This is a genomic window from Adhaeribacter aquaticus DSM 16391 (assembly GCF_000473365.1).
Lineage (GTDB): Bacteria > Bacteroidota > Bacteroidia > Cytophagales > Hymenobacteraceae > Adhaeribacter > Adhaeribacter aquaticus.
This window is the reverse complement of record NZ_KI421517.1, coordinates 3,163,320-3,278,662: the sequence shown is the minus strand read 5'-3', so window position 1 is coordinate 3,278,662 and position 115,343 is coordinate 3,163,320. Positions and strand designations below refer to the sequence as shown.

The following is a 115,343-nucleotide window of genomic DNA, read 5'->3' as shown; positions in this document are numbered from 1 at the left end:
TATTATCGCTGATAAAATCCATAATACGCGCCTGCACTGCCACCAATTTTGTAATCGGTTGCAATATATTTAAAAATTTACAAAATTTTATTAAAACTCTTAATAAATGGAGGAGAAAAGACCTCCTCTAAAAAGAAAGTAATATTTATATTAACGGTTAAATGTAATGTTCTTTTTTATTCAAAAGCTATTTTATTATTAGTGGAATTCAGGTTTTACGTATATTATATATTTTAAAGTAAGTAAGGCTGATATTTTCAACCAATGATGTTATTAATAGAAAAACAGCAGTTTTAAATAAAATAAATACATATTTCAACCTAGGAATTTTAAAGCACTTGGAAGCCCACTTAAACTGATTTATATATAAATAACCTTACCTATAGATTTAGAAAGTTGACTATATACTTAACTCAATCTATCTGCTTTTCCCCTACTTTACCCATTAGACTGATAGAATAACCCTTTTCTAAAAATACGCTGGTACTGTCTCCATACTTTCCTCTCCTTTCTTCATATCCCTCGTGTTTTAGACACCTTTTCCCCTAATACAAGTAGAACATGCAAAAAACTCTTTAGCAAGTCTTATTCAAAATAAAAAATTTTTAGGGAAAAAGCTAAAATATTTTTTAAAACCTTTCCTTTCAGCTTGCTCTATTTCAAAAAACCCTAAAGTATGATACAAATTTTCAAATTATAAATTATTAGGTTCTTGCAACCGATTGCATTTATAAATTTTATTTTGATATTTACAACGTCAGAATATTATAAGGAAACTGTTTAGGAGGTCTTATATCGATTGTAATGGCTTCTTTTCTTTTCCCTTATTATCCTAATTATAACCTTTCAGGTACAGGCCCAGTCGCGTCAGGTAACTGAACGAGTTACAGAAAACAATACTACTGCTTTAGCAGGAGTAACCATTTTAATAAAGGACACAACTAATGGTAGTGTGACCAATGCCGATGGGCGTCTTTGACCGTGCCGGATAACCGGTGTTAAATTTTAATCTAATTACTACTAATATATTATCCACTATTCACAATAAACTTACCATGAATACAAAAGAAAATGATTTAAATAGCAGAAGGGAGTTTATAAAAACAGCTGCGAAAAGTGCTTTAGTTACATCCGTGGCAATAACGGGCTTTCCTACTATTGTGCCCGCCTCGGTATTTGGCAAAAATGCTCCCAGTAATAAAATAAATATAGGCCAGATTGGTGTAGGCCGGATAGCCCGTGTCCATGATTTACCTGAAACATTTAAATATGATGTTGCCCGGATCATGGCAGTTGCTGACGTAGATAAAACACGCTTACAAAGTGGCAAACAGTTGATTGAAGGTTGGTATGATAAAAAGATGAACACCAAAGGTTACATAGATGTAAAAACCTATGATGACTATAAAGAGCTGTTGGCCAATAAGGATATTGATGCGGTCATGATCAGTACTCCGGATCACTGGCACGCACAGCCCGCAATTGAAGCTGCTTTGGCAGGAAAACATATTTATTTGCAAAAGCCAACTTCACTTACTATAGAAGAAGGGCGCCACATGAGCGATGCGGTTCGTAAATCAGGTGTTACCTTTCAATTAGGCAGCCAGCAACGCTCCGTAAACCCGTGGCCTCAATTTAAAAAGGCTTGTGAACTGGTACGGAATGGCCGCATTGGAAAACTAATCAATGTTCATGTAGGTTTGCCTTCAGACCCCGCTGGTGGGAGCACAGCTGAAATGGCTGTTCCGGAAAATCTTAATTATGATATGTGGCTTGGTTCCACCCCTTATATATATTATACCGAAGAACGGGTGCATTCGCAAAAAGAGGCTACTTCCCGTCCGGGTTGGCTGCGATGCGAACAATTTGGCGCCGGCATGATTACCGGTTGGGGCGTTCACCACATCGATATTGCCCATTGGGGAATGAATACTGAACTAACCGGCCCAATTGAGATTGAAGCGAAATTTGCTGATTTCCCGAAGAAAGGCTTATGGTCGGTACACGGTGATTATGCGGTAGAGTCAAAATATGCGAATGGGGTTACCATGTTTATCAATAGTAAAAACCCGAATGGTATTAAGTTTGAAGGAACCAACGGCTGGATATTTGTAACCCGTAGTGAAGGGGGCGTAACGGCATCCGATCCAAGTTCCGGGGGCAAAGGTAATAAAGCGTTCACTGCCAGCGATCCAAAAATATTAACTTCTGAAATTGGCCCCAAAGAAACCCATTTATATACCAGCCCAGAACAGCACGGTAATTGGTTAGAATGTATCCAGAATAAAAAGGAAACTATTAGCCCGGCCGAGGTGGCGCACCGTTCGTGCAGCGCTTGTTTACTGGCCCACGCTGCCATGAAAGTGCCGGGTAAACTATTTTGGGACCCTAAAAAAGAGCAGTTTAACGGTAATACTGAAGCCAATAAACTATTGTCGAGACCGCAGCGGTACCCGTACGGAACAAATTATGTGGTAGCTAAAAAAAGCTAAATGAATTTTCTTTTTCTAAATTCAGAATTTTCATTCACCAATTGAAAGAGATTCTGACCGTGCAATAAGCTGTAGAAAAACCTATCCCCTTCCGGCCAGAACATGCATACCAAATGATGGATGACCTTCATAAGGTTACCAATCCTGGTTATTCCTGTATTGGCCGGATGCGTGGTTTAGCTGAATTAAGAGGCTTACAACTAAGCATTCGCCGTTCCGAAGGCTGGTAATTTAAAGCGTTTGCTTTATATGGTGAGCGGTATTTTACAATATGGCTTTGATAATCAATTAGAATACGCATGAAAAATTTCATAACAGATAATTTCCTTTTACAAACTGAAGTAGCCCAAAGGCTATACCATGATTATGCAAAGAATCTTCCTATAATTGATTACCATAATCATTTACCACCTAAATCTATTGCCGAGGATGAAGCATACGAAAACATAACGCAACTATGGCTAGCCGGCGATCATTATAAATGGCGGGCAATGCGGGTATTGGGAATTGAAGAAAAATATATTACCGGCAGCGCATCGGATGAAGAAAAGTTCCTAACATGGGCGGCAGCTGTTCCTTATACCATGCGAAACCCGCTGTATCATTGGACCCACCTAGAGCTTAAGAATTCTTTCGGCATTACAGACTTATTATCTGAAAAGAATGCGAAAGCTGTTTACCACCATTGCAATTCTTTATTACAAGGTCCGGAATTTACCAGCCGAAGACTTCTGGAAAAGTACAATGTCGAAATGGTAGGAACCACAGATGATCCGGCAGATAATCTGTATTACCATAAAGAAATTAAATACACTGATTTTAATGTAAAGGTGCTTCCTTCCTTTAGACCTGATAAAGCTTTTAACTTAGCTGGAGGGAATGCCTTTCGGGCATATTTACAACAGCTTTCTGAAGCAAGTGGGGTTACTATCTTAAACATAGACACCTTATTGGAGGCACTGCAAAACAGAATGGAATACTTCCACGAAATTGGCTGCCGTATATCTGATCATGGTTTAAGTTATATTCCTTTACCAACCAAAAAGGCCAGCAACCTAGACAATATTTTTGTAAAAGTTTTAGCGGGTGATGATCAGGAGGCCACTGCTCACCAGGATGACTTTACTCGTTTTATACTAATGGAATTGTGCCGGATGTATCACCAGAAAGGTTGGGTGCAGCAATTTCACTTAGGGCCCTTACGTGATAATAATAGCCGCAAACTACAATTATTTGGTCCTAATACAGGCTTCGATTCAATCGGGGATTTCAATCAAGCATTAGGATTAACTACCTTTTTAGATGATCTGGAAAAAACCGATCAGTTGGCAAAAACTATCTTATATAACCTGAATCCATCCGACAACGCCGTTTTTGCCGCCATGACCGGAAACTTCCAAAGCGAAAAAGTTAAAGGAAAGGTCCAATTTGGCTCCGGCTGGTGGTTTATGGATCAGTTGGACGGCATGCGGGATCAGATAAATACACTTTCCAATATTGGACTGATCAGTTGTTTTATTGGCATGTTAACCGATTCCCGCAGCTTTCTCTCATTCTCCCGGCACGAATACTTCAGACGCTTACTTTGCGACATCCTCGCCAACGATATAAATCAGGGCCTGTTACCAGCCGATATTCCCTGGATCGGAAAATTAGTGCAGGACATTTGTTATTACAACGCCAAAAATTACTTCCCGATTAGCCAAAATACACCTATCCATGCCACTGTCTAAAAATATAGTTGCTTCTAAAACTACGGCAAATACAAAGGCTGGTAATTACCGTTGGGTTATTTGTGCCTTATTGTTTTTCGCCACAACCATTAATTATTTAGACCGGCAGGTTATTGGTTTATTAAAACCAGTACTGGAAAAAGAATTTAACTGGACCGAAACGGATTACGGTAATATAGTAATGGCCTTTACGGCCTCCTATGCATTTGGCTACCTGATTTTTGGTAGAATTATAGATAAGCTCGGCACTAAATTAGGGTATGCTGTTTCCATTGTTTTATGGAGTATTGCCGCAATGGCCCATGCGGTTGCTAAAACTTCTTTTGGCTTTGGAGTGGCCCGGGCAGCGTTGGGTTTGGGAGAAGCTGGCAATTTTCCGGCGGCGATTAAAGGAGTGGCCGAGTGGTTTCCTAAAAAAGACCGGGCTTTTGCTACCGGTATCTTTAACTCCGGAGCCAATATCGGGGCCGTAGCAGCTCCAATTTTAGTACCCTGGATTTTGGGCCTTTATGGATGGCAAGAAGCTTTTTTAATCACCGGAGCAATTGGTTTTATCTGGCTAATTTTCTGGTGGATTTATTATGAAGTTCCGTCAAAACAGAAACGATTGCAACCAGCTGAATTTGAATATATTCATAGCGACAATGAATCTGCCACTTCAGACAATAATGCCACCAATATTAAATGGCTGCGGCTATTGGGATTAAGGCAAACCTGGACTTTTGTAGTTGGAAAACTTTTAACGGATCCTATCTGGTACTTTTTCCTTTTTTGGCTTCCCTCCTATTTTAGCACCACCTTTAATTTAGATTTAAAAAAGCCAAGTTTACCGTTAATGGTAGTTTATACGGCTACCACCATAGGCAGTATTGGCGGGGGATATTTATCGTCCTTTCTTATTCAAAAGGGATGGCCTGTTTTTAAAGCTCGTAAAACGGCAATGCTCATTTTTGCTGTTTGTGTAGTACCTATAATGGCTGCCCGTTTTGCCACCAATGTTTGGCAGGCGGTAGCTTTAATAAGTTTAGCGGCGGCGGCCCATCAGGCCTGGAGTGCGAATATTTACACCACCGCCTCCGATATGTTTCCTAAAAAAACTGTTAGCTCCGTTATTGGTATCGGGGGAATGGCCGGCTCCATTGGAGGTGCCTTGTTCCCGCTCTTCATAGGTTTTATTCTCGATTACTATAAAGGGATTGGCAATTTAGTAGCAGGTTATAACATTCTCTTCCTCATTTGTGGCAGCGCCTATTTGTTGGCTTGGTTTATTATGCACCTGCTAACTCCAAAAATGAAACAAGTAGTACTTTAAAATATTAATCTAATCGCAATTTTATTCTTTCGTTATGCTTAAAAGAGTATCTACTACATTACTATTAAAAGCTATTATGATATCGGTACTGGTTTCCTGTTCAAATAAAAAAACAGAAACCGACACAGCTACCACTACTACCGGAACAGCTGACTCCTCCATGAGTAATATAAAATTAATCACCTTAGATCCTGGCCATTTTCATGCTGCCTTGGTACAAAAAACCATGTATAGCCAGGTAGATCCGACCGTTCATGTGTATGCTCCGGCAGGCGACGATCTGCAAGAGCACCTGAAAAAAATTGAAGGTTATAATACTCGTTCCGAAAATCCGACCAAATGGAAAGAAGAAGTTTATACTGGGCAAAATTATTTGGAGAAAATGCTAAATGAGAAGAAGGGCAACGTGGTAGTAATGGCAGGCAATAATCAAAAGAAAACCCAATACATAAAAGCTTCTGTTGATGCCGGCTTGCATGTTTTGGCCGATAAACCAATGGCCATTAATACCGAAAGCTTTAATTTACTAAAAGATGCTTTTGCCTCCGCCGAAAAAAACAACGTGTTGCTATACGACATCATGACGGAACGGTATGAAATAACCACTATCCTACAACGTGAGTTCTCCATGCTGCCCGAAGTATTTGGAACATTGCAAAAAGGTACCTCTTCCGATCCGGCCATTACGAAAGAAAGTGTGCATCACGTTTTTAAATATGTATCGGGAGCACCATTAAAGCGGCCAGCATGGTTTTTTGATGTTTCTCAACAAGGAGAAGGAATAGTAGATGTTACCACCCACCTCGTTGATTTAGTACAATGGGAATGCTTTCCGGAACAAACCATTAACTACCAAAACGACATTAAAATTTCGAATGCCCGCCACTGGAAAACCAACCTGACACCAACTCAATTCCGGCAAGTAACGCAATTAAAAACCTACCCGGATTATCTGAAGAAAGACCTAAGCAAAGACAGTTTATTAGGTATCTATGCTAACGGTGAAATTAATTACCAGATTAAAGGCATAAATGCCAAGGTATCGGTTATTTGGAATTACCAGGCACCCGAAGGAGCCGGAGATACGCATTATTCTATGATGAAAGGTACCAAAGCTAACCTGGTAATTCGGCAAGGAAAAGAACAAAATTACAAGCCGCTCCTGTATATTGAACCAGCTAAGGGAACCGATTTAGCCGCATTTGAAGCTACTCTAAAAACCGGGTTAGCTAAAGTTCAAAGCAAATATCCAGGAATAGAAATCAAGAAAGCTGGAAATATCTGGAGTGTAATAGCACCTGAAAAATACCATAATGGCCATGAAGCTCATTTTGGGCAGGTTACAGAAAAATATTTACAGTTTTTAGCCGATGGTAAGATGCCCGCCTGGGAAGTACCCAATATGCTAGCTAAATATTATACCACCACCAAAGCTTTGGAAATGGCCAAACAAGGCAAATAAAATAGTAATCCCAGGTTTAGAAACACAGGGTTATCCAGGGTGTGTTTCTAAACAATTCTATTGTACAAAAATCTACACGGGCAAAAAAATCAAATTATAAAATTGATCCTTTTAGAAATTCAGGTACATGTTCATCAGAAAGCATTTAAAAAGAATTACTGTAATAATATTACTGAATGCCTCTGTAGGTTTTGTGATGCATAGTTGTAAAACAACAGGTAATAGTAACGGTCAAAATACTATTCTAAACGAGAGCAAAAATGCAGATTCGCTGGCTGCTGAAATTCCCGATGCCCCGGAAGAAAACCGTTTTACCAAAACCATTCTTCCTGATGACCTGAACGAGCCTATGGAACTGGCTGTAGTTGTTAAGGAGGCACTTTGTTTAGTCAATTGGATACAATTCAAACAATAAAAAGCTTTTAATAATTTATCTAACTTTTCTATCATCCATAATTAAGAATTAAAGACCAACTTCTTGCCACTATTATTCACCATTTACTATACACAATATGAAAAATTCCCAGTTTAACCGGCGTAAGTTTCTTAAAGAATCAGTTACTACTGCTGCCGGAATGGCAATGTTTTCCGCTTTTCCCCATGAATCGCTGGCCTTACCCAATTCCTCAATAAAAGAATTAAGTGAAAATCAGTTGGAAACTAAACCAAAGTGGGCGTCCCCGCGCATCAAATTTTCAGTTATCGGCATCAACCACGGTCATATTTATTCTCAGGTTGAGGCAGTGAAGCGGGGCGGTGGGCAATTTGTTTCTTTTTATGCAAAAGAACCCGAGCTGGTTGCGGCATTTGCCAAACGTTTCCCGGAAGCTAAACTTGCTAAAAGTGAAAAAGAAATATTAGATGACAAATCCATTCAACTTGTTCTGAGTTCGATAATTGCGAGTGAAAGAGCACCGCTTGGGGTTAGGGTAATGCTGTCCGGCAAGGATTACATGGCAGATAAGCCAGGAATTACAACCCTAGACCAACTGGCCGAAGTCCGCCGGGTACAGAAAGAAACCAAACGCATCTATTCTATCATGTACAGCGAGCGCTTTGAAAACCGGGCAACCGTAAAAGCCGGTGAACTCGTGAAAGCCGGAGCTATTGGCAAGGTGATACAAACCATTGGTTTAGGACCGCACCGCATGAACGCCCCTACCCGCCCAGAGTGGTTTTTCGACCGGAACTTATTTGGAGGTATCATTGCCGACATCGGCTCCCACCAGTTTGACCAATACCTCTATTTTACAGGTACTACTAAAGCAGATATTGTGGCCTCTCAAATTGGTAACGTCAACCATCCGCAGTATCCTAAATTCGAGGATTTTGGGGATGTAATGGTGCGGGGCAATGGCGGTACCGGTTATATACGCGTCGACTGGTTTACGCCCGACGGCTTAAAATCCTGGGGCGATGGACGACTTACAATTTTGGGAACGGATGGTTTCATTGAAATTCGGAAAAACATTGATATTGGGGGACGGGAAGGCGGCAATCACCTTTTCCTGACTGACCAAAAAGAAACGCGGTATGTTGACTGCAGCAAAGTAGAATTGCCTTACGGCCAGCAACTGGTAGATGATATAGTAAACCGGACTGAAACAGCTATGACGCAGGAACACTGTTTTCTGGCTACAGAACTTGCTTTGAAAGCTCAGGCACAAGCCCAGAAACTAACATTAAAGTCTTAAATAAAATTTATACCTGGCATTGCTACTTTTTCACAGCAATGCCAGGTATAAATTTTATAAAATTAGACGGCAAACTCCTGAAATGGCTTTACACTAAGTATATAAAGTAATTAATAAATGTTAATAAAAAGAAACTACGAAGAATCAGTATACCAGCCAGAGTTATCAGGGGGAGAATGCCATAGCCGTACGAATTAACAGAACCATCAAAGTAGAATTTAATTGCCGGGCTTTTCTTACTTCTGAACAAGCTAAAACTGCTATAGCCAAAAGCATATAAACTTACAATAACCTACGCTCCATGCTTCCTGTGATTATCTGACTCCTAACCTGGCCTTTCAGCAGCATGGCCTATTAAGAAAGCAATGGCGAAAGCAGGAGAGAAAAAGGCAATGATAAAATTATTATGATACTATAATAAAAGATACTATAATCGGATAATCATAATCTGTAAAGCTTTTTTAGGGACCTACCCGTTTCCCACAATTACATTCATCTATTTGAAAAATAATATAAACTGATTCTAAAAAGTTTATTTATCATATCTCCCGAAATAGTTAATTATAAATAAAATTTCAGTAAAGGAGATTCCCGAATAATCAGTTCTGACCTAAGAATAATTGTGTTGGACTATTATTAGCTAACGAAACCAATAACCCATCTACCCGACTATCAAACATGGTTTTAGCATTTTATTCTTCTTTATAAGCCTCTTCTAATGACTGGCTAAAAAGTAAAGTGTAGCCAGCATCATTAACAACTTTTTCTACACCAGCTATAAGAGAAAGATGAAAGTTACTGTTTATAATTGGCAAAATAAGGCCAATCATATTGGTGTGCTTTTTTCGTAAATTACTTGCAAAAGTGTTCGTTCTGTACCCTATATCTTTAGCAAGTTTTAATATTTTTTTCTTGGTATTACATTAACTGCTGGATGATCGTTCACCCCCCTGCTAACAGTAGCCGGAAAAACATTTATCTCTTTAGCGATATTATAGATTATTATTTCTTTTTTATTATTGCTGCTTAAAACCATCTTAATTTATATCTGGTGCAACAGATTATGTAATCGATTGTAAATTATTTATTATTACGTTAATTATTACCGTGTACTACATGTAATTTTTTCATTCTACATTATTTATTCAACCCAAAACACAACAACCTTAATTTCTCCATATCCTCTAAATTATATATAACTCAAAGGGTTTATCCTCAAAAATTACTACAACTTTAAAATTTACTTTTCAATTTTATTTATAACCCATTAATCAACTGAATATTAATAAATATTTTTCTAGAAATCCCAATTTTGAAAAGAAAATATATTGAAGTTTATTAATCTTTTTTTTGCAATACCTGATTCATGACATGAAAAATTAAATAGGCTTATTTCCGCTATTATATCTTAATATTCAGCTTTTTTTAATACGTAATGAATACCCCCTATCCTGATTGCTTATAAATATCCCCAAAGCACTTATCTACCATCTATTCTAACAATTTATAAAAAATATTTTTTTTAAACTATTTGTTAAATTTTATCAAAAAAAACCACCTATTAACTTAAATATTTTAATAATACCTAAATGTTACAAAAGCTTTCAAAATTTTGAAATTTGGACTACATGAAACCGATTGCATTTTTAAATTTAATGATGATATTTACAGAGTCCTTTAAGTGCCATAATTACTATTATAAGCAGGTTATTCCGATTACATAAATAACAAGTAATTAAAGAATTAATAATAATTAGTTACAACTATTATAAATTCAAAGACAAGAAAAGAGGTGAAAAAATATATGTCAGGAGCGTGTGAGAAGATTAACAAATCAACCGATTTAAGTCTGATCAGAATTATCCAAGAGAATCCGACTTTATAAATAACAGAAAGAATAATTTATAAAAATAGAAAAGGCATTGTAACCGGAAGTAGCTCAATGAATGCAGGTAGAGTTCGTGGGTTGGGGCGACTCAGGCTCGACCAAGCATTTATATAGTGTGTGATCGAATCTAAGTTAAGTACTAACTCAATAGAGCTACTACTGGTTACTTTCTTGCTTTAAAATCCTTAAATATTAATGCTTAGACTTTTATACTACTACTAAAATCCAATTATTCACCTTAAACAAACTTTATGAATCATCTACTATTACAAAATGGGTCCGTTCCGCCGCCTTTTACCCCAAAGGGGCAGCGCTTTAAATGGGTGGTTATGTTATTCATAACCTGTTTTTCCTTAGCTTCTATGCAGGTTAATGCTCAGTCACGACAGATAACTGGCCGGGTTACTGAGAATAATACCGGATTGGCGGGTGTAAGTATATTGATTAAAGGCACTACAAATGGCGCCGTTACAGATGTTGATGGTCGTTTCTCCCTGACAGTTCCTAATAATAATACTGTATTGGTTCTGAGCTATATCGGATATCTTACAAAAGAAGTTCCGGTAGGCAACCAAACTACTCTAAATATAAGTATGGCGCCTGATACAAAAGCCTTGGAAGAAGTAGTAGTAGTGGGTTATGGAACGCAACGGGCAGAAGCTGTAACCGGCTCCGTAGCATCCATTAGCGGTGAAGTAATGCGAGAAGTGCCGGCAGGAAATATCACCCAAGCTTTGCAAGGGCGTTTGCCAGGTGTGGAGTTTGCTCAAACATCCTCCCGGCCAGGTGCCTCCATGCAAATTCGGATTCGGGGTGCACGTTCACTAACTGCCAGCAACGACCCATTGGTGGTTTTGGATGGGATCCCCTATCCCGGATCGATTAGTGATATCAACCCGAACGATATCCAGAGCATTGATATATTAAAAGATGCCTCTGCCACCGCTATTTACGGCTCCCGTGGTGCCAATGGCGTTATTCTAGTAACAACCAAAGGTGGTAAGATAGGTCAGAAACCACAAGTAACTTACAATAGTTTCTATGGTTTAAAAACCGTTTTTTCCAAATTCCCGATGATGAACGGTCAGGAATTTGCCGCTCTCCGCAAGGCTGCCGGTTTATACAATAATGCATTAGATGAATCTGACGATGTATATACCGATTGGCAGGATTTGCTTTACAAAAAAGGCGTATCTACCAGTCATGACTTAGGGGTATCTGGAGGTACCGAAAAAGGACGCTATAGTTTTAGTGGCGGCTATTTTAACGATCAGGGTGTAATTCCGACTAACCAATACAAGCGTTATACCATGCGGGGTAGCCTTGATCAGGGAATTGGCAACTACGTTCGTGTAGGTTTTACGACTAACAATAACTATAATAAGACGGAAGGTAACCAAATAGGTTTATACAATGCCTTAAGTACTTCACCCATCGCCAACCCTTATAATCCTGACGGCACCCTGAAAAGGACTGTCAGAATGCCTTTAGATGAAAATTTTGTTTTAACAAGAGATATCATAGAGAATTTAAGTGACAGATGGTTAAGCGAAACCAAAGCCTTTGCAACCTATAATACCTTCTTCGGCGAAGTTAAGATTCCTGGGGTAGAGGGTTTAAAATACCGGGCTAATCTGGGCTTAAATTACCGCCAGTCGCAGGGTGGTGGTTACACCGGAAGAGGTATAAATTCTGTTAATACGGAAACCCCTTCTACTGCATCTGTAAACAACTCGGTTACCACCGATTGGACTATCGAAAACCTATTAACCTACGATCGCACTTTTGCTCAAAAGCATAATGTGAATGTAGTAGGTTTATATTCTGCTTCTGAAACATCGTTCAACAGATCACAGATGGCGGCAAGAGATATTCCTAACGATGCTTTTCAATACTACAATCTAGGAAATGCGGCTGGCGAAATTACCGTTGCACCCGGAGAGCAACAATATACCTTAAGCGGCTTAATGTCTTATATGGGCCGGGTTATGTACTCTTACGACGACAGGTATTTGTTTAGTGCTACTGTACGTTCAGATGGATCCTCCAGACTTGCTCCTGGTCATAAATGGCATACCTATCCGGCTATTTCAGTAGGCTGGAATATCGCCCGGGAATCCTTTATGCGGAATATTCCTTTTATTGATGTGTTAAAATTACGCGCAGGTTATGGTCAGACTTCTAACCAATCTGTTCCTGCGTATGCTACCCTTGGACTTTTAGATACCCGGCCATATAACTTTGGTCCTACCAACTACCAAACCGGATTCTATGTATCTGAAATACCAAACCCTAGCTTAGGTTGGGAATTCTCCAAGACCCTTAATTTTGGTTTAGATTTCGCTTTTCTGAATCGTCGCCTGTCAGGAACGGTCGAGTATTATAACACACAAACTAACAACCTTTTATTACGGGTAGGCCTACCTGCAACATCGGGTGTTAACGCCGTTACGCAAAACGTGGGTGAAACCCAAAATAAAGGTGTAGAACTTTCGCTTAACGGGGTGATCCTGGAAAACCTTAACGGCTTGACCTGGGAAGCCGGTGTTAATATGTATGCCAACCGTAACAAAATAGTTTCCCTAGCTGGAGGACAGTTACGGGATGAAGCTAACTGGTGGTTTGTAGGCCATCCAATAAATGTAATCTTCGACTATGAAAAATTAGGTTTATGGAATGCGGGAGATCCGCACCGGAATATTCTGGAACCAACTGCCAACCCGGATGAAACATTAGGCTCAATCAGAGTAAAATATACCGGCACTTACAATGCAGATGGCACCCCAACCAGAGCTATAGGAGCTGCTGACCGGCAAATTATTAATGTAAATCCTAAATTCCAGGGCGGATTTAATACCCGTGTTTCCTTTAAAGGTTTTGATTTTAGTGCAGTTGCTGCTTTCCAAAGCGGTGGAATCGTGAACAGCACGCTTTACGGATCAGGAGGTTGGCTGAATATGTTAACTGGGCGCCGGAATAATGTTAAGGTAGATTACTGGACGCCAGAAAATACCGATGCTGCCTACCCTAGACCTGGCAAATATTTATTCAGTGAAAATCCAAAATATGGTAGCACACTGGGTTACTTTAATGCCTCTTACCTGAAGATCCGTACCCTTTCTCTTGGATATAACTTCACCAATAACAACCTAATTAAAAAGGCTGGTATTGGTAACCTGCGGCTTTATGTTACTGCCCAGAACCCATTTGTACTGTTCTCGCCTTATCATAAAGAATCAGGCATGGATCCGGAACCAAACTCCTTTGGAAACGAAAACGCGGCTGTAGCTTTGTCTCAAAACCTAAGACGCATCCTAACCTTAGGTGCCAATGCGCCAGCTACAAGAACATATCTGGTTGGCTTGAATGTAACATTTTAATTATTAGCATGATGAAAAAAAAATATAATATAAAATCTATTATAGGAACAGCCGCCCTAACTTTATTTTTAGCAGGTTGCTCCGATATTTTAGAAGAACAGCCACGAAGTATTTATGAACCTGGTTTCTTCCGGACCGAAAGAGGCGTTCAGGGAGGATTAACTTCCATGTATGCCCATTTACGCTACATATATGGGCAAGGCTACTACTATAACGCCACTCAAACGGGTACTGACGAAGCAACCTGGGGCCAGAGTGCCGACCAAAACTTTAAGGTAATGGATATGTCCGGACAGGGAGAGCTTAATTCCGCCAGTAGCCGATCCGATGTGTTGTGGGGTGCAGCCTTTTCTAACATAAATACAGCTAGCGGTATTATTGAAAATGCTGCCGCTGTAGGAGGCATTCCAGAATCGCTGATTTCTGAAGCCCGGTTCTTCCGCGCCTTCGATTATTTTGAGTTAGTACAAACCTTTGGCGGCGTACCTTTGGATTTAGGGGGCGGAGAACTTAAGTTTAATACAAAACCTGTCAGAACCTCTGTCCGCAATACGGTACCTGAAGTTTATACCAAGGCTATCTTTCCGGATTTACTTAAAGCAGTCAATGATTTACCAGCAAACCCACGGGTTATTGGCGGTGTTTCTAAAAATGTTGCCCGTCTTTATTTAGCCAAAGCTTATCTTACGTACGCCTGGTGGTTAGAAAATCCAAATAATATTCCAACTTATCCAGCAACTCCCCGGACCGATCCGGACGGCAAAAATGCGCAATATTATTTCCAGCAGGCTTATGCTGTAGCAACAGCTGCTATCGATAATCCAGGTCCGTATGGTTTACAGGCCACCTATTACGATGTTAACGTGGCTACAAACGACCGTAATAAAGAAACAATGCTGTACGCTGACCATACGGAAACTAGCCAATTTTATAATGCAAGTAGCCTCACCAGTAGTAATGGTGCTGCTCCTGAAAACTTTGCCGGTTGGTTTATGACGTGGAATTATACAGAACTTAGAAGCGGAACTACTCCAACTTGGACTAGTTCAGTAAATTCTGTTCAACGCGAAGCAGTACAAGCCTTAGGGCGCCCCTGGATCCGGATGGCACCAACCATTGGGGCAATTACCAACACCTTCGCTGACAAAACAAATGATTCCCGCTACGATGGGACTTTTACCACGGTTTATCGGGGCAATTGGAACAAAGCCGGAGTTAATAATGCAGTTTTATATAATGCCAATGGTTTACCGGTAAGTCCTGGGGGCGCTATACTCACTTTCCTGAACGAGGAACCAACCACGCCAATTACGTATCCTAACGGCGCCGGCAGAAGTAATATTGGAGCAGGAGAATTACCGGGCCGGTCAGATTTTGTTATCTCGCCGATGGGTATTAGCCGCATCGTATATCCGGGCCTTTGGAAGCTTGGCCCTTACCGGACTGATAATGGTACTGGATTAGGCCAGCCCAATGCTGCGAGCACCCGGCCGTTTTATATTGCTAAGTTCTCTGAGTTTTACTTTATAGCGGCCGAGGCAGCTGTAAAAGGGGCAGCAACCCAACCTGGAAAAAGCGCCAGAGACCTGATAAATGTTATTCGGGCTCGCGCGGGCAAATGGCGCTGGGATAACAATGGTAATATGGCCAAAGTGGCAGACAATAGTGCGGCTATGATTGCGGCCACCCCTGCAACGATAGACATCAACTATATTCTGGCAGAACGTTCGCGGGAGTATTTTGGCGAAGGTTACCGTTGGTTTGATTTGGTGCGTACGCAAAAATGGAACGAACTGGCTTCTTCTTACCAAATTGCGGGAGTTGCCAAAGGAGATCATAAGGCGGTTACGGTAAATCGTACGATTCAGCCCTTCCATTATTTGCGCCCGATTCCACTTGGACAGTTAGATGCTATGCAAATGACACCAGACGAAAAGGCGAAATTCCAAAATCCTAATTATCAATAGTCTGACTAATTTATGTTTAAATAAAAGATTGGCTGCTCCTTTTGGGGCAGCCAATCTTTTATTTTCTATTCCAAAGCTTATTTATAGACATGAAAAAAATAGCTCCAAAACTTTTTTGCTTAGCAGTGGCCTGGCTGCTTAGTGTTACTTTGTATGCGCAATCTAACTTCAGCAGTAAGTTAATTGGCCTGGGTGTAGTGGTATCTGATCTTGATCAGTCATTAGACTTTTATGTAAATGGGATAGGAATGGTTAAAACCTATAGCTTCACCATCAATGAAGATTTTTCAAAGCGGGCAGGTCTTTCAAACGGTGTTCCTGCTTCAGTAACCGTTTTAAAACTGGAAAATAGTCCGGAAGCCAATGAGTGGAAGCTAATGAGCTTTGGGGAAAAAGCAAATCACCCTAAGCAAACTTATATACAAGATGATACTGGTGTACAATACATTACTATTAATGTAAAAGCCCTTAAGTCGGTCATTGAAAGATTAAAACAAAGGAATGTATCCTTCCTTGGAAATACGCCGACCCCATTAAACCAGAAATCACACTTACTCCTGATTCAGGATCCGGATGGAACATTTATAGAGTTAATTGGGCCATTGGAATAATTCAAGTAAGTAACAGTATCAAAAACATTTGGAGTAATCAATATTACAATAATATTTTCTATGCAATCTAAGTACCGAACAGATACATAGACTTTGATTACCTGATAAAAAGTAATTGTAACACTAGATTTAAATAGGCGCTGATATAATTAAAACTCAAAAAGGAATAAACTGATAAAATATAAATAGAATAATTACTTAGTTTAAATATATTTATGGTACCAACAGTGAAATCTGCTTTTTTCAATAAACGGGCCGCCGGGATTTTGTTTTGGCTTTTATGCCTAAGCATTCATGGGCATAGCCAACCAGCACAGGCCACCAATAAGCGAATTTTAGAAAAGGTAAATACAGAATTATCAAATGATCCTTTTCCTGCATCCTCTTTTCTAACAACAGAAAAAAAGCAAGGCAAATTTACATTAATTGAAAATGGCAAACCCAGTAACATTTTGGTAAGTCAATCAGACTTTCCGGGTGTACTAAAAGTTGCTGGTTTGTTTCAGAAGGACTTAAGCCTGGTGTCAGGTCAGGAAGCTCAGTTAACAGTTAGTGATAATTCAAAAGCAAAAAATTTAATTATAGTTGGCACCTTAGGTAAAAGCAAATTAATCGATCAGCTGGTACAGCAAGGTAAAATTGATGCGGCTAAGCTGAAAGGTAAATGGGAGCAGTTTTCTATTGTTCCGGTAAGCAAACCAATGGCGGGTGTAGAAAATGCCTTGGTGATAGTTGGTAGTGACAAGCGGGGCACCATTTTCGGCATGTTCGAGCTATCCGGAAAAATGGGCGTTTCGCCCTGGTATTGGTGGGCCGATGTACCGGTAAAAGTCCGGAAGAATATTTTCGTAAAGCCAGGAACCTACACCATTGGAGAGCCAAAGGTAAAATATCGGGGAATCTTTATTAATGATGAAGCACCAGCGCTAAGGTATTGGGCACAGGAAAAGTTCGGTGGTTTCAATCATAAATTTTACGACAAAGTTTATGAATTACTCCTGCGGAACAAAGCTAATTATTTATGGCCAGCCATGTGGCTTCCTGTTGCATTTGCAGCTGATGATCCTGAAAATGCACGTCTTGCAGATGAGTATGGCATTGTGATATCCACTAGCCACCACGAGCCCATGATGCGTGCTCATCATGAATGGCAACGCTTCAATGGGGGAGCATGGAATTATAAAACCAACAAAGCAAAACTACAGGAATTTTGGCGCGGAGGAATAGAGCGTATGGGTAATTACGAAAGCGTAGTTACCATGGGTATGCGCGGTGATGGTGATGAGGGTATGTCAGAAGAAACTGCTGTGGATCTTTTGCAAACTATTATTAAAGATCAGCGTGAAATCCTCGCCGATGTAACCGGGAAACCTGCAAAAGAAACTCCCCAGGTTTGGGCAATCTATAAAGAAGTGCAGGATTATTACGACAAAGGTATGCGGGTAGATGATGATATTACCATTCTTTTCAGTGATGACAACTGGGGGAATTTACGCTACCTGCCTAAGAAGGAAGATCTTCGCCGCCCGGGTGGGTACGGTATGTACTATCACTTTGATTATGTAGGAGCGCCTGTATCGTTCCGTTGGCTCAATGTCACCCAGATTGAACGTGTGTGGGAACAGATGGACCTTACATATGAGGCTGGAGTAAAAAACCTTTGGATAGCCAATGTGGGAGATATCAAACCTATGGAATTGCCAACTAGCTTCTTTCTCGATATGGCCTGGAACCCGGAAGCCATTAATGCAGATGATTTGCCAAACTATTATGTAAACTGGGCAAAGCAGCAATTTGGAAATGGCCATGCAGAGGAGATTGCAAAAATACTGTCCCTCTATACAAAGTATAATGCGCGGCGTATACCGGAAATGCTAAAGCCCGATACCTATAGCCTTAAAAACTACCGTGAAGCTGATAGAATAGTGGAAGAATACAGGCAGTTGCTCCACAGAAGCAAATCTATTTATAACCAACTACCCCAAAGCCAAAAATCAGCCTTCTATCAGTTGGTGCTTTCTCCGGTAGAGATGAGCAACAATATAAACGAAATGTATGTTGCGGCTGGCAAGAATAAGTTATATGCCGAAGAAGGTAGAGCTTCGGCGAACATGTATGCAGAAAAAGTGAAAGAGTTGTTTGCCAAAGATGCTGAGCTTACGCGTCAATTTCATGAAAACCTGGTAGATGGCAAATGGAATCACATGATGTCGCAAACGCATATCGGGTATACCAGTTGGAACCACCCACGTGCAAATGTGATGCCTGCCGTTTCGTATATTAATACTGCTAGTTTACCGCAACTTGGCTATAGTATTGAATATGGCCCAAATCCTGCATGGGGCGGTTTTAGTGTGGAAAGCGATCCTCTTTTTAGCCAGGGCTTTACAGCCTTTGACCCATACAATCAGCAAAGCTTTTATGTGGACATTTTTAATATGGGTGAAGGAATTTTAAACTATTCCATTGAAGCTAAAAACGATTGGATAAAACTATCAAAGCGTGAAGGGAAGGTGCAATATGATGAAAAAATATTCGTCAGCATCGATTGGGACAAAGCACCAAAGGAGAATGTATCCGGAGAGATTATAATAAAGGGGGCTGGTAAAGCGTATGCCGTCAAGGTTCCTGTTCGGAATAATCTTCCCAAAGCATCTGGGTTTGTAGAAAATAATGGAGTTGTTTCCATGGAGGCTGCCAATTATACGAATAAAATAGATTCTAAGGATATTCATTGGACGATCGTGCCAAACCTTGGTCGAACGCATTCTTCAGTAATTGTTGAACCGGTAAATGTTCCAAGACAAAAACTTCAAAAGGGATCGCCAAGATTAGAATATGAGTTTACAGTTTTTGATGCTGGAGAAATCACAGTCGAGGCTTACTTGTCGCCAACACAGGATTTTAAAAAACAAGATGGTCTGCAATACGCCATCTCAATCAATGATGAGGAACCTCAGATTATCAATATGAATGGAGGCGAAACTAAGCCTGATTATGAATATGCAGCCTGGTGGACAAAGTCTGTGGCCGATCATATCAAGACAAGAAAATCGAAGCACAAAATTGACAAGCCAGGCAAACAAACACTAAAGATATGGATGATAGATTCTGGTGTGGTATTTCAGAAATTTGTAATTGATGCCGGTGGTGTGAAAGCAAGTTACCTGGGGCCTCCTGAAAGCAAATTTATTTCTGAGAGAAAAGCTAAGAAGTAGTTTAAATCAACTTTTCCTGCTCCTCTGAAATATCTATAGTACCAGTAACCTGAAATGGTAATCATTGACAATTTCAATCAAAATGAAGTTCTTTGTCAAAGAGTTGTATCTTAGGATTAAGGTGGTAATGACTTATGATATAAAATCTATAGATAGATCTGAAAGAAGAAAAATAAAAGCTGCATCTGCGCCATTTGCCAACCTCTATTTGGCAGAAAGGTTTCAGAATTTTGATGTTTGCACGCTTTGGGTATAGCTTTAGGCTATAATAAAAAATCTTACGATGAACCTACTTTTATTAAGTATATATGGCAAGGAATGAGTTTTGTAGCCAGCCAGGTTAAGCCTTTAGACTAATAGACTTTAACTAAGCATATGCTACTACCAGAGATAAACCTTTAATCTAATTATCACTTTATCTTTACCAGAATAAATACTACCAAATTTTAAAACCCAAATATTAAATGTTTTCAATTAAAGACAAAGTTATTGTAGTAACCGGCGGCACGGGCATATTAGGCGGTGCCTTTAATATTGCCATTGCCGAAGCTGGTGGAAAGGTAGTAATTCTTGGCCGGAATGAAGAAATTGGGGAAGAACGTGCTAAACAGATTCAAGATACTGGTGGGGAAGCCATTTTTATTCAGGCCGATGTTTTAAATGAAGCAGAATTGCAGGCTGCCAGCCAAAAAATCATGGATACCTATGGCCGCATAGATGCTTTGGTAAATGCGGCAGGTGGGAACGTGGCAGAAGCGGTAATAATGCCGGATCAGGATATTTTTAATATTAATATCGAAGCTCTTAAGAAGGCATTTGACTTAAACCTGTACGGTACTATTTTACCCACTACCATTTTTGGCAGGCATATGACTGAAAACGGTGGTACTATTATCAACATTTCTTCAATGGCCGCCCAATCGGCTATTACCCGGGTGCTAGGTTATTCAATAGCAAAAGCGGCTATCGACAATTTCACCCGTTGGATGGCGGTGGAATTGGCCAATCGATATGGTGATAAAATACGAATGAATGCTATTGCCCCTGGCTTTTTTGTAACCAACCAAAACCGGCACTTATTAACTACCCCGGAAGGCGGCTACACTGCCAGAGGCGAAGCCGTAATCAGAAACACACCTTATAAGCGGTTTGGTGAGCCGGAAGAACTGAATGGTGCCCTTATCTGGCTGTTAAGCGATGCTTCAAAATTTGTAAGCGGCGAAGTAATTTGTGTAGATGGAGGCTTCCATATTTTTTCAGGTGTATAAAATAAGATAAACGATGAAATTAAGAGAAACATGGCGTTGGTTTGGCCCAAATGATCCGGTTACGCTACAGGATGTAAAACAAACTGGTGCGGAAGGCATTGTAAGTGCCCTGCACCACATTCCGCACGGCGAAGTTTGGACGGTAGAAGAAATAACCAAACGCAAAAACGAAATAGAAGCCTATGGTTTAACCTGGGATGTGGTAGAAAGTGTAACCATTCATGAGTCTATTAAAACCCGCACCGGCAATTACCAGCACTATATTGATTTATATAAGCAGTCTATCCGGAACATTGCAGCTTGCGGCATAAAAATAGTTACCTACAACTTTATGCCCGTTAACGACTGGACGCGCACCGATCTGGATTTGGTAATGCCCGATGGTTCTAAAGCTCTTTACTTCAACTGGTTTGATCTGGCGGTTTTTGATATTCATATTCTGAAAAGACTAAATGTTGAGCAAGATTATAGCCCGTTTGTTTTGGCAGAAGCCGAAAAGCGGTTTAAACAATACTCTCAAGAACAGTTAGACTACATCGTAAATATTGTCATGTTTGGCATACCCGGCGAGAAAAAACAAACGCTGGAGCAAATGCGCGAAAAACTGGAATGGTACCGGGATATTGACCGGACTGCCTTGCGTGAAAACCTAAAATATTTTCTTCAGGAAATAGCTCCGGTGGCCGATGAGGTGGGTGTTAAACTAGCTATTCACCCGGATGATCCTCCTTTCAATATTTTAGGACTACCTCGTATTGTAAGTACCGCAGAAGATTTCCGTTATATTCTTTCTGCTGTACCTAATAAGAGCAATGGGGTATGTTTCTGTACTGGTTCATTAGGAGCTGGACCACAAAACAACTTACCCGAAATAGCCAAAGAAATTGGTGACCGAATTCATTTTGTACACTTACGTAACGTAAAAAAAGATGAGCACGGCAACTTCTTTGAAGACGATCATTTAGGCGGTGACGTGGATATGTACGCTGTTATGAAAGAAATTCTAACGGTTCAGCAAACGGTAGACACTCCCATTCCTTTCCGTCCGGATCATGGTCATCAAATGATGGATGATTTAAACAAAGTTACCAATCCGGGTTATTCCTGCATTGGCCGGATGCGGGGCTTAGCGGAATTGCGCGGGTTACAATTAGGCATCTGCCGTTCCGAAGGCTGGTAAGCAAATCTTAACAATATGTTTTTGTGGCGGCAAATGGTTAGGGGACATTAATAAATAAGAATAGGTAAGCTTTCGTAGACGATTATTTATAAAACAATCTAAGTTGCCTGTCAACTGAATTTTTAAATAATCATGAGAAAAGTCTTCCTTATGTAAATTACCCTAACCATTTGCTCCCTAAGGCCATTTAAAATATAAACCTGTCAATATTTTCCATAAATCTGGCTGACCTCCCCCCTTCAGCGATTCTATCACTTCCTTTCAAATTGCCTTCTTTATAAAAATTTAACATTTTTTCGGAATTTTTAGCCTGTTCCAAGCCTATTAAAATTTTGCTAATTTTTCAGCCACAACTACTAAAAGTTTTATAAGAAAATTGGCTTTCCTCTATCAAAATCTTTCTCGTTTATGGTTTATTTAATCGGTTTCTTTTACAATATTTTTAAAAAGACGAAACATATTGTAAATTTAACAGTTAGAAACAGAAAAGGTTAATCATCTCTCACCTAAAATTTTAAGTGTTTATGAGACCATTAAATTTACACCCACTTTTAATTTATTTGCTGACTCTTACTCCAGAAGACAGCTCTTAAATTTTTAAATCAATTTTTGGACACTTTCACTTATATGCTCTACTGGCATAAGCGTCTTCTTTTTTAGGCCTAACTCTTTGTTGGTGTATTCAACCATTACTTGGATAAAATGAATGGAATATTAAATCTATTTCTAATCAGGATGCAGCTAATAAAATATTTATGCAGGTACCAATACATGGTCAGGACTAAGTTAATTTTTCTGATAACCTGCTAAAGCCAGGGATATATATCAACATGCGGGGCGATACGGCCCTAGTTTGCTAAATATTCAATAATATCCTTTTCTTTCTCCAAAGCCTTATAAGACTTCAATTACTAGGTCTTTATTGAAAATATATTTCTAACAACTAATTATTTTATGCCTATGAGATAAAAAATAGTTCAATACTAAAAAAGAACTACTCAGGTATTTTAGCTTGGTAGCTTCTCCCCTTTTCAATCCAATATCTACCACTATAGTTAATAAATGTATGAAAAGAAACTTTTACCTAATTCTGTTCCTGTTTTTTTTAGGAGGTTACACAGCAAATGCTCAAAACCTTATTTCCAACGGCAGCTTTGAGAGTGACTTCTCGGGCTGGAATAATTTAGCCGGAGACGGCGCACAGGCAACCTTTTCCTTAGAAACAGCTGACAAAGTAGATGGCAATAAAGCAATGAAGGTGGAGGTAACAACTGCCGGAGCTAATCCCTGGAGCATTCAAAATATTAGTAATGCCTGGAGCTCCGAAACAGGTAAAACCTACACCCTTTCTTTCTACGCTAAAGCCGCTGCCAATGGCACCAGCTTACGGGTAGTACAGCAAACCCAAACCTACGCACAACAAGAGTTTATTTTAACCACAAGTTGGCAAAAATATGAATGGACCTTTACCGCTCAGGAGGCTGGTCTGCAGTTGCGCTTTAACTTCCTCCAAGCTGGTACTTATTATATTGACAACATCAATATTCCGGGCCTGACACCACCCGCCCAATTGCCCAATCTAATTACCAATGGCAGCTTTGAGAACAATTTTACTGGCTGGACCAATCTGGTAGGAAGCGGGGCTAACGCAACTTTTTCACTGGAAACAACCGATACAAATGATGGCAGCAAAGCCATGAAAGTTGAAGTAATAAAACCAGGTAGTAATTCTTGGGATGTACAAAGTATTGGGAGCGCCTGGAAATCGGAAACTGGCAAACAATATACCCTAACCTTTTATACCAAAACAGCAACCGTAGGTAGCTCATTTAAGGTAATCCAGCAAATAGGTGGTTCTTATGCTGAAAGAATAATTACCCCTACTAGTTCCTGGCAAAAATATGAATGGATCTTTACAGCAGGGGCAGATGGTTTGCAACTTAAATTCCACTTCCCTAACGCCGGCATTTTCTTTATTGATAACATAAATATTCCTGCTCCAGTAGTAAATCTGATTCCTAATGGTGGCTTCGAAAACGATTTTACCAGCTGGACACATCACGCCAATCCGGGTGCGGCAACATTCTCCATAGAAACTGCTGATAAAGCAGAAGGCAATAAAGCCATGAAAGCCGAGGTAATTACACCAGGGCCAAACCCTTGGAGTGTTCAAAGCATAAACAGTGCCTGGCTGTCGAAAACCGGCCAGCAATATACCTTGAGTTTTTATGCCAAAGCAGCTACAGCTGGTAGTTCATTTAAAGTTATTCAGCAAAAAACCACTTATGCCGAACAGGTAATAAACCTAACTACCTCCTGGCAAAAATACGAGTGGGTTTTCGTGGCCCAGGAAGATGGACTGGAACTAAAATTCCATTTTCCTACAGCCGGCACTTTTTATATAGATAATATTTACATTCCTTCAACTGGCAGCAGCGCCGAACCCGCACCAGAACCTTACACGCCAACCGGCCCACCCATTGCTACCGGGAAACCAAAATTTTTAGGTGGAGTTTACAGCCAGTCTCAGGTTCCTAATTTTAATAATTATTGGAGCCAAGTAGTACCAGAAAATGCTGGGAAATGGGGTGCCGTGGAAGCAACCCGGGATGTAATGAACTGGACGGAACTGGACGCCTCTTATAAACTTGCTAAAGATAACGGCTATCCCTTCCGCTTCCACGTGTTAATCTGGGGAAATCAGCAACCCGCCTGGATTGAAAACCTTCCTCCTGCAGAACAACTGGAAGAAATAAAAGAATGGTATGCGGCCATAGCCCAACGTTACCCCGACATTGATTTTATTGAAGTGGTGAACGAACCGACTCACGATCCGCCTTTAAAACTTAATGCTAACGACCAGGGCAGCGGTAACTACATAGAAGCATTGGGTGGCAATGGCGAAACTGGTTGGGATTGGGTACTTAACTCTTTCCGTTTAGCTAAACAGTATTTCCCGAACACTAAACTGATGCTTAACGACTATAGTGTGGAAAATACAGTTGTTGGCGCCCAGCGTTACTTACATATTGTTGACCTGCTAAAACAAGAAAACCTAATCGATATCATTGGTATTCAGGGTCATGCTTTTTCCACACAGGGAGCCTCTACGGCTACATTAACCTCTATTATGGATATGTATGCAGCCCGTAATTTACCAGTAATGATTACTGAGCTAGATATTGATGGCTTAACCGATCAAATACAGCTAAATGAGTACAAGCGGGTATTCCCAATTTACTGGGAGCATCCTTCTGTAATGGGTATAACCTTATGGGGCTATCGTCCGGGCCACTGGCGAACAAACCAGGGAGCTTACCTGGCGCATGCCAATGGTGCAGAACGCACAGCATTAAAGTGGTTACGGGAATATGTACAAAGCGGCAACAATGTTAATACTCCTGTAATAACACCAAACCAAGTACTGCAGGTAAGTGAAGCCGCTATAAACGGGGCCGAAGTTGGAACTGTTAAAGCAACGGATGCCGATGCAAACACCACGTTTAACGGCTGGAAAATTGTAGGCGGAACAGGAGCCTCTATTTTTACGATTAATGCCAGCACGGGAACAGTAAAATTAAGTACTAATCCAGGTTTCGATTTCGAACAAAATCCTGCTAGCTACACCCTTGTTGTAACTGTACATGATGGTTTTACAACCAGTACTCCCAAAACAGTAACGGTAAAGGTTGGTAATGCTAACGACAATCCTCCGGTTATTACAGCCGCTATGAGTTTTTCGATTGATGGAGGCTCCTGCAACGTGTTAGGCAAAGCAACTGCTACGGATGCCGATGATACCAACGAACCAGAATTTACTACCTTCCAAAACTGGCAAATTACCGGGGGAAATGGAGCTAATATTTTTGCTATCAATGGTACCACTGGTCAAATTTCGATTGCTAATCCGGCTCTGCTAAACTTTAGCAACAAAACTTATAACCTATTACTTACCGTTAGTGATGGAGCTAACTCTAGTACTGCGGCAGAAGTAAATATTACCATTGCTGATAGGCTTTTTGTGTGCCATAAAGGAAATGTTATCCAGGTATCTAAACATGCTGTACCAGCTCTTTTAAGTCAGGGCGATTGCCTTGGCCAATGTGCTGGCAATACTAATAATAATGCCCGTATGGCCTCACCTGCTGCAGCGGAACCAAATCAGCTGCGAATTTACCCTAACCCGGCGAAAGGTGCTGTTACCATTGATTTAGGTGTAAATGAAGATCATATACAATCAGTAGCCGTACAGGATGCTGCCGGACGTTTGGTGATGCAATTACAAGTTAGTAGAGCTCAAACTTTGGTTATCCCTGGAAATCAATTAAAACCAGGTATCTATCTTTTCAGAATGCAGGGCGATAAAGTAATTAATCGTAAGGTCATTATTGAATAATAAACCTGTAAACGAGCAACAGTGGTCTTTATATGAAACCACTGTTGCTCGTTTTTATTTTTATCTTACTATAATTTAAACCCAGAGAACCATCCCTTCCTAATTACCATAGCCATCTAATGCTACCTGATTAATTTAAGTTATCTCCCTGCTTTTCCCTCCTTTCACAGAAGGTCAAATTTAGCTAATTAAACAGTTTACAGTTAAGTATTTACCTCTCATCGGTTTTATTGTAGAGGCTAATTCCTTTATCAGACAACCCTGGCTTTTTCCTAAAAATATGGTTTTTATAAGATAGAGCCACCACCTCTATGATATGCTTACTTGTTTTTGATTGATAAACTATTATGGTTAGAACTTGGGTTATTGTAAATATAACGCTTACCAGCCATATTATAATCGTTTGTTTAATCGGTTAAGTAAAATCCTTTTCAAAAATGAAAAATTGAGCCTGTATTTAATTAATTTACACTTATTTAAAAAATTCTTTGTTTTTATAGGATAATATTACTACATTTTGATATCCTAAAACTTTAACATTTCGTATACTGTTGCATGACCATCCAGGAATTTAACAAACAGCATCCTTCTGCCATGTTAGAGTATAACATTGGTTTTAATCCTTTGACCCATAAAAAACAAATAAGTGGGTCTTATATTAAGGATAATGAAAAACATAAAATCGAGATTGATTTGCGGGAAGATCTATCGAGCGAATTTATAGACTTCTTGGAAAACAAATTATTAAACACGGTTCACCGTTCGTTCCTATAAGTTTAATAACCACACTTTAAATTTTACTTTTATATGATTAATAAAACACCTGTTTTAGTTTTACAAATTAATGACACCTATACAACTAAATTTATTCCTACTACTTTAGTAGAAGAATTTAATCATCTTTTTTTATCTGCTCGCTCCAGTGGCCAGAAAGGCATTTATGAGCACGAATACGAGAAATGGATTCTTACTAAAGAAGGATAATTTTTTATTTATAACAGTAAGGTAAACTATTACTTCTCGCTAACCCTTCCTTTTGTAGTTTACCTTTTTTCTAACTTTTTTACTCCCATTGCGAGTCCTTTTCCCAAAAGTAGTTTCCTCAATATTATATTTCGGCTTCGGCCAACTAAACCTGCTAATTTATCCGTATTTATTTATTCAGATGTAGCATTCTGCTTGTCACCTCCTCTGCCTTAAAAAAGGCAAATTAAATTTTATTTAATTTTTGTCATTTTTACAATTACAGGTTAGCTTTACTCAAGTTACATTAGATCAATTAAATAAACCCGGAATGACAAAATAATACCTCTCTGTTTCTATTTACTTTTTTCACCACAAATAAATTACCTATGTTTAACTTAACTACCCGGAGTAGTTTAAAGGAGCAATTCTTTAGGCTAAGTACTCCTTCCTTTCACAAAATTACCCATCAGCTAAAAGCAGTTTTAGTAGCTTTTGTGCTTGTGGGCTTCACCGTAAATGGGCAGTTGGCTATTGCTCAATCTAAAAAAATTATATTTTTGGCGGGTCCCAAAGATCATGGTGCTCCTGGCCGGCACGAATATGAAAAAGATTTACGATTGTTAGCCCAATGCCTGGAAACATCTACTAACTTAAAAGGGGTTACCACCAAAGTAATTGTAGGCAAAGCTCCCAAAGATATAAATGAATTGAAAGATGCGGCGGCTATTGTAATTTTAAGTAGCTCCGACCGCGATACCCGCGAAACCCATCCTCTTTTCCCTCCGCAGCCATCTACCGATGGGAGGTCTTACGACGCTGAAACACAGGCTTACCTGAACGACCTGGACAAACTGGTAAAAACAGGTGTAGGCGTAGTCGTTTTTCATTATGCTAATTGGGTGGAACACTGGAAAGCCCGGGGTTTATTTTTAGACTGGACGGGTGGCTTGTGGGTACAAATGGCTTCCCGCAACCCCAATGATGACTGGACAATTACCTTAAAAAACGAAAGTCACCCGGTATTACGTGGGGTTAAACCGTGGACATATAAAGACGAAATCTTTTGTCGGTTTTTCCTGCCTAACGATCCAAAACGAACGGACCTTTTATTGGGGACTCCCGCCAAATCACCGGTTGGGCAACAGGTAGCGGCTTGGGCTTACCAGCGCGAAGATGGTGGCCGGGGATTTGTTATGGGAGGTGTTGATTACCACTCCAATATGCAAATTGAAGATTACCGGCGTTTTTTATTAAATGGCATTGCCTGGGCAGCGAAACTGGAAGTACCCGCAAAAGGGATACAATCCACCATTCCCAAGGCTCAATAACCTCCTGATCTTAAAACATCCTTTCTGTAAAATATAAGGTTTAATAAATCCACCCTTACTTTTTACCAACTTAGCCATGCTACTTGCTAAAGTAGCAGATGGCGAATTTTTAAAATAGTAAAAACAAATTACACCAAACACACAATAGGAATGTTTTTTAACAATTGTAATATAAAAAAAATCACCAAAGGTGGCTTTTCTGTCAACATCCAACTGACGCTTCTATTAGCGTTAAGTTTAGGTTGCAGCAAAACAACCAAACAAAGCCTTATCGGCGAAACTAATTCCAGCGGCAACAATCAGCATAAAACCTGGAAAGATTATGGCGGCGGCCCCGATCAGTCAAAATATGTACTTCAGAAAGAGATAAATAAATCAAATGTAAACCAACTTAAGGTAGCATGGTTTTACCCTACCGGCGATAAAAGCCAATACCAGTTTAATCCCATTATAGTAGATAATGTGATGTTTGTACTGGCCAAGAACAATTCATTGGTAGCTCTTAATGCCACTACCGGCGAAGAAATTTGGATTCATGCTAATTTGCAAGGTATATCGCGACGCGGGTTAAACTACTGGGAAAGCAAGGACAGAAAAGACCGGAGACTGTTATTTATGATGAATAACAACCTGCAGGCCATTGATGCGCAAACCGGAAAGTCCATACTGACTTTTGGAAATAATGGCATAGTAGATTTGCGGGAAGGTTTAGGGCGGGACCCGAAAACGATTTCCCGGGCACAATCAAGTGGTCCGGGTCGTATTTATGAAAACCTGATTATGTTAGGCTCAGCCACCGGCGAAGATTACTTCTCCACTCCTGGCCACTTACGGGCATTTGATGTGGAAACGGGTAAATTAGTTTGGACTTTTCATACCATTCCGCAACCCGGAGAGTATGGCTACGAAACCTGGCCTAAAGATGCCTATAAATATATAGGCGGAGCTAATACCTGGGGCGAAATCTCTTTGGACGAAAAACGGGGTATTGCTTATTTCCCGGTGGGCTCACCTACCTACGACTATTACGGCGCCGACCGGATTGGAAGTAATTTGTATGGCACCAGCTTAGTAGCTTTAGATGCCCGTACAGGAAAACGGATCTGGCATTTTCAGTTAGTACACCACGATATCTGGGATTATGATCCTACGGCTGCCCCCCAATTAATTACCTTAAACCATAAAGGCAAAAAGATTGATGCGGTAGCTCAGGCCACCAAACATGGCTACCTTTTTGTTTTTAACCGAGAAACTGGCGAGCCACTCTGGCCCGTTGAAGAACGCCCGGTACCACCAAGTGATGTACCGGGAGAGAAAGCCTGGCCTACCCAGCCTTTCCCAACAGGGTTACCTACTTTCTTACGGCAAAAAATGACTGTGGAAGATTTATCACCGTATTTTTTAACCTCAGCAGAAAGAGAAACCTGGACGAAACGAATACAAGCCGCTAAAACCGGCTTATTTACGCCACCATCGCTTAATTACGAAACCATAGCCGTACCAGGAGCCGTAGGGGGCGCCAATTGGGGCAATACCGCTGCTAATCCGGAGAAAGGTATGGTTTATATCTTGGCCCAGGATTTTCCTTCGTTTTACAAACTGGAGAAACGCACTGCTTCGCCCGGACCAATGGCAGCTGCCAATAATGCTTTACTACAAAAAGGCCAAACCCATTATACTCAAAACTGCCAGGCCTGCCATGGTGCCGACCGGCAAGGCTTAAACGGGCCGCCTTTAGTAAATGTGGGTAATAAATTTAACTTCGAAAACTTTCAGCAGGTGGTTGTTTCGGGCCGCGGGCAAATGCCCGCCTTCCAGCACATAGACGAGGGATCTTTACGTGAAATTTACCGATTCCTGGGAGGTAACCTGGGTAATCCGGCGGGGGGCGGCGCACCCGGTGGTTTGGGCCTAAATGCAGGTTCAGTTACTTTACCAAGTGGCCCAGTGGTAGCCTCGGGCGGGGCGCCAGGCGGACAAGCATTAAAACGAGCAGTGGACCCGTTAAAGGCCTACCCGGAAGGAGTAGATGCACCTAAAGACAAATACTTTACCAATTACGGATTAGGCTTTCCGCACATCATGATGCCGCCCTGGTCTTCTATAGTGGCTTATGATTTGAACAAAGGCATAATTAAATGGAAGAAACCATTAGGCCAGGATTTATTAGCCACGCAGGCAGGTGCAAAAAATACAGGCGTTCCCCGTGGTTCGCAACGCAGTGGCATGATTGTAACTTCTAACGGCATTATTTTCTCTACTGCGAAGGATGGTAAAATTTATGCCTTTGATGCCGATAATGGGGAAACCTTATGGACGGGAGAATTACCTACCGGTACCGAAGGCTTACCTTCCATGTATGAAGTAAACGGCAAACATTATTTAGTGGTAAATGCCTCTACTCCGCTTACCTGGGGACCCAAATCCCGTGAAAGTGGCATTGGGGCCGAAGGCCCGCAGCCACAGGGCGGTTATGTAGTATTTGCCTTACCCAATAATTAAAATCAATAACCTAGCTTCCACTGTTGGATTATTACCTTCCAGCAGCGGAATAACTTGTTTACGAATGAAAAGAAGAGAATTTATTTTTAAATCATCGGGTCTGGTTTTATCTGCCTGGGTAGCACCATCCTTAAGTATGGCTTTCCAGAATAAAAACAAAATGGATCGGATTGCCATGGGTACTGTATTATTTCGGTACCGCTTCAAACAAACCAAACCGGCAGAACTCACAACCATCAAAAATGAATTAACACTTTTGGATGTGCCCTCTTTTTACCGCGACCGGTTTGGTATAAATAAGGTGGAGTTCTGGAGTACCCATTTTGAATCGTTGGAGCAACCATACTTGGATAAATTAAAAGGCAAACTTACCGGTTCCCGTTCCAAGCTGATTAATGTACAAGTAGATACCGCTTATAACTTAGCCAGCACCAATGAAGACGAACGGTTAAGAAGCATCGACCATGTAAAAAAATGGATGGATGCGGTAGCTTTTCTAGGTTCTCCTTGTATCCGGATTAACCCCGGCAATAGTGGATCGGTAGAGAAAAGCATCCAGTCTTTAAAAGAGGTTAATAAATATGCTATGAGTAAAAAACTGGTGCTCTTAAACGAAAACCATTTTGGCATTGAAATGAACCCCGATGTGCACCTACGGATCAGGCAGGAAGCCGGACCAAAGAATATTTATACCTTACCCGACTTTGGCAACTACCCGCACGATACTATGTACCAATCATTAGAGAAAATAATGCCCCATGCTTATCTGATTTCTGCCAAGGCTGATGAGTTTAATGCCAATATGGAACATGTTTCTTATGACTTTGACCGCTGTGTACAAATGGCCGAAAAACATGGTTTTAAAGGTATCTATTCCGTTGAGCAATGGAATCGAAACTTTCAGGATATAGACTATGAAAAAGTAGGCGACTGGCTAATTGAACATGTAAAACGTAATATTAAAGCATAGAATTCAAACTATAACAACAGCGCCTCTTCCGGTAAAAGAGGCGCTGTTGTTCCTTACTTGGTAGCTCACCTAAAGTAGAATCAATACTTTATCAAGTAAAGGAATATTCTTTTATATAACATTTCAATAGTTTTTTATAAATAAGCTAAGTTAGACCTATTGATTTTAAACCATTAATGCTTATATTAGAGAAAGTTATTATAATATTCTATGACAGAGACAACTAATAACCCAAAATTGAGTGATGGCTCTAATCAAATTACGCCCTCTGTTGACAATCAATTGGAAGGAGCAATTCAGGGAGAAAATTTAATATTAGATTTTTCAAAAATAGAAAATCTAAGTAGCTCAGACCTGAGTTTGCTTTTAAAGCATCAAAACAATAACAAGAAAATAATTATTCTTAACCCTAACCAAAAAATATTAAGGGTACTTGAAATTTTAGGTTTTGAGCAATTATTAAATGTTGAAATAAAAACCTGAGCTAAATTCTACCTTTCGTACCTTGCCCCTGGCACCTTTTTCCTCCTCCAAAAGTCCCCTGGCAGATTTCCATCTTTAAGTAAACCTGTTTCTATAAATTCTCTAGTTATTAATTAAACAACTTCATTTTAAAGCTTTATACTATTTCTACAAGATTCTTTTGCAGAAAATCCTTAACCAAAACAGGACGTCTTAGTTATACTTAACAGCAATTTTTTTCACCTCCAGCCATGCATGACCTAATGTTTTGAATTTTAATAAGCTAAAAACCAAGCAACCAAAACATTTTAAGACGCACCTAAGAGCAACTAATGACATAAATCAGGAGTCAAAGTAATTAACGAACAGTATCAATAACTTGTACCTGTGGCGTAATAGCATAATAAAACAAGGTTTAGGGACACAAGTAACATATTACCTGTTTTTATCATGCCTTCTGTAATACCGTGCTTAAATCCAATTTTTACAATTGCATTTTTTAAAATTACATGAAAACAGAACCTCTTGTAGGTGCTACCCTTAGTGATATTGTTTTACCTCCCGCTGTACCCCTAATTTTTTATAAAGAAGAACGACGTCCAACTAACTTACCCTTCTCTATTTAAAAAATAATAGGTTCTTTTCGGCAGAAATAAAAACCGTCAGAAAGTGAGGATATTAATTTTATTTCTAGCTATTAAGACAGTTTTTTATATAACTTACCAGCCATATCAGGATTTGGTTAGCAAGATGGCCTAGAAATATTGAACCTAGAAAGGAAAAAGGTAACTACACTATTCTTTACAATCCATCAAATCCTGGATTAGGAATCAATTTAAAATAAGCTGAAGAGCAAATTATTTGATTATACTTATACTTTCATAGTAAATCCGGAAGCAAAAGGCCAAGTTTATAAACAGATAGTAGAGTAAAGGATTAAGTGGCAACAGTACAATTATAACTGAATAAAATAAAGGAGCAACCTTAAAATTGCATTATAGAAAGTTTACCGGAAGGGAAGATTATGCTTAATAAAGTTTTACTTATTGACGATGATGAAATTACCCATGTTATATGCACCTTCATTTTAAAAAAATGTGCTTTTGCAGATGAAATTAAGGTTTTAGATGATGGGCAAAAGGGTATCGGGTATTATGATAACTGGATGGAAAATTACCAGAAAGGCCAAATAGAAAAACTTCCTGATTTAATATTCCTGGACCTGGACATGCCTGTTATGAATGGTTGGGACTTTCTGGAAATGTTTTCCCAACAATTTGCTTCACTAATTCCTCAAACCAAAGTGGTAATACTTTCCTCTTCTATTGATCCGGAAGATTATAACCGGGCTAAGCTTTATAACTTTGTGATTGATTTTATTGGAAAACCTTTAACGGAAGAAACTTTATCAAAATTAAAAGTAAATACGAGGTTGCAAACCTCCTTTTAAAAGGTTGATTTTCCATTAATAATTAATAGCCCAATCTTTAACTTTACTAAACCTATCAAATCCTTCAGAAATTTTCTTCACCTACAGGTGTTTATTTTCTTGATTCTAACTATTTTCAATACAAATAACAATTATGTTTGTCGCTTAATTTAAAATAGATGGAAGATCAAATAATTTCTGAAATCATTCTGGAACAAGTTTTTGAAAATGATTTTATTACCATTCTTTGGGCAAAAGATAAATCATTATTTAACCTGATTTGGAAGCGGCAAATTACCTTAACAGAGCGCAAGGAAGGCACCTTAAAAGCCTTTTCCCTAACCAAAGAACTTCTTATTCATTATTGGCTGATTGACGATCTGCAGCTTTCTTATTTATCTCCTGAAGAAAAAGATTGGATAATAAAGGAATGGATTTATCTGGCTTCCACGTCACCTATTTTAAAGCTGGGAGTTGTTACAACGGAATATTATCCGGCCCTACTCGCAAATACCGATTTTACCCAAGCTTGTAAAACCCTTTATCAATCTATCAGTGTTATTCAACATGAGGTTTTTATTGATTATACCACTGCTTTAAATTGGCTTCTGCCGAAACCAGATGAAGCATACAGCTAATTAGTGTAATAAATTGCTCGGCACGATAAGTAGACGTAATGGTTTACAGAAGTTGGGCTTTAAAATCAAACCTAGTTCCGGAATACTCTTTTCTTTCAAAGCAGTACTTTCTGGTTTAACAAAAGTAAATTAATTCTAATCAACTTTTACCACCACCTTGCCCATAGTTCTTCCCCGCTGAAAATCAAAAATCGCCTCTTGCATTTGGTTAAACTTATACACCTGCCCAATATACTGAGGCTCAATCTGGAGTTCCTGCAATTTATAAAGTAACTGGTGCATCATATCTGTTTGTTCGTAAAGGTAAATAAGGTTAAACCCCATTAAAGACTTATTTTCGGTAGGCAGGCGAAGCGGGTCTATCTTTGGGCGCTTAAGATATTTCCAGTAAAGTTGGGGGAAATTTGGCTTTGCGCTATGGCTGGTAAAACTAGCATTACCATATACAACCATGCGCCCCGTAGGTGCCAATGCCTTCCAGCCTTGTTCCAGAACTTTTCCGCCAATGCACTCCATAATCAGCTTTAGTGGCCGGTCGCCAAGAGCAAGTCTTAGTTTATCATAGAAATTTTTATCCCGCAGTATTACCTCATCATAACCTTCATTCTCCCGTAAGAAGTTAACTTTATTTACCTGACCTACACTACCAATGGTATAAGCCTGGTACTTTTTACAAATCCGGTTAGCTAAAATTCCCACGCCTCCAGCTGCACTATGTATTAAAACCGTCATCTTCTCCTGCAAATTTCCTAATTCGGTCAGGGCATAATAAGCCGTTAGCCCCTGCACCAGGAAACCTGCGCCTTCCTCAAAAGTCCAATTGTGCGGAAGCCGAACCACATACCGATGGTGTATATTAATGTGTGATGCATAGCCACCAAATTTAGTAACGCCCATTACCTGATCTCCTACCTGCCATTCAGTTACTGCTTCGCCTACGGCTATTATTTCCCCCGAGAATTCCAGCCCTGGAATAAAGGAACCACCTGGCGTGGCACTATAAAGCCCCTGCATAGCAAAAATATCAGCAAAGTTTAATCCTATGGCTTTAACCCGTACGCAGACCTCATAAGCTGAAATGGGTACCAACCTTTCCGTTACCAGTTGTAATTTTTTAATAGAACCTGCTTTGGGCATTCGGTATACCTGGCGCTCTTGCATAAGCTAAATCTGAAATAAGTTAAAAGATTTTATTATTCTATCCTGCTTGGGATTATGGTTTCATAATACTTTACGGAAAGACCAAAAATGGGACGGATAATTATCAAAAATCAACCTCCTTTAGCCTACAGGTGGACCTACCCAATGCTCTTTTGACTTTACTTCTAATACTGCTTAAAAGCTAATGAAACTTTAATTATTATTTATAATGGAGCTCCATTTCCATACTAAAATTATCTTAACTACCGACTTCACTCCAGGTAATGCAATAGTTTAACCTTCCCGCTAAAATTGTTAAATCTTGCTAAGTTGGAAATTTTACATTTTATATTTCTTTAAATCCATTTACAATATTATATTATTATTTTAATTTAAATATCACTAAACAATTAAATAGATTCCTTAAAATTTACATTTTTTATAACTTTTCAAGTACCTATATTTGCATTACAATAATAAAACAAACATTTATAGCATATATGGAAGATTTCTCAACAGCCGACATTTTGTGTTTTTTAACTATTTTACTTTGCCTTTTTTCTTTAGGATCTATTGCAGCTAAATACATAAAAAGTGCAAACGAAAGAAGAATACTAATGTACGGCAGAAAACGTAGACGCCGCTTATCCTTTTAATATAGAGCTCCTCCTTAGGAGCTCTATATTCATTTTTTATTACAACGCAGGCCAACCAGATTAGAGCGGGAGCAAGAAAAATGGCTGTTACCCATTTAACCAGCCATTTTGATTAGCCAGCTTTTTGGGCAACAGCCTAAGAATATATTTAGGACAGCCGATTAAAACTGTATAAAAGCCTGAGGCAGCAATTGCTTTATCCGGACTTTTTCGGAATCAGAAATTGGGTTGCCCGCTAACAAAAGCGTACGTAATTTTTTCATTTTATTTAAATTACGTGGCAAAGCAGTTATATGATTATGGCTAAGGTCTAATAACTCAAGGTTGTCCAGATTAACTACTTCTTTGGGAATAGATTTTAACTGGTTATGACCCAATAATAAAACCTGTAAAGCTTTTGCTTGGCCTACTTGCGGAGGAATAGCAATTAATTGGTTAAAATCCAGCGAGAGGGTAGTTAATTCTTTCATCTTGAAAAGATTAGCTGGTAATTCTCTTAGCTGATTCTGCGATAAGGAAAGATCTTTAAGTTCTTTCACACTGCCTATTTCAGAAGGAATAACCTCTAAATGATTGTACCCAAGATTTAAGGTATGCAGCCTGGGCATCTTTTTTATTGCTGGATCAACAGTTCTTATTTCATTATGATTAAGGTCTAATACTTGTAAGCCGGATAAATTACCAAAACCATTTCCCAGCTCAGCCAGGTGATTGTAACTTAAATCTACTTGTTCCAGATTTTGAAGAGAATAAAAAGCAGGCGGCAAATCTCTTATATTATTTTCGCTTAAATTAATTTCCCGCAATTGCTTTAACTGAGCTATTTCAGGAGCTATATCCGAAATTTTATTCTTCATAGCATTTATAAATTCCAGCTTTACCAGTTCACATATGTCCGGAGAAAAGCTGTAGTAATTTTGCTGCCGTATATTTAACTGATATACTTTATCCTTTTGCGCTAAAGCTTCCGGTACATTGTAAAAAGTTTGCTGGGGGGCTTCTGCTATCTCGGCTGCTTTTAATTCCTGGGCTTTGGTTACTTGAGCAGCAGCTATTATTAAACTAAAAGCTATACTTATACCTGTTATTAAATCCCTTTTCATCATCCTGCATGCATTTAATATAATTTATATTTTTAGTGTAAAGACTAAAGCACTATAAGCTTAAACTACCAACTAGACTAGCCTACAAAGCATAAAAGACAACGGACTTGCAGCCCGTTGTCTTCCTATATTAATTTTCAAAAGATTACTCTGCCTGCATTAAGCGAGCGGTTGCTTCCTGGCCGTTTAAGATTAACCGCACCAGGTACATAGAATTTTCTGCCATAACTGCTGGCTTAAATTGGAATACATGTTCCCCTTTTTTAAGAACCCCTTTAGCCAGGGTTTCTACTTTTAAGCCGTGCATATCATACACTTCCAATAAAGCTTCTGCTTCATTTGGCATATTTACCTTTACCTGGGTATTATTCCGGAATGGGTTTGGAAAACTAGCAACGGTAGCCAAGGCTTCTTTTCTTTGCGTCTGGTTGCCATTTTTACCTAAAAACTGATTACGGGAAAATACAATGGTTGTAGCGGTATTAAATACGACATCCTTACCGGCAGCATCTTTGGTTACGGTAGTATTGCCACTGCTGGCATTCTGCAAGGAAATGAATCCGTATTTAAAATCCGGGGAGAAGGTAAGCCCGGTTGGTTCAGAACCGGCCGGTGAAGTCATAAATAATTCTACTTTCGGATTTTCTGGCGTATGCTCTGGTCTGATAACCCAAACATTATCGCGGCCACCATCTTGTAAAGCCCATAAGTTGCCTTCGTTATCAAAGGTCAAATTATCAATCCCGGTTCCCCAATCTTCTTTTTGAGTACCACCGTTATAAGCAATTTCGTATTCCTGACGGGTTACCCAAGCTTCTATTTCAGAAACTGTTTCGCCGTTATCTTTAAAGCGCCAGATATCACCGGTACCTTTGGTGGTAAAATACATTTTTCCATCGGGCCCGAATTCAATATCTTCCGGATTCCGCCAGTTGGTACCTAATGATCTGCCCAATACATAAGTATTATTGCGATCAGCTTTGGTGGTGTTAGGCACCTGCACCCAGGTTCCAGTTGTGGCGGTTTCACTATCCCGTTTTAATACATAAAGTTTACCTGCCGACAGGTTGCCTGCTTCATCGGCTACAAACTTATATACCCCATTAGAACCACCGTCTTCCGCCTGATAAATGGTTTTCCGGTCAGAACCAATTGCAATATTTTCGTGGCTCATGCGGCCCATGGCCCAAAGTTTATCTGGTTTTCCATCGCCGTCATAGTCCATTATTTTTCCGGTTACCGGATCAATCTCTACCTGCCAACCCACATCTTCATAGCCATCCTTATTTAAATCGGCCCGGTTAGTTGTTTCTTCGGAAGTAATAACCGTACCCCAGGGCGTGATACCACCAGAACAGTTACGGGTAGTTTGTACCAGTGGCGAAAAGTCTACTTTCCGTACCGCATCTACTACCCAAATATTAGCTGATTCGTCTAAATGAATATCCAGAATAGAAACGCCACCGGGAGTATTTTCGTGGTTGATAGAAAGATATCCTTCTTTACTGCTACCATTCTTCCCTACATAAGCCGTAAAGTCATTACCAATAGGCATCGGAGAGCCATCCTGATAAGTAGTTGAGCGAGATTTTGCCAGTAACTGAAAGCTGTGGGTTTCGAAAGGTATAACAGTAGTGCTGGTCTGTCCGGTTGGCTTTACTGAAATAAAGCTGCCGATCTTGTTTTTATTAGGCACTCCCGCCACAGCTGATTTCTGAGACTGCGCAACCACTTTCTGGTTACAAACGCCTGCAGAAACCATCGCTGCAACTAAAAAACTTCCGTAAATTTTTTTCATTGTTGTTTCTTTGTTTGAATGGTTCAATTCAATGCCCAAAACAACTCTCCAGACGTTACTTTGAAGTTAGAATAATATTATGGAATTGTTATTAAAACCCGCTTAACTAATAATCCTGCTATTTTCCTCCTGCATTACCCTATCCTTAACAAAAGCATAACTTATCCATAAAGGGAAGTTAACAGCCCCCTGTTTTCTTTGTAAACTATACCAACAAAGGCATTATTATTTTATCCTATTTAAGTTGGTTGTCCGATTAAATAAGGCCGCTTTAATTTATAGCAATACGTTATAGCCCCTTTTTCTCATTCCGTTTATGCATAATAATAAGCTTGCCAAAAATTTAAATATTAACCTAAAACTCCTGCTACTAGTACTTAGTGTCGGCTTGTTTAGTGTTGTTTTTTTAACCTCCTTTATTGCTGAGCCTGAAAGTAAAATACCTGTTATAGTAAAAAGTAAGTTTGTACAAGATATTGACCTACTAAAACAACAGGCGCACCAACTAACTTTAGCGCTTGAACTCCTTCAAAAAAACAAATTAACGCAATCCCAAATTCAGGACAATTTTCATCGGGTAAAAGCTACCTATAAACAAGTGGAGTACCTGCTGGAATATTTAGATCCGGAACTAACAAAAAGCATTAATGGCCCCCCCCTTCCAAAAGTATTAATAGAAGATGCTAATTACTTGGCCTTAGGTTTTCAAAAACCAAGTGTACGCACGTTCCCGCCACAAGGCCTGCAGGTACTGGAAGAACTTTTATTCAGCGAAACAATTGCTCCGGAGCAATTGAAAAATGGTCTTGTACTTGCCTATTCCCTGAAGGAAAAAATACTCTTATTTTCGAACAACCTCTATAACCAACCCATAACAACTAAACAATTATTAGAAAGTATGCGGGAACAACTGGTAAGGGCCATGACAATGGGAATAACCGGTTTTGATGCCCCTGCCGCGGGAAAAGAAATAGCCTACACCGCTATAGCATTGCAACCTGTATTGTCGGCAACGGAATTGTATAGTAACACCAATAGGAGTCAATCCGAAAATTTTGGCTTGCAAGCAGCACAGCAACTTAAAGTGGCTATAACCTATTTAAATCAGCATCCAGACTTTGATGCTTTTGACCGGATTTATTTTATCAGGGAATTATTGGACCCGGCTTATGCTTCCTTAACCCGGCTACAACAACAAGTAGCTCCTGAAAGCATAAACCAACTACTTAAACCAGTAAATGATAAAGCTATAAGTTTATTTAGTTTAGATTTTTTACTCACTAATTATTACGCAAAACAAGACCGGCAAGCCCATAACCCCGCATTAACTGATTTAGGCAAAACGCTTTTTTTTGATCCCCTGCTTTCTTCAAATAACAATAGATCGTGTGCCAGTTGCCACGCTCCTGCCAAAGCCTTTACCGATAATGTGCCGCTTAGTGTTGCTTTTGATTTCGCGGGAACTGTTAAACGTAATGCCCCTACCTTGCTTAATACTATATTCAGTACCGCTTACTTCTGGGACAGCCGGGCGCAATACCTACAAGACCAGATACCATCCGTGGTTGTTAAAACAGATGAACTGCATGGAAACTACGAGGATATTGTAAAAAAGCTTAATCAAAGCCCGGCTTACAAAAACACCTTTAAGCTAGCCTTTGCCGACCAAGCCGATTATTCTATAAATGCCAACACCATTAATCGGGCTATTGCCGCCTATCTACAAAGTTTAGTTGCTTTAAATTCGCCTTTCGACCAGTACATGCGTCACGAAACAGCTGATTTACCTGCTGCCACCAAAAGAGGCTTTAACTTGTTTATGGGCAAAGCTGGCTGCGGCACCTGCCATTTTGCGCCTATTTTTAATGGCACAGTACCTCCCCGTTTTCTGGAAAGCGAATCTGAGGTTTTGGGCGTAACTGCTACTTCTGACTTTGCCAATCCTATCCTGGACACCGATATCGGGAAAGCAGGCAATATACCCGCAGATGTTTACCAATATTCTTTTAAGACTCCTACCGTTAGAAATGTAGCCGCAACAGCTCCTTATATGCACAACGGAACCTTTGCTACTTTGTTAGAAGTGGTAGAATTTTATGACCGGGGTGGCGGTGCCGGAATGGGCCTGAACGTACCACACCAGACCTTGCCGGCCAATCCTTTAAACCTATCAGATTCAGAAAAAGAAGATTTGATAGCTTTTATGCAATCTTTAACCGATTCCACCTTCACTACTTCTGTTCCCAGAGTATTACCAAAATTACTTTTTAATAAAAAATTAAATAAACGTTTAGTTGGTGGCTCCTATTAAAATACCCAAACTTTCTGGCAAATAGTAAATAAACCATTTCAAGCCTAGGAAACTAAAACTAACAGATTAAAAGAACACAATCTAGTTTGACAACCATGCGATAGCACCAGATTTGTCAGTAAAAGATTGCAAATCAAAAGTTAATAAACCTGCAGTTTTCACATGCTGAATATTATTCTGAGCCATATGTTCTACATGGGAACTTGGTGATTGCAAACGAGCTAACTTGCGGATACGGGTGGTTTTCAAACCGGAAACCAAATAAGTGGTAATTTCTTTTGTTTCTTCGGGCGTTACAGAAATAAGAGTTTTAGAAGAATCCAGTAAAAGTTTCTTGATATCATAATTCCTGATATTATCCAGCATAACATCAATACTTTGCTTTATTTCAGTTAACAAATATCCATGTAAATCCGGATATGCAACCTCTAGAATATCAGTAGCTGGATTATAATTTAAAGTAATCAGTCCGTTGGAGTGCAGGATCATATTTATTATGACTAAATATTCGGTTTCTTGTTTAATATAGTTAACCTATCCAACCACCATACCCACCTCTCATTTAATTTGTAAACGTAAGTCTATATAATAATTTGTATATAATTTTTTATTTTATTATGTTTCATTTCCAACTCCAATTTTTTAGCTAAACAAAATGAAGATTGAACTGTTGGTGAAAGTTAAGTAATTACGGCATAAAACATAAAGACGTTATTTTACAAATGGAAGGGATCCTGAGTACTAACCTTGAAAGCAGAGTAGAATTAAAAAAGCCAAATGGAGATGTTTATTTGCAAATTGAGCGCATGTCTGATAATGAATACATACTGGCGCATTGGGTAGGACGACAAACTTTGGAAACAGTAAAAGAAGGGGGCTCTTATTATGCCAAAATGATGGAGAAACTACCTTGTGAAAAATTATTAAACAGCCATGAGGAATTAATTGGTCCCTGGGATGTTGCTAATGATTGGATTACACAGGAATGGACACCTAAAGTAAGAGCTTTAGGCTTACATTATTTAGCTCAGGTGCTAGCCCCTGGCATATATGGCCAAATGTCTTTTCATCAATTACATGAACGTATCGATAATCACTTTGAAATTTATTTATTTAATGATGAACGTTCTGCCAAAGAATGGCTCTTATCCTTACCTAACAATTAAGCGAGTGAAAAACCATTAGAACGCTTAGATCCAATATTCAATCTTATCACTAATTACACCTACAAAACTTCACAATACTCTTAAGTATAATTATTTATCTTTTAAAATAAACTTTCTTTAATATCCCTGATTTTTAAACAGCAAACAAAGACCTCATATAATTTTTATTTTTTTCAGAAAAATTAAAATTTACTAAACATTCCTTCTCCTGAATGGTTTAGTAGTAAGTTACCCAATCCAGGTAATTTTTATTATGATTTCCTTTGGCACCCATTGGCAGGTTATTCTAGCCTTCATTGTTATATCCATGACACTTGTTTTTGGGATATATAAATTAATAGATTTTATTCTCTATAAAATCAAATTAAATAAAAGAAGACACGGTGGCAATGATCTTAAGATCAGATAAAAGAGGCTCAAATCTGATACCGAGAATATTTATACTCTGATGCAGCAGTTTCAGATAGTAATTTAAGGTTCAGGCCTAATCGCAGTACCTTACCACTGAATTCTTCTTTAACGATAGCCACACCTATTCTTATGGCTTTTCGCCAGAGGCGAATACTTTCTTAGTATATACAATCAAAGAGAGACAGAAGCCTTACAAAATTTTTCTATTCTTTAGGTACAGGAGTAACTTCTTCCTCTTTACTTAATGCCGCTCCAGAGAAATACTCCATTGATTGACCAGCTAACTGTGCTGAACTTTTACTGCTTTTAGATCAGGTTAAAGATACTTCCTACAACATCTATAAACGTATATAATCGGTATGGCTTTTAATAATTTAAAAGCTACTAAGCTTTATAAAATGCTAAAGATCTTTCAAATTTTAAATTAGGCTTTTATTGCCTGGCGGGCTAACAAACGCCATTCTCTATGTTGTTTTTGCCAAACAAGTAAAATGGTTAATTTAACCGAATCAGGCACACCCTTATCATTGGTTCTGGCTGTTAACAGGTGGCGCACTAAAGCAGTTTTACCAACTACTCTTACTACTTGATTCGAAAATTCAATGGTTTTAAAATCCGAGTTTCCGCTGGATAATGCTTTTATAAATTCAGTTTTGGTTTCTACTTTACCGCTGGAATGCCCATAACTTAACTCTTCCATAACTAATTTATTTAAGGCAGGCTCATTAGCATCTATCATACCTAGTCGTAGCTTTTCTACCGCAACAGCAACTTGTTTTTCAGCTTTATTTTGCGCCTGTAAAGGTCCGGCATTCCATAATAAAACTATTAAAAAGAAAAACGATATTCTTTTCATACCCTGAGTAGCACGTGAAATTTTTATTTAAGATTAAAATACCTGAGTCGGGTTAAGAAATATAAACCGGAAAAAATAAGGTAACAGTGCGTTTGACCCGGAACAAAAACAGCCCAGGATATACTCTGTATCTGGGCTGTTTTTGTTCTGTGATAGGTTTATTAAATTATAAATTTAGTACTTAAGAAGGCTGAGTTCTGATCGCTTACAATGTTGTTGATTAACTGCTTGTTGTTCTCATTTAGCTTAGTGGCTACTACCGTACGAATAGAAAAGGCCCGTAACGCATCTACTACCGATAAAGTACCTTCGGCACTATCTTTACGGCCTGTAAACGGAAACGTATCTGGTCCGCGTTGGCATTGGCTATTTATATTTACCCGGCTAACCTGATTTACTAACGGATCAATTAAAGACGCAACTTCCTCTGGATCGTTGCTAAACAAACTTACCTGCTGACCATGAGTAGACTCAATTAAATAATTGATTGGTTCCTCTAAATCATCGAATGGTACTACCGGAACCAGAGGTCCAAACTGCTCTTCCCGATAAAGCATCATATTCTTATTTACTGGATATAAAACAGTTGGGTATACAAAAGACTCTTCCATCTTGCCCCCTCTCTCATTTACAACCTGTGCTCCATGAGCCAGAGCATCCTCGATACATGCTTTCAGGTAAGCTGGTTTATTGGGTTCTGGTAAAGGAGTTAAGGCTACTCCCTTTTCCCAGGGCATACCAACCATTAGCTTTTCAACCGCAATAGCTAACTTTTTCAAAAAAGCATCGGCTATTTGCTTATGCACAAAAACAATTTTAATAGCCGTACAACGCTGGCCATTAAAAGATAAAGCACCCAAAACTGTTTCAGAAACCGCCAGATCCAAATCGGCAGCCGGAGTAATAATAGCCGCATTCTTAGCATCTAACCCCAGAATAGCCCGTAACCGGTTTACTTTAGGGTGCAGCTTTTTAAGTTGGTCAGCTACTTTGCTCGATCCGATTAAGGTAAGAACATTTACTTTACCTGATTGCATAATGGCCGGCACAATAGTATGGCCGCGACCATAGATAGTATTAACCACTCCCGCTGGAAAACATTCTTTGAAGGCTTCTAATAACGGATAATGCAATAAAGTACCGTGCTTCGGTGGCTTAAACAAAATGGTATTACCCATTATTAAAGCCGGAATAAGGGTAGTAAAAGTTTCGTTTAGCGGGTAGTTAAAGGGGCCCATGCACAAAACCACCCCTAAGGGCGAACGTCTAATTTGAGCAATTATACCTTGTTCTATTTCGAACCGCGAAGACTGCCGGTCTATATCTTTTAATGCATCAATAGTAGCATAAATATATTCTACGGTACGGTCAAATTCTTTTGCCGAATCAGCAAACGGTTTCCCAATTTCCCACATGATCAGCTTCACTACCAGATCACGCTTATCTATCATGCGGCGGGTAAATTTTTCCACACAATCTATTCGGTCCTGGATGCTGCTGCTGGGCCAATATCCACGACCGTTATTGTAGGCTGCCACAGCTGCATCCAACGCTTCCATGGCTTCTTTTTCGGTGCATACCGGGTAAGACCCAATTTCTTTCCTTTTTAAACCAGCGGGTGTTTGTACCAGTACGGGTGATAACACCGGAGTGGAGGGACCATCCCATTTTTGCATTACCCCATTGTTCAGGTACTCTTTCTGATGAATTTGTTCATCCAGTAAAAATTCACCCGGGATTTGATCTTCCCTTACAAAAAGGGTTTCAGTTGTTGTCATATACTTACTTATGGATTTTTATATTTCAATTTGTTTCAGTCGAGGAACCAACAACTGCATGATAGCCCAAGCACCTAAATAAGCCCCGCCACAAATCAGGAACATAATAAAATAGGCAGTTTCTATCTGGTTCAGGTTTTCGTAGTACACAAACATGCGCTTTTGCACCAAGGCTGATAATAAAATGCCGCCCAAACCACCAGCCATACCGCCAATACCTGTAACCGAAGCCACAGCCCGTCGCGGAAACATATCCGAAACAGTAGTAAAGATATTAGCACTCCAGGCTTGGTGCGCCGCCGCTGCAATACCAATTATAAAAACAGCCAGCCACATACTCACCCCACCTAAAATCTGAGCAAAAACAATAGGCACCACGCATACGGCATAAATCAACATCGATATTTTCCGGGCCTTAAATACTGGCCAGCCATTTCGGATAAGGTTTAAGGGCAGCCAGCCGCCGCCTATACTACCAAAGCTAGACATAGTATAAACCATGGCCACCGGCAAACCTATGGCAGTACCTTTTACCCCGTATTGCTTGTCCAGGAAATCGGGCAACCAAAATAAATAAAACCACCAGATCGGGTCGGTTAAGAATTTGCCCAGCACGAAAGCCCAGGTTTGTTTAAAAGTTAAAAGTTTAAACCAGGAAGTTTTAGGTTCCGTTTGAACTGCTGCGGCAGCTAAATCATCTACATCCGAGTGAATATAGTCGAATTCGGCTTTGGTTAATTTAGCATGTCTGGCAGGCACTTCATACAATAAAAACCAGAAAATTATCCAAATAAAACCAATGGCACCGGTTATAATAAAAGCCCATTTCCAACCCCAGTTCTCTGCTATGAAAGGAACGGTTAAGGGTGCTATTACGGCTCCCACATTAGAACCGGAATTAAAAATACCAGTAGCAAAAGCCCTTTCTTTTTTAGGAAACCATTCGGCAGTAGCTTTAATTGCTGCCGGAAAGTTACCGGCTTCCGAAATACCTAAAGCTGCCCGGGCTACAATAAACCCAAATGTATTGGTAACCAGGGCGTGCCCGATAGCGGCTAAACTCCACAAAAAAGTGGCCATGGCATAACCAATTTTGGTTCCTAGTTTATCAATTAAACTACCTACCCCCAGCATGCCTAATGCATAAGAAAACTTAAAGGCTATTTCAATGTCAGCATAATCTCCGGAGCTCCAGTTAAACTGTTCCGTGAGGTAAGGCTTAAGCAGTGAAATTACTACCCGATCCAGGTAATTAATGGTAGTGGCAAAAAATACTAGAGAACAAATGGTCCACCTGTATCTACCTATCTTACCATCATTGCTGAGTGGGTTCTTGATTTTATTTTGAGTGGTAGTGGATAATACTTCTTGCATAAGCTTTTTTTTTACATACATTCAAAATCCTAAACCTTTTAACCAGTTTTGGAAAATACTTTTATTAGCTATTCCCATTGCTCCCAGGCGCCTGATCCCAATTTCAGCTCAATAAACGGCAGATTTCATGGGCATGCGTATTCCCTCCTACTGGGCCTATAATGCCAGCAGGCTAGTTAATCATTAGCTAAGATTTGGATTAATCCTTTAGGTTTACGAAATAATTATTGCCTTTTCAGATTTAGAAAAGCCGCTGTCATTACTTATTCTGGTGAAAGCTTTTTTCTTAAACTTAAAAGTTAAAATAGTTTTTAGCATTGTAGTAACTAATATCCTGTACTACTTTACCAATCCATTCTATATCGTTTGGTAACTCCCCGTTTTCTACATCTTCTGCAAACAAATTGCACAGAATTCTTCTGAAATATTCATGCCGCGGGAAAGACAAAAAGCTGCGGGAATCTGTAAGCATACCCACAAAACGGCTTAACAAACCCATATTCGATAATGCATTCATTTGTTTTGTCATTCCATCCTTCTGATCCAAGAACCACCAGCCTGAACCAAATTGGATTTTTCCCGCAACAGAGCCATCATTAAAGTTGCCCACCATGGTAGCCATCAATTCATTGTCGGCCGGGTTTAAATTATATAAAATGGTTTTGGTTAATTGATCGGTAGCATCCAGCTTGGATAAAAACTTAGATAAGGCTCTGGCCTGGCTAAAATCACCAATGGAATCCCAACCTGTATCCGGACCAAGTTGCCTTAACATCCGCGGATTGTTGTTGCGCAAGGCACCTAAATGGTATTGCTGTACCCAACCTTTTTCATGATCCCAGATAGCAAACTGGTACAACATAGCGGATTTAAACTTTAAAATTTCGGAATGACTCAGGCTTTTGTTGGATCTTATTTTAATAAAAATGCTTTTAATTTCCCATTCTGTATAATCTTCGGCATAAATTTCATCCAGCCCGTGATCGGAAACAGAACAGCCATTAGCGGCAAAATAATCGTGGCGTTTTTTCAGGGCAGTTAAGTAAGTTTCATAAGTATCAATAGTCATATCCGTAACGGCCTCTAACTTCTGAATATAGGCATTCAGGGCCACCAGGTTATCAGGATTCATAGCTTTATCCGGGCGAAATGCCGGTAATACTTTTATTTCAAATCCGTCTTGCTTAATCTGTTGGTGATGCTCCAGGGAGTCAATGGGATCATCGGTGGTGCAAACCGTTTCTACGTTCATCCGGCGCAATAAATTACGAACCGAATACTCCGGCAACTGTAGTTTTTCCGTACAGATATCATACACCTCCCGGGCATTTTTGCCAGATAACAGATCGTGCACATCAAAGTATCTTTGCAACTCCAGGTGGGTCCAGTGGTAAAGCGGGTTCCGTAAAGTATAAGGTACAGTAGCCGCCCACTTTTCAAATTTTTCGTAATCGCTTTTGTTACCAGTAGAGTAGGCTTCATCTACGCCGTTGGTGCGCATAGCCCGCCATTTATAATGATCGCCGTAGAGCCAGACCTGCGTAATATTCTGAAATTGGACATCTTGGGCAATTTGCTCCGGAGGCAAATGGTTATGGTAGTCGATAATGGGCATTTGCTTCGCAAACTCGTGGTAAAGCTCCTGAGCAATTTTGGATTGCAACAAAAAGTTTTCGTCCAAAAACTTTTTCCTGGTATTAGTTGCTTTCTCTTTCGCGGGCATTAAAACGTCATTCATCATGGCTATTCCTGCTTATTCTCCTGATTATTTTTATATAATATATTAAAGTGATACCCCACGCTTCCAGGGAATAAAATCATCCTGTCCATGACGTACTGCACTAACTTCAATTTCACCACTGGCCACGCCAATTACATAATCCAGGATCCGTTCACCAGCCTGTTCTATGGTTTCTTCGCCATCTATAATGGTACCGGTATTTATATCAATAATGTCGCGCATGCGAGTAAAAAGGGTCGTATTGGAAGCTATTTTTACTACAGGTGCAATGGGGTTACCAGTAGGCGTACCTAAGCCGGTCGTAAACAAAACCACATTAGCTCCGGAGGCTACTTCAGCGGTAGTAGATTCCACATCATTACCCGGCGTACACAATAAATTTAAGCCGGGTTTGGTTACTTTTTCCGGGTAATCCAGTACAGCCGTTACTGGCGAGGTTCCTCCTTTTTTAGCGGCTCCCGCCGATTTTATAGCATCCGTTATTAAGCCGTCTTTTATATTCCCTGGCGATGGATTCATATCAAACCCTGAACCTACCGCCAGCGCACGGGCACTATAAGTCCGCATTAAGGAGGAAAAACGCTCCGCCTGATCAACACTCAGGCAGCGGTCACTCAGGTTTTGCTCTACCCCACATAGCTCCGGAAACTCAGCTAAAATTACCGAACCCCCTAAGGCTACCAATAAATCAGAAGTATAACCTATAGCCGGGTTAGCCGAAATTCCGGAAAAACCATCCGATCCACCGCATTCTAAACCAATACATATTTTGCTGAGCGGAGCTGGCTGGCGTTCGTTTTGGTTAGCTTCTACCAGTCCGGCAAAAGTCTGTTTTATGGCTAAAGACAAAAGATCGGCTTCTGTTCCTACTTTTTGTTGCTCCAACACTATTAATGGTTTATCAAAATTGGGCGTCCGCTTTTTGATTTCGGCTTCTAAAATAGTAACCTGAGCATTCTGACATCCTAAACTTAATACCGTGGCACCAGCCACGTTGGGATGGGTAATATAGCCGGCCAATAAGCCACACAAGGCTTCCGCATCAAAGCGGGTACCACCGCAACCGCCATCGTGGGTCAGAAATTTAATGCCATCCACATTCGGAAATAAGCGATCATTTTTTTCGGCAATGGTTTCTACAAACACATCCGCCTGTAACAGAGCATCTACTCCGTTGCCTGCTTTGTACAAATCAATTAATTTCTGCGCCTGGTTGCGGTACTTTTGTTTGCGCCCATAACCGAGTGGCGTTACCAGAGCTTCCTGCAATACTTCCAAATTCCGGTTTTCACAAAATACCATGGGCACTACCAGCCAGTAATTAGCCGTCCCGACACTGCCATCCGAGCGATGGAAACCCATAAAAGTCCGGTTTTGGAACTTGGAAACATCCGGCTTTTCCCAGTTAGTCTGGCGCTCGCCGGTAACAAAATCACTGGCGGCATGTTTTATATTACTTGTGGTGAGCACATTGCCAGGCTGCAGATCTACCTGGGCCTTCCCTACTAAAACGCCATACATTATTATTTCACTATTTTGCGGAATAATAGTAGCGGCAAATTTATGTTTCGCTTTTACGTTGTCTAATAAAGTATATTGTTCATCCTGGTACGTTACTACTTCGCCTTTTTTTAAATCAGTTAAGGCTACCAGCACATTATCATCAGGGTGAACTTTTAAAATAATTTGTTTCATAATTCAGGCAACAGAAATCTTTCTTGATTCCAAACTTTTTAAAGCAGCTAAAACGCCTTCTGAACTCATTTGGAGTAAATATTTTTGTACTGTTTGGGCAAAGCCCGGCAGTATGGTTAAATCTGCCCCCCAAAATTCCTGGTTCTTAAGGACTTCATCCGCTATATTTTCGAAGTCCGCAGATTGCCATAATTGATAGAAATAGGCCGCGTGCTCATCATTTATCAGGTAATTTGTGTTGTTTAATTCGCCAAAATATTTCTCCCCTTGTTGCTGCTTTGCTTTCATAAACAATAGGTAAGCCGCAAATCCAAATGCTACATGCTCAGGAGCCTGATTAAATAGATGGTAATATTGCTGCAGCACCGGAACCACCCGCATTTTCAGCTTCATAGTATAATTCATGGTAATGCTTAGCCACTGGTGCTCGATATGCGTATTCCGGAAACGGTCCAAAACTTTACGGGAAAAATCTGCGGCTTCTTCCGGTGCCACTTCGTACGGAATGGCCGGAGCAATGTCTTCCTGCATTAAGCCCGAGATAAAAGCGGATAGATTTTTATCATCCATGGCTTCCTTTACCGTCTGGATGCCACCTAAGAATGCCAACCCGCAGCTGAGGGTATGGGTACCATTCAACAAGCGCAACTTCAGCTCGCGGTACCGGTTAATATCCGGTTCCACAATAACACCGGCATCTGTTTGCGCAAAAGAGAGCTTTTCTTTTACCTGTTCATTTCCTTCAATAGCCCAGAGCCGGTAAACTTCGGACATAATGAGTAAATCGTCCTGGTAACCCAATACTGCTTCCAAATTAGCCAACAAAGCAGCATCGGGTTTACCAGGCACAATGCGGTCTACTAGGGTATTACAAAAAATATTAGCCTCTGTTACCCATTGAATAAAAGCTTCTTCTAAGTTATTTTGCCGAGCCAGTTCTACTACAATGGCTTTTAACTGCGTTCCGTTTTCCGAAATAAGTTCAGTTGGCACTATCACCAAACCTTTGGTTCTATCACCATTAAAAGCTTTGTAGCGCTTTAATAAAACTGCCAGCAGTTTGCCGGGAAACGAGACCGGGGGTTGGGCATTAACATCATCCTCTACTAATTGGATGCCTACTTCGGTGGTATTGGATATAACCACACTTAGCTCCGGACTGGTGGCAAAGGTTAAAATCTCTTCCCAGTTATTACCTGCGGTTAGCACCCGGCTTATAGCAGAACAAATAATATTTGCTTCTACCTTCTGTCCATCCTCAAAACCCCGGACACAAATGGTATATAGGTTATCTTGTTGGTCAAATTCCGCGGTATCACCTTTATCGGTTGATTTAACTACCACTACCCGTCCATTAAAAACCCCTTCCTGGTTAGCCTTATGGATAAAATAATCAGGCAAGCCCCGTAGCAATACCCCTGTGCCAAATTGCAACACCTTTTCTGGCAGCTCAAATAAATCGGGTGACGGCGCTAGTAAATTACTCCCCGCTTTTATTTTCCCTAAATTTTCCTGATTTAATAGCATGACTTGTAAATAGAACCACTCTTACTTTTACCGTGAGGCTGTTACCCCCATTTATTTTTTAGTATTGGCTTGCTTTAATAGCCAGGCCATTAATTCATTACCTGCTTCAAAATTTTTGAATTCAGCCGGTAACTTTCGTCCATCGGTGTATTCGTTGTACAACCACGGATCGCCAACAGCAAACACAGTACCCTTTCCTACCTTAGCTACCGCCATAACTACATCGCCTTTATGGTCCAGAATTGATTTAGCCGGTGCCTTTAAATTTAAAGTACTTATTTCTTTCAGGTAAAGCTGGCGGCCATTCTTGAAGATTTCGTGGTTGGCCGGCACCAAAACTTTACCCATATCAAATTGACTATTGGTTACCGGATTTTTTAATTCTTTCTTAAACTCAATACCAAAAGTTTTTGCCAGATTATTAAAGTGATCGAGTTCCGTGTTGGTGGCATCATTTGCCATCAGCATTAATACGCCGCCTTCTTTTACCCAGGAAAGAATTTCCTTAACATGCTGTTCCTGTACAAAATTTGGTTTATCCGTTTCTTTTTCGGTATCGGGGTCTACAATAATATAAATGCTGGCATTCTTAAGATTTTGGGCAGTGGGAGCAGCTTTTAACTCATTGGTTTTTGCTCCCATATACCGGATGTGCTCTCCCAGTAAAGAGAAACCATTATTCCCTAATTCATTCCATTTGTAATGATAGCTAACCAATTGACCACTGGCATCTTTCTTGAATTCGTTATTAAAATAGCTATCCAATAAAACTGTTTTATTTAAACCTACTTTAGGAATAGCCCGCAATTCTATTTCGTTGGCAGCTAGTAAAAAAGCCCCTACTCCCTTAGGGTCGTTGGTAACTACTTTTTCGCTCAAATAATACTCGTAGCTGCCATCCCGGTAAGGGTTGCCACCTAATCCGGCCACACTAACAGTACCATCTAAGTTAACCTGACCAGATTCATCGGCTTTAACAAATTCTTTAATTAACCCTTTATAGCCTTTTTGAGCTACAGCTTCATATTTCTGTGGTAACCAACCTAAACGTACGCCTTTGGCTAAGGCATAAACAAACATAGATGATGCAGAGGCTTCCAGGTAGTTGCCTTTCCCGGTAGGTTTATCCAGAATCTGGTACCAAACGCCAGATTTAGCATCCTGTACTGTTTCTACAGCTGAGGCAAACCGGTTCAGAATAGCTACCAGCTCTCCTCTTCTGGCATGATTCTCCGGAAAATTTTCCAAGGCATCTACCAAAGCCATGCCGTACCAGCCCATAGCACGGCCCCAAAAATGCGGTGATAAACCCGTTTGTTTATTTGCCCATTTTTGTTGTTTCGACTCGTCCCAGCCGTGGTACAACAAACCTGTTTTAGCATCGCGGGCATGGTTTACCATGTACACGAATTGGTTAACTATATCATCAAAGGCATCTGGTTGGTTGTAGGTAGCTGCATACTCGGCATAAAACGGTTGTCCCATGTAAAGGCCGTCCAGCCACATTTGGTACGGGTAAATCTTTTTGTGCCAGAACCCTCCTTCGTTGGTGCGCGGATGGGTTTTTAATTGCTCCCGTAAAAGCGTGGCCGCTTTGTAATATTTTTCCTGCCCCGTTACCTGATACAGCATTAAAAGGGTGCGGCCATTTTTGATGTTATCAATGTTATACTCTTCTAATTTATACCTGCGAATGGAACCATCCTTCTGCACAAAGTGGTCCATGCTTTTCTGGATAAATTTAAAGTAGCGCGCATCGCCGGTACGCTTCCAGATATTGGTCAACCCTTCCATCACTACGCCTTCGTCGTAAGCCCATTTTACCGGCTTACCTGGTTGCATTACCAGGGAGTCTTTCCAAATGTGCATAACGGTAGCTGCCATTTTCTCTGACCAGGTTCCACCCCTGTCCTGGCCATAAGAAAATTTTACCGGCAGACTACTGCATGCAACTATGAAAAACAAACACACAAACTTTTTCATGATCAATAATTCTATGGTGGTAATTATTATTTACAGACTAGTTTTTCAGCTTTAATAAATGAAGTAATACCTTTTTACTGGATTATCCTTACCTCGAAATTTTTCCTTTTTTTAAGGCTAAGCATCACCGGCCCATCCAGCCCCCGTCCACGGTTAATATTGTACCATGCACATAATCAGAAGCCTGAGAAGCTAAAAAAATAGTAGCCCCGGCAAAATCTTCAGGAGTACCCCAGCGCCCAGCCGGAATCCTACCTAAAATACTCTGACTCCTGTCCGGATCGTTTCGCAAAGCCTCCGTGTTATCAGTAGCTATATACCCTGGAGCAATAGCATTCACATTTACCCCTTTGCCGGCCCATTCATTAGCTAAAGCCTTTACCAGGCTGCCTATGGCTCCCTTACTAGCAGCATAACCGGGCACATTAATTCCGCCCTGAAAGGTTAATAAAGAAGCTGTAAAAATTATTTTGCCGCTCCCCTTTTTGATCATATGCCTTCCTATTTCACGGGCAAGGATAAAAGGTGCATCCAGGTTAACTGCCAACACCTGATCCCAATATTCATCCGAATGTTCAGCAGCTGGTTGACGCATAATCATCCCGGCATTATTCACCAGAATATCAATCTCCGGATTCTCTCCTGTTAGTTGCCTGATAAATGCTTCCAAAGCGGCTCGGTTGCTTAAATCACACTGATAGGCTTTAAAGCTCCGCCCCAAAGCATTTACCTCTGATTCTATCCCGCTTCCGGATAAAGCCAGGGAAGCCGAAACGCCAATTATATCTGCTCCGGCAGCCGCCAATGCCAAGGCCATTCCTTTACCTATACCCTTGTTACAGCCAGTTACCAAAGCAACTTTACCGGTAAGATTAAATAAATTTTCTAGTTGCATTCTTATTTAGGACAAGCGGATTATTAGAATTAAAAGACTTAAAAAAACCGTTTCTTCCGCCTGAAATAGCCTTATCTTTAACAAGTCTACACAGTTTTAAATTGGTATAAAACCTTTAATCCAGAAATTTTTATGCAATCGTTACCGGGAACGATGTAATAAAAAACTCACCGATTTTTTCTTAGCTATTCCTTAAAAATTCCAATTATAATAAGCAGCTTTCCGGTCTTAGAAGAAGAGAATAAATACCCACTATTGAGATACCTATACCAATAAAAAAATCAGCGCCAACCAAAATTTACATTTGGTTGGCGCTGATTAGCCGGGCAAGATGGCTTGATAAAATTTATTTAGAGCAGGCCATTGGTAAAAAGTATTAGCTAAAATTTATTCTGGTAAAATTACCTTTTGCCCATTTATTTTAACATTCTCAAAATGCACATTCTTCGCATGAGAAAACCGGTAAGGTTCTTTAACCTGATCCATGCTGACATTGATTAAACGTAAATTCTGAACCGGCGACTCCTGATACCCCTCTAATAAAACACCTACTTTGCCGCCATTTTTAACCTGCATGTTTCGCACCTCTATATTCCGGACAGTAGGCATAAACGAGCCTGAATCTTCATAAAACATGGTAGCAATAATAGCTTGTTCCGCTACCTGCCCCACTTCTATATTGCGCAGGTAAATATTCTCTATTACACCTCCCCGAGCCGAACTGGTTTTAATACGCAAGACCCGGTCTAATTCCGGACTATCCATCCGGCAATTTTGGGCAAATACATTCCGAACACCCCCTGAAATTTCACTCCCGATAACTACGCCACCGTGACCATTAGCCATAGTGCAATCCTGAATAATAATATTTTCACTCGGCACATTAATTCGGCGGCCATCCGCATTCCGGCCTGATTTAATGGCAATGCAGTCGTCACCAGTATTAAAAAAGCAATCCTTGATTAATACATTTTTACAGGACTCCGGGTCACAACCATCTGAGTTAGGACCCTGGCTTTCTACTCTTACCTTCTGAATTGTAACATTATTACACAGCACCGGATTTAAAATCCACATCGGCGAATTAATAATAGTCACCCCTTCAATAAGCACATTCTCGCAACGATAAGGCTGTACAAACTGCGGCCGCAGGAAAGATTCTTTGCCAAATTTGCGCTGATGAACGGGAATATTATCTTCAGCCATCTGAAACAGAGCGGCCCGTTTGTCAGCATCTGTCTGGCTAGCCATACCGTCTTTCCAACCATATTTTTTTTGACCTTTCCAGGGCCACCAATTAGTGGCATCTGCTCTTCCATCCAATGTTCCTTCCCCGGTGATGGCTATATTCTTTTGTTCAAAAGCATAAATTAACGGCGACAAGCCCATCAACTCCACACCTTCCCAACGGGTATGCACTAAAGGCAGGTAATCGTCCGGTTTGGTAGAAAAAGAAAGGGTTGCACCTTTTTGTATATTCAGATTCACATTACTTTTTAGATGAATAGGGCCGGTCAAATAAACCCCTGCTGGCACTACCACGCGTCCGCCTCCAGCCTGGGAACAGGCCTCGATCGCTTTCTTAATGGCCGCCGAACAATCTGCAGAGCCGTTGCCAACAGCGCCATAGGCTGTAATGGCGAAATCTTTTTTTATAAAAACAGGGGGTTTAATTTGCTCCAGCAATTTATCCAGGTTTTTCCAAGGATCCGTATTCCCAATAGCATCATTAATTCGCATGCCGTCTGAAGCAAATTTTGTACAAGAATTAAATAATAATACTATACAAATAAAAAAGAAGCTGAATAGCCAGCTTCTTTCCATTGGTTTTATTTTTGTTATCATCTTAATAATATTCTTAATTTACCTTCACCTCCTTTATACCATAATTACCTATTACCACCTTACATTTAAGGATAAGGTCTTTTACTGTTGCTTATAACTACACCAGTAAAAGACCTTATTTTTTACTTATGGCTTAACCTACCGATAAGCCGGATTTTGCTCAAATTCACCTTCATTCAGGATTAAAGCTCTGGATGGGATGGGTCTTAAAATTTTAAGAGCACCACCATTACCTTCAAAAGGATTAATTCCCCGGTTAAACCAATTTCGAACATCGCGATTATACAAGCGGGTTCTTTCTACCAGCGTCCCTGTCCGCTTTAAATCAAACCAGCGGTGGTACTCACCAGCTAATTCCCGGGCTCTTTCGTCCAGAATAAAATTGATGTTTACATCAGCCGGAGTAATGGCCATCCCACCTGTTACACCTGGCTTGGTAGCTCTGCGGCGTACTTCATTGATGCGTAAGGCGGCATTATTATTATCGCCCATTTTAAAATAAGCTTCCGCTGCAATAAGGTACGTTTCACCTAAGCGAGCTAAATAAATATCCCGGGTGCTGGTAGGATTACCAAATACGGCTTTCGGATCATCAAACTTTTTTATTGCTGGGGTAGCATTATCCAGGGCAGTGCTATTAGAAGCTTCCCAAGCCGCTGAATATGGAATTACCTGCGTATTATTCCGCCGTGTTGGGTTAGCTGCTCTCCAGGCAGCAATATCGGCAGCACTGGAAGCCCATTTAGGAGCATAGTAAAACCTAACGTTAAGGCTATTTCGCTCATTGCTTTTATCATAATAATCGTAGTACCGGCTGTAGTATTCAATCATAAAAGTTGCATCAAACCGTGCATCCTGCTGGGTAAAAGTATCGAACAGATACATGGTAGGCACCAGGCGGTAAGCCCGTTGCGGGTAACCTTGCGTAGCACCCTGGCCACCCATGTAGGGGCCAAACCAGTAATTCTGATTATTGCCCCCGGTTTGTGGATTTTGAATGGAAGCCGGATCATACTGAATAGAGAATAAAACTTCTGCATTTCTTTCGTTGCCCGGGAAAAACAAGTTTTCAAATGAAATATTTAAAGCCTGACCTGCAATAGCTGCATCGGCAAAAGCAACTGCTTTTACAAAATCTTCGCGGTTACCGAATTGTTCGTAACCCCGGGTTAGATGTACTTTTGCCAGGTAATGCCGGATGGCTCTTTTGGATATCCGACCAAATTCAGAAGGATTATCCTGTACTAACCCTAGGGCCTCGGTCATTTCATCAAGTATAAATTTATATACTTCTTCCGCTGAATTGCGCTTGAAACTTCCCTGAGGCTGCGTAAACCGATCGGTAACTAAGGCAACACCTCCAAAATTCTGAACCAGCAGAAAGTAATAGTAAGCTCTCAAAAATTTAATTTCTCCTTTGCGAAAAGCTAAATTGGATGAAGCCGCAGTTTTATCATTGAAATACAAAGCCGTATTACAAACCTGAATGGCCGCATAAGAATTCCGGTAAAAATTTTCCACGGAGGCTTCTTCCGGAGTTAAATCCCGGTATTCGCTGATGCCTTTTGGCTGCGGATCCCGGCCTTCCACAAATAAATCGGTCCCAGCAGCAAAAAGCCAAGGCTCGCTGTACACATTCCGCAACGTTCCGTAAGAGGCATTTACCAGTTTATCGTAGCCCTCAGTTGTGGCATAATACACATCTGATTCTATATTCGAACGGTTTTCCTCTTCCAGGTAATCTTTACAACTGGTTATGGTAGCCAGCAATACAAGTAGTAAACTTAATATATGTAACTTCTTCATTTTTAATCTATTTAAAATTTAAGATTTACTCCTAATTGATAAGTAACTGTGCTTACCCCAGTATTATTAAGCGAACCGGTGCTACTATTGGTAACCTGCGTTCCAACATCAATACCACTGGCTGTTTCCGGATCAAACCCGGTAAATTTGGTAAATACAAAAGGATTCAGCACATTGGCGTAAACACGCACACTTTTCAATTTGGCTCTTTCTAATAAGCCTTTAGGTAAATTATAACCCATAGATATGTTTTGTACCTTCACAAAAGAAACATCCTGGAAGTAACCTACTAATGCCCAGTAATCACCAGGGCGGCCCGGCATTGGGTAGGAATTGGATATGCGGGTAGGGGTAATATTATTGGCTGGCATATAATAATCTATGTCCAGTTTATTACGGCCACGGTCCGCCATATTAGTAAATTCAGCATGAAAAGGGCTGTACACCTGATGGCCTTGCCGGGCAAATAAAGAAGCAGAAAGATCAAAGTTTCTGTAAGTTACCTGGGTAGAAAAACCTCCGGTCCATTTGGGATCACGTTGCCCAATAATAGCCCGGTCGGCATTATTTAAAACACCATTATTATCCAGGTCTTTCACTTTTGCCTGGCCGGGTAACTGCTTGTATTTTTGAGCTTCGTCTTTTTCACTTTCCTGCCAGATGCCATCAAAAACGTAAGTATAATTCACATTAATAGGCTTGCCAATAAACCAGGCATTTCCAGGTAAATCCACTTTTTTATCCAGAAGCTCTACAATGGCATTTTTATTCCGGGCTAAGTTAAAAGTGGTGGACCAGGTAAAATCAGAAGTGGCCACATTCACCGTTCTTAAAGACAGCTCTACGCCCTTGTTACTTACCGATCCTACGTTGTCTTTGATAGAAACCCAACCATTTTCCATGGCCACATCCCGATCCATTATTACGCCCCGGGAAAGTTTATCATACACATCAACAGAACCAGAAACGCGGCCTAAGAAAAATCCATAATCCAAGCCTAAATCGTACTCGCGGGTGCGTTCCCAGGTTAAGTTAGGATTAGGTAAACGGTTAGGAGCATAACCCAAAGCCAGTGCCCCGTTAAAGTCATAAAAACTTGGGCTGCTTAGGTTCATTTGCGTTCCATAAGCATTTATGTTATTGTTATTACCAGCAATACCGGCACTTAACCTAACTTTTAAATCAGAAATAAAATTAAAATCTTTCATGAAGCCTTCTTCAGATAACCGCCAGGCGATAGCTGCCGACGGGAAAGAAGACCATTTATTGCCAGGCGACAGCTTAGAAGAACCATCCCAACGGGTAGCAATAGTTACTAAATAGCGGTCGCGGAAAGAATAGTTAACCCGACCCATATAAGAAATAAGCGACACTTTACTGAAATCACTTTCAATTCTCTCCCGGCTGGAGGCTGTACCTAAATTGTAGAAGGAAGAATTGAATGGTAAGTTAGTTACCCGGGAAAAATTACTTTCGTACCGTTCCTGCTGAATACTGTGTAAACCAGTAAAGGTCAGGTTGTGGTCTTTGATAGATTTATTAACTGTAACGATGTTATCTAGGATATAAGAAAAAGCTTCCTGATTGCGCAACTCAGCAGCAGGTTGCAGCCCACCACGGTTTTCGGTTTGCGAACCCCAGAAACGGCCATTTCTATCTGTAGTTATTCTGGGAGAAAAAGTAGAGCGGACACTAATCCAGGAAACTGGCGAATACTGCAGGTACAAATTACCTACCCCAAAATTGCGTCGGGTGTTATTTTCAGAATTTTGGTTATCCAGTATAGGATTAACTGAACTGGTAATACTGGTTACACCAGAAGTACCAGGCACCGGAATTTGGCCAGGCCGAAAAATTAAATTACCGTCAGCATCCCGAGGTTTAAACAAAGGAGGCATCCGAAAAGCATTTGTTATGGCTAAATCACTGCCCCGCTCCATTTCCGATAAAGCAAAGTTAAAGGCCATACCAGCAGCCCACTTATCATTTAGTTTATGGTCTAAACTGGCTTTAAAGTTATACCGATTGAAATCTTCATTTATTAAAGTACCTTTTTCATTCTGATAGCCAGCTCCTATAACATATTGCATATTATTACTGCTGGTACCAGACACCGTTAACCAATGGTTATTTTGCGTGCCGGTTCTAAGTACCAGGTCCCGCCAATTGGTGTAATCTTTTTCTGCTACCCGCCGGGCTATTTCTGGGTTATCGGATCCAGCTGTACCAATGGAAGTTGGGTTGCGGCCAGCAATTAGTTCTGGTACGATATAAGAATTCTGCCGAAACTGCCACCATTCATCACCATTCATAAAATCAGGCATTCTTACATTTTGCCGCACACCAGTATAGCCATCATAAGAAATGGTAGCGCTGCCCTTTACCGTACTACCTTGCTTAGTGGTAACAATAACCACCCCGTTAGATCCTCTGGAACCGTAGATAGCCGTGGAAGCAGCATCTTTTAAAATATCCATTTTGGAAATATCCTGTGGGTTCAGGAAATTAATATCCGGCACAATTACGCCATCTACCACATATAATGGAGAGCCCCCAGCCAGCGAGTTCTGCCCCCGGATCTGAATATTGTAATTATTTCCGGCTCTACCTGATCCGGCTGAAATATCGACCCCGGCTACCTGGCCCTGAACCGCCTGCAAGGGATTAACTGTACCTCTTTCGGCAATGGCTTCGCCTTCTACACTGGCTACTGCTACCGTTACATCACCTTTTTTCTGAGTGCCGTAGCCTACTACTACTAATTCATCCAAAGCTTTGGCATCAGGTCTTAAGCTTACTTTGATATTAGACTGGTTTCCAACAGGTATACTTTGGGTTTGGTACCCCACGTAGCTAACAACCAGCACCGCATTACCTGGAGCAGGCAAATTCAGAGAAAACTTTCCGGCCACATCCGTAGAGGTACCGTTAGTAGTCCCTTTTACTAGTACCACTACTCCAGGTAAAGATTCATTTGTTTCCGCATCTATAACCTGCCCGGATACTTTTTGGCCCTGGGCCATGACCTGCACTATATAGCCCCACAAGAGACATAATAGGAGTAACTTTTTTTTCATTTTACTTAGATTTAATTTTAGTGGATTCTTAAAGACAATACACATCCAGGCTACCGACACTAAGGGTAACCTAAACATTCAAAATACAAATTAGCTTATTGTTTATACCCGAATAGCCGAAGGTTTTAAAGAGGTAAGATCGGCTATTTTTACAGGTTTACCGGACTCTACACTATTACGAGCGGCTATACCAACCAGAATGGACAAGGCTCCATCGCGTGTCCCGGCTGATTGCCGGTATGGATCGGCCATATCCGGGCTTTTGAAGATTTTATCTTTCAACCGGATATCACCTCCACCGTGTCCGCCCCCACCGTGTGGCACCTGAATCAGTTCGGTTTTACCAAACATTTTAGTTAAACGAATCTCATCATAATCTTCCATTTTCCAGGGTTGCGCTTCCTGAATCCAGGCATCAATGCGACCTTGTGTACCGTTGAAAGCAATGCGGTAGCCTTCGTAAGGCGAATAAGTAGTTAAGGAATAACTTACCTGTACCCCATTGGCGTATTTAATCTGGGCAGCCATTTTATCGTAAATATTAATATCTTCTTTCCAAACGCAGCCATCACGCAGGTAGCCATCGTGTTTTTCGTTAGCCACGTACAAATCCATGTATTGCTGGTTTTTGGTGATGTCGTAATAAAAATCACATTTGTCTTTGTGCGGGCAAGGACGGCAGTTGGTATGGCGGAAGGAATTATTTTTACCGTAATGCTCTAAATTGCCATAGGCAAAAACTTCTTCCGGATCAGACTCCAGCCACCAGTTTAGCAAATCAAAATGGTGCGTAGATTTATGAACAAATAAGGTTCCGCCTTTTTCTTTTAACCGGTGCCAACGCCGGAAGTAATCTGCCCCATGCGAAGTATCCAGGTACCAATGAAAATCAACGGAAGTAATTTTTCCTATTTCATTATTCCGAAGTAACTCATAAATTTTCTGGCGATGTGGCGAGTAACGGTAGTTAAATGTCACGGTCACTTTTTTACCGGTTCTTTTTTCGGCATCCAGTATAGCCTGGCATTTTTGTTCATCGGTGGTCATGGGTTTTTCCGTGATGATGTTGGCTCCCATTTCCATGCCTTTTATAATAAACTCGTGGTGCGTAGCATCAACGGTTGTTACAATTAAGGTTTCCGGCTTTGTTTTCTTCATCATTTCGGTGAAGTCAGTAAAGGTAGGGCAATTTACACCTATGTACTTTTTAGCATAAGCCACCCGCCCCGGATTTACATCACAAAGTCCAACAAATTCTACCTGATCAGCATAATCTTTAGCTACCGTTTTGCCCCACATGGTAATACCCCGGGAACCGGTACCCACCATGGCTACCCGCATTTTTTTACCTGCCGTAACACTGGCAGTTACTGAAGAAATTGGATTAATAAATAAAGAACCTGCCAAAGCAGTACCAGTAGTAGCCAAAAAGTGGCGGCGGTCCATTACATTCTTATCGGTTTCCATAACTATGATTAAATTATTGTGGTGCGTGGTATTAATCATTATTAAATCTTCAGCTAATCAGCCGAAAAAGTCAATCCTTAAAGCCTTTTTTGATTTCCGAATGAACTCAAAATTCAATAGCTAAATGCTACTAAATACAATTCTGAATTAATCTTACACAGATTTAAAATCGTTTAAAAAGGTTTTAGAAGATATTTTTATGCAATCGTTACCGGGAACGTTGTCATTTTTTCTGCAGAAATTTCAAAGGTGGGTGAACAGCAAAAACCTTAGACTTACCACTTTACTTAAACTTTTATTTAGGAGCCCGAAAGGAGGAGAATTTGGTACGCATATTTTAGGCTTTACATTCCTATTAATAAAAAAGGGAAGGCTAGTATTATAAACTTGCCTTCCCTTTTTTATGTAATTTAACTACTTAGTTAACCTTAACTGCCGACTTTTTCAAATCAGTTCCTTTGGTGATTTGCGCTGAAATATTGTTAAAATCTTTGTTTTCCAGTTTCACATTTTGAGTAAGAGGACCAAGAACTTTTACCACCGGCTCTTTGCTTTGCGGATACGTTAAACCTTCTACTTTAAAATTTTTGCTGTTGTAAATAGTTAGTGCCGGACCTTTTTCGGCTATTACTTTTACATTTTTCAACACTATCCCATCTGCATCTACCGATGAAATTCCTTTTTTAGCTTTTAAGGTAGCATTTTCCAATTGCACGTTTTTCAGGTTCATTTCGGGTAAACCTTGTAACACCAAGGCTTCATCGGCACCGGCAACCATAATATTCTTCATGTAAATATTTTTGAAGGAAGGTGTTTCTTCTGTTACGGGCACTAATTTTTCTACGCGGGCTTCCGTTTTAGCGCTTTGTCCTTCTTCCAGTACCGGCGAGTTACCACCGTAAAACAGATTAAAGCTAATGGCCTGTGTGGGTATGTCGATCATATCTATGTTTGAAATCCAGATATTTTCTACAACTCCGCCCCTGCCGCGGGTACTCTTAAAACGCAAGCCTATATCGGTACCCATAAAGGTACAGTTGGATACGTGTACGTTTTTTACGCCGCCAGACATTTCGCTACCTACCACAAAGCCACCGTGGCCATGATACACCACACTGTTTTTGACAATTACATTTTCGGTAGCCATGCCCCGATCCCGACCGTCTTTGTCTTTACCTGATTTAATGCAAATCGCATCGTCGCCTACATCAAAGGTGTTATTGTACACCACAGCATTTTTACAGGATTCTAAATCCAGACCATCTCCATTCTGCGAATACCATGGGTTACGCACGGTTAAATTTCGGAGGGTTACATCGGTGCACATTAGCGGGTGTAAATTCCAGGCTGGAGAGTTTTGAAAAGTCGGACCATCCAGCATAACCTTCTTACAGTTTATCAGGCTTACCATTACCGGACGCATAAAATCTTTTACTGTGGCAAACTCTTCCATTTTGGTAAAATTTGGCACGTTGAAATTCCCTGCTGTATCGCCGCGTTTTGAGCTTTCGGAAGGGTACCAGACTTTTTGGTCATTGCTTAACACCCCTCCCGATTTTACCAGTCTTTTCCACTGCTCTTCGGTTAATTTACTTTTCTTTACCGGGCGCCAGGCATCGCCGGAACCATCAAATGTACCTTCCCCGGTAATAGCCACGTTTTCCAGATCTTTACCCGTTATTGGCGACTGGCAACGAACTGTATTCAAGCCTTCAAAACTGGTTTTTACCAATGGGTAATCGTCTAAATTCTTACTAAAAATAACCATGGACCCAGCTTCGGCGTGCAGGTTAATGTTGCTGCGCAATACTACCGGTCCGGTTAACCACAGACCACGCGGAATAATTACTCTACCGCCACCTTTCGCGGCAACCGCGGCAATAGCTTTTTCAAAAGCTTCGGTATTCAGCGTCAGGCCATCGCCCACGGCGCCAAAATCAGTAACTTTAACGCTATAATTTGGGAACTGAGGTTCCTGCACACGCGGCATATCAAACTCTATGCCTTTATACAAATCATCTAAACTGGAGATGGAAGCAGTTGGTTTATCATTGGAGGTTGTGGTTGCTACCATTGCTGAATTATAAGCTACAGAAGCACCTGGTTGTGGTTTACAGGCCCCAAATGCCATCCCGGCCACGCCTAGCCACAAAGCTAAGCGGCTACTCCTTACATATTTTTTTTCCATGTTTATTTTTAATTACAGTTCTTTCTTCTATAAATTTTTATTTAGCCTCCGAAACACTGGCACTGGAATTTAAATCTATCGGTTCTATTCTAAACCAATCAAAATCAGCATAGCCGGAGTCGTTTATCTGGGTATCGCGGGTACAGAATAACCCTATTTTGGAGCCTTTCCAGCGGGCTACTTCGGCCTGAAACTGTTCGCCTACATCCGTGAATTTAGTACCATCCAAGCTGTAACTAAACTGGCATTTGGCTTCATTTACAACCTTTACCCGCAAATAAGCCGTTGAACCAGGCAGTTTCATAATCTCCTTTTCAGATTCGGATTTGCCTTTTACCGCCTCTTTGCATTCGGTATACACCAAGTAAATTCCATTCTTCTTACTTTTTAAGGCTACGTTAGCGTAGCTGAAGCCCATGATAACCAGGCCCGCTTTTTCGTTTTCTATTTTGGTAAGGTTGGGGCTAAAATTAAGCTTAGTGGTTACCATAAACTCATCGCCCGGAAACTTTTGCTGCAGCACATTTGGAGCATCCCACAGATTTTTAGCTCCTTCGGGTAATTTATCAGAATATAGCCGCAATGAGCCGGTAGCCGAGTTCAGGAATGACCAGGTTGCTTTCGGATTAGTGGGCCATTGCCATTGCAACCCCAAAGAGGTACTGTTAAATTCATCACTTTCAGGTGGCGTTTGTATGGGGGCAGTTTTCTTTACATTGGGCTTCCTATAGACCAAAACCGGCTCGCCTTTACCGTCGCCGTCTTTATCCTCGCCAATTACTGGCCAGTCGTTTACCCATTTCATGGGCTGCAAGTGCACCACCCGCCCGTATTGTTCTTTGTCCTGGAAATGCAAAAACCAGTCTTCGCCAGTTTGGGTAGTAACCCAGGCGCCCTGGTGCGGGCCATTGGTAGGCGTGCTGCCCTGTTCCATAACTACTTTGCGTTCGTACGGCCCATACACATTTTTTGACCGCAACACCAGTTGCCAGCCTGTAGGTACACCACCAGCCGGAGCAAATATATAATAATAGCCGTTTCGCTTGTAAAGCTTAGGTCCTTCTATAGTAGGGTCCAGCTCGTGGCCGTCGTACACAATTTTACCTTCGTCCAGGGTTTTAGTACCTTCGGCATTTAGTTTTTTTATGGCCACTACACTTTTAATACCTGCCCGGCTGCCGGCATAAGCATATACCATATAGGCTTGCCCGTCTTCGTCCCATAACGGGCACGGATCTATCAATCCTTTTCCGCCTTCTACCAGAACCGGATCGCTCCAGGGCCCAGCTGGGTTAGTAGCTTTTGTTAAATAGATCCCAAAATCCGGATCGGGGTAATATAAATAGAATTCTTTTTTATGGTAACGTATGGCTGGAGCCCAAACCCCTTCCCCGTGGCGTGGCAAAGAAAAATGTTCAAAAGGAGGCTGTCGCTTCAATGCGTGACCAATCAAATTCCAATTTACCAAATCTTTGGAATGCAAAATTGGCAAGCCTGGCACATCCTCAAAGCTAGACGAAACCATATAAAAATCATCCCCCACCCGTATGGCATCCGGATCGGAATAATCTGCATGTAATACAGGGTTTTTATAGGTACCATTGCCCTGATCAGCAACCCATACCTTAGAAACAGTAGATTTTACCTCTTTTGTAGTTTGAGCCAATACCGGTAAAACTGTTCCGGCCAGCAAACCAGCTAAAACCAAACCTCCACCGAATAATTTGCTTTTACTCATGCTTAAAATTTTTATTTAAAAAATTAACTGTTAGCTCCAGCGTAGGATTAAACCACGGATGCAATAACCAGAAAGGATGCGGTGTATCAGGAAAAGTATGTACTTCAGAATAAATGTTGTGCTGATTCAGGACCTGGATAAAATCTTCGCGACCCGCATGAAACCGGGGCGTGGAGCTGTTAATAAAAAGAATAGGCACTGCATTTTTACCCACATGCGTTAAGGCCGATGCTTCTATCCAGTTTTCGGCTTGCTCTTCGTAGGTACCGCCCAACCACTGGCTGGCTACCACGCCTTCGGCGGATTCCGGATGTTTAAATGCCAGAACGCCATCCATATCAATAACAGCTTGCACGGCACTGGACTGTTTCGGGTTTCCGCCTGTACCTTCCAATTTAGTATTTTTATTTGTGGTGCCCAGTAAGGCGGCTAATTGTCCGCCCGCCGAGCAACCCAAAGCCGCAATTTTATTTTTATCTAGATTGTAAGTTTCAGCATTGGCCCGCATCCAGCGAACTGCGGCTTTTAAATCGTGTACCGCCGCCGGGTATTTGGCTTCCGGGGAGAGCCGGTATTCTGCCGTTACAGTTACATAACCTTTAGCTGCTAATTGCTGCGCCATCGGCACTAAGTTTTCTTTACTACCCGAGCGCCAACCACCCCCGTGAATTAAAAGAACCGCCGGTAATTTTTTCTTACTTTTGTTAGCTGGATAAAATACATCTAAGTGCAGTTCCCGGTCGCCGATGGTGCTGTAAACAACTTCTTTTTTAGCAAGTACTCCTGCCGGCATAGGTGGTTTGGCCATTTGCACGTAAGGCCGATTTTTTACTTCTTTTTGGTAGGTGCTATAAATGGTAAAAGAGGTATCGCGTGGAATAGTAGCCTTTTGAGCGGTTGCTATTTGGGCAAACAGGACAAATAAGATTAAAAAACAGGTGGCTAATTGTTTTGGCTTGCTGTATAATGCTCTTATAACTCCCCCCCCAGGGAGGTTCTTCACTTGTTTGTTAATTTTAAAGGATACCATATGCATAGCTCCTTTATTATTTAACTACCGGTAAAAGTTGCATAGCTTTGTATACCAAGCTGGCTACTGCCTTTGCTCCTTCTGGCTGAAAGTGGGTATTATCCTTTTGTCCTTCGGGATAAGCGGCAACAGTTCCGGCCGGGAAGTTCATAAAATAGTTTTGAGTAACATATTCCTGCCCTTTAGCCGAAAAAGCTGCCATGGAAAGTTCATTTAAATCGATAAGTGGCACTTCTAATTCTTTAGCTACTTCTTTAGCGGCCTGCGGATAATCGCCGTGTACATTAGTTAATTTTCCATCCTTCCAGGGATAATTGCGGGCTACCGGGGTTAAAATAATGGGCAAAGCTCCTTTTTGGCGGGTTTGGTTTACATATAGCCGCAAGAATTCTTTGTAGCCCTGAATGGTAACGTATCGTTCGGTTTTTTCCTTAGAAGCATCGTTGTGGCCAAACTGCATCATCACCACATCGTTTTTCTGCAAGGCTTTATACACTTCCGCCCACCGGCCTTCTTCAAAAAAAGTACGGGTACTGCGGCCGCCTTTAGCTCGGTCGTCCACCACCACACTATCGGCTTTAATAATATTTTTTACTTTATCTAAACTATCACGGCGCATAAACGGCTGAAATACCTGCCCCCAGCCGGCCAATGGATGTCTCTTAACCTGATAATCGGCTTCTAAGGTATAATCGGCTACAGTAGAATCACCAATCAAGTATACTTTAACTACCTTCTTTTTAGCCGGCAAAAAAGCCACTAAAGCAAAAAATACAAATGCTAATACAACGCCCGCGCTTTTATTCATTTTTTACTTTTGATATCTTTAAATCCTGTTTATTGGTCTTTATTAAATGACAATACCTAAATTAACCTACCTATATATTCTTCAAAGGAGTCCAGTCATCGTTACCGCGGAGAATTGTTTTTACCTTATATTTTTTAGCTTCTTGTTTCGTGAGCACGTGTGTCCATCCTTCCCTTTTACCTGTTTTCCCACCGGCACCTGTAGAGTTGTATTCGGCGTAAAAAGTAGTGGTTTCAGCTTCCGGCTTTTTCCAGTTATGCCAACCTTCCGGCCTAATGTGGGCACCCATTTCAGTGTTTATAAATACCGTTTTGGCAAAATTGCGCCAGGGACGGCCTAAGTACACCTTTGTTGCCTCCGGCGAAGCAGTTAGTTTACAGTTTAAAAAAACATAACCGTAAGGCTTGCCTTCCGGGGTGGATGCAGCCGTTATATAAGAATTCTTTTTGCTGTAGATGGTACAATTTTCAAAAACAGCAACGGAAGGGCCAAAAATAAAGTCGGTGGTACCCTCCAGGTAACAGTTCTTAAAAAACTGGCGGGTGTAATTCGGTCCACCGTAAAAAGTATCCTGGTCGCCGATGATGCGGCAATTCAAAAAAGTGCAGCGGTCTGCCTCCACGTGCAGGGCTACAGCCTGCCCCACCGGACCGGCACTGTTCTGAAATGTAATATTCTCCGCGTGAAAATTATTCCCTAATATTTTAGTTGAATAAGAAGTAAAGGTGTTGTGGTTACCTTTGCCGGAATAATCATCAAATGAAAGAATGGTGTTGTCTTTATTCTGGCCTAGAAAACTTATATTAATTTTATCTTCCGGCAGTACTAGTTTTTCTTTGTAAACTCCGGATTTGATAAAAATAACAATTCGTTTTTTAGATAATGCTGGCGCTGCAGCTATGGCTTCTGCTACAGTTTTGTAATTACCTGTACCGTCTTGGGCTACAATTATTTGGTAAGGTCTTTCTTTTCCTTGTACCGAAATAGCTAATATGAGTAAAACCAGGAAAGTATAAAAGAAGATTCTACTTTTCATTAATACACTATTTTTTTCGCTTCTTGTCAACTTCTCTAAACTTTTTATAGCATTAAATTTTTAATGGCCGGAAGAAAGCCGCCATAAACAAAGCCTGCTTGTGATAGTAATTTTTGTTACCTGGCTGCGGCGGTATAAGTGGTACCGGGTGTCCAGTCTCCTAATACTTTTTCCAGAGTAAATTCCTTAGCTTCTTCGTCAGATAATTGTTTAGCCCATTTTACCCGGGCTTTCGGGTTTGCTCCCGGACCAGTGCTCTTGTATTCAGCATAGAAGGTTGATTTTTCAGCTTCAGGTTTCCCCCAGTTATGCCAGCCTTCGGGTTTAATCTGCTTCCCTAATTTGCATTGAATAAATATGGTTTGAGCATTTGGTCGCCACGGGCGGCCCAGGTAAAAAGAATTTTCCGGGGCGCTTCCGGTAATGTTGCAGTTTTTAAAGACATACCCGTATTGGGCACCTTCTGGGGTAGAGGCCGCGGTTACGTAACCTTCTTGCTTACAAAATATCTCACAACCTTCGAAAAAGGCGGTAGACCAGCCAAAGATAAAATCAACAGTACCCTCGATGTAACAGTTTTTATAGTATTGGCGGCTTTTTTCGCCGTAAGTATACAAGGTATCCTGGTTGCCTAAAAAGCGGCAATTTTTAAAAAATACCCGGTCGGCATCAATCCTGACCGCAACAGCCTGCCCAACTGGTCCGGCTGAATTTTCAAAAGTGATGTTTTCGGCAGTAAAATCAACTCCAAAAATAAAGAAACTAGTAGAGCCGGTAGTACCTAATTCTTCGCCAAACCGGTTCTTTTTCTGAGCAAAATCATTGAATGTTAGAATGGTTTTCTTTACATCTTCGCCAATAAATGTAACCATGGTTTTGGAGGTGGGCAGTACTAGTTTTTCCTTGTAAATACCGTTTTTAATTAAAATTATTGTTTCTTTTTTTCGAAAATCAGGTACGGCATTGATAGCTTCCTGCACCGTTTTATAAGCGCCGCTGCCATCCTGAGCTACCACAAAATCGTACCTTTTGTCGGCAACAACTTGCAAACTAACCAGTAAGAATAAAACAACCGGAAACAGGTATTTTTTCATTATTTTATTATTTAAGCCAATACATCAATAATTATTTTTGTTTAACTTTTAGGAAGAGGTTTTACTATGCGGGAGGCCAACTCCAGGTTTAATTCTTTAATAGAAGCCAACACCAGTTGAGCCATTTTGCGGGCGCCGAATTCATTAAAATGGGTATTATCATTTTTCCCTTCGGGATAATTGGGGTGCTCGCCAGGCGCCAGTTGCAGGAATAAATTTTTAGAATTTTCGGGCCCGAACTCCTGCAATATTGCCTGACTTTTTTTATCCAAATCAATAAGCGGCACTTTCTGATCCCGAGCCACTTTCCGCACTAACTCGGCATACACTTCATGCGTACCTACAATTTTACCGGCTTCATCAAACTGCCGCCGGGCCGCCGGAGTAATCAAAACCGGAACGGCTTTTTTATTGCGGCTTTCGGTTACGTAGCGCTTTAAATTAGCCTGAAACTCTTCTTCAGTAGCGTAACTTTTTTTAGTTTTCACTTCGTCATTATGGCCAAACTGAATCAACACATAATCACCTTCTTTTAAAGTTTGCACTACTGGCTGCCACAAATTTTCAGTTAAAAAGGTTTTAGTGCTACGACCATTTTTGGCCCGGTTATCTACTTTAACCGAAGAATCGAAAAAATACACAAAAGGCATGCCCCAACCCGTTTCGGGATAAGCTTTGGTGTCTTTAATTGAAATGGTTGAATCGCCAATTAAATAAACTGTTATGGGCCTTTTTTCCTGTGGGAAAGTAAATGCCAGCAGAAGTAAAATTCCTACCAGGCAACAATATTGAAATATCTTTTTCATATGCTTTTCTTTAAAGCGATGAAGAGGTAATGCTATTTAGGTAAACTTCCAGATTGGTGTAAAATTTATCCAACTTGAACCCTTTGCTATCGTTTGCATCCTGCGGGTTCAGGCCTTTTTGTTTTTCCCAGGCGTCCGGCATCCCATCCTTATCCGAATCGGCAGGAGCTGCTTTTGATTTTAATTCCGGCCAGGCTTTTTGGCTTTCGGCATAAGGAGTACCGTGCGGGAAACCGCCCTGTACATCTATAATTTTCCCGGTGCGGCTTTTTACTTCATTCAGCACGCGCTGGTCCAGAGGGTCTCGCTTGGGCAAACTGGCCCCTACCTGTTGCAACACAAGTGCATAAGCTTCCGGCGCCGCTTGGGTCGTTATTTTTTCGGCAACGAAAGGTTCAGTCGCTTTGGCTAATGTCGTATCTGCAGCGGTACCTTTATCCATTACCACTCCTAGCCAATTATTCTGAGTTACTTCCGGCGATTCATCGCTATAATTCCCGGTTACATAAAATTTGCCGTACCCATTAGTCTTGACATCGCGAAACGGATTCAGTACTCTGTTCTTTACATTTTTCTTCGTATCTGGGCCATATTTATAATAATTGTTCACAATGTTGTATTGTCCGCCTTCACCAGCATACACATTGTTACTGCCCCAGTTATAAATGATATTATTTCGAAAATCAGCAAATTCCACATCCGGGCTAATGTTACGGTTTCCATCGAAGCGCGGGGTACGGCTCACGCAGTGCGCATATAAATTATGATGGATGGAAATATGCCGCCCGCCTAAAATGCCACCATACCCATGCCGTTCAAAATCTTTATCCCCTGCCTCAAAATGGTAAGAATAATTTAATGGTTCGGCCATAAGGTTCCACTGCAAAGTGGTGCTATCGCCGGCATAAACCGATAATACTTCGTCGGTACTCCAACTAATAGAACAATGGTCTATTATGATATTTTTCTTTTTAGTTGAACTTAAGGCATCATCATGTCCGCTGCCGGCCAACATTCCATTATTCTGGTGTCGGTCCCCCATCCGGAAACGCATATACCGGATAATAACATTATCAGCATTTATTTTTACTGGGTAATCGGCCAGGCAAATACCGTCTCCGGGGGCAGTTTGGCCTGCAATTGTCACATTGGCCCGAATGGCTAACTCCGACTCCAGGTGAATGGTACCCGATACGGCAAACACAATTATGCGGGGCGTTTTGGCTTCTACGGCTTCGCGCAAACTACCCGGGCCGCTATCGTTTAAATTAGTAACCACAAATACTTTTCCGCCCCGACCACCCTTGGTATATTTTCCAAAACCTTCGGCTCCCGGAAAAGCAATTGCCCGACCTACTACTATAGGATCGGTTTTGGTTTTAGCTGGTTGCTGCGAACAAGCTGCAGTAAAAACAACCTGCAACACCAGGTAAAACACCGACACTTTTACTTTATAAGCTTTTTTACCTATCATGATTTTTAGCCTTCTACTCTTCCGTCTTCTAAAATTATTTTTATCTGATTTTCGGTTATGGTATCTCCCAGGCAGGCTTTTTATAAAAGCTTTGACGTTATTAAAATCCATACTAAACATTTTGTCCCAGCCTAAAAAAATGACCGGATAACATTTATGAATGGAGCTTTTAAGCTCCATTCATAAATTTCCTATTTCCGCCATCTTAGGTCTCCTGCGGTTGCTTTTCCGGCAAAAGCAGCATCTTTAATGGTAAAATCTCCTTCTTTTGGTTTTTGAAATAAATCAAAGGAGGTTTTATCGTAGGCTGTGGTGTTTGGTAATGGATTAGGGTTTATGGCGGCTAAAGCAAAATCTGAAGTAGTATAACTGTTACTTACATCAAAAGTAATGGTTCCTCTATAGCCTCTAACAGCACGGTTACCCCCACTACTTTTGCCAATTCCGAATATAGTGTTTGTTATTTTTACCGGATTAGTTACTGCTACTCCATTGTAATCGATAAAGTAGTTGTTCCCCAACACTGCTTCGTTAATCGTCAGGTTATCCAGCGTAATATTGGCCGTATTTGATTTACTGGTTAAGATTTTTTCTGCTTTATAAATAGTGGAATTTTTAATAATAATGCTGTTCACCTTACAAGCAGCATTATCCACGGTAAGTACCCCATAACCTGCCAGACTATCCAGTACACTGTTGGTTATGGTAAAATTTTCAATGGTAGTAGGAGTAGTAGCATTCAACCGCACCAGGCCCCGGAATATTCCAGCCCGGCAGTTTTCAATAATAAAGTTGCTTACGGTAGCACCATTTGTGGTATTAAAAATATACCGGGAAGCATAATTATCGCTCCGCATGGTAACATCTTTAAATTCGATTTTATTAATAACACTACCTGCTTCAAAGTTAAAGTTGTTGGTAAAGAAAATAGTTGCCTGACTTGGTTCATTTAAATCGGCCCCACTAATAAAGGTTAGCGACTTTCCTATACTGATAGAAGAATTAACGGTATAGGTAACGCCACGCTTTAGAATAATAATGCTGCCATTTGGAATATCTGGAATGGTATCGGCCAATAAGGTTGCTTTGTTGGTTACGCCTCTTAAATCAATCAGGTCACCGGCTAACGGGGCATTGGTCCGGAAACTCTGGTATCCTTTTGATTTAGTACCAGCGAATATCTCAACGGCGTAAGCTGTATTGGGTAATAAATTTTCTACTGTTTTACTATTGGCCGCAACATCAGCCGCTGTTAAAGGTATTTCTACCAATTGATCTCCCCCGGCTCGGGTAATTATTAATTTGGTTACACCCTCGGTTGCTTTCCAGTTAATAGCCGCTGCCCGATCAATAGTCCGGATAGCGGTAAAAATTTGTTCACCCGGAATGGCAAACCGGGAACTTACCACCCATTTGGATTCAGCACTCTTGTCAGTAGCATTGGTTTTTACCCGGGCATAATAGCGTTGCCGAACATTCAGGTGTTCATCGGTAATGGTTACACTAGCCGTTTCAGAAGTGGTAGTATAAACTACTTTACTTTGAAAAAGCGTATCAGTAGCTACTTCAATGGTATAAGAAGTTTTAGTGGTATCTACATACAAGGCTTCTTTCCAGCTAAGTTTTACGGCTGTTACCGCTCCCGTTGATTTTACGGCACCGGTAGGCATAAATAACCTTTCCGGTGTAAAAGTCTGTTCCTCCAATTCTTCTTTACAGGAAGTAAAAATCAGGAACAGAAGAAGTGACATAAACCACTTTAGCACCTGGATATTATCTTTTTTCATATTATATTCAATCTAATTCTTGTGGATGATTAGTGGCCGAAATCCTGGGTTAGGCGATAATTCGCGCTAAGAATCCCTTCGAAAATGGGAAACAACTCTGATTTGTTGGGGATATATTGGCTTGCAAATTTTCGGTTAGCACCAGTAACATGCTCTTCCGTAATGGCAGTCCGCCAGGCCACAGCCGTATAGCCTGCCGGGGCAGTTGTAACCGTAGCTGGCTGGTACATTACCTTATTTATGGCGCCGCCAAACAAATCAAAATTGGCTACTTCATCCCGGGTCCCAACCGTGCGCCCTAATAATGGGCTTGGCTTGTAATAAACAGTTGCCGGTATATTGGCAAAGCGGCCTGTACCTTCCCGCATGGCCCGCATGGCATTTCGAACCTCCTGAATTTTAGTTCCTAACAAATTCCATCGGATTAGATCGTATTTCCGAATGCCTTCGCCTCCAAATTCCAGGTAACGCTCGTTTACAATTGCCTTAAAAAAACTGTCTTTGTTCGTTGGAATACTGCCCATGCGGGTTTCCAATTCATCAATAAAGGCTCTTTTTCTAACAGCTTCCAAAGCCGATATGGCTTCCCCGGTAGGTCCGTTTAATTCATTTTCTGCTTCCGCAAACATCAACAGCACATCCGCATACCGAATTATTGGCCAGTTAATACCCAATGTTTGATTTGTTCCGGCAATGGTAGTCCAGTATTTCCGGAATTTACCTTCGCGCATAAGCAAAGGCGTTGTTAATAATTTGTTATTGGTAGCATTAACCGAAAAATAAGCCAGCGTAACATCACGTCTAGAATCAGCAATGGAATCAAAGGCATAGAAATAAGTAGGGACTGCTTCTATTAAACCATTTGCCTGGCCGTATGTGGTGTTAGCAGCATCTATACGTAGTCCGTTGGCATATCCCAATTTAGTATCTGTTCTGGCATTCCCGCCGTAAGCGCCTACTTCCCAAATCAATTCATTTGTCGGGTCTTGCCGGTTGGCGCCATGTAGGCTTTTAAAAACATTCTCAAAGCTTGGGTTCAAACCATGCTGTCCGCTCTGGATAATTTGTTTGCACTCATCCCGGGCAATCTGGTAAAACTCCTGGTAATTGCTCCTGCGCTCTACTTTGCCGCTGGACCGCCGCAAAGCATAGCCGCCTCTGGCTAAGGCTATTCTGGCCCGTAAAGCTTTCACGGCTCCTTTACTTATCCGCGATGCCGGATCACCTGATTCGGAACGCCAGGGTACCAGGTCAGAGGCCATTTTCAAATCAGCTAATAATTTGTCATAAATTTCGTCCTGATCGGTTTTAGGCAAATACAAATCCGGAACTTCTGATGATGGTTCAAACTGAGCCGGTACATCGCCCCAGTTGCGGATTAACTCGTGGTAAAACTGTGCCCGAAGCGTAAGCGCCTCCCCTAACATTTTACGCATGGCAGCCTGTTCAGAAGCACTTCCATTTTTGTATAAATTAGATTGCGGAATATTTTTTATGCAGATGTTAGCGCGTTCTACCCCGGCATAAAGCTGCAAAAAGGGTAGGTTTAATTCGGTATTTCCGGCACTGGCCCCAAAATGGGCTATACCCGTACGGGTAGTTGGGTTATGGTCTCCGCTTATCCGAAAATCATCGGCAGCATTGGGAAAAAGCGTAGAAATCCGGCTCCCGTAACCATTATCACCAGGTAATTGATTATAAACCCCGGTTAGAGCAGAGGTCGTATAAGAAAGGCTGGCGAAAATTGCATCCTGCGATAAGGTAGATGGGTTTTCTACATCTAAATAATCTTTACAGGAAGAGAAGGTAAGCAAACCTCCGAAAACTAAAGAAAATACAAGAGGCTTTATAAATTTATTTTTCATGCTGATCTTCATTAAAACTTAAAATGTAATGTTTACCCCTCCCAAAATATACCGGCTTCTAGGATAAGCCGCATAATCTACCCCTGGAGTAAGAGCACCGTACTGGCCACTTCTGCGGGTATTTGCTTCCGGATCATAACCGGAGTAACCGGTCAGGGTAATTAAATTATTAACCGTGGTGTAAACCCTTACCTTGGAAAAAGCTTTGGTTCTTTGCACCAGGTTTTCTGGCAATGAGTAGCCCAGGGTTAAGTTACTGATGCGTAAGAAAGAGCCGTCTTCGATAGCAAAAGAATGCAGGAAGTATTGGCCGCGGGCTGGAGTCCAGTATCGGGTATCTTTGTTCATTTGGGCCAGTTGTTCCGGATTGGTTACTCTGGCACCATTCTCATCATACCATTTCCACCGGTCGTTCATCAGGGCCAGCATGTTGTTATCTTTCTGCTCGTACAGGGTAGTAAATTCTATTTTATTGGCATTATAGACTTTATTGCCAACTGAGAAATTCATAAATAAGCTTAAATCGAACCCTTTATAAGCGAATTGTTGGTTTAAACCTCCAATAAATTTAGGTTGCGCATTGCCTAGCACGGTCCGGTCGTTCGTATTAATCATGGAATTACCATCATTGGTAATATCTTTTAATTTCAGATCGCCTGGCTGCGGATCCCGGTTTCCCAGCGCAATATTCCGGCTGTTAGCTACTCCCTCTTTTAACGTATAGCTACCATTTGCTTGCATTTTAAAACTGCCATCGTTGTTTAACTCAAAATCTTCAACTGCATAATACCCATCTGTGAGGTATCCATAAAACTGCCCCACCGGTTGCCCCACCTGAACTAAGAAATCTTCATAAGTGGCCGTAATCCAGCCAGATGGCACTGCATAAGAGTTTAGCGCCTGCCCGTTACTGGCCTTACCTAAACTCACTATTTTGTTTCTGTTAAAGGCAATGTTAAAATTCGCATTCCAGTTAAAATCACCTTTTTCCATCACCATACCGCCCAATTGTAACTCCACACCCTTATTTTCGGTGCTGCCTACATTTTGCTGCTGAAACTGGTACCCACTGGTAGAAGGAATGGAAGCCCGGAGTAAAAGATCGTTAGTTGAATTTTTATAAACATCTACACTAGCGGTTAGCCGGTTATTCAGGAAAGACATATCTAACCCTAGATTGCGCGAAATAGTAGTTTCCCATTTTAAATTCCGGTTAGCCAGGTATGTAGCGGTATAGCCTGGTGTTATAGCTTCTGTAAAAGCATATCCATCATTGGAAGAAGAGGCAAACATGGTCTTCCATAAATCCAAGCCAATCCGGTTATTGCCAACCGCACCTAAACTGGCCCTTACTTTCATGTCCGATAACCAGGCTTTGGTACCTGCCATAAAAGACTCGTCAGATACATGCCAGGCCAGGGCCACAGATGGGAAATAACCAATTCTATTTTCGGGCGCAAACAAGGAAGAGGCATCGCGTCTTACGCTTATGGTAGCCCGGTATTTCTCAAACAAGCTATAATTAACACTGCTGAAAAAAGAAAGTAAACGTTCACCGGAAGCACCCGTAGTTGGGGCATCCTGAATTAAGGTAGGTGGCGGTGTTGCCTGTTGTATACCAGTAAAGGCTTGTTCCGGCGTAATATCTATGGGTAACCACTTAGTCGTAATATTTCTGGATTTAGCATTGGTTTGCCAGATTTCCTGGCCCAACAGGAAGTTAACCGCATGGCTTTTGCCAAATTTTTTAGTATAGGTAAGCGTATTGGAATTAGTTAAAGAAAGTGATTGCGCCCCTATTTGCTGCACAACAGGCTGCCCATTATTCTGCCGCGCAATGGCCGTTACTGCTCCGTTAAAAGTATCCTGGTCTCGGGTGGTATTGGTAACGCCAAGCTGGGTTTTTAAAGTAAGTCCATTTAATAATTCATAACTTGCCCAGCCGTTTACAATTATATCATTCCGGTAATCATAGCGCAGTTCCTGGTTAGCTAATAATACCGGGCTGGTCAGGTTGGTCAGGGCAAAATAATTCGGATCAAACTCATCTACCTGATTTTCCAGCCCCGGAGCTACAAATGGGCGGAAACGAACCGAATTTCTTAACCTGTTGGTTCCCTGTGTACCTGAGCTGGAAGTACCAACCCCTTCAATTTTTTGCCGGCTAAACCGGTTGGTTAAGCCTATTTTAAACCGGTCATTGATTTTGTGGTCAAACTTAAAAGAAGCTAAAGTGCGTTCAAATCCGGAGTTCAACATAATTCCCTCTTCATTCACCCGGTTTAAATTAAAGTTAAATGAAGTAGTTTTAGTGCCTCCGGTTATACCAATAATATGCGTCTGGCTTTTAGCACTGCGCCCAAATACCTTTTGCTGCCAGTTTGTAGCTGGCATATTTCTGTACAAGTCTAAATCTTCATAGCGACCATAACGGTCTAAAAAACTATTCCGGGATTCTTCATTCTGGTTCAAATTATAAACCTGGTACTGGTATTTCACGAAATCATAGGGATTCATGACCTCCAGTTCGTTTGTTATTTTCCTAACCCCGGTAAACCCATTATAAGTAACCTGAGTTTTCATCTCCCTGCCACCTTTTGTAGTTATTACAACTACCCCATTGGCACCTCTGGCTCCATAAATTGCCGTAGAGGCTGCATCTTTTAATACATCAATGGATTGGATTTCCTGTGGCGTCAGAAAAGAAAGCGCATTATCTACCTGAATACCATCTACTATATAAAGAGGCGTATTACTGCCGGTTATAGAGGTTCCGCCTCTTACCCGAATTGAGATTTCTGCTCCTGGCTGTCCTTCGGAAGTGGTAACCTGCACCCCGGCTAACCGGCCAGCAAGGGCTTCACCAGCAGTACTTACCGGTATATCTTTTAATTGTTTATCGCCAACTGAAGATACCGAGCTGGTTAATTGACTTCTGGGAACCGCCTGATACCCGATTACGACTACTTCCTCTAATGCCTGCTGATCCGGAACCAGGCCAATAGTAAAATTAGTCCGGTTGCTTAAAGGAACTTCTTTGGTTAAGTAACCAATAAAAGAAACCACTAAAACACTGGAAGCATTCGGCGCCGTTAAGGTAAAGTTACCCCCTACATCCGTGGAAGTACCATTGGTAGTTCCTTTTACCAGCACGGTTACTCCAGGCATGCCTGCTCCTTTTTCGTCCAGTACTTTACCGCCTACTTTTATTCCTTGTGCCAAAGCACCTATCAGGGCCATGAGAACCAGCGGAAGTATCAGTAAGTACTTCATATTCTTGTTAATTGTACTTTGCATTGAATCCTTTATAAAAATGATTGAATAATATTTTGGTATTTTTTCAGCGCTTTTTATATGTGTTATAAGAGATCTGAAGACACTCCTTATAACTTTAATTGTCTGGTGGCTTTACAAAAAGAATAAAGGAAACCAGGACAGGTTAATTAACCTGGTAAGCGGAAAAAATTTAGCCTAAAAAAATCAGGTAAATAGAGAAGCTTTATATGAAAACAATCAGGATTCGGAGTAGACCTTTGTCATAAGCATTGCAAGTTATTTAATTAGTTGTGGTGTATATTTAGTTCGTTAGCTTATAATATATTATAAACCTAATTCAAGTCTAATTACTTTTATATACAAATAAAATTCTTAAATCATAAATATTTGTGCAATCGTTACCGGAAACGATTGCACAAATATTTATGATTTAACTAATAAAGGTTTTTCTGCAGTATGAGGATAACAAAAACCGGTCTTAAAGCTTTTAGCTAAAATTTCTGAAGTGGGGCAAATTTGATTCAGGTAGCTCTTCCTGATTTAAATAGAGACCTAATTGGTAAAGCTCCGGATAAATTTTCCGGTTAAATCAAATTAATTTAACACGTAGGTTTTAATAAGTAATTTCCGTATTTTTAGTTCATTAATAACGCCAGAAACAACCTGAATGTACAAACCCACCACCATTAAAGATATTGCAAAAGCTTTAGGATTATCTACTTCTACTGTTTCAAGAGCATTGCGGGGTGGCTACGAAATTAGCGACGAAACGAAGCGTATAGTGTCGGAATACGCGCAAAAAATAAACTACAAACCAAACCCTATTGCCTTAAGCCTAAAAGAGCGACGTAGTTACTCCATTGGGGTAGTGGTTTGCGAAGTAGCCAACAGCTTTTTTTCTCAGGCAATAAACGGCATTGAGTCCATTGCCTACAATAAAGGCTATCACGTAATTATTTCCCAAAGCCATGATTCCTATGAAAGGGAAGTTACCAACATCCAGCATTTAGCTAACCGCTCTATAGATGGTTTATTAATTTCTTTGTCTGCCGAGACTACTAACTATGACCATATTCATCAATTACATGCCAATGGGTTTCCAATGGTATTTTTTGATCGGGTACTGGATGAAATCCAAACGCATAAAGTAATTTCAGATAACTTTCAGGGTTCGTTTGCGGCCACTGAACTATTAATTAAAAATGGCTTTAAAAAAATAGCTCATTTGGCAAATGCGCCCCATCTTTCTATTACCAAAGAAAGACAGGTTGGCTACCAGGCTGCTTTACAGAAATATGGACTGGAGGTTAAGGAAGAATATAATCAGTATTGCTTTCACGGAGGCCGTTTAAAGGAGGAAGTAGAAAGTGCCGTTCAAACTTTACTAAACCTTCCGGACAGGCCCGATGCTATTTTTGTGTCGAGCGACCGGTTAAGCATTAGCTGCCTTACGGCTTTAATGAAATTAAATCCGTTGGCAGCCGAACAAATCAGTATTGCAGGTTTCAACAATTCGGACCTTGTAAACCTGCTTAAGCCTTCTCTTTCTTATGTAAGGCAACCTGCTTTTGAAATGGGCAGATTGGCAACTGACTTATTAATTCAATTAATAGAAGCCAAACGCCCCATCACGCAGTTCGAAACCAAAATATTAACCAATGAAGTTTTTATAAGTGATTCGCTGAAAAAGGAGGCGGTGCTTTTGTAATAGTTAACCTTAATAAAAGATTTTTATAACTATACCTGCAAACGGCTTTTCCGCGTTTTGTGGATTAATCTTAAAAAGTAGACTGTTTCCCGATTTTATTTCTATTAAGGAGTGAAAAACTTTTCAGGGATGCAGCCTTCCACTTATTGGATGGTTTATAATTTATTTGAAGAATGACATACTGCTAATTACCTTCAGGATAAATCCTAATGCACATTTTGGTTAGCCGTATATTAGAGTATTCTTCTTCGGAGCTAGAGGTTTAGGGGTATCTGTTTTCTGCAATAATCCCCAAAAATCTATTACAATAATCTGGCTACTTATTGTTAAAGAAAACTACTGGTATGGTAATGTTTAGATCCTTCGCCCAGCTCAGAATGACAAGTAATGTATTATCTTTATCGAGGGGCAAGCAACAACTATAGCAAGCTTCAGTAACTAAAAAGGTTTCTTTTGTTGTTGTTGTTGGTTTAAGTAGCAATTACTTAATTGAATATTTTCTTTTTCTAAGTTATTATCTAGTACTACCAGGCTCTTTTGCTCATGACTTTCTCTGCTCTGGTCATTTTACCTGGCTCCGGAGGCTTTTCCAGCCACTTTACAAAATCATCTTTAATTTTATCGGTCCACTGACTATCATTGCCGCCGGAGTTGTACTTGCCTTGGGCTCCATTTTAAAACCAAATTTGTCTTTCCGGATTACGGATTTTGAAGTACTAGTTACTATTTTACCTATTCCTATCCTCCTACTACTCCTAGCTTGCTTGTAGATCATTTCCTGGCAATTGCATGAAGCTAACAAAAATAAAAACTCCTCCAATTATATCAATTCAATAGAATAACCTTCTCTATTCTCCTCCCTATTAGTTAAGCTTAGCACTACGCTGCCAGAGATTCATGGACCGCCAGTACTTTTAGAAGTACTTATTTGCCATATTTGTAAAAGAAAGAAAACTGCTACTGATCCTTAGGAGCTTCTTCTTTTCGAAACCTAAAAGTTACTGCTACCAAAAAATTATTTAACGTTATTTATATCAACCTTATGAAATTTATTCCTATTTCTAAAGCTATTCTGCTCCTGCTCTTTTTGAGTTTAGCTGTACTGGCATCTGCCCAAACCATGACCATAAAAGGACGGCATTTGTACACAGCCGCCGGCGAAAAAGTAATTTTGCGAGGCATTAATGAAATGTTTATCTGGTCGAATGATAAAACAGGAGAAACCATTTTACCGGAGATTGCTAAAACAGGCGCTAATTCCTGCCGACTAGCCTGGACAACTGCCGGGGCTCCTGATGAAATGGACAGATTAATCGCGAATTGTATCCGGTATAAAATGATCCCGATTATAGAGCTGCACGATGCCACCGGAGACTGGAGCAAACTGCAGATTTGCCTTGATTATTGGAAAAGAGCCGATGTGAAAGCCGTAATGGACAAACATAAAAAATGGGTGTTGTTAAATATAGCAAACGAAGTGGGTGGCAAAACACCTGCTGATACATTCAGGGTAAAATACACCAATGCCGTGCAACAACTTAGAACCGCCGGTTACGAAGTGCCTTTGTTAATTGATGCAGCCAATTGGGGACAGGATGAAACGAGTGTGCTTGCTACCTGGAAGGATATTGTACAGGCTGATCCAAAGAAACAATGTATGTTTTCGGTGCATACGTATTGGTCTCAAAATGCGCAGGACCGGTTAAATAGCTTGATAAACCGCGTGGTAAAAGAAGAAATACCTCTCCTTTTTGGGGAGGCCCCACAACCCAAGGTAGGGCCAAACTGCTCCGTAGACTTTCCTTACACCAGCTTTCTGAGTCAGTGCCAGGAAAAAGAAATTGGCTGGCTGGTTTGGTCGTGGGGCGCTGTAAATAATGGCGACTGTGGCCGGCCCAATAGCCCTTATGATATTACAACGGATGGCAAATACGGAAACTGGGAACATGCCTGGAACCGGGAAGTAGTGGAAGAACATGCCGGCAGCATTCAAAAAACTTCTATCCGGCCTAACTCCCTGGTAAAAGAGAATAAAAATAAAAAACAGAAGTCTTCTTAATTAGAAAATTTAAAGGTGCAGGGGTTTCTGCACCTTTAAATTTTAGTTATAAGCCAGCACTTAAAAGATGAGAACGGAATCAAATAAACTCCTATTTAAAACAAAGACTATAAGGTTTTAGTAATCCTGTTCCGGTAACTATATCTTTGTATTTAATCCTTGTGCATGCAGCCGTTCGATTCACAACCTTCCACTCCGCTAGAGAAACTGTCTGGTATTGTTAAGCGCATTACCTTTCATAGTGTGGAAACCGGCTATACCATACTTAAGGTAAACAGCTTCCAAAAGCCTCACGAGGAAACCACCGTTACTGTTCATCAATCTAAAGTCTTTGCCGGAGCAACTATGGACTTCTATGGTGAATGGAGCAATCATCCTAGCTATGGCCTTCAGTTTAAAGCTGCAAAAGTACTTGAAAGGAAACCAGCTACAGCCAATGCCTTGGAAAAATACCTGGGTTCTGGCCTGATTAAAGGAGTTGGTCCCGCCACTGCCAAAAAGATTGTAAAGCACTTTGGCGATAAAACTTTAGAGGTATTTGAAAACAACATAGAAAAGCTAACTGAGGTAGAAGGCATTGCCAAACTTAAGCTGGAGATGATTAGTAAAGCGTGGGTAGAGCACCAGGAAATCAGCAATGTGATGCTGTTTCTGCAATCCCATAATATCTCTACTTTATTTGCCGTAAAAATTTATAAGACCTACGGCAACGATGCCATTGAGATAGTACAGAATAACCCTTACCGCTTAGCCGCTGATATTTACGGCATTGGTTTTTTCTCCGCTGATAAAGTAGCCTTAAGTATGGGATTAGCCCTGAACTCACCGCAACGAATTCAGGCGGCTATTGACCATGTGTTGCAAAGCGCCCGGGAAGAAGGCCATTGCTATTTAACCCAGGAACAAATTATTCAGGCCGTAAGTGAACTGATAGCCATTAATGATGCTATTGCCATTGAAACTAACCTTCTGGAATTAGAGAAAAAAGAAGAACTAAAGATCCGGTTGCTGCCGGATGGCAAGGGTGGCTTTCTAAAGTGTTTCTATGCCCATTCCTTATACTTTGATGAGCAGTATATTGCCACCAAAGTAAAAAAACTGGTAGCTCAACCCATCCGTTTGAATAAAGAGCATCTCCTGTCGCACCTGGAAGTCTTCTGCCAGTTAAACCAGGTTAACCTGAGTGAGGAGCAAAGACAAAGTGTGCTGGAGTTAGCTACTAATCAGCTTTCCATCCTTACCGGTGGCCCCGGCTGTGGAAAAACCACTACTACCCGGGCATTAGTTGGGTTACTCCAAGTTTTAGGCAAACAGGTAATGCTTGCTGCTCCTACTGGTAGAGCCGCCCAGCGCATGAGTGAAGTTATCGGGTTAGAAGCTAAAACGATTCACCGGTTATTAGAATGGGACCCATCAAAAGGTGGATTCAAGCGAACAGAAGAAGAACCGCTGCAAACCGCTGTGCTGATTGTGGATGAGTGCTCTATGCTGGATGTTCATTTGGCAGCGTCCTTACTGCGGGCCGCACCGGTAAACGGCCAGGTAGTTTTAATTGGTGATGCCGATCAATTACCTGCTGTGGGAGCCGGTAATGTGTTGAAGGATTTAATTAGCTCCGGTGTAGTTCCCTGCCAGCGACTGACTAAAGTTTTCCGGCAAGCACAGGAGTCTTTAATTATTTCTTATGCGCACCAGATAAACCAGGGAAATGTACCCAAGATAGAATCGCCTTTTAACAAGCCCCAGGTTTGGCAAGAGAAAAAAGATTGTTTGTTCATTGATTCGGAAGAAGCCACTTCAGAACAGCTTAAGTTTATTTCTAAGGTTAAGAAAATGACCAATGAACCGGCTAAATACACCATAGAAGATTTAAGCTTTTTAGAGGAACCCGCTCCGGATCCTTATAGCCAGGGCAGCAGCTTTTCTATACCCAGCAAGTTTAGCCATGTGGACCTGGAAGCTTTGCTCCAGGCCAGTAAACACACCGATGAATTAAAACAAGTAGTTAAGCAGGTTCATCCCTGGTCTTCTTTGCATTATGGCTTTTCGGCAGTAGGCATGGTAGAAAAATTATATGACTCCATCATTCCTAAATACTTTGGCAAGGAAGCAGAAATCCAAATCCTTTCTCCCATGACAAAGGGTAGTCTGGGCACAGGCAACCTGAATAAGGTTATTCAGGACAAGATAAACCCGGCTAGCATGGGTAAAACCCAGATACAGTTAGGTGGCAGAATCTTCCGGGAAGGCGACCGGGTTATTCAGAAACGAAATAACTATGACCTGAATGTCTTTAACGGCGATATAGGAACAATAACCGGGATAGATAACGAAGAAATGGAGCTACTGGTAAGTTTCAAGGCTGGTAAGGAAGTTAAAGAAGTTACCTTCCTGAAAGAACATTTACTGGAACTGGATTTAGCTTATGCCATTACCATTCATAAGTCACAGGGAAGTGAGTTTGAGACTATCATTATTCCATTGGTAACCCAACACTTTGGTATGTTGTTCCGGAACCTGGTTTATACCGGAATTACAAGAGCTAAAAAACTGGTGGTATTTGTAGGAACCCGCAAAGCCTTAGCTATGGCCGTAAACAAACAAAATACGGCCACCCGTCAAACGGCTTTAGCTTTTTTACTTACTCAATCTTAATTTACCTGAAGGTTTATTAAAAAATAATAAGACTAATCAAAATTAGAGATTTATTTTTGAATGAATATTGTAGTAATATCTATAAAAACTATTCAATTATAAATTAACAAAGAAACCTACTCAACTTTAAATTTCCGCTCATTATACCGCTCCTCCGCCTGCGTTCCATTACCTCAGTCAGATTTTCTTGTAGTTCTTTCGGAAACCTTTTCGGCGTTGGATATTCTTAACCGATAGCATATACCCGTAAGTTAGCCTAGGCTGGCAATGAAGTAGCTAAATTTAGTATGCCATCACAATTACTGCAATCAGGACTAAATCACTTTCAACATGAAGAAAGGTTTTATATCTTTTCAAATTATTCCAGAATTTTAATTATCAGTTTCAAAATCAAATGGCCTTACTAAATACTTCTTCTTTAGCAAGTTGCTTCTTCAATTTAGAGTCAAAAACCATACAAATATTTCTTATAAAAGCTTTGCCTATGGCCGTAACTTTTAAATAATCAGATGACAAGTGTACTAAACCATCATTTTGCATCTTACCTAATTCAAAATGGGCCTCATTATCCAGTAAATTAATCAGCTTACAATCCCACTTTATTTCTCCCCGACAGGCAATAGCCAAGATAACTTCTTTAATTTTTAAATCTTTCTCTGTAAGTAAATGTCCTTTAAAAACTGGTAATTTATTTTCCTCCAAACTTAAGGTATAAAGTTCTACCTTCTTTTCATTTTGGAGGTAAGCATATTTAGCATCGCTAATAGAAGATGCACCTAAGCCAATTAATAAATCGGTGTGGCAAGTAGTATAGCCCATAAAATTCCGATGCAGCTTCTTTGTTTCCATAGCATTGAATAATGGATCGCGTGGTAAGGCAAAATGATCCATGCCTATATCCATATACCCTAAAGTCTTAAACTTTTCTAAAGCTAATTCATATAAAGCCCGTTTAAGTAAACTATCAGGTAAATCTTTATCTGTATAACTACGCTGACCTGGTTTAACCCAGGGGACATGGGCATAACTGTAAAAGGCAATTCGGTCGGGCATTAGCGTGGAAACCTGGTTTATGGTTTCATTTACGCTATTAATAGTTTGATAAGGCAAACCATAAATTAAGTCAAAATTCACAGATTCATAACCAATTCGGCGTGCTTCTTCGGTTACAAACTTTACATTTTCAAAGGGTTGAACTCGGTTAATAGTAAGTTGAACAAGTGGGTCACAATCTTGAATGCCAAAACTCACTCTTCTAAAGCCCATATCAAATAAAGTCTGGAGGTGTTCCGAGGTTGTATTATTAGGATGACCTTCAAAACTAAACTCCCATTCTGGATGAATTATAGCTTCTTGAAAAATACCATCCAGCAACATCCGTAAGTTACCCGGACTAAAAAAAGTAGGTGTACCACCACCTAAATGTAACTCCCTAATAATGGGTTTTTCAGGAAATTGCTCCAGGTACAATTGCCATTCTTTTAATAAGGTTTTTATGTAACTTTTCTCTACTGAATGGTTCTTGGTTATGCGGGTATTGCAACCACAATAAGTACAAAGCGACTCACAGTAGGGCAAGTGAATATATAAACTGATTCCCTTTTGCTGATTTGATTCTACGAATGTTCTTTTTACTACATCAAACCATTTATCTGCCGAAGGAGCGTCCTTATCCCAAAAAGGAATAGTTGGATAACTGGTGTATCGGGGTGCTGGAACATTATATTTTTGAATTAATAAATGCTTTTCCACTTTTCCTGGTCTCCTTCCTATTGTTTATTAAACCGATTAAATACTGCTAATTCTAAAGCGTCCCGATGATCTGGATGGGCTATTTTAATTAATGCTTCGGCGCGTTGTCTTAAATTTTTTCCGAACAAATTAGCTATTCCGTATTCGGTTACTACATAATGCACGTGAGCACGGGTGGTTACAACTCCTGCTCCTTGTTTTAGAAAAGGTGTTATGCGAGAAATTCCATTAGAAGTAACAGATGGTAGTGCAATGATGGGTTTCCCTCCTTCTGACAGGGCTGCTCCCCGGATAAAATCCATTTGACCGCCCACTCCGGAAAACTGATAAGTACCAATAGAATCAGAACAAACTTGCCCGGTTAAATCCACTTCTACTGCACTATTTATGGCCGTAACTTTAGGGTTCATCCGGATTACAGCAGTATCGTTCACATAATCAATATCCCTAAATTCAACCATTGGATTATCGTCTACAAAGTCATACAACCGACGGGTACCTAAAATAAACGCTGTTACAATTTTTCCACGGTTTCTTTTTTTATGTTGGTTGGTAATAATTCCTTTTTCTACCAGATTAATTATACCATCAGAAAACATTTCGGTATGCACACCCAATTCTTTATGATTGGTAAGACTCGCTAAGGTTGCATCCGGAATCTGGCCAATGCCTGTTTGGATAGTGGCACCATCTTCTACCAACGTAGCGCAATATTCCCCTATTCTCGCAGCTACGGCACCAGGAAGTTTATCACCCCCAATTTCTGGCAATTCCTGTTCCTGGTAAACCATAGCATTAAACTCCGTTACGTGAATAATACCATCGCCCTGGGTACGGGGCATACGCGGATTTACCTGCGCAATAACGTACTTAGCACATTTTATGGCCGTATTGGCAATATCTACTGACGGACCAAGTGAACAATAACCGTGTTTATCAGGTGGCGAAACCTGAACCAATGCCACATCCAATGGTAAAATATTGCGGCGGAAAAGTAACGGAATTTCACTTAAGAAAATAGGCACATAATCTCCTTGCCCATTATTAACCGCCTCCCTAATATTGGAAGAAACAAATAAGGAATTTGTATAAAAACTGTTTTTATATCGGGGATGTGTAAAAATAGCATCTCCCTGTAAACTAATACTTACTAACTCCACACCCCGTAACTCAGAAAAACGATTAACCAGGTGCTGAATTAAACAATGAGGAGTGGCCGCACCTCCATGTAAAAAAACGCGGTTCCCAGACTGGATTATTTTAACTGCATCTTCGCCGGAAGTATATGTTATCATAGTATTTGCCTTAAAATTAGTAAGACAAAATTACTGGACTGCCTAAGGGGGAGGAATGATAACAAACATAGAAATGAATGACTTTGGTCAGTTATAATTAAATTTAAAATCAAAAAGTATAAACATTACCATTTATTAAGCGGGAAAATCCTGCTTTATTTCATAAAGCAGGATTTTTAAGACTATTTACCAGGAAGACTTTGCTTGATGACTAATTTTTTACTTCAGTTTGGTGATTAGTTGAGTTGTTAACTGTATAAGGCATCATGGGTATTATTAACAGGGGTATTTTAGCATTAAAGGCTAATTGATCAGTGGTGCTTTGAAAGAAAATTTTTTCTAACTCAGAATGTTCCCGCATAGCAACCGCTAAAACATCTATGTTAGCAGACAATACATATTTTTCCAGGCCACTTACTACCTCATTGGCTTTTACCTGCTCAAACCCAAAAGGGTGGTTACCTAACTCCTGCACGATTTCATCAATTACCTGTTCATCAGAAACCACATTTAACTCATAGTCTTCAGAAATATTTACCAAGGTAATGTCAGTTTTTAGGAAAGTGGCTACAGCCAAAAGTTGTTTTATATAACTGGCCTCTTCCCTTTCCAAATCAGTTGCATAAGCAATCTTTTTAGGCAACACCGCCGGCGTATGAGCAGGCACTACTAAAACCGGGCAAATTGCTTCTTCCAGGTAAGTTGCCGCCACTGTACCTAATAATCTATCTACAAAATAACTTGCTCCTTTGGTACCCATAATTACTAAATCTACCCTTTTCTCCTTGACCAGCTTGTTCAAATTGTCAGTTAAAGATCCTTCCCCACAAATCGCCTCTACCTCAAACTTAAAATTATTTTCTAACCGATATTTTACACCAATTTTATTCAACTTGCCCTGATAATACTCTATTAAATCTGGATCAGCTGAATTCCAGATCGTTATCTCCGAAAAATTTACCTGCATAGCCACATTATGGTATAAGATAATTCTTATTCTTTCATGAGCAGCCAGGGTTGTCGCGTATTGTAATGCTTTATCAGCATTAACAGAAAAGTCGATGGGAACAAGGATAGTTTTCATATAATGTATTTAATGTTTGATAATAGGTAGAAGACAATTAGATTGTAGTAATTAAAATTGGGAACAGTAAATCATAACACCTCAGCTTTATCTATGGCCGGTTTGTTTCTTTTTTGACATAAAGCACAACTTCCTGAACAGGCTTTTTTCTTTTTCTGGTAAATATTTAGGAGCGGAATGAAAGCTTGATTTTTCTCCTGTTCCTGACTAGTAAATCCAAAATATTGCTGTGCCAGGTAAAAATCCTGAGTAGCCAGAATGAATAAATCTGTGGGAAAAGGTTGAATGCCCCGGGCAAAGCCCTGCAATCCCTGAACTATATTTTCATTCTCAACCAGAAAATATTTAGAACGAATACCACCCAAAGCCCAATCCAAATCTTCTCCTCCTTTTTTTAGTTCTGAGGTCCGGGTTTTATCTGCTTGGGAATAAAAATGCACGGCTGATACCTGGGCATTGAAAATAGAGGCCAATTCTTTAATTTGTTGAACGACAGCTATATCTTGGTCGGTAAAATCGGTGCCAAATACCAGGTGTTTTTGTGATTTAAAATTAGCCTGCCCTGGTACCCATAATACCGGACATTGTGCCAACGAATTTTCTAACGATCGTTCCTCATCCTTGATTAACAAAGGCAACATACCCGAACCAGCAACTAATAAATCGGGATTGTGAAAGCTTATCAGTTTCGAAACGGCCTCCGGCCAATGATCACTGCTAACCAGGCATTCCACTTGGATTTGGGAATCGCAGCTATAACGTTTAGCAAAACTGTGCAACATTTGTGAATACTGTTGCTGGCTAACTAATGTCATGATTGCTCCATTGGAGCTAAAAGCCAACATTAGGTTTGCCTTAACTGCACCAGCCAGTTGCACAGCATACCGATAAGCATTTACACTGTTTTCAGAAAAGTCGGTCAGTACTAAAATATTTTTCATTTTTGTAAACTTGTTATTTGATAGAATTGGTGTTGGAATTTGGATACTTGGCCTTGCAATTGCTTTTTCTGGCAGCAAGCATGAAGCGTGGTTCCGCCGGTGCCGGTTTTAGCCAGGGCCGGGCTTACATAAGGAATGCCTAAGTTTATACCTCGCAGAATAAATAAAATTGCCATAATCGTAGCGGCATAGGGTACTGCCTGGTTAAAGAAGTGCCGAATGCGGGATTTAATAAACTTGCCGGATAATGAAATAATAAACATTAGGGGGAAGGTGCCTAAGCCAAATAAGGACATATACAGCATAGCTTCCGGTACAGTAGGCATACTAATGGCGCCGGCTAAAGCAAAGTACACAAAACCGCAAGGCAATAATCCATTTAGCCCCCCCACTACTGCTAAAGACCAAAGTGATGATTTTTGGAAGTAGCGGCCCAAAGTCCTCTTTATTACATTTAATAAATTTTCTAAACCTGTCTTCTGTCTGAATTTGCCCAAAAAAGTGGCCGGCACTACCACTAATAAAAGGATTAATACACCTGATAAAATGGAAAGCGTTTGCTGCAAACCCGCTACCTGTAAACCCTGACCAAATAGGCCTATCAGGGCGCCAAGGATGGAGTAGGTAATAATGCGGCCCAAATTGTACAGGAACCGGCCTGCCACAAAGTGCAGACCAGCGCCCCTGCCAACCGGCAGCGCCATTGCTATTGGGCCGCACATCCCAATGCAATGAAAACTGCCTAATATGCCAAATAAAAAACCTGCCCAGATCATGGTTATCTAAGGGTTATATCCTTTTGTATAAAATATTCTGTACCGGCCACATTCCAATTCAGCTGTACCCGCCACAACCCTTTGACCATAACATTTGTATGAATATGTTGTTGCTGATCAGAGTTAAGATTTAAGGGCATTTCGAAATCAAGTTTGGCATCGGATGGACGAAAAAAATGTACTTGTCCGGTAACTTTTTGCCCTGCATATTGGCTAGGAAACACCAGACTTAGTTGCTCTGCGGCATCTGCCTGATTAATAAAAATTTGATCTGAAATTTTTTGGGTGGCAGTTACCTGGTTTATATGTTGCTGATAAGCAATTTCTTGTTTGTAGTAATCTTTGCTTACCAAATCCACATCCGATTTCATAGCTTGCCGCACCATATTACCGATGAAAAGTGCAAAGAAGACAAAGGTTCCTATAATGGCCTTAGGCCACCAGGATGAATAATTGTTTTGTAATTTAGTTTCCATAATAATTTTATTTAAAGGCACTGGCGCTAACACTAGCCAAACTTTATTATCTTTTTATATTCCAGAGCCCAGGAATTTGGTTTTTTCGGTGGTGATTAATTTCTCGCCACTGTACACGCCAATTTTTATTTCGGTGCTGGTCTTTTTCAATTCATTTTTTGGAATTTCAACGAAGAAAACGCCTTCAATTATGCCTTGCTCTGGTAATACCAGGTTTTCCTTCACCAACTGAATATTTCCCTGAGGTTCCAGTAATTTTAAAGTAATCGGCATGGCATCCATGGTTTTGTTAATAATATGAATGTTGTACAAGTTACTGATCTGGTTATTGCCTTTGTGCTGGTACAACATACCTGGCGTTCGCAAAATAGTGGCATCTACATTGTTGCGGGTAGCTAGTAGGGTGACAAAACCAACCGTTAAAAGAAATAAAACCGTAGTATAACTTTTCATGCGCCAAGTAAACCGGCCGCTCCTCCCTTCGGCAATGGCCTCTTCAGAGGCATATTTTATCAGGTTTTCTGGTTTGCCTATCATGTTCATAATGTTGTTGCAGGCATCCATACAGGCCGTACAGTTTATGCATTCTAATTGAGTTCCATTGCGGATATCAATTCCGGTAGGGCAAACCTGCACGCACTGGTAGCAATCAATACAATCCCCTTGCGTTCTAACTTGATTTTTATGAAGCTTTTCCCGGGGCTCACCACGTTTGTAATCGTAAGCAATCACAGTAGTTTTCTGATCCATCATCACTCCCTGCAGACGGCCGTAAGGGCAAACAATAGTGCAAACCTGCTCCCGAAACCAGGTAAATACCCCATAAAAAATTCCGGTAAAAATTATTAGGGAAGTCAACCCAGCTAAATGATTAGACGGTGAATCCAATACAATTTCCTTTAAAGCATCTACCCCAATTATGTAGGCCAAAAAAGTATGGGCAATAAGAAAGGAAATCAGGAGGAACAACCCGTGTTTAGCGGTTCTTTTCAGGATTTTATCTACATTCCATTCGGCACGATCTAAAGCTTTTTGCTTCATGTGGTCGCCTTCAATCCAGTACTCAATGCGCCGGAAAACCATTTCCATAAATATGGTCTGAGGACAAACCCATCCGCAGAAAACTCGACCGTATACAATAGTAAACAAGATGATAAATACCACAAAAGCCAAAAAACCCAGCAGCAGAATAAAGAAATCCTGGGGCCAGAAGATCATGCCGAAGATGATAAACTTGCGTTCCGGCAGATTAAGCATTAAAATTGGCAGGTTATTTATCTTGATAAATGGACCGGCAAATAATAATATTAAAAAGCCATAACTTACCAGTTTGCGGTAGTTGTAAAATTTTCCCGCCGGCTTTTTCGGGTAAAGCCAAACCCGTTTTCCTTCTTTATCTACGGTGGCAATCGAGTCCCGGAAGGCTTCTTTGTCCACAACTACCTGTCCCATGGTTTTATAAATTTTAAATGTGCGCTTTAAAATTTGTGATTGGCTGGAGTTAGTAACATTTGCCTTTCTCCTGTACAAAATTCATTATTTACCATGCAGAAAAAGATGACGGGCGTCATGGTATAGGATGATTGTTATTGGTAATAGTAAGGTAAGTTTCTATTCCTATTGGCAGCGTTCTCTCTAGTAATTTTTACTGTCTTGCTTTTGGCCGTTAGGGTTTGTCTATCGAAAGATTGCATCTTTCTTAACTCTGGTGCTGATAATGCGCTCAGGTCCCCGTGGCCTCATGGCCGGCAGGCCTCGTCCATCCGATTCGGGCTGCTGATCTTCCCTTTCCTCCTTTCGTCGGAATGCTTCGCACCGGAAAGCTCAAAGGCCCTCATCGCATAGACTAGTATTAGTTTTCTCTTGGTTTTATTATCTTAAGGACCATCAAAACTTTATGTCATTCAGGAAAAATCTAAATAAAAAGTCATTCCGAATTAATTAGGATCAGTGGAAAGATTTGGATTTAGAAAAAGAGAATAAAGAAATAGAAATGCAGAAAAAGCTATAGAAAAACTTCACCAGTTTGACACTCGGGCCTGCCGGCCATGAGGCAATAGGGCTCACGCCGGAAATAAATAAACCAAAGAAAAAAGAAAATCAACCATTCAGCCTTAAAGAAGAAAGCGAAAATCAGGTAAAAGCTTTCCTATTTAGATACTGAAATGGCTGATTTTTCTAAATCACCAAACACTATTTACTACTTTTTTGCTACATACTTCTCACCTTGTGGGGCTTTTGCATTAGCCGGATTGCTACCATGAATGCTTAAAATATAGCTGGATACCTCTAAAATCTGATCGTCAGACAACTTACTTTGCCATGCCACCATTCCTTTGCTGGTTACACCATATTTAATAGTTTTGAAAATATCATTTACATCACCACCGTGTAACCAGAATTCATCAGTTAAGTTTGGCCCCACCATTCCTTCGCCATTTTGGCCGTGGCAAGCCGCACAATTTTGGGTAAAGGAGCTATGGCCGGCTTCCAGTTTAGGTGCTTCGGTTAATGGTTTGTAATCGGTTTTTTCATTAGCATTATTATTGTTTTTTGGTTTAAGTAAAGCAGCCTGCTGCATTTCAGCTTCATATTCTGCTGTTTGCAGTTTGCCTCCCATCACGTGGAAGTTTACTAAGTAAATTACAGCAAAAACTGCGGTTACATAAAACAAAGCTTTCCACCAGGGCGGTAAATCATTATCGAACTCATGAATGCCATCGTAGGAATGATCTTCCATTAAAATATCGGCTGCTTTACCCGTAAAGGTGGTAGTATCGCCGCGGAAAAGGAATATAAAGCGAGCCATGGCCGAATTCTGACGAGTCGGATGCCCGTAAAATTTAAACAGAAATGGCAAAGCCATTATAAAATTAATTAACAAAAATATCAGCAGCAGCAGCAATATAAAAGCTGCTATAGTTCCTCCCAAAATTAAAGTTACCGGCAAATCAGCTAATCCGCTATCGGCTGCTTTGGGTACTTCACTGGCGGCCTCTTGGGCTAAAGCAGGTACTGCTAATAAACTACCGCCCCCCCACGCTAATAAGGTTGATATATTCTTTTTCATGACTGTAATTCTTCTAAAAGTGGGGTTTTATTTTCATTTTGCAGGGGCATCTCGCTCATAGATAAGATGTGCTTCTTATCGGAAAAAATCACGAATAAGATAAGCCCAATAAAGAAGATAAAGAAGATGGCGAAAGATATTAAAGGATAAATCTGGATGCCGTCTATTGCTTGTAATACGTTTTTATACATGATTTCTAGCTGTTAGTGAGTAGCTATATTTCTTAACTTTTTATTTTCATTTGCTGCCGGGAGGGTACTTACTAAACTAGGAATGAACCTCCTCACAAAAGATATTTTAGAAGACCCTGACTGGCCAAACTGGTGAAGCTTTCTAAGCCTCCGCTCCCGACTTTCGGTCATCCTGAGCGTAGTCGAAGGATCTAAATAATATTGCTTTTGTCTTAGTCTTAGCTAGCACCGCTCGCCAGCCATAAGAGGAAGTATTAGATTCCTCGACAGGCTCGGAATGACAACCCTAAGTTTTTGACTACTGCTTATGGAGCATGGACTAGACTCCATAAGCAGTAGATCCTTGGCTTTATTTTATTCTGCCTCCTTCACTTTAATGTCGGTACCCAGGCGTTGCAGATAAGCAATCAGGGCTACAATTTCTTTATCTGGTTTTACCTCAATGCCTTCTTTGGCTAGCTCCGCCGAAATTTGAGTTGCTTGTTTTTGCAGATCGGCGTTGGCTCTTTGGGCGTAACCAGCAGGGTAAGGTGTACCTAGCTTTTGCAGCGCCTCTATTTTGGCTTCGGTATCCGTTACATCCAGTTGGTTTTCGAATAACCAGGGGTAACTTGGCATAATGGAACCCGGCGACATACTGGTTGGGTCTAGCATGTGGTGGTAGTGCCAGCTGTGCGGATACTTCCCGCCTACCCGGTGTAAATCGGGTCCGGTACGTTTAGAGCCCCACAGAAAAGGACGGTCGTACACAAATTCACCCGCTTTGGAATATTCGCCGTAACGCTCAGTTTCGGAACGGAACGGCCGGATCATTTGGGTATGGCAGTTCACGCAGCCCTCTTTGATGTAGATATCGCGGCCCTGTAATTCCAGTGAGGTGTAAGGTTTCACGGCAGCAATTGTCGGCACGTTAGAATCAATCAGGAAGGTAGGCATCATTTCTACAATACCACCAATTAAGATGGCTACGGTAGCCCAAACGGCTAGTTGTATCGGGCGGCGCTCAATCCAGCGATGCCAGTGACCGCCTTCGTGCCCTTCTTGGATGGCAGGTAACAGCGGAGCGGCTTGAGCTTTTTCGTCGGCTAATAAAGTACCGGTTTTTACGGTTTTCACCACATTGTAAATCATCACAAACACGCCAGCTAAGTACAGCACCCCGCCAATACCGCGCAGGTAATACATCGGTACAATTTGCATCACAGTTTCCAAGAAGTTAGCGTATTGCAGTACCCCCTGGTCGTTAAACTGTTTCCACATCAGGCCTTGGGTAAAGCCGGCCCAGTACATAGGTATGGCATAGAATAAAATACCCAGCGTGCCTAACCAGAAGTGCGTATTCGCTAATCTTTTAGAGTATAATTTGGTCTGGAATATGCGGGGCAATAGCCAGTACAGGATAGCAAAGGTCAGGAAGCCATTCCAGCCTAAAGCGCCGACGTGTACGTGGGCTACAATCCAGTCGGTAAAGTGGGCAATGGCATTTACGTTTTTCAGGGAAAGCATCGGCCCTTCGAAGGTAGCCATACCGTAAGCGGTAATAGCCACTACCATAAATTTAAGTACCGGCTCTTCGCGTACTTTATCCCAGGCTCCACGCAGGGTTAATAACCCGTTAATCATCCCCCCCCAGCTGGGTGCAATCAGCATAATCGAAAATACTACCCCTAAACTTTGTGCCCAATCAGGCAAGGCGGTATATAACAAGTGGTGCGGACCGGCCCAGATGTAAATAAAGATCAACGACCAGAAGTGAATAATGGATAAGCGGTACGAATAAACCGGACGGTTAGCGGCTTTTGGCAAAAAGTAATACATCATGCCCAGGTAAGGCGTAGTTAAGAAGAATGCTACCGCATTGTGGCCATACCACCACTGCACAAGCGCATCCTGTACCCCGGCATAACCCGAGTAGCTTTTTAAGAAGGTAACCGGAATTTCATAAGAGTTAACAATGTGCAATACCGCAACGGTTAAGAAGGTAGCAATGTAAAACCAGATACCCACGTATAAGTGGCGCTCGCGGCGGTTTAAAATAGTCCCGAACATGTTCCAGCCAAACACCACCCACACCAGTGTAATAGCAATATCTATCGGCCATTCCAGCTCGGCATATTCTTTAGAAGTAGTATAGCCTAAAGGCAAGGTAGCTACGGCAGCCACAATTACGGCTTGCCAGGCCCAGAAATGCAGGCTGCTGAGTTTATCGGAGTACATCCGGGTTTTGCACAGGCGTTGCAGCGAATAATAAACACCCATAAATATACCGTTGCCCACAAACGCAAATATAACCGCATTGGTGTGGAGCGGCCGGATGCGGCCAAAGGTGGTATAGGGCGTGCCCATATTCAGTTCGGGACGAGCCAATTGGAAGGCAATAAGTACCCCGATCAGCATACCGGCTACTCCCCAGAACAAGGTAGCATAGCCGAAGTCGCGGACAATTTTATTGTCGTAGTAAAAGGTATCCAGCCAGCTTTTTTCTTCGGTTTTCCGGAGCGGCGGATTTGGTTTCGTTAGCGTTAGCGTTGACATGTGCGTGTTCTATTTTTAACACTTCAAATTTCCGCAGATCCGCTAGCTTAAAAGATGACGATTGTCAGTTCTGGGGGTGATTGTTGTCAGGAGGATTTTGGAGGGAAGGCACGGAAGTAACTTCCACGCCATTAGGTTTTAAAATTCTACCAATTTGGTATTTTAGAATAACAAACTTGCTAGCCAATTCTACTTTTTCTTTTCAACAGAATACATTTTTGGATGTCCAAAAAAAAGAAATATTTTCTCTAAATCCACATTTAGATGGTTGATATATTTCCCACTATGGTGCGGATGTTACTTCCGTGCCTTTCTAAATCTCCAAAAATTAATTTTTACTATAGGTAATTATAGCTCCACGAAAAATGATTCAAGTTAATTTTAATATTAGCTTCTTTACATTATATTCTATCATTAAGGAAAGCAGCAAGGCACGGAAGTAACTTCCGCGCCATAATTTAGTTTGTAAAGTAAGGAGAAAAAAAGTTGTAGTACCCTGCCTATTCCAATAATTACATAAAACCTGACCTAGCTACGTTTATTAGATAATGAGTGAAAAATACAAAGTCCGGGATCAGGAAAAAATTTATTTTATCACGTTTGCCGTGGTGCAGTGGGTAGATGTTTTTACCCGGCAAGTTTATAAAGATTTAGTTATAGAAAGCCTGCAACATTGCCGGAAACAAAAAGGATTAGAAATTTACGCATGGTGCATTATGTCTAATCACCTTCATCTGGCTTTAGGAACGGCGGGGCAACATCCCTTGCCAGACATTGTGCGGGACTTTAAGAAATATACTTCCGTCGCGCTAATCCGGACCATTGCCGAAAACCCGCAGGAAAGCCGGAAGGACTGGATGCTGGAGATATTTAGAACCGCTGCTGAAAATAGCTCCAAACACCAGAAATACCAGTTCTGGCAAAACCAATATCATCCCATTGAGCTTTCGGACAACGATAAACAACAACGCTGTTTAAATTACATCCATAACAACCCCGTTGTAGCTGGCCTGGTATCGGAAGCAACGCATTATGTTTACAGCAGTGCGATTGATTATGCGGGTGGCAAGGGTTTACTGGGAATTAAATTTATGGAATAGATTAATTAAGAACGGAAGTAACATCCGCTCATTAGTGAGTCTAAGACCGTAAAAAGCGAGGTTAAATTTTATATTTTTTAGGTTTAATCCGGTACTGACCGAAGCCAGGCTTCTGCCGCTGCCTCATCTTCAAAAGTTCTTATTTCCAGATCATTATTTATGCGCTGAATAAGCGTTTCAATGGTCATGGTGGCATAAATACTCGAGGGAACTACCTGGGCTAAATATCTTAATCCTGCCGCCCTAACCTGAGGCGTCCATTCATTTTGGGCCCACTCCAAAGCCATATCCCAAGACCCGATTACATTTTTATTGCTATTGAGTAATTTAGAACAAGGCTTTTCTTTTATTAACTCCAACATCCTATAACCGCCCTGCATCACAGTTTCAACGGATTGTACTCCAAACCATTCCGCTAAAATAAAGGCATTATCAGGCATTCTTTGGATGGTAATGAAGACTTCACCAAATACTTTCCTTAATGTTATTACCTGTTCCATTTATACTTATTTATCAAAAATAACTTTACTAAGCTTTCCTTTATTTACGTAAAGAAAATTGACGAAGCCATTCTTCAGCTGTGCGCTTTTCATTGAAAACCTGTGCCTGAAAAGCCTTTAAATCTTCATAAAATTTAGAGGCAGAAGAACCTCCAAAAGATTCAGGATTACTGATCATAGCAAAATATTCTAATCCTGAGGAAGCGGCATAAGGTGCCCACTCATTAACTACCCAGTCCAAAGAATGATTCCACCCCCCTACAATCATACGGGTATCGTTTAAAACACACTGGTAATCCGCCTTTTTTAAAGCATCTATGTAAGCAGTTCCGCCAGTTTTAATATTTTCTTCGGTTAAATAACCCATCCAGTTTACATGAACCCATTTGTTTTTATCATCAACCTCAATGGTAAGATATACCCGGTCAAAGGTATTTTTAAGCTCTTGAATCATATTTAAAATTAAAAGCAAAAAGCCCGGTAGGTTTGGTTTAATAAATAACCATTACGAAAAATTAAATATAAAGGTATTACTATAGTTAAATAAATAAGATAAAAGAAGAGGCAAAATTACTTTTATATTTGATAACTTAGGCTAGGGTATTCAAAGTCTAAAGGTTATAATACTATTGATTTGAGGATTTCTGATTTTGCTTTATCTCAAAAAAAGAAGGTTGATTCTGAAAACCTTGTCAATATAAATTCCAAAGAAGAAAATATAAGAATTTGGATAGCTTGATGGTTTAATTGATATCAAAACACTAGAAAGTAATTATCGATTTATATAATGGTTTAAAAATAAAAGCTAATCAGAGATAAATGTGTTTAGATAAATTAATCTCTATAATTTAGGACCAGTCCTTGAAAGTCTTAAATTCCAAAAAAGGGAAGCTTATTTCTTAACCATTTAATTATACACCGGTAAGCGTGTTAGTGGAGAATAGACTGCGCAATTATTTAATTTGAGGTTATTTGCCTACGTTTATCAGGTTATTTTGGGAAGCTTCTATTAGTCGGGCTAGTCAAGACACAACAATACCCTATAATTAAATATTAAACTGCTTTTAACCAGTTTTCTGCGGCTTCCCGGGTATCAAAACCCTCAATAATGCCTTTTTCTACCATATGTATTGCTTGGTGAGTGGATAAACGGCTGAAAGTATCCCGGGAATAAACACAGGCATGGTAAATAAGGCCATTTTTTTCAGCTCTGGGGTGCCAGTCATATGCCATCCAGCCCGCTCCATCCACCCAAATACCCTTTACTTCCAAATGGTTATCCAGCAGTTTATGGCAAACCTGTTGCTGCATGAAAAAACTTAAATCTTCATATCCTGCCTTAATAGAAGATTCTGTTTGCGGACCTATCCAATTACCTGTGATAATATCATCAATCAGATTGTATTCTATTTCAAGGTAATGGTTGGTGTGTAATTTTCTATGTTTCATGGGCGTACAATAAGAGTTGCTTTTGGTTTGATACCTCTCCGGAGCAAACTTATAGGGTAGTGCTATATTGTAAATTTATAATATTATTTACTAAGGTTAAAACTTAAAATACATACACCATAAAAAAAGGATAAAGCCAGTTGGCCTTATCCTTCTTTTTGTTGGTGGAGTTTAAGTTTTATTCCTGAACCGGTTATTATTTCAGGACTCTAAAAGCCATTCTTTGGCAGCTTCTTTATTGGTGAAGCCCTGATAACTAAATGTTGGTTTAGTTGCTTCTTTTAATTCCCCAATTCTTTTTTCACGGGTAACATTACCTGTTTCAATGCGAGCTAGCTTTTGCAAGCGGGTCTGCATAATGTTATAAATAAACTCCGTCATTACACCCTTATATTCCGGATCGCCAATATCCACTACCGACTTACTGGCATCCACTAAAAGCAATTTAATATCATAATGCCGTACTACTTCCACTAATTTCTCCAAAGAGAACCGAATTTCGGATAAAGCATAGGAATGCATGCTTGGCCAGTCCATGTACAAAATATCACTGGATGGCTGATAATCTAATCGAATAAGTCCGTTTTGGAATAAAATCATGCTGAACAGAAATGGCATTAAAATTAATACAAAATCCTGATAGGGGCAATAGGTTTATATAAGAATTGGAATATTTAAGTAATCTGATCTTTTTTTTCTTCCTCATCAAATAACATTCTAACCGAAGGTGTGTAATCATCTTCGTATTGCCCGGTGCGCACTGCCCAGATAAAAGAGCCTAAAAACAGGATGGCTACTGTTAAACTAATGCCTATAAGTAAGAATATGATAGTCATGTAGAGTTTTAATTTTTAGTTTTATGTAATAAATTCATTTTCCGGGCAACCAACCGTACCCCCAGTACCGAGCATACTATTACACTAAGCGAACTAACAGGCATAAGTATGGCCGAAACAACCGGCGAAAATTTACCCATTACGGCCATGGTTAAGCCAAAAATATTATAGACAAAAGAAACCCCGAAACTGGTGAGAATTACCAGCATGCTGTAGCGGGCAAATCGAATAAACTGTCCTAGTTGAGCAAAATTACTGGCATCCAGAATAGCATCGCAACCTGGGGAAAAACCATTTACCGAATCGGTTACCGATATACCGGCATCACTCATTCTTAAAGCCCCGGCATCATTCAGGCCATCACCTACCATAATTACCTTATTGCCTTGTTTTTTTAGTAAAGCAATGTAAGCTAGTTTATCAACCGGAGATTGATTGAAACGCAGCTCTGCCCCTGGCCCTAATAAGTGCTTTAGATTTTCTTTTTCTGAAGCATTATCGCCGGAAAGTACGGCCAGCTTTTTGCCTTGTTTTTGCAGCTCCGCAATTAAGTCTGGTAAGCCTGCTCGGTAGTTGTTATGAAAGGCAAAATAGCTCGGTTGAGCAGAATCTATGCTGACATACACCCGAGTTTCCAGGCCCCTAACATCGGCACTGGTAGCTCCTACAAAAAAAGCAGATCCAACTTTTACCTCTTTGCCCTTTACCAGTCCTTGAATTCCTTTGCCCGCTACTTCCTTATAGTTACCTACCGGCAGTACTGCTCCTTTTAAAAAGTGATATAGGCTTTGGCTCAGCGGGTGCGTGGAGTGCTGCAACACTGACCGTACTAAAACCTTATCCTCAGCGCTAAGTTCCTGACCATGATACTCAATTTCGGCTTCGGAGCTTTGGGTTAAGGTACCGGTTTTATCAAAAACTATGGTATCGGCTTTAGCCAACGTTTCGGCTACATCACCATTCTTCAGGTAAAACTTATGGCGGCCAAATATCCGTAAGGCATTAGATAAGGTAAACGGTGTACTCAATGATAAGGCACACGGGCAGGCAATTACTAACACCGACGTAAAGGCTTTTACCGCCATATCGGTATCGCGGGGCACCCAGTAAACCAACGCTCCTGCCGCAATAAGTAAGGTTACAGAAATAAAATAACTGCCCACTTTATCGGCGTAGGTGCCAAAGCCAAAATAGCTTTTCTCTTTCGTAAAAACCTCGTTGTTCCAGAGCTGAGTCAGGTAACTCTGCGACACATCTTTTACCGTTTCCAGCTCAATGCTCTCTCCTACCTGCCGGCCACCAGCATATATAATTTCGCCGGCTACCTTACGCACAGGTACCGATTCGCCGGACACAAAACTGTAATCAATAAAAGCATTGCCGCGCAGCAAAATGGCATCGGCGGGTACTAACTCCTGGTTCCGAATGCGAATGCGTTTGCCGGGCACCAAGTCTTTAACTGATATAACTTTTTCCAATCCTTTTTCCAAAACCGTAACGGAAATGGGGAAGTAAGCTTTGTAATCGCGATCGAAGGCTAAGGCATCGTAAGTAGTTTGCTGCACATACTTGCCAATCAGCATAAAGAACACCAAGCCAGTAAAGGAATCTAGATAACCTGGACCACTAGCGGTAAAAATATCGTACAAGCTCACGCAGAACAACGAAAGCAAACCCAGGCTAATAGGTGTATCGAGGTTTATGTGCTTTTGCTTTAAAGATGCCCAGGCCGAGCTGAAAAAACCATTGGCGCTATACAGAAAAACTGGCAAAGCCAAAACAATACTCATGTACCCAAAGAAGGAACCAAATTCCTGTTTAATCTCATCGGCAAAGGCAAAATATTCTGGGAAGCTAAACAGCATAATATTACCAAAACAGAAACCAGCCAGACCTAATTTTAAATAAATGCCATAGCTTTTCTGTTGTGGTGCACCCGATAAAATTTCTAAGTTTAGTGTGGGCGCATATCCTATTTTATGCAGCAGCGTAACTACCGCGCTTAATTGGGTTGATTGCGGGTTGAAGGAAATGGAAATCTCCTTTCGTGGAAAGTTTACCCTTGCCTCAATAATTCCCTTATCCAGCTTATATAAATTTTCCAATAACCAGATACAGGAACTACAGTGCATGCCCGGCACCTGGAACAACACTTTATCCAAACAATCGCTTTGGAAACTAAGTAATTTATTCCGTACAGTTTCCTCATCTAAATAAGAAAACTGACTCATGGTTACGTACTCTTCCTTGATTGTTAAACCCGGCTTTTCGCTTTTATCTAAATTATAATAAGTACAAAGGTTATTGGCATACAACAATTCATATACCGATTTACACCCGGTACAGCAAAAGGTCTTTTCTTCGGAATAAATAGGTTCGGTGATACATTCGTCTCCGCAATGGTAGCAATGCTCTTTAACTTTGGTTTGTGCGGTTTCCATCATGTTATTGCTCCTCAAGTTTAGACACAAAATTACTTAGGACGGTACCCCTAAAAGATGATGCATGTCATAGTTAAGGCTAATCTTTCTCATCACGGGTAAAAATAAGAGGCGCAATATTTGTACTGTTTATGAAGCTCTCTGGGGCGATTACCAGACAATCAAAACCAATTCTAATACACCTTATGAACAAATCCGATATTACCAATACCAATGACATCCAGATTTTGGTAGAAACCTTTTACAATAAAATTCAATCCCAACCTTACCTGTTAGCACTTTATGAAAAGCTTTCGCCCCGGGACTGGACCCTTCACTTGTTTCAAATGAAGAATTTCTGGGATTCTATTTTATTAAAATCTGGTAGATATAAAGGGCACCCTCAAATTTTACATGCTTTTTTGCCGGCTCAACAGGATCAGGTAAGAGAATGGGTGCATTTGTTTCACGAAGCCATAGAAGAACATTTTACAGGTCCGACTGCCGCTGCCGCCCAGCAATTAGCAGATAAACTGGTACAGGTTTTTACTTATAAAACCGCTTTTAAGTAAGACTTTTTAAAGATAAATTGGTTTCTTTAAACAATTGATGAAATCAACACCCTAGTGGACATTCTTAGCAAAACCTCTATTTTATTTTTCTGAAAAAATGAGATCACACCTGATTACTCTTATAATTTTAATAGCTGTGCTGGTTTGGACTGGAATGGTAGCCGGAATTTCTTTTTTAGAAGCGCCCATAAAATTTACGGCACCACAAGTAACCTTAGCCATTGGGCTAGGTATTGGCCGTTTGGTTTTTGGTTGGCTGAATAAATGTGAAATCTTTTTTTGCGCTGTAATGCTAACGGGTTTGTTTTTTAATCGGGCAACTATGCGTGTCTGGGTTCCGGCTTTAGTAGTTAGTATGATATTATTTTTACAAACGACCTGGTTATTACCGGCTTTAGACATCCGGGCGTTACAAATTATAGCCGGACAAATACCTGCTCCCAACAACCTGCACTTTATTTATATTGCTTTAGACCTTATTAAATTAGTAATGTTATTAGGTACTGCGGTTACAGTTTATAAGCAACAAATCAGCCACCACCCTACCATGGCCGATTTATATTTAGATAAAGCTTAACTCATGAATATATTACAAGAAGCCGAGTTTAGGAAAATAGCTAATCAGCTTACATTTAACCAGGAGAAATTCACCAGCCAAGTAATATCGGAGAAAGATGGTCAAAAAATTATTCTGTTTGTTTTTGCCCAAGGCCAAGGTTTAAAAACTCATACCACCTCTTCTCCAGCCTTATTGCTGGTTTTGGAAGGAAGTTGTTGTTTCACCATTTACGGCAAAGAACAAGATTTAAAACCCGGTGAAAACATTAGAATACCCGCCAATGAACCCCATTCAGTAATGGCTACTATTGATTGTAAGGTGGTACTGATAAAGTAAAGGTTTATTGGTCAAAATCAGAATTAATCCTTTAGCCAATCGGAATTAAACTTTATAGAAAGTTTGTTACTTTTTAGATATAATACCAAATGGAAACTAATTTAAAAGACATTACGTCGGAAGAAGATATAAAAAAGCTGGTGGATGATTTTTACAAGAAAGTAAACCAGGATGCGATGCTTTCTCCTGTTTTTAATGAGCACGCGCACGTAAACTGGGATAATCACCTTCCTGTTATGTACCGGTTCTGGAGTTCCATTTTACTAGGCACCAGCACCTACAACGGGCACCCTTTCCCGAAACATGCTTTTTTGCCAGTAAACCAAACGCACTTTGCTCAGTGGCTTTTACTCTTTTACGAAACTATTACCGAAAACTTTAGAGGCCCAATAGCCGAGGAAGCCAAGTTCCGGGCTGCCAGCATTGCTCGTATTTTTTCAAATAAGATCCGGGTTATCCAGGGGCAGGAGTCACCGATAGGTACTTTGAATAACCATACCGTTTAATTATTATAAAGGCATGATTTTTATCATGCAAAGATTTTACACCCATCATCAGAAAGCATCAGCCGCCCTACTAGTTTTGTAGAAGAGCAGGATGCTATTTTTCTTAATTAAACAGGAAAAACCGTTCAAAGAAAAACCTCACCTGCCTTCATCTTAAAAGATAGAAATTATGCAGGTAACGGTATTTAGTGCATTATCCTTTGAAAAGGAGTTTATTGAAAAAGCAGGTTCAGGACACCAAATAAACTATATTTCCGAGCCTTTAACTTTAGAGAATGTGCAGTCTGCAACAGGCAGCGAAGCTGTATGCTTATTTACCCACGATGATGCTTCCGCACCGGTTTTGGAAAAACTAAAAGCCTTAGGTGTAAAATATGTAGCCTTGCGTTCGGCTGGTTACGAACATGTAAATTTACCTAAAGCACAGGAATTAGGACTAAAAGTAGCCAATGTTCCGGCCTATTCCCCGTATGCCATTGCCGAACATACGGTAGCACTGCTACTAGCCATAAACCGGAAATTAATTCTGGCCCATGAACAGATTAAACAAAACAACTTTGCTTTGGATAATTTAGTTGGGTTTGACTTAAATGGCAAAACAGTTGGGATCATAGGCCTTGGTAAAATTGGGGCTATAACCGCTAAGATACTACAAGGCTTTGGCTGCCGTATTTTGTTTTACGACATAGCTCCAGCCCCTGCTTCTTTTACAATTCCTGCTTCCTTGGTTAGCCTAACCGAGTTATTATCCCAGTCAGATATAGTTTCTTTGCACGCTCCTTTAACCGAGGCTACAAAATACCTGATAAACGCCCAGACCCTTAGCTTCATGAAAAAAGGAGCTATTTTGTTAAATACCAGCCGGGGTGGTTTAATAAATACCGAGGCCTTAGTAGCTGCATTGAAAATTGGCCAAATTAACGCAGCAGGTTTGGATGTATATGAAAAAGAAAGAGCCCTTTTCTTTCACGAGCGTTCTGCCGAACCCTTAACTGACAAAGTATTTGCGGAGTTGATCTCCTTGCCCAATGTGCTGGTAACGGGGCACCAGGCTTTTTTAACCCGCACCGCTCTGCACAATATTGCCGAAACCACTTTTTACAACCTGAATACCTGGGCCAACGGGCAAGATTCTGAAAACGAATTAGCTTTTAAAGAAACACATAAAAATGAAAAGGAAGCTACTATTGTTGCTTAGTCTCTGCTTGGCTACAAAGCTGATTTTTGCTCAAGAGATTACGGTTTATTCCGCCCCTAGCCAGGTTAAGCATCTAGTCCAAGCCTTAACCCATTACCAGGGTTTAGCGGCCTCTAGTTCCTGGCAGGTTTTCCCGGAAGGTACTTGTTTACGGCCGGGAGAAAGCGGTGATAATATAGGTAAGCTCCGGCAGAATTTAATCTTAACTGGTGATTTCATTACTGAAGATTCAGTTTCAAAGGTTTTTGACCAAACCTTGGCAGAGGCACTCCTAAAATTTCAGATGCGGCATAATTTGGAACTAACCGGATATGTAGATGGACCAACCCTGGAAGCACTCAATATTACTCCGGCAGAAAGAGCCAAACAAATTGAAATAAACCTTTTGCGGTGGCACGAAGATACGGTAACCAACGAGCCCTTAGTGTTGGTAAATATCCCCAACTTTACCCTACATCTGCTTAATTCAGACCGTCAGGAGGTTTGGCAAACCAAGGTAATTGTTGGGCAGGTAAGTAAAGGTTACCAGACCAAATTATTTGAAAGCAAAATCAAATACCTGGTTCTAAATCCAGCCTGGGTTATTCCGCAAAGCATTATCAATAAAGAAATTATCCCAATTCTAAAAAATGACCCCAATTACTTAGTGCGCAATTCTATGCGTCTTTACCTATTCAGAAATGGGCAGAAAACAGAAGTAAAAGCTAACACCATAAATTGGAATACTTTTGATCTGAAAAAGGAAAAGATCATGATAGTGGAGGATCCAGGATTCCAGAATACATTGGGGAGAATGAAATTCTATTTCCCAAATAATCATGCTATTTATCTGCACGATACACGAGTAAAAACTTTATTCGGGCACCGCACCCGTGCTTACAGCCACGGTTGTATACGGGTACAAAACCCAGAACTTTTAGGAGCTTATTTACTTAGCCTGGATTGGAAAACCACTCCAAACGCAACCTTCCTTAAAAGAGAGACTAACCGGGAAAAAGTATTTCATTTACCAAAACCTGTCCGAGTAAGGTTAGGCTACTACACCTGCTGGGCCGATGAACATGGGCAACTACAATTCCGAAAAGATATTTATGGGTTGGATAGATCAGAAACCATAATGCCTCTGTAAAGGAAATTTTTAATCTTATTTTCTAATGCCTTATTCTTTTTCTCTCCTAATAAATAATTTTGGCTCCATGTGTATTAAGACAAGTGCCAGTGCCGGACAATAACGCACCCGAATTTGTTAGAGATAATTACCAATGGTTTTAAATGTATTGGTATTCCGGGTGGGGGCATAAAAAATATCTCTGAAACTAAAGTAGTCATCTGGCCTTGTGCGCCCATAAATAAAATAAAATTTTATGAATCACCAAAATAAGGAGACTGCCTGCTGACTTACCTAAGAAAAGTGGATGAATGGCTATAATTTAGGGATGAACAGATTCTTCTGGTTTAGGATTTATTTATTTACGGTTGTTTGTTCACCTCATTATATATAATTTAGAAAAATAAATTCTTATAAGGACAACTATTAAAACAACTTAAAAATTTAGAACGGATAATTTTACCCGGCCTTTAATGAACAAAATATATACTATTTCAATTTTTCCATTACCGCTTCGGGTTCCAGTTTAAAAAGGGTACTTAGTCCTTCCAATAACGTTTCAGACTCGCCTCGTTGGCAGGCTGCTTTAAGCTCCAGTACGGGCAGCTTTATTATCTTTTGCAGTATGTTTTTAGTCAAAACTTCTACCAATTCTTTTTCCTGATCGTTTATGTTTTTTAGGTGGCGGGCAATTTCCTGTTGCCGGATTTGCTCCAGCTTATTTTTGAATTGCTGAATAGCTGGTGATATTATCAATTTCTGAGCCCAATCCAGGAAATCGCTGATTGATTGATCCGCTATATTTTTCACCTCCGGAATAGCAGCTATTCTTTTTTCCAGGGCTTCGGTCGCCCGATTCCGGATATTATCAATATTATAGACACAAGCACCCTGAATGGTTTCAATAGAATTATCAATACTGCGGGGCATGGAAAGATCAATAAAGAATTTATTATGCTCTAACCTTCCCATTGTTTCTATTTTCTCCCGGCTGATAAAGAAAGCATCTCCCGGCACCGACGAAATAACAACATCGGCCTTTTCTATTTCTTCCCAAACCTGTTCCCAGGGCACAGCAACGGCATTACTTTCCTGGGCCAAATCAGCTGCTTTCCGGAAGGTACGGTTAATTATAATTATATTGTTGAGGCTGGATTTTTGGAAGTTCCGGCAAACATTAGCACCAATATCGCCCACCCCAATCATTAATACCCGTGGGGCTTCTATTTCTTTGGTTAGTTCTTCCACCAACTCTACGGTAGCATAAGAAACCGAAGCCGCTCCATCTTTAAAAGCGGTTTCGTTTACGACCCGCTTGTTGGTATAAAAAATGGCGTGCATCAGGCGGTGCAGAAACGGGCCAGCCAAACCGGCATCTGCCGACCATTGGTAGACATTTTTCACCTGGTTCATTATCTGCATATCGCCTACTACCTGCGATTCTAAACCCAAAGACACGTGAAATAAATGCTTTATAGCCTCCTCTGTATCGGTAATGTTCCGGAAGAATGGTTTAATATGTTTAGTAGCAATAAAGCCTTTTTCTATGGCAATCAGTTTTATTATTTCAGCAGAATAATCTTGCCCAGCAACATAATAAATTTCTGTGCGGTTGCAGGTAGATAAAACCAGTACATCAGTAGCCTGAGTAAACGCTTGAATGTTTTGCAGCAGGTTTTTACAGGCAGCTTCGTTTAAGGCTACTGCTTCCCGAATGGCAATAGGAGCATGTTTATAGGATAAGGTAATGGCTTTAAACTGATTTTGCATTTCTCTTCTAATCTTATGCAAATTTTAACAGAATAAATTTCCAGAAAGATGATAATTATCAGTTCAGGAAAAGACTGTTATCAATTTTTAATCAGGCCATTAGTAGTTGTGCAAAATCAAAACTTCAATTCCGCATCCGTACCAGCTTTTCTTTATTTAAAATAGTAATTTTACCTCCATTAATATCTATTAATTGCTCATCTTTAAAATCTGATAAGGTACGAATTACTGTTTCTTTGGAGGCTCCTACTATATTGGCTAAATCTTCGCGTGAGATAGCAACTTTAAAATTTTTAGCTTGATCCTGCTGGTACTGTTTTTCTACCAATAACAAAGCTTCCGCCACCCGTTTCCGAACAGAATTATAGGCTAATTTCAATAATCTTTCTTCCCGATCCGCTAAGTTATCCGAAAGGATTTTAATAAACTTGTTAGCTACATCGCGGTTATTAAACAACAAAGAGAAAAAATCTTCTTTTTGGATAATGCACACCTCGGAGTCTTCCAGCGCTTCCGCTGATTCGCGGTAAGCTTTATCTTCCAGTAAATCCAGGTACCCTATAAAATCTCCAGCTTTGTACAAATGCGTAATGTATTCCCGTCCCTCCTCATTTGTTTTGAAGGCTTTCATTTTACCTTTACTTAAAAAAAACAACGCGTGCGGATACTGTCCTTCTGAAAACAGTTGTTGTTTCTTTCTAAAATGGAATATCTTTTGCTCATCTGAAATTAATTTATTTAATGCCGCCAGACCTTTTGCTTCCTGAATAAACTCTTGTAAGCCTTCTGGACTTTTTTTGAATTCAGCTTTAATTATTTCATTTTTCTTTAATCTAATTTCTACTGCATCCAATAACTCCAGATCATCAAAAGGTTTAATTAAATAATCATCGGCTCCTAAATTCATGCCCTTGCGAAAATCTTCTTTTTCGGATTTAGCCGTTAAGAATATAAAGGGAATACTGGCGGTAACCTGGTTTTTGCTAAGCATATGCAATACGCCATAGCCATCCAACTGCGGCATCATAATATCACAAATAATTAAGTCCGGGTTTTCTTTTTTTGCCAGCTCCACCCCAACTCTCCCATTCTCTGCCTCCAAAATCTGGTAATTAGCTAAAGTTAAAATCTCAGCTATATTTTCTCTTATTTCGGGGTTGTCCTCAATTAATAATATCTTTTTCATTTTAAAGATTTTTTGGAAGTTCAATGGTAAAGGTAGTGCCCTGATCTAGCTTACTTTGAAAGCTTAAACTACCATTCATGATATCGACATACCTTTTAACAATGTGTAAGCCTAAGCCGGTCCCCTCACAGTTCGAGGCATTTTGGGCCCTGAAAAACAAGGTAAACAAATGTGCTTGATCCGTTTCCGGAATTCCTATTCCCTCATCTTTAACTTTTACTTTAATTTGATTAGGCGTAATCTCCGTAAAAAGATAAATGTTTTTACCTTCCCCGGAATACTTACTGGCGTTTGAAAGCAGATTGAGGAGAATGTTTTTTAAGAGTTGCTTATCTAACGTTACCGGACTATTTAAACCCAGATGTTGGTAATAGATTTGTTGCCCAACTTTAATGTAACTTTGCATTTCATCTACCACTTCAGCCGCAAAATTCTCTAAATCAAAAGTAGTAGGCACGTTGTATATCTTTCCCTCTTCAATGCGGCTAAGCGACAGGAAATCGTTTAAAATACCGGTTAAGTTATTGACAGCTGATTTAATCCGGTTTACATGCTTTTGCCTTTTATCATCTTCTTCCAGCGTTTTGTATCTACTTATAAGAGATGCCGAAGAAAGTATGGTACTTAAGGGCGTCCTGAACTCGTGGGAGGCAATGGTTACGAACCGGGACTTCAATTCATTTAATTCTTTTTCTTTTTGTAAAGCCTTTTTAATTTCTTGTTGAGCGGCAAATAAGCTGCGATTAGACCCCTCTAATTTCTTTATTGCTTCGCCTAGCTCCTGGGTACGGTCCATTACCCTTTGCTCTAATTCACTATTCAGTTTCTGAATTTCAGCAATATTTTTAGCGTGTTCAATGCTATACCGGATAGAACGTTCTAAATCATACGGACTGATGGCACCTTTTACCAGGTAATCTGAGGCTCCCATCCGCATAGCTTTCTCATCTATTTCCAGATCACTCTGGCCGGTTAATAAAATTAAAGGGGAAGTTGATCCACTGGCAATAGCTTCCTGTATTAATTCCAGACCATCGTGGGCACCTAACCGGTAATCAATTAAATATACATCGTGTTTTTTTTCAGCTATTATCCTTAATGCCTCATTAAAAGAAGAGGCCCAATCTAAAGAATAATTGCGGGCAGGTATCTCCTCAATAATTTCACGGGTAATAATGTAATCATCCTCATCATCATCCACCAGCAATATTTTAATCATGTCGGACATTTGTATCAAAACCTAATTAGGAGAGAATATACTACTCGTTTAAACCTTATTTTTTGATATTAGGTAGCTCTACCAATTCAAACCAATAACTAGTTAAGGTTTTCATCATATCAACCAAAGCGGTAAACGTAACAGGCTTGGTTATAAAAGAACTTACCCCCAAATTATAGGTTTTTACTATGTCTTCCTCGGCTTTAGAAGTAGTTAAAATTACAATAGGAATAAGCCGCAACTGGGGGTCAGATTTTATTTCTTTTAGTGCCTCTCGTCCATCTTTTTTAGGCATATTTAAATCTAAAAGAATTAATCCTGGCATCGGATACTTCTCCGGATCTGAAAACTTATCTCTATTATATAGATAATCCAGTAATTCTTCTCCATTTTCAACAAACTCAATGCTATTCTTTAACCTGTTTTCCTCCATTGCCTCTAGTAATAACATTCGGTCTTCTGCATCATCGTCGGCAACAAGAATAATTATGGATGATTTTAAGGGAGTCATAATCTGTTATTCTTTTGGTTGTTTGGTGGCTAAGGTTAATATAAAGGTGGTCCCTACGCCAGGTTTACTTTTAGCAGTAATATCGCCACCGTGTCGGATGGCAATTTTTCGGCAAATGGCTAACCCAATGCCTGATCCTTCATATTTCTGGCCTTCTAAACGCTGAAATATATTAAAAATCCGGTCTAAATATTTTTCTTCAAACCCAATCCCGTTATCCTCCACATATATTTCAATGGATTCATCGCCTGGAGTAGCGGTTAAATGTGCCTGACGCTGCACATGTTTGGTATAAATTTTAATTACCGGAGGCTCTGTTTCTTTCCGAAATTTTATAGCATTACTAATTAGATTTTGGAATAATTGGCGCATTTGCGTGGGCTCAGCCTCAATTTCAGGCAAAGGAGCCCGCTCAATTTTAGCCCCACTTTTTTCAATTATTATTTCTAAATCTGATAAAACCTCTGAAATAACTTTTTCTAAATTTACTTTAACAAAGGGTTTAGATTTAGTGGTAACTCTGGAAAAATCTAACAAATCATTTATAAGGTTTTGCATTCGGGAAGCAGCATTCAGCATCCTTTCTACATAATCTTTCCCCTGGTCGCTCAGGTTGGCGTATTCTTTGGCTAACAACCGATCACCAAATGCCTGAATCTTTCGTAACGGCTCTTGCAGATCATGAGATGACACATAGGCAAAATCCTGTAATTCTAAATTACTTCTTTCCAGTTCGGCTGCATACCGTCTTAGCTTCTCCTCATTTAACTTCTGTTGGGTAATGTCATGAATAAAACCGGTATAAACTTTTCTATCCGCTAATTCTACTTCACTTATGCTTAGATAAAATGGAAAAATAGTGCCGTCTTTTCGTAAACCAGTTACCTCTCGACCTATTCCAATA

The 115,343-nt window shown here is 40.5% G+C and carries 83 protein-coding genes and 1 pseudogene (2 of these 84 cut by a window edge); 34 read left to right on the top strand and 50 right to left on the bottom strand.

All coding sequences use genetic code 11. From position 1 onward, the window contains the following. Window positions 1-22, bottom strand: partial view of a LacI family DNA-binding transcriptional regulator gene (locus ADHAQ_RS0116780; protein ID WP_034257432.1) — the 5' portion only. Its footprint begins 1,022 nt before the window's first position; 22 of the gene's 1,044 nt are visible here — the first part of the coding sequence; its start codon is at window positions 20-22; its stop codon lies off the left edge, out of view. 1,033 nt (window positions 23-1,055) lie between these two features. Here ADHAQ_RS0116780 and ADHAQ_RS0116770 point away from each other — a divergent pair. From ADHAQ_RS0116770 to ADHAQ_RS0116740, 7 genes and pseudogenes are all read left to right on the top strand, one after another. Further along, a complete protein-coding gene (locus ADHAQ_RS0116770) occupies window positions 1,056-2,492 on the top strand; it encodes a Gfo/Idh/MocA family protein (protein ID WP_026463917.1) in 1,437 nt (478 codons plus the stop codon). A gap of 77 nt (window positions 2,493-2,569) precedes the next feature. After that, window positions 2,570-2,722, top strand: a pseudogene (locus ADHAQ_RS28175) (mannonate dehydratase); the annotation flags it as partial. A gap of 69 nt (window positions 2,723-2,791) precedes the next feature. Then, entirely contained in the window at window positions 2,792-4,225 is a 1,434-nt protein-coding gene (gene uxaC, locus ADHAQ_RS0116760) for a glucuronate isomerase (protein ID WP_026463916.1), read from the top strand. Next, entirely contained in the window at window positions 4,212-5,537 is a 1,326-nt protein-coding gene (locus ADHAQ_RS0116755; RefSeq protein ID WP_051359989.1) for an MFS transporter, read from the top strand. The genes uxaC (ADHAQ_RS0116760) and ADHAQ_RS0116755 overlap by 14 nt, the downstream gene beginning before the upstream one ends. Window positions 5,538-5,571: 34 nt before the next feature. Then, the gene (locus ADHAQ_RS0116750) at window positions 5,572-6,999 is read left to right on the top strand and encodes a putative oxidoreductase C-terminal domain-containing protein (protein ID WP_026463914.1); all 1,428 of its coding nucleotides are present in this window, start codon (window positions 5,572-5,574) and stop codon (window positions 6,997-6,999) included. 127 nt (window positions 7,000-7,126) lie between these two features. Beyond that, a complete protein-coding gene (locus tag ADHAQ_RS0116745) occupies window positions 7,127-7,414 on the top strand; it encodes a hypothetical protein (protein WP_026463913.1) in 288 nt (95 codons plus the stop codon). Window positions 7,415-7,511: 97 nt separating this feature from the next. After that, window positions 7,512-8,693, top strand: a complete 1,182-nt coding sequence (locus ADHAQ_RS0116740; RefSeq protein WP_026463912.1) for a Gfo/Idh/MocA family protein — start codon at window positions 7,512-7,514, stop codon at window positions 8,691-8,693. Between the two features lie 692 nt (window positions 8,694-9,385). Here the strand turns inward: ADHAQ_RS0116740 and ADHAQ_RS28170 are convergent. Then, window positions 9,386-9,523 carry a hypothetical protein gene (locus tag ADHAQ_RS28170; RefSeq protein WP_157433445.1) on the bottom strand — a complete coding sequence of 46 codons (138 nt, stop codon included), beginning with the start codon at window positions 9,521-9,523 and terminating at the stop codon, window positions 9,386-9,388. Window positions 9,524-10,832: 1,309 nt separating this feature from the next. Here ADHAQ_RS28170 and ADHAQ_RS0116720 point away from each other — a divergent pair. The 15 genes from ADHAQ_RS0116720 (at window position 10,833) to ADHAQ_RS0116630 (ending at window position 34,896) form a co-directional block, all read left to right on the top strand. After that, window positions 10,833-13,961, top strand: a complete 3,129-nt coding sequence (locus ADHAQ_RS0116720) for a SusC/RagA family TonB-linked outer membrane protein (RefSeq protein WP_051359988.1) — start codon at window positions 10,833-10,835, stop codon at window positions 13,959-13,961. 8 nt (window positions 13,962-13,969) lie between these two features. After that, window positions 13,970-15,928: a RagB/SusD family nutrient uptake outer membrane protein gene (locus ADHAQ_RS0116715; protein WP_245590628.1), complete on the top strand. Its 1,959-nt coding sequence runs from the start codon at window positions 13,970-13,972 to the stop codon at window positions 15,926-15,928. Window positions 15,929-16,017: 89 nt separating this feature from the next. Beyond that, window positions 16,018-16,539, top strand: a complete 522-nt coding sequence (locus tag ADHAQ_RS0116710; protein WP_026463909.1) for a VOC family protein — start codon at window positions 16,018-16,020, stop codon at window positions 16,537-16,539. Between the two features lie 215 nt (window positions 16,540-16,754). Continuing rightward, the gene (locus ADHAQ_RS26070) at window positions 16,755-19,757 is read left to right on the top strand and encodes a glycosyl hydrolase 115 family protein (RefSeq protein ID WP_034256885.1); all 3,003 of its coding nucleotides are present in this window, start codon (window positions 16,755-16,757) and stop codon (window positions 19,755-19,757) included. A 464-nt stretch (window positions 19,758-20,221) separates the two neighbouring features. Next, window positions 20,222-21,025 (top strand): SDR family oxidoreductase, encoded by an 804-nt coding sequence (locus tag ADHAQ_RS0116690; RefSeq protein WP_026463908.1) that lies wholly within the window; start codon window positions 20,222-20,224, stop codon window positions 21,023-21,025. 13 nt (window positions 21,026-21,038) lie between these two features. Next, window positions 21,039-22,205, top strand: coding sequence for a mannonate dehydratase (gene uxuA, locus ADHAQ_RS0116685; protein WP_026463907.1), 1,167 nt, complete (start codon window positions 21,039-21,041; stop codon window positions 22,203-22,205). A 1,066-nt stretch (window positions 22,206-23,271) separates the two neighbouring features. Beyond that, the gene (locus tag ADHAQ_RS27670) at window positions 23,272-26,601 is read left to right on the top strand and encodes an endo-1,4-beta-xylanase (protein WP_071781127.1); all 3,330 of its coding nucleotides are present in this window, start codon (window positions 23,272-23,274) and stop codon (window positions 26,599-26,601) included. Between the two features lie 555 nt (window positions 26,602-27,156). After that, on the top strand, window positions 27,157-27,375 hold the full coding sequence (locus ADHAQ_RS0116670; protein WP_026463906.1) for a hypothetical protein: 219 nt from the start codon (window positions 27,157-27,159) through the stop codon (window positions 27,373-27,375). 33 nt (window positions 27,376-27,408) lie between these two features. Then, a complete protein-coding gene (locus ADHAQ_RS28165) occupies window positions 27,409-27,585 on the top strand; it encodes a hypothetical protein (protein ID WP_157433444.1) in 177 nt (58 codons plus the stop codon). Between the two features lie 368 nt (window positions 27,586-27,953). Further along, the gene (locus ADHAQ_RS26060) at window positions 27,954-28,895 is read left to right on the top strand and encodes a ThuA domain-containing protein (RefSeq protein ID WP_051359987.1); all 942 of its coding nucleotides are present in this window, start codon (window positions 27,954-27,956) and stop codon (window positions 28,893-28,895) included. 150 nt (window positions 28,896-29,045) lie between these two features. Continuing rightward, on the top strand, window positions 29,046-31,397 hold the full coding sequence (locus ADHAQ_RS26055) for an outer membrane protein assembly factor BamB family protein (protein WP_051359986.1): 2,352 nt from the start codon (window positions 29,046-29,048) through the stop codon (window positions 31,395-31,397). 64 nt (window positions 31,398-31,461) lie between these two features. Beyond that, the gene (locus ADHAQ_RS0116645; RefSeq protein ID WP_084523881.1) at window positions 31,462-32,367 is read left to right on the top strand and encodes a sugar phosphate isomerase/epimerase family protein; all 906 of its coding nucleotides are present in this window, start codon (window positions 31,462-31,464) and stop codon (window positions 32,365-32,367) included. Window positions 32,368-32,577: 210 nt separating this feature from the next. Then, window positions 32,578-32,850, top strand: coding sequence for an STAS domain-containing protein (locus ADHAQ_RS0116640; protein ID WP_157433443.1), 273 nt, complete (start codon window positions 32,578-32,580; stop codon window positions 32,848-32,850). Between the two features lie 1,003 nt (window positions 32,851-33,853). Continuing rightward, entirely contained in the window at window positions 33,854-34,279 is a 426-nt protein-coding gene (locus tag ADHAQ_RS0116635; protein WP_026463903.1) for a response regulator, read from the top strand. Window positions 34,280-34,437: 158 nt separating this feature from the next. Beyond that, entirely contained in the window at window positions 34,438-34,896 is a 459-nt protein-coding gene (locus ADHAQ_RS0116630) for a hypothetical protein (RefSeq protein WP_026463902.1), read from the top strand. Between the two features lie 135 nt (window positions 34,897-35,031). On the opposite strand, the gene ADHAQ_RS0116625 is transcribed toward ADHAQ_RS0116630, so the two are convergent. The 3 genes from ADHAQ_RS0116625 to ADHAQ_RS0116610 all read right to left on the bottom strand — a co-directional run bounded on the left by ADHAQ_RS0116625 (window position 35,032) and on the right by ADHAQ_RS0116610 (window position 39,593). After that, the gene (locus tag ADHAQ_RS0116625; protein ID WP_026463901.1) at window positions 35,032-36,057 is read right to left on the bottom strand and encodes an alcohol dehydrogenase catalytic domain-containing protein; all 1,026 of its coding nucleotides are present in this window, start codon (window positions 36,055-36,057) and stop codon (window positions 35,032-35,034) included. Between the two features lie 796 nt (window positions 36,058-36,853). After that, the gene (locus ADHAQ_RS26050; protein ID WP_084523879.1) at window positions 36,854-37,798 is read right to left on the bottom strand and encodes a leucine-rich repeat domain-containing protein; all 945 of its coding nucleotides are present in this window, start codon (window positions 37,796-37,798) and stop codon (window positions 36,854-36,856) included. 142 nt (window positions 37,799-37,940) lie between these two features. Further along, window positions 37,941-39,593: an alkaline phosphatase PhoX gene (locus ADHAQ_RS0116610; RefSeq protein ID WP_026463900.1), complete on the bottom strand. Its 1,653-nt coding sequence runs from the start codon at window positions 39,591-39,593 to the stop codon at window positions 37,941-37,943. A 316-nt stretch (window positions 39,594-39,909) separates the two neighbouring features. On the opposite strand from ADHAQ_RS0116610, the gene ADHAQ_RS26045 reads away from it, so the two are divergent. Beyond that, window positions 39,910-41,904, top strand: coding sequence for a cytochrome-c peroxidase (locus ADHAQ_RS26045; RefSeq protein WP_051359984.1), 1,995 nt, complete (start codon window positions 39,910-39,912; stop codon window positions 41,902-41,904). 81 nt (window positions 41,905-41,985) lie between these two features. Here ADHAQ_RS26045 and ADHAQ_RS0116600 read toward each other — a convergent pair whose 3' ends face one another. Then, the gene (locus tag ADHAQ_RS0116600) at window positions 41,986-42,393 is read right to left on the bottom strand and encodes a hypothetical protein (protein WP_026463899.1); all 408 of its coding nucleotides are present in this window, start codon (window positions 42,391-42,393) and stop codon (window positions 41,986-41,988) included. A 233-nt stretch (window positions 42,394-42,626) separates the two neighbouring features. On the opposite strand from ADHAQ_RS0116600, the gene ADHAQ_RS0116595 reads away from it, so the two are divergent. Next, complete coding sequence (locus ADHAQ_RS0116595; RefSeq protein ID WP_026463898.1) at window positions 42,627-43,070, top strand: hypothetical protein; 444 nt, start codon at window positions 42,627-42,629, stop codon at window positions 43,068-43,070. An 835-nt stretch (window positions 43,071-43,905) separates the two neighbouring features. Here the strand turns inward: ADHAQ_RS0116595 and ADHAQ_RS0116590 are convergent. The 23 genes from ADHAQ_RS0116590 to ADHAQ_RS0116475 all read right to left on the bottom strand — a co-directional run bounded on the left by ADHAQ_RS0116590 (window position 43,906) and on the right by ADHAQ_RS0116475 (window position 80,624). Then, the gene (locus tag ADHAQ_RS0116590) at window positions 43,906-44,337 is read right to left on the bottom strand and encodes a nuclear transport factor 2 family protein (RefSeq protein WP_051359983.1); all 432 of its coding nucleotides are present in this window, start codon (window positions 44,335-44,337) and stop codon (window positions 43,906-43,908) included. Window positions 44,338-44,498: 161 nt separating this feature from the next. After that, window positions 44,499-46,115 (bottom strand): NADP-dependent glyceraldehyde-3-phosphate dehydrogenase, encoded by a 1,617-nt coding sequence (locus ADHAQ_RS0116585; RefSeq protein ID WP_026463896.1) that lies wholly within the window; start codon window positions 46,113-46,115, stop codon window positions 44,499-44,501. A gap of 18 nt (window positions 46,116-46,133) precedes the next feature. Beyond that, window positions 46,134-47,489, bottom strand: a complete 1,356-nt coding sequence (locus tag ADHAQ_RS0116580) for an MFS transporter (RefSeq protein ID WP_051360204.1) — start codon at window positions 47,487-47,489, stop codon at window positions 46,134-46,136. A gap of 292 nt (window positions 47,490-47,781) precedes the next feature. Further along, on the bottom strand, window positions 47,782-49,230 hold the full coding sequence (gene uxaC, locus ADHAQ_RS0116570) for a glucuronate isomerase (protein ID WP_245590627.1): 1,449 nt from the start codon (window positions 49,228-49,230) through the stop codon (window positions 47,782-47,784). 42 nt (window positions 49,231-49,272) lie between these two features. After that, window positions 49,273-50,925 (bottom strand): UxaA family hydrolase, encoded by a 1,653-nt coding sequence (locus ADHAQ_RS0116565; protein WP_026463893.1) that lies wholly within the window; start codon window positions 50,923-50,925, stop codon window positions 49,273-49,275. 3 nt (window positions 50,926-50,928) lie between these two features. Continuing rightward, entirely contained in the window at window positions 50,929-52,452 is a 1,524-nt protein-coding gene (locus tag ADHAQ_RS0116560) for a tagaturonate reductase (protein ID WP_026463892.1), read from the bottom strand. 51 nt (window positions 52,453-52,503) lie between these two features. Beyond that, a complete protein-coding gene (locus ADHAQ_RS0116555; protein WP_034256883.1) occupies window positions 52,504-54,435 on the bottom strand; it encodes a glycoside hydrolase family 88/105 protein in 1,932 nt (643 codons plus the stop codon). A 124-nt stretch (window positions 54,436-54,559) separates the two neighbouring features. Next, the gene (locus ADHAQ_RS0116550; protein ID WP_026463890.1) at window positions 54,560-55,330 is read right to left on the bottom strand and encodes an SDR family oxidoreductase; all 771 of its coding nucleotides are present in this window, start codon (window positions 55,328-55,330) and stop codon (window positions 54,560-54,562) included. Window positions 55,331-55,717: 387 nt separating this feature from the next. Then, on the bottom strand, window positions 55,718-57,154 hold the full coding sequence (locus ADHAQ_RS0116545; RefSeq protein ID WP_026463889.1) for a glycoside hydrolase family 28 protein: 1,437 nt from the start codon (window positions 57,152-57,154) through the stop codon (window positions 55,718-55,720). Between the two features lie 159 nt (window positions 57,155-57,313). After that, complete coding sequence (locus tag ADHAQ_RS0116540) at window positions 57,314-58,981, bottom strand: RagB/SusD family nutrient uptake outer membrane protein (RefSeq protein WP_026463888.1); 1,668 nt, start codon at window positions 58,979-58,981, stop codon at window positions 57,314-57,316. Window positions 58,982-58,992: 11 nt separating this feature from the next. Then, window positions 58,993-62,058, bottom strand: coding sequence for a SusC/RagA family TonB-linked outer membrane protein (locus ADHAQ_RS0116535; protein ID WP_071781182.1), 3,066 nt, complete (start codon window positions 62,056-62,058; stop codon window positions 58,993-58,995). 102 nt (window positions 62,059-62,160) lie between these two features. Continuing rightward, entirely contained in the window at window positions 62,161-63,525 is a 1,365-nt protein-coding gene (locus ADHAQ_RS0116530; RefSeq protein WP_026463886.1) for a Gfo/Idh/MocA family protein, read from the bottom strand. 418 nt (window positions 63,526-63,943) lie between these two features. Then, window positions 63,944-65,713 carry a glycoside hydrolase family 28 protein gene (locus ADHAQ_RS0116525; protein WP_034256881.1) on the bottom strand — a complete coding sequence of 590 codons (1,770 nt, stop codon included), beginning with the start codon at window positions 65,711-65,713 and terminating at the stop codon, window positions 63,944-63,946. Window positions 65,714-65,750: 37 nt separating this feature from the next. Then, window positions 65,751-67,451 carry a glycoside hydrolase family 43 protein gene (locus ADHAQ_RS26040; RefSeq protein WP_051359981.1) on the bottom strand — a complete coding sequence of 567 codons (1,701 nt, stop codon included), beginning with the start codon at window positions 67,449-67,451 and terminating at the stop codon, window positions 65,751-65,753. Continuing rightward, entirely contained in the window at window positions 67,444-68,454 is a 1,011-nt protein-coding gene (locus ADHAQ_RS0116515; protein WP_245590626.1) for an alpha/beta hydrolase, read from the bottom strand. Before ADHAQ_RS0116515 ends, ADHAQ_RS26040 begins: the two co-directional genes overlap by 8 nt. Window positions 68,455-68,497: 43 nt before the next feature. Next, window positions 68,498-69,289 carry a rhamnogalacturonan acetylesterase gene (locus tag ADHAQ_RS0116510; RefSeq protein WP_026463883.1) on the bottom strand — a complete coding sequence of 264 codons (792 nt, stop codon included), beginning with the start codon at window positions 69,287-69,289 and terminating at the stop codon, window positions 68,498-68,500. 70 nt (window positions 69,290-69,359) lie between these two features. Then, window positions 69,360-70,325, bottom strand: a complete 966-nt coding sequence (locus ADHAQ_RS0116505; RefSeq protein ID WP_026463882.1) for a pectinesterase family protein — start codon at window positions 70,323-70,325, stop codon at window positions 69,360-69,362. Window positions 70,326-70,441: 116 nt separating this feature from the next. After that, window positions 70,442-71,419, bottom strand: coding sequence for a pectinesterase family protein (locus ADHAQ_RS26035; RefSeq protein ID WP_034256879.1), 978 nt, complete (start codon window positions 71,417-71,419; stop codon window positions 70,442-70,444). Between the two features lie 41 nt (window positions 71,420-71,460). Next, window positions 71,461-72,225: a rhamnogalacturonan acetylesterase gene (locus tag ADHAQ_RS0116495; protein ID WP_026463881.1), complete on the bottom strand. Its 765-nt coding sequence runs from the start codon at window positions 72,223-72,225 to the stop codon at window positions 71,461-71,463. A 10-nt stretch (window positions 72,226-72,235) separates the two neighbouring features. Beyond that, the gene (locus ADHAQ_RS0116490) at window positions 72,236-73,699 is read right to left on the bottom strand and encodes a pectate lyase family protein (protein WP_084524023.1); all 1,464 of its coding nucleotides are present in this window, start codon (window positions 73,697-73,699) and stop codon (window positions 72,236-72,238) included. Window positions 73,700-73,890: 191 nt separating this feature from the next. Beyond that, complete coding sequence (locus tag ADHAQ_RS0116485; protein WP_051359980.1) at window positions 73,891-75,486, bottom strand: DUF5123 domain-containing protein; 1,596 nt, start codon at window positions 75,484-75,486, stop codon at window positions 73,891-73,893. 29 nt (window positions 75,487-75,515) lie between these two features. After that, the gene (locus tag ADHAQ_RS0116480) at window positions 75,516-77,351 is read right to left on the bottom strand and encodes a RagB/SusD family nutrient uptake outer membrane protein (RefSeq protein WP_026463878.1); all 1,836 of its coding nucleotides are present in this window, start codon (window positions 77,349-77,351) and stop codon (window positions 75,516-75,518) included. Between the two features lie 18 nt (window positions 77,352-77,369). Beyond that, entirely contained in the window at window positions 77,370-80,624 is a 3,255-nt protein-coding gene (locus ADHAQ_RS0116475; protein WP_026463877.1) for a SusC/RagA family TonB-linked outer membrane protein, read from the bottom strand. Window positions 80,625-81,294: 670 nt separating this feature from the next. Here ADHAQ_RS0116475 and ADHAQ_RS0116470 point away from each other — a divergent pair. From ADHAQ_RS0116470 to recD2, 3 genes are all read left to right on the top strand, one after another. After that, the gene (locus ADHAQ_RS0116470; protein WP_026463876.1) at window positions 81,295-82,335 is read left to right on the top strand and encodes a LacI family DNA-binding transcriptional regulator; all 1,041 of its coding nucleotides are present in this window, start codon (window positions 81,295-81,297) and stop codon (window positions 82,333-82,335) included. Window positions 82,336-83,377: 1,042 nt separating this feature from the next. After that, window positions 83,378-84,394, top strand: coding sequence for a cellulase family glycosylhydrolase (locus ADHAQ_RS26030; RefSeq protein WP_051359979.1), 1,017 nt, complete (start codon window positions 83,378-83,380; stop codon window positions 84,392-84,394). Window positions 84,395-84,559: 165 nt separating this feature from the next. After that, entirely contained in the window at window positions 84,560-87,049 is a 2,490-nt protein-coding gene (gene recD2, locus ADHAQ_RS26025; RefSeq protein WP_034256877.1) for an SF1B family DNA helicase RecD2, read from the top strand. A gap of 390 nt (window positions 87,050-87,439) precedes the next feature. On the opposite strand, the gene hemN is transcribed toward recD2, so the two are convergent. The 10 genes from hemN to ccoN form a co-directional block, all read right to left on the bottom strand. Beyond that, window positions 87,440-88,801: an oxygen-independent coproporphyrinogen III oxidase gene (gene hemN / locus ADHAQ_RS0116450; protein ID WP_026463875.1), complete on the bottom strand. Its 1,362-nt coding sequence runs from the start codon at window positions 88,799-88,801 to the stop codon at window positions 87,440-87,442. 17 nt (window positions 88,802-88,818) lie between these two features. Continuing rightward, the gene (locus ADHAQ_RS0116445) at window positions 88,819-90,096 is read right to left on the bottom strand and encodes an acetyl-CoA hydrolase/transferase family protein (protein WP_026463874.1); all 1,278 of its coding nucleotides are present in this window, start codon (window positions 90,094-90,096) and stop codon (window positions 88,819-88,821) included. Between the two features lie 211 nt (window positions 90,097-90,307). Continuing rightward, window positions 90,308-91,180, bottom strand: coding sequence for a universal stress protein (locus tag ADHAQ_RS0116440; protein WP_026463873.1), 873 nt, complete (start codon window positions 91,178-91,180; stop codon window positions 90,308-90,310). Window positions 91,181-91,251: 71 nt separating this feature from the next. Beyond that, on the bottom strand, window positions 91,252-92,121 hold the full coding sequence (locus ADHAQ_RS0116435; RefSeq protein ID WP_026463872.1) for a universal stress protein: 870 nt from the start codon (window positions 92,119-92,121) through the stop codon (window positions 91,252-91,254). Then, on the bottom strand, window positions 92,118-92,897 hold the full coding sequence (locus ADHAQ_RS26020) for a sulfite exporter TauE/SafE family protein (protein WP_071781126.1): 780 nt from the start codon (window positions 92,895-92,897) through the stop codon (window positions 92,118-92,120). The genes ADHAQ_RS0116435 and ADHAQ_RS26020 overlap by 4 nt, the downstream gene beginning before the upstream one ends. Before the next feature lie 2 nt (window positions 92,898-92,899). Beyond that, window positions 92,900-93,373, bottom strand: coding sequence for a FixH family protein (locus tag ADHAQ_RS0116425; RefSeq protein ID WP_034257420.1), 474 nt, complete (start codon window positions 93,371-93,373; stop codon window positions 92,900-92,902). A 54-nt stretch (window positions 93,374-93,427) separates the two neighbouring features. Further along, on the bottom strand, window positions 93,428-94,825 hold the full coding sequence (ccoG, locus tag ADHAQ_RS0116420) for a cytochrome c oxidase accessory protein CcoG (protein ID WP_026463870.1): 1,398 nt from the start codon (window positions 94,823-94,825) through the stop codon (window positions 93,428-93,430). Between the two features lie 748 nt (window positions 94,826-95,573). Next, a complete protein-coding gene (locus ADHAQ_RS26015; protein WP_051359977.1) occupies window positions 95,574-96,443 on the bottom strand; it encodes a cbb3-type cytochrome c oxidase N-terminal domain-containing protein in 870 nt (289 codons plus the stop codon). Continuing rightward, entirely contained in the window at window positions 96,440-96,634 is a 195-nt protein-coding gene (locus ADHAQ_RS0116405; RefSeq protein WP_026463869.1) for a hypothetical protein, read from the bottom strand. Before ADHAQ_RS0116405 ends, ADHAQ_RS26015 begins: the two co-directional genes overlap by 4 nt. A gap of 354 nt (window positions 96,635-96,988) precedes the next feature. After that, complete coding sequence (gene ccoN / locus ADHAQ_RS0116400) at window positions 96,989-99,169, bottom strand: cytochrome-c oxidase, cbb3-type subunit I (RefSeq protein ID WP_084523875.1); 2,181 nt, start codon at window positions 99,167-99,169, stop codon at window positions 96,989-96,991. 548 nt (window positions 99,170-99,717) lie between these two features. Here ccoN and ADHAQ_RS0116395 point away from each other — a divergent pair. Then, complete coding sequence (locus tag ADHAQ_RS0116395; RefSeq protein WP_026463867.1) at window positions 99,718-100,269, top strand: REP-associated tyrosine transposase; 552 nt, start codon at window positions 99,718-99,720, stop codon at window positions 100,267-100,269. Between the two features lie 83 nt (window positions 100,270-100,352). On the opposite strand, the gene ADHAQ_RS0116390 is transcribed toward ADHAQ_RS0116395, so the two are convergent. From ADHAQ_RS0116390 to ADHAQ_RS0116365, 6 genes are all read right to left on the bottom strand, one after another. Beyond that, window positions 100,353-100,769 carry a hypothetical protein gene (locus ADHAQ_RS0116390; RefSeq protein WP_026463866.1) on the bottom strand — a complete coding sequence of 139 codons (417 nt, stop codon included), beginning with the start codon at window positions 100,767-100,769 and terminating at the stop codon, window positions 100,353-100,355. A gap of 40 nt (window positions 100,770-100,809) precedes the next feature. Next, entirely contained in the window at window positions 100,810-101,223 is a 414-nt protein-coding gene (locus ADHAQ_RS0116385) for a hypothetical protein (protein WP_026463865.1), read from the bottom strand. Window positions 101,224-101,822: 599 nt separating this feature from the next. After that, complete coding sequence (locus ADHAQ_RS0116380; protein ID WP_026463864.1) at window positions 101,823-102,218, bottom strand: hypothetical protein; 396 nt, start codon at window positions 102,216-102,218, stop codon at window positions 101,823-101,825. Window positions 102,219-102,419: 201 nt separating this feature from the next. After that, the gene (locus ADHAQ_RS0116375; protein ID WP_157433442.1) at window positions 102,420-102,818 is read right to left on the bottom strand and encodes a hypothetical protein; all 399 of its coding nucleotides are present in this window, start codon (window positions 102,816-102,818) and stop codon (window positions 102,420-102,422) included. 74 nt (window positions 102,819-102,892) lie between these two features. Continuing rightward, a complete protein-coding gene (gene ccoS, locus ADHAQ_RS0116370) occupies window positions 102,893-103,054 on the bottom strand; it encodes a cbb3-type cytochrome oxidase assembly protein CcoS (RefSeq protein ID WP_026463862.1) in 162 nt (53 codons plus the stop codon). A gap of 8 nt (window positions 103,055-103,062) precedes the next feature. Beyond that, complete coding sequence (locus ADHAQ_RS0116365; RefSeq protein WP_071781125.1) at window positions 103,063-105,498, bottom strand: heavy metal translocating P-type ATPase; 2,436 nt, start codon at window positions 105,496-105,498, stop codon at window positions 103,063-103,065. Between the two features lie 182 nt (window positions 105,499-105,680). On the opposite strand from ADHAQ_RS0116365, the gene ADHAQ_RS0116360 reads away from it, so the two are divergent. The 6 genes from ADHAQ_RS0116360 to ADHAQ_RS0116335 all read left to right on the top strand — a co-directional run bounded on the left by ADHAQ_RS0116360 (window position 105,681) and on the right by ADHAQ_RS0116335 (window position 109,774). Then, window positions 105,681-106,046 (top strand): group III truncated hemoglobin, encoded by a 366-nt coding sequence (locus ADHAQ_RS0116360; protein WP_026463860.1) that lies wholly within the window; start codon window positions 105,681-105,683, stop codon window positions 106,044-106,046. A 97-nt stretch (window positions 106,047-106,143) separates the two neighbouring features. Further along, the gene (locus ADHAQ_RS26010; protein ID WP_051359976.1) at window positions 106,144-106,623 is read left to right on the top strand and encodes a hypothetical protein; all 480 of its coding nucleotides are present in this window, start codon (window positions 106,144-106,146) and stop codon (window positions 106,621-106,623) included. A gap of 3 nt (window positions 106,624-106,626) precedes the next feature. Continuing rightward, complete coding sequence (locus ADHAQ_RS0116350) at window positions 106,627-106,941, top strand: cupin domain-containing protein (RefSeq protein WP_026463859.1); 315 nt, start codon at window positions 106,627-106,629, stop codon at window positions 106,939-106,941. An 89-nt stretch (window positions 106,942-107,030) separates the two neighbouring features. Further along, the gene (locus ADHAQ_RS0116345; RefSeq protein WP_026463858.1) at window positions 107,031-107,447 is read left to right on the top strand and encodes a group III truncated hemoglobin; all 417 of its coding nucleotides are present in this window, start codon (window positions 107,031-107,033) and stop codon (window positions 107,445-107,447) included. A 169-nt stretch (window positions 107,448-107,616) separates the two neighbouring features. Beyond that, complete coding sequence (locus tag ADHAQ_RS26005) at window positions 107,617-108,645, top strand: 2-hydroxyacid dehydrogenase (RefSeq protein WP_051359975.1); 1,029 nt, start codon at window positions 107,617-107,619, stop codon at window positions 108,643-108,645. Beyond that, window positions 108,617-109,774 carry a L,D-transpeptidase family protein gene (locus tag ADHAQ_RS0116335; RefSeq protein WP_084523873.1) on the top strand — a complete coding sequence of 386 codons (1,158 nt, stop codon included), beginning with the start codon at window positions 108,617-108,619 and terminating at the stop codon, window positions 109,772-109,774. Before ADHAQ_RS26005 ends, ADHAQ_RS0116335 begins: the two co-directional genes overlap by 29 nt. 468 nt (window positions 109,775-110,242) lie before the next feature. Here the strand turns inward: ADHAQ_RS0116335 and hemA are convergent, their stop codons facing one another. The 5 genes from hemA to ADHAQ_RS0116310 form a co-directional block, all read right to left on the bottom strand. After that, window positions 110,243-111,523, bottom strand: a complete 1,281-nt coding sequence (gene hemA / locus ADHAQ_RS0116330) for a glutamyl-tRNA reductase (RefSeq protein WP_026463856.1) — start codon at window positions 111,521-111,523, stop codon at window positions 110,243-110,245. A gap of 124 nt (window positions 111,524-111,647) precedes the next feature. Continuing rightward, a complete protein-coding gene (locus ADHAQ_RS0116325; protein ID WP_026463855.1) occupies window positions 111,648-112,709 on the bottom strand; it encodes a response regulator in 1,062 nt (353 codons plus the stop codon). 1 nt (window position 112,710) lies between these two features. Beyond that, window positions 112,711-113,928 (bottom strand): hybrid sensor histidine kinase/response regulator, encoded by a 1,218-nt coding sequence (locus ADHAQ_RS0116320; RefSeq protein ID WP_245590625.1) that lies wholly within the window; start codon window positions 113,926-113,928, stop codon window positions 112,711-112,713. A 55-nt stretch (window positions 113,929-113,983) separates the two neighbouring features. Further along, window positions 113,984-114,439, bottom strand: a complete 456-nt coding sequence (locus ADHAQ_RS0116315) for a response regulator (protein WP_026463853.1) — start codon at window positions 114,437-114,439, stop codon at window positions 113,984-113,986. A gap of 6 nt (window positions 114,440-114,445) precedes the next feature. Next, window positions 114,446-115,343: the 3' portion of a sensor histidine kinase gene (locus ADHAQ_RS0116310; RefSeq protein WP_026463852.1), read on the bottom strand. The gene runs 647 nt beyond the window's last position; only the last 898 of its 1,545 coding nucleotides appear in the window; the start codon falls outside the window, past its right edge — the gene reads right to left on this strand; its stop codon occupies window positions 114,446-114,448.

Bases quoted from the DNA above. Each gene is read 5' to 3' on its own strand.
- ADHAQ_RS0116770 (WP_026463917.1), top strand. From the start codon at position 1,056: ATGAATACAAAAGAAAATGATTTAAATAGCAGAAGGGAGTTTATAAAA.
- uxaC (WP_026463916.1), top strand. From the start codon at position 2,792: ATGAAAAATTTCATAACAGATAATTTCCTTTTACAAACTGAAGTAGCC.
- ADHAQ_RS0116755 (WP_051359989.1), top strand. From the start codon at position 4,212: ATGCCACTGTCTAAAAATATAGTTGCTTCTAAAACTACGGCAAATACA.
- ADHAQ_RS0116750 (WP_026463914.1), top strand. From the start codon at position 5,572: ATGCTTAAAAGAGTATCTACTACATTACTATTAAAAGCTATTATGATA.
- ADHAQ_RS0116745 (WP_026463913.1), top strand. From the start codon at position 7,127: ATGTTCATCAGAAAGCATTTAAAAAGAATTACTGTAATAATATTACTG.
- ADHAQ_RS0116740 (WP_026463912.1), top strand. From the start codon at position 7,512: ATGAAAAATTCCCAGTTTAACCGGCGTAAGTTTCTTAAAGAATCAGTT.
- ADHAQ_RS28170 (WP_157433445.1), bottom strand. From the start codon at position 9,523: ATGATTGGCCTTATTTTGCCAATTATAAACAGTAACTTTCATCTTTCT.
- ADHAQ_RS0116720 (WP_051359988.1), top strand. From the start codon at position 10,833: ATGAATCATCTACTATTACAAAATGGGTCCGTTCCGCCGCCTTTTACC.
- ADHAQ_RS0116715 (WP_245590628.1), top strand. From the start codon at position 13,970: ATGATGAAAAAAAAATATAATATAAAATCTATTATAGGAACAGCCGCC.
- ADHAQ_RS0116710 (WP_026463909.1), top strand. From the start codon at position 16,018: ATGAAAAAAATAGCTCCAAAACTTTTTTGCTTAGCAGTGGCCTGGCTG.
- ADHAQ_RS26070 (WP_034256885.1), top strand. From the start codon at position 16,755: ATGGTACCAACAGTGAAATCTGCTTTTTTCAATAAACGGGCCGCCGGG.
- ADHAQ_RS0116690 (WP_026463908.1), top strand. From the start codon at position 20,222: ATGTTTTCAATTAAAGACAAAGTTATTGTAGTAACCGGCGGCACGGGC.
- uxuA (WP_026463907.1), top strand. From the start codon at position 21,039: ATGAAATTAAGAGAAACATGGCGTTGGTTTGGCCCAAATGATCCGGTT.
- ADHAQ_RS27670 (WP_071781127.1), top strand. From the start codon at position 23,272: ATGAAAAGAAACTTTTACCTAATTCTGTTCCTGTTTTTTTTAGGAGGT.
- ADHAQ_RS0116670 (WP_026463906.1), top strand. From the start codon at position 27,157: ATGACCATCCAGGAATTTAACAAACAGCATCCTTCTGCCATGTTAGAG.
- ADHAQ_RS28165 (WP_157433444.1), top strand. From the start codon at position 27,409: ATGATTAATAAAACACCTGTTTTAGTTTTACAAATTAATGACACCTAT.
- ADHAQ_RS26060 (WP_051359987.1), top strand. From the start codon at position 27,954: ATGTTTAACTTAACTACCCGGAGTAGTTTAAAGGAGCAATTCTTTAGG.
- ADHAQ_RS26055 (WP_051359986.1), top strand. From the start codon at position 29,046: ATGTTTTTTAACAATTGTAATATAAAAAAAATCACCAAAGGTGGCTTT.
- ADHAQ_RS0116645 (WP_084523881.1), top strand. From the start codon at position 31,462: ATGAAAAGAAGAGAATTTATTTTTAAATCATCGGGTCTGGTTTTATCT.
- ADHAQ_RS0116640 (WP_157433443.1), top strand. From the start codon at position 32,578: ATGACAGAGACAACTAATAACCCAAAATTGAGTGATGGCTCTAATCAA.
- ADHAQ_RS0116635 (WP_026463903.1), top strand. From the start codon at position 33,854: ATGCTTAATAAAGTTTTACTTATTGACGATGATGAAATTACCCATGTT.
- ADHAQ_RS0116630 (WP_026463902.1), top strand. From the start codon at position 34,438: ATGGAAGATCAAATAATTTCTGAAATCATTCTGGAACAAGTTTTTGAA.
- ADHAQ_RS0116625 (WP_026463901.1), bottom strand. From the start codon at position 36,057: ATGCAAGAGCGCCAGGTATACCGAATGCCCAAAGCAGGTTCTATTAAA.
- ADHAQ_RS26050 (WP_084523879.1), bottom strand. From the start codon at position 37,798: ATGATGAAAAGGGATTTAATAACAGGTATAAGTATAGCTTTTAGTTTA.
- ADHAQ_RS0116610 (WP_026463900.1), bottom strand. From the start codon at position 39,593: ATGAAAAAAATTTACGGAAGTTTTTTAGTTGCAGCGATGGTTTCTGCA.
- ADHAQ_RS26045 (WP_051359984.1), top strand. From the start codon at position 39,910: ATGCATAATAATAAGCTTGCCAAAAATTTAAATATTAACCTAAAACTC.
- ADHAQ_RS0116600 (WP_026463899.1), bottom strand. From the start codon at position 42,393: ATGATCCTGCACTCCAACGGACTGATTACTTTAAATTATAATCCAGCT.
- ADHAQ_RS0116595 (WP_026463898.1), top strand. From the start codon at position 42,627: ATGGAAGGGATCCTGAGTACTAACCTTGAAAGCAGAGTAGAATTAAAA.
- ADHAQ_RS0116590 (WP_051359983.1), bottom strand. From the start codon at position 44,337: ATGAAAAGAATATCGTTTTTCTTTTTAATAGTTTTATTATGGAATGCC.
- ADHAQ_RS0116585 (WP_026463896.1), bottom strand. From the start codon at position 46,115: ATGACAACAACTGAAACCCTTTTTGTAAGGGAAGATCAAATCCCGGGT.
- ADHAQ_RS0116580 (WP_051360204.1), bottom strand. From the start codon at position 47,489: ATGCAAGAAGTATTATCCACTACCACTCAAAATAAAATCAAGAACCCA.
- uxaC (WP_245590627.1), bottom strand. From the start codon at position 49,230: ATGATGAATGACGTTTTAATGCCCGCGAAAGAGAAAGCAACTAATACC.
- ADHAQ_RS0116565 (WP_026463893.1), bottom strand. From the start codon at position 50,925: ATGAAACAAATTATTTTAAAAGTTCACCCTGATGATAATGTGCTGGTA.
- ADHAQ_RS0116560 (WP_026463892.1), bottom strand. From the start codon at position 52,452: ATGCTATTAAATCAGGAAAATTTAGGGAAAATAAAAGCGGGGAGTAAT.
- ADHAQ_RS0116555 (WP_034256883.1), bottom strand. From the start codon at position 54,435: ATGAAAAAGTTTGTGTGTTTGTTTTTCATAGTTGCATGCAGTAGTCTG.
- ADHAQ_RS0116550 (WP_026463890.1), bottom strand. From the start codon at position 55,330: ATGCAACTAGAAAATTTATTTAATCTTACCGGTAAAGTTGCTTTGGTA.
- ADHAQ_RS0116545 (WP_026463889.1), bottom strand. From the start codon at position 57,154: ATGGAAAGAAGCTGGCTATTCAGCTTCTTTTTTATTTGTATAGTATTA.
- ADHAQ_RS0116540 (WP_026463888.1), bottom strand. From the start codon at position 58,981: ATGAAGAAGTTACATATATTAAGTTTACTACTTGTATTGCTGGCTACC.
- ADHAQ_RS0116535 (WP_071781182.1), bottom strand. From the start codon at position 62,058: ATGAAAAAAAAGTTACTCCTATTATGTCTCTTGTGGGGCTATATAGTG.
- ADHAQ_RS0116530 (WP_026463886.1), bottom strand. From the start codon at position 63,525: ATGGAAACCGATAAGAATGTAATGGACCGCCGCCACTTTTTGGCTACT.
- ADHAQ_RS0116525 (WP_034256881.1), bottom strand. From the start codon at position 65,713: ATGGAAAAAAAATATGTAAGGAGTAGCCGCTTAGCTTTGTGGCTAGGC.
- ADHAQ_RS26040 (WP_051359981.1), bottom strand. From the start codon at position 67,451: ATGAGTAAAAGCAAATTATTCGGTGGAGGTTTGGTTTTAGCTGGTTTG.
- ADHAQ_RS0116510 (WP_026463883.1), bottom strand. From the start codon at position 69,289: ATGAATAAAAGCGCGGGCGTTGTATTAGCATTTGTATTTTTTGCTTTA.
- ADHAQ_RS0116505 (WP_026463882.1), bottom strand. From the start codon at position 70,325: ATGAAAAGTAGAATCTTCTTTTATACTTTCCTGGTTTTACTCATATTA.
- ADHAQ_RS26035 (WP_034256879.1), bottom strand. From the start codon at position 71,419: ATGAAAAAATACCTGTTTCCGGTTGTTTTATTCTTACTGGTTAGTTTG.
- ADHAQ_RS0116495 (WP_026463881.1), bottom strand. From the start codon at position 72,225: ATGAAAAAGATATTTCAATATTGTTGCCTGGTAGGAATTTTACTTCTG.
- ADHAQ_RS0116490 (WP_084524023.1), bottom strand. From the start codon at position 73,699: ATGATAGGTAAAAAAGCTTATAAAGTAAAAGTGTCGGTGTTTTACCTG.
- ADHAQ_RS0116485 (WP_051359980.1), bottom strand. From the start codon at position 75,486: ATGAAAAAAGATAATATCCAGGTGCTAAAGTGGTTTATGTCACTTCTT.
- ADHAQ_RS0116480 (WP_026463878.1), bottom strand. From the start codon at position 77,351: ATGAAAAATAAATTTATAAAGCCTCTTGTATTTTCTTTAGTTTTCGGA.
- ADHAQ_RS0116475 (WP_026463877.1), bottom strand. From the start codon at position 80,624: ATGAAGTACTTACTGATACTTCCGCTGGTTCTCATGGCCCTGATAGGT.
- ADHAQ_RS0116470 (WP_026463876.1), top strand. From the start codon at position 81,295: ATGTACAAACCCACCACCATTAAAGATATTGCAAAAGCTTTAGGATTA.
- ADHAQ_RS26030 (WP_051359979.1), top strand. From the start codon at position 83,378: ATGAAATTTATTCCTATTTCTAAAGCTATTCTGCTCCTGCTCTTTTTG.
- recD2 (WP_034256877.1), top strand. From the start codon at position 84,560: ATGCAGCCGTTCGATTCACAACCTTCCACTCCGCTAGAGAAACTGTCT.
- ADHAQ_RS0116445 (WP_026463874.1), bottom strand. From the start codon at position 90,096: ATGATAACATATACTTCCGGCGAAGATGCAGTTAAAATAATCCAGTCT.
- ADHAQ_RS0116440 (WP_026463873.1), bottom strand. From the start codon at position 91,180: ATGAAAACTATCCTTGTTCCCATCGACTTTTCTGTTAATGCTGATAAA.
- ADHAQ_RS0116435 (WP_026463872.1), bottom strand. From the start codon at position 92,121: ATGAAAAATATTTTAGTACTGACCGACTTTTCTGAAAACAGTGTAAAT.
- ADHAQ_RS26020 (WP_071781126.1), bottom strand. From the start codon at position 92,897: ATGATCTGGGCAGGTTTTTTATTTGGCATATTAGGCAGTTTTCATTGC.
- ADHAQ_RS0116425 (WP_034257420.1), bottom strand. From the start codon at position 93,373: ATGGAAACTAAATTACAAAACAATTATTCATCCTGGTGGCCTAAGGCC.
- ccoG (WP_026463870.1), bottom strand. From the start codon at position 94,825: ATGGGACAGGTAGTTGTGGACAAAGAAGCCTTCCGGGACTCGATTGCC.
- ADHAQ_RS26015 (WP_051359977.1), bottom strand. From the start codon at position 96,443: ATGAAAAAGAATATATCAACCTTATTAGCGTGGGGGGGCGGTAGTTTA.
- ADHAQ_RS0116405 (WP_026463869.1), bottom strand. From the start codon at position 96,634: ATGTATAAAAACGTATTACAAGCAATAGACGGCATCCAGATTTATCCT.
- ccoN (WP_084523875.1), bottom strand. From the start codon at position 99,169: ATGTCAACGCTAACGCTAACGAAACCAAATCCGCCGCTCCGGAAAACC.
- ADHAQ_RS0116395 (WP_026463867.1), top strand. From the start codon at position 99,718: ATGAGTGAAAAATACAAAGTCCGGGATCAGGAAAAAATTTATTTTATC.
- ADHAQ_RS0116390 (WP_026463866.1), bottom strand. From the start codon at position 100,769: ATGGAACAGGTAATAACATTAAGGAAAGTATTTGGTGAAGTCTTCATT.
- ADHAQ_RS0116385 (WP_026463865.1), bottom strand. From the start codon at position 101,223: ATGATTCAAGAGCTTAAAAATACCTTTGACCGGGTATATCTTACCATT.
- ADHAQ_RS0116380 (WP_026463864.1), bottom strand. From the start codon at position 102,218: ATGAAACATAGAAAATTACACACCAACCATTACCTTGAAATAGAATAC.
- ADHAQ_RS0116375 (WP_157433442.1), bottom strand. From the start codon at position 102,818: ATGATTTTATTCCAAAACGGACTTATTCGATTAGATTATCAGCCATCC.
- ccoS (WP_026463862.1), bottom strand. From the start codon at position 103,054: ATGACTATCATATTCTTACTTATAGGCATTAGTTTAACAGTAGCCATC.
- ADHAQ_RS0116365 (WP_071781125.1), bottom strand. From the start codon at position 105,498: ATGATGGAAACCGCACAAACCAAAGTTAAAGAGCATTGCTACCATTGC.
- ADHAQ_RS0116360 (WP_026463860.1), top strand. From the start codon at position 105,681: ATGAACAAATCCGATATTACCAATACCAATGACATCCAGATTTTGGTA.
- ADHAQ_RS26010 (WP_051359976.1), top strand. From the start codon at position 106,144: ATGAGATCACACCTGATTACTCTTATAATTTTAATAGCTGTGCTGGTT.
- ADHAQ_RS0116350 (WP_026463859.1), top strand. From the start codon at position 106,627: ATGAATATATTACAAGAAGCCGAGTTTAGGAAAATAGCTAATCAGCTT.
- ADHAQ_RS0116345 (WP_026463858.1), top strand. From the start codon at position 107,031: ATGGAAACTAATTTAAAAGACATTACGTCGGAAGAAGATATAAAAAAG.
- ADHAQ_RS26005 (WP_051359975.1), top strand. From the start codon at position 107,617: ATGCAGGTAACGGTATTTAGTGCATTATCCTTTGAAAAGGAGTTTATT.
- ADHAQ_RS0116335 (WP_084523873.1), top strand. From the start codon at position 108,617: ATGAAAAGGAAGCTACTATTGTTGCTTAGTCTCTGCTTGGCTACAAAG.
- hemA (WP_026463856.1), bottom strand. From the start codon at position 111,523: ATGCAAAATCAGTTTAAAGCCATTACCTTATCCTATAAACATGCTCCT.
- ADHAQ_RS0116325 (WP_026463855.1), bottom strand. From the start codon at position 112,709: ATGAAAAAGATATTATTAATTGAGGACAACCCCGAAATAAGAGAAAAT.
- ADHAQ_RS0116320 (WP_245590625.1), bottom strand. From the start codon at position 113,928: ATGATTAAAATATTGCTGGTGGATGATGATGAGGATGATTACATTATT.
- ADHAQ_RS0116315 (WP_026463853.1), bottom strand. From the start codon at position 114,439: ATGACTCCCTTAAAATCATCCATAATTATTCTTGTTGCCGACGATGAT.